The 115,343-nt window shown below is 70.1% G+C and carries 89 protein-coding genes and 3 pseudogenes (1 of these 92 cut by a window edge); 62 read left to right on the plus strand and 30 right to left on the minus strand.

What is annotated here, in order from left to right:
* Positions 1–272 precede the first annotated feature (272 nt).
* On the plus strand, positions 273–1,679 hold the full coding sequence (locus ACWCXB_RS05260; protein ID WP_450719187.1) for a nucleobase:cation symporter-2 family protein: 1,407 nt from the start codon (positions 273–275) through the stop codon (positions 1,677–1,679).
* 101 nt (positions 1,680–1,780) lie between these two features.
* On the opposite strand, the gene ACWCXB_RS05265 is transcribed toward ACWCXB_RS05260, so the two are convergent.
* Both ACWCXB_RS05265 and ACWCXB_RS05270 read right to left on the minus strand, forming a co-directional pair.
* Entirely contained in the window at positions 1,781–4,204 is a 2,424-nt protein-coding gene (locus ACWCXB_RS05265) for a polysaccharide lyase 8 family protein (protein WP_450719189.1), read from the minus strand.
* A 184-nt stretch (positions 4,205–4,388) separates the two neighbouring features.
* Positions 4,389–5,222 carry a chitosanase gene (locus tag ACWCXB_RS05270; RefSeq protein ID WP_450719191.1) on the minus strand — a complete coding sequence of 278 codons (834 nt, stop codon included), beginning with the start codon at positions 5,220–5,222 and terminating at the stop codon, positions 4,389–4,391.
* A 225-nt stretch (positions 5,223–5,447) separates the two neighbouring features.
* On the opposite strand from ACWCXB_RS05270, the gene ACWCXB_RS05275 reads away from it, so the two are divergent.
* Positions 5,448–7,223, plus strand: coding sequence for a peroxidase family protein (locus tag ACWCXB_RS05275; RefSeq protein WP_450719193.1), 1,776 nt, complete (start codon positions 5,448–5,450; stop codon positions 7,221–7,223).
* Positions 7,224–7,324: 101 nt separating this feature from the next.
* Here the strand turns inward: ACWCXB_RS05275 and ACWCXB_RS05280 are convergent, their stop codons facing one another.
* From ACWCXB_RS05280 to ACWCXB_RS05295, 4 genes are all read right to left on the minus strand, one after another.
* Positions 7,325–8,425 carry a catalase family protein gene (locus ACWCXB_RS05280; RefSeq protein WP_450719195.1) on the minus strand — a complete coding sequence of 367 codons (1,101 nt, stop codon included), beginning with the start codon at positions 8,423–8,425 and terminating at the stop codon, positions 7,325–7,327.
* A gap of 110 nt (positions 8,426–8,535) precedes the next feature.
* Positions 8,536–9,192, minus strand: a complete 657-nt coding sequence (locus ACWCXB_RS05285) for a 3'-5' exonuclease (RefSeq protein WP_450719197.1) — start codon at positions 9,190–9,192, stop codon at positions 8,536–8,538.
* Between the two features lie 112 nt (positions 9,193–9,304).
* A complete protein-coding gene (locus ACWCXB_RS05290) occupies positions 9,305–9,994 on the minus strand; it encodes a trimeric intracellular cation channel family protein (protein WP_450719199.1) in 690 nt (229 codons plus the stop codon).
* Between the two features lie 131 nt (positions 9,995–10,125).
* On the minus strand, positions 10,126–10,725 hold the full coding sequence (locus tag ACWCXB_RS05295) for a TIGR03086 family metal-binding protein (protein WP_450719201.1): 600 nt from the start codon (positions 10,723–10,725) through the stop codon (positions 10,126–10,128).
* 174 nt (positions 10,726–10,899) lie between these two features.
* Between ACWCXB_RS05295 and ACWCXB_RS05300 the strand changes: the two genes are divergently transcribed.
* Complete coding sequence (locus ACWCXB_RS05300) at positions 10,900–12,939, plus strand: hypothetical protein (RefSeq protein ID WP_450719203.1); 2,040 nt, start codon at positions 10,900–10,902, stop codon at positions 12,937–12,939.
* A gap of 131 nt (positions 12,940–13,070) precedes the next feature.
* Positions 13,071–13,994 carry a fibronectin type III domain-containing protein gene (locus ACWCXB_RS05305; RefSeq protein ID WP_450719518.1) on the plus strand — a complete coding sequence of 308 codons (924 nt, stop codon included), beginning with the start codon at positions 13,071–13,073 and terminating at the stop codon, positions 13,992–13,994.
* Between the two features lie 10 nt (positions 13,995–14,004).
* Here ACWCXB_RS05305 and ACWCXB_RS05310 read toward each other — a convergent pair whose 3' ends face one another.
* Together ACWCXB_RS05310 and ACWCXB_RS05315 are read right to left on the minus strand one after the other, a co-directional pair.
* Positions 14,005–14,196 carry a hypothetical protein gene (locus ACWCXB_RS05310; RefSeq protein ID WP_450719520.1) on the minus strand — a complete coding sequence of 64 codons (192 nt, stop codon included), beginning with the start codon at positions 14,194–14,196 and terminating at the stop codon, positions 14,005–14,007.
* A 73-nt stretch (positions 14,197–14,269) separates the two neighbouring features.
* Positions 14,270–15,382, minus strand: coding sequence for an NADAR family protein (locus ACWCXB_RS05315; protein WP_450719205.1), 1,113 nt, complete (start codon positions 15,380–15,382; stop codon positions 14,270–14,272).
* Positions 15,383–15,858: 476 nt separating this feature from the next.
* Between ACWCXB_RS05315 and ACWCXB_RS05320 the strand changes: the two genes are divergently transcribed.
* The 3 genes from ACWCXB_RS05320 (at position 15,859) to ACWCXB_RS05330 (ending at position 16,887) form a co-directional block, all read left to right on the plus strand.
* Positions 15,859–16,092 carry a DUF6186 family protein gene (locus tag ACWCXB_RS05320; protein ID WP_450719207.1) on the plus strand — a complete coding sequence of 78 codons (234 nt, stop codon included), beginning with the start codon at positions 15,859–15,861 and terminating at the stop codon, positions 16,090–16,092.
* A gap of 65 nt (positions 16,093–16,157) precedes the next feature.
* Entirely contained in the window at positions 16,158–16,487 is a 330-nt protein-coding gene (locus ACWCXB_RS05325) for a DUF6256 family protein (RefSeq protein WP_450719209.1), read from the plus strand.
* 115 nt (positions 16,488–16,602) lie between these two features.
* Positions 16,603–16,887: a SelT/SelW/SelH family protein gene (locus ACWCXB_RS05330; RefSeq protein WP_450719521.1), complete on the plus strand. Its 285-nt coding sequence runs from the start codon at positions 16,603–16,605 to the stop codon at positions 16,885–16,887.
* Positions 16,888–16,980: 93 nt separating this feature from the next.
* On the opposite strand, the pseudogene ACWCXB_RS05335 reads toward ACWCXB_RS05330, so the two are convergent.
* Both ACWCXB_RS05335 and ACWCXB_RS05340 read right to left on the minus strand, forming a co-directional pair.
* A pseudogene (locus tag ACWCXB_RS05335) lies at positions 16,981–17,157 on the minus strand (malate synthase A); the annotation flags it as partial.
* Positions 17,158–17,213: 56 nt separating this feature from the next.
* A pseudogene (locus ACWCXB_RS05340) lies at positions 17,214–17,438 on the minus strand (3'-5' exonuclease); the annotation flags it as partial.
* An 899-nt stretch (positions 17,439–18,337) separates the two neighbouring features.
* Between ACWCXB_RS05340 and ACWCXB_RS05345 the strand changes: the two are divergent.
* Positions 18,338–18,622, plus strand: a complete 285-nt coding sequence (locus tag ACWCXB_RS05345; RefSeq protein WP_450719211.1) for a hypothetical protein — start codon at positions 18,338–18,340, stop codon at positions 18,620–18,622.
* Here ACWCXB_RS05345 and ACWCXB_RS05350 read toward each other — a convergent pair.
* Positions 18,606–19,103, minus strand: coding sequence for a hypothetical protein (locus ACWCXB_RS05350; RefSeq protein WP_450719213.1), 498 nt, complete (start codon positions 19,101–19,103; stop codon positions 18,606–18,608). The two genes, ACWCXB_RS05345 and ACWCXB_RS05350, sit on opposite strands and share 17 nt — an antisense overlap.
* A gap of 481 nt (positions 19,104–19,584) precedes the next feature.
* Between ACWCXB_RS05350 and ACWCXB_RS05355 the strand changes: the two are divergent.
* Positions 19,585–20,171: pseudogene (locus tag ACWCXB_RS05355) on the plus strand (fibronectin type III domain-containing protein); the annotation flags it as partial.
* Here ACWCXB_RS05355 and ACWCXB_RS05360 read toward each other — a convergent pair.
* Positions 20,161–20,385 carry a hypothetical protein gene (locus tag ACWCXB_RS05360; protein WP_450719215.1) on the minus strand — a complete coding sequence of 75 codons (225 nt, stop codon included), beginning with the start codon at positions 20,383–20,385 and terminating at the stop codon, positions 20,161–20,163. The pseudogene ACWCXB_RS05355 and the gene ACWCXB_RS05360 sit on opposite strands and share 11 nt — an antisense overlap.
* 289 nt (positions 20,386–20,674) lie before the next feature.
* Positions 20,675–22,558, minus strand: coding sequence for a DNA/RNA helicase domain-containing protein (locus ACWCXB_RS05365; protein ID WP_450719217.1), 1,884 nt, complete (start codon positions 22,556–22,558; stop codon positions 20,675–20,677).
* A 289-nt stretch (positions 22,559–22,847) separates the two neighbouring features.
* Between ACWCXB_RS05365 and pglW the strand changes: the two genes are divergently transcribed.
* The 3 genes from pglW to pglX all read left to right on the plus strand — a co-directional run bounded on the left by pglW (position 22,848) and on the right by pglX (position 38,127).
* Positions 22,848–27,266 carry a BREX system serine/threonine kinase PglW gene (gene pglW, locus ACWCXB_RS05370; protein WP_450719219.1) on the plus strand — a complete coding sequence of 1,473 codons (4,419 nt, stop codon included), beginning with the start codon at positions 22,848–22,850 and terminating at the stop codon, positions 27,264–27,266.
* Between the two features lie 206 nt (positions 27,267–27,472).
* Positions 27,473–34,240: a DUF3320 domain-containing protein gene (locus ACWCXB_RS05375; RefSeq protein ID WP_450719221.1), complete on the plus strand. Its 6,768-nt coding sequence runs from the start codon at positions 27,473–27,475 to the stop codon at positions 34,238–34,240.
* A gap of 194 nt (positions 34,241–34,434) precedes the next feature.
* Positions 34,435–38,127 (plus strand): BREX-2 system adenine-specific DNA-methyltransferase PglX, encoded by a 3,693-nt coding sequence (pglX, locus tag ACWCXB_RS05380; RefSeq protein ID WP_450719223.1) that lies wholly within the window; start codon positions 34,435–34,437, stop codon positions 38,125–38,127.
* 78 nt (positions 38,128–38,205) lie between these two features.
* Here pglX and ACWCXB_RS05385 read toward each other — a convergent pair whose 3' ends face one another.
* Complete coding sequence (locus tag ACWCXB_RS05385) at positions 38,206–38,412, minus strand: DUF397 domain-containing protein (RefSeq protein ID WP_450719225.1); 207 nt, start codon at positions 38,410–38,412, stop codon at positions 38,206–38,208.
* Positions 38,409–39,242, minus strand: a complete 834-nt coding sequence (locus ACWCXB_RS05390) for a helix-turn-helix domain-containing protein (RefSeq protein ID WP_450719227.1) — start codon at positions 39,240–39,242, stop codon at positions 38,409–38,411. Before ACWCXB_RS05390 ends, ACWCXB_RS05385 begins: the two co-directional genes overlap by 4 nt.
* 183 nt (positions 39,243–39,425) lie before the next feature.
* Between ACWCXB_RS05390 and ACWCXB_RS05395 the strand changes: the two genes are divergently transcribed.
* The 9 genes from ACWCXB_RS05395 (at position 39,426) to ACWCXB_RS05435 (ending at position 56,858) form a co-directional block, all read left to right on the plus strand.
* On the plus strand, positions 39,426–39,905 hold the full coding sequence (locus tag ACWCXB_RS05395; protein ID WP_450719229.1) for an ATP-binding protein: 480 nt from the start codon (positions 39,426–39,428) through the stop codon (positions 39,903–39,905).
* 115 nt (positions 39,906–40,020) lie between these two features.
* A complete protein-coding gene (locus ACWCXB_RS05400; RefSeq protein WP_450719231.1) occupies positions 40,021–41,943 on the plus strand; it encodes an ATP-dependent nuclease in 1,923 nt (640 codons plus the stop codon).
* A 288-nt stretch (positions 41,944–42,231) separates the two neighbouring features.
* On the plus strand, positions 42,232–43,635 hold the full coding sequence (locus tag ACWCXB_RS05405) for a PIN-like domain-containing protein (RefSeq protein WP_450719233.1): 1,404 nt from the start codon (positions 42,232–42,234) through the stop codon (positions 43,633–43,635).
* Positions 43,636–43,721: 86 nt separating this feature from the next.
* Positions 43,722–44,186, plus strand: a complete 465-nt coding sequence (locus tag ACWCXB_RS05410) for a hypothetical protein (RefSeq protein WP_450719235.1) — start codon at positions 43,722–43,724, stop codon at positions 44,184–44,186.
* Positions 44,187–44,580: 394 nt separating this feature from the next.
* Positions 44,581–48,432: a PglY protein gene (locus ACWCXB_RS05415; RefSeq protein ID WP_450719237.1), complete on the plus strand. Its 3,852-nt coding sequence runs from the start codon at positions 44,581–44,583 to the stop codon at positions 48,430–48,432.
* Complete coding sequence (gene pglZ, locus ACWCXB_RS05420) at positions 48,432–51,167, plus strand: BREX-2 system phosphatase PglZ (RefSeq protein ID WP_450719239.1); 2,736 nt, start codon at positions 48,432–48,434, stop codon at positions 51,165–51,167. Before ACWCXB_RS05415 ends, pglZ begins: the two co-directional genes overlap by 1 nt.
* Positions 51,168–51,172: 5 nt before the next feature.
* Complete coding sequence (gene brxD / locus ACWCXB_RS05425; protein ID WP_450719523.1) at positions 51,173–52,495, plus strand: BREX system ATP-binding protein BrxD; 1,323 nt, start codon at positions 51,173–51,175, stop codon at positions 52,493–52,495.
* Positions 52,492–54,624 (plus strand): DEAD/DEAH box helicase, encoded by a 2,133-nt coding sequence (locus ACWCXB_RS05430; protein WP_450719241.1) that lies wholly within the window; start codon positions 52,492–52,494, stop codon positions 54,622–54,624. The genes brxD and ACWCXB_RS05430 overlap by 4 nt, the downstream gene beginning before the upstream one ends.
* Positions 54,625–54,761: 137 nt before the next feature.
* On the plus strand, positions 54,762–56,858 hold the full coding sequence (locus ACWCXB_RS05435; protein ID WP_450719243.1) for a DUF2075 domain-containing protein: 2,097 nt from the start codon (positions 54,762–54,764) through the stop codon (positions 56,856–56,858).
* A gap of 53 nt (positions 56,859–56,911) precedes the next feature.
* Here ACWCXB_RS05435 and ACWCXB_RS05440 read toward each other — a convergent pair whose 3' ends face one another.
* From ACWCXB_RS05440 to ACWCXB_RS05450, 3 genes are all read right to left on the minus strand, one after another.
* Entirely contained in the window at positions 56,912–57,046 is a 135-nt protein-coding gene (locus ACWCXB_RS05440) for a DUF6408 family protein (RefSeq protein WP_450719245.1), read from the minus strand.
* 285 nt (positions 57,047–57,331) lie between these two features.
* Positions 57,332–58,963 carry a malate synthase A gene (gene aceB, locus ACWCXB_RS05445; RefSeq protein WP_450719247.1) on the minus strand — a complete coding sequence of 544 codons (1,632 nt, stop codon included), beginning with the start codon at positions 58,961–58,963 and terminating at the stop codon, positions 57,332–57,334.
* A gap of 225 nt (positions 58,964–59,188) precedes the next feature.
* Complete coding sequence (locus tag ACWCXB_RS05450; RefSeq protein ID WP_450719249.1) at positions 59,189–59,800, minus strand: nucleotidyltransferase family protein; 612 nt, start codon at positions 59,798–59,800, stop codon at positions 59,189–59,191.
* Between the two features lie 95 nt (positions 59,801–59,895).
* On the opposite strand from ACWCXB_RS05450, the gene ACWCXB_RS05455 reads away from it, so the two are divergent.
* The 3 genes from ACWCXB_RS05455 to ACWCXB_RS05465 all read left to right on the plus strand — a co-directional run bounded on the left by ACWCXB_RS05455 (position 59,896) and on the right by ACWCXB_RS05465 (position 63,110).
* Positions 59,896–61,764 (plus strand): serine/threonine-protein kinase, encoded by a 1,869-nt coding sequence (locus ACWCXB_RS05455; RefSeq protein WP_450719251.1) that lies wholly within the window; start codon positions 59,896–59,898, stop codon positions 61,762–61,764.
* A 125-nt stretch (positions 61,765–61,889) separates the two neighbouring features.
* Positions 61,890–62,237 (plus strand): DUF5955 family protein, encoded by a 348-nt coding sequence (locus ACWCXB_RS05460; protein WP_450719253.1) that lies wholly within the window; start codon positions 61,890–61,892, stop codon positions 62,235–62,237.
* Between the two features lie 144 nt (positions 62,238–62,381).
* Positions 62,382–63,110, plus strand: a complete 729-nt coding sequence (locus ACWCXB_RS05465; RefSeq protein ID WP_450719255.1) for a class I SAM-dependent methyltransferase — start codon at positions 62,382–62,384, stop codon at positions 63,108–63,110.
* A gap of 42 nt (positions 63,111–63,152) precedes the next feature.
* Here the strand turns inward: ACWCXB_RS05465 and ACWCXB_RS05470 are convergent, their stop codons facing one another.
* Both ACWCXB_RS05470 and ACWCXB_RS05475 read right to left on the minus strand, forming a co-directional pair.
* Positions 63,153–63,794, minus strand: a complete 642-nt coding sequence (locus tag ACWCXB_RS05470; RefSeq protein WP_450719257.1) for a response regulator — start codon at positions 63,792–63,794, stop codon at positions 63,153–63,155.
* Positions 63,791–64,999 carry a sensor histidine kinase gene (locus ACWCXB_RS05475; RefSeq protein ID WP_450719259.1) on the minus strand — a complete coding sequence of 403 codons (1,209 nt, stop codon included), beginning with the start codon at positions 64,997–64,999 and terminating at the stop codon, positions 63,791–63,793. The genes ACWCXB_RS05470 and ACWCXB_RS05475 overlap by 4 nt, the downstream gene beginning before the upstream one ends.
* Positions 65,000–65,111: 112 nt before the next feature.
* Here ACWCXB_RS05475 and ACWCXB_RS05480 point away from each other — a divergent pair, with 112 nt between their 5' ends.
* Positions 65,112–66,203, plus strand: a complete 1,092-nt coding sequence (locus ACWCXB_RS05480; protein WP_450719261.1) for an ABC transporter permease — start codon at positions 65,112–65,114, stop codon at positions 66,201–66,203.
* Complete coding sequence (locus ACWCXB_RS05485; protein ID WP_450719263.1) at positions 66,200–66,886, plus strand: ABC transporter ATP-binding protein; 687 nt, start codon at positions 66,200–66,202, stop codon at positions 66,884–66,886. Before ACWCXB_RS05480 ends, ACWCXB_RS05485 begins: the two co-directional genes overlap by 4 nt.
* A 115-nt stretch (positions 66,887–67,001) precedes the next feature.
* Here the strand turns inward: ACWCXB_RS05485 and ACWCXB_RS05490 are convergent, their stop codons facing one another.
* Entirely contained in the window at positions 67,002–67,823 is an 822-nt protein-coding gene (locus tag ACWCXB_RS05490) for an IclR family transcriptional regulator (protein WP_450719265.1), read from the minus strand.
* Positions 67,824–68,117: 294 nt separating this feature from the next.
* Here ACWCXB_RS05490 and allB point away from each other — a divergent pair, with 294 nt between their 5' ends.
* Both allB and alc read left to right on the plus strand, forming a co-directional pair.
* Positions 68,118–69,488, plus strand: coding sequence for an allantoinase AllB (gene allB / locus ACWCXB_RS05495; protein WP_450719267.1), 1,371 nt, complete (start codon positions 68,118–68,120; stop codon positions 69,486–69,488).
* 4 nt (positions 69,489–69,492) lie between these two features.
* Positions 69,493–70,605 (plus strand): allantoicase, encoded by a 1,113-nt coding sequence (gene alc / locus ACWCXB_RS05500; RefSeq protein ID WP_450719269.1) that lies wholly within the window; start codon positions 69,493–69,495, stop codon positions 70,603–70,605.
* Positions 70,606–70,666: 61 nt separating this feature from the next.
* Here the strand turns inward: alc and ACWCXB_RS05505 are convergent, their stop codons facing one another.
* Positions 70,667–71,398, minus strand: a complete 732-nt coding sequence (locus ACWCXB_RS05505; RefSeq protein WP_450719270.1) for an SDR family oxidoreductase — start codon at positions 71,396–71,398, stop codon at positions 70,667–70,669.
* A 155-nt stretch (positions 71,399–71,553) separates the two neighbouring features.
* Between ACWCXB_RS05505 and ACWCXB_RS05510 the strand changes: the two genes are divergently transcribed.
* Together ACWCXB_RS05510 and ACWCXB_RS05515 are read left to right on the plus strand one after the other, a co-directional pair.
* A complete protein-coding gene (locus ACWCXB_RS05510; protein WP_450719272.1) occupies positions 71,554–72,171 on the plus strand; it encodes a dihydrofolate reductase family protein in 618 nt (205 codons plus the stop codon).
* Between the two features lie 97 nt (positions 72,172–72,268).
* A complete protein-coding gene (locus ACWCXB_RS05515; RefSeq protein WP_450719525.1) occupies positions 72,269–73,204 on the plus strand; it encodes a DMT family transporter in 936 nt (311 codons plus the stop codon).
* A 21-nt stretch (positions 73,205–73,225) separates the two neighbouring features.
* Here the strand turns inward: ACWCXB_RS05515 and ACWCXB_RS05520 are convergent, their stop codons facing one another.
* Positions 73,226–74,470: a saccharopine dehydrogenase family protein gene (locus tag ACWCXB_RS05520; RefSeq protein WP_450719274.1), complete on the minus strand. Its 1,245-nt coding sequence runs from the start codon at positions 74,468–74,470 to the stop codon at positions 73,226–73,228.
* 164 nt (positions 74,471–74,634) lie between these two features.
* Between ACWCXB_RS05520 and ACWCXB_RS05525 the strand changes: the two genes are divergently transcribed.
* Both ACWCXB_RS05525 and ACWCXB_RS05530 read left to right on the plus strand, forming a co-directional pair.
* Positions 74,635–75,336: a TetR/AcrR family transcriptional regulator gene (locus ACWCXB_RS05525; RefSeq protein ID WP_450719527.1), complete on the plus strand. Its 702-nt coding sequence runs from the start codon at positions 74,635–74,637 to the stop codon at positions 75,334–75,336.
* A gap of 307 nt (positions 75,337–75,643) precedes the next feature.
* Positions 75,644–76,822 (plus strand): cytochrome P450 family protein, encoded by a 1,179-nt coding sequence (locus ACWCXB_RS05530; RefSeq protein ID WP_450719276.1) that lies wholly within the window; start codon positions 75,644–75,646, stop codon positions 76,820–76,822.
* Positions 76,823–76,842: 20 nt separating this feature from the next.
* Here the strand turns inward: ACWCXB_RS05530 and ACWCXB_RS05535 are convergent, their stop codons facing one another.
* Positions 76,843–77,853 carry a Gfo/Idh/MocA family protein gene (locus ACWCXB_RS05535; protein ID WP_450719278.1) on the minus strand — a complete coding sequence of 337 codons (1,011 nt, stop codon included), beginning with the start codon at positions 77,851–77,853 and terminating at the stop codon, positions 76,843–76,845.
* A 167-nt stretch (positions 77,854–78,020) separates the two neighbouring features.
* Between ACWCXB_RS05535 and ACWCXB_RS05540 the strand changes: the two genes are divergently transcribed.
* The 5 genes from ACWCXB_RS05540 (at position 78,021) to ACWCXB_RS05560 (ending at position 82,882) form a co-directional block, all read left to right on the plus strand.
* Complete coding sequence (locus tag ACWCXB_RS05540) at positions 78,021–78,740, plus strand: GntR family transcriptional regulator (RefSeq protein WP_450719529.1); 720 nt, start codon at positions 78,021–78,023, stop codon at positions 78,738–78,740.
* Positions 78,741–78,868: 128 nt separating this feature from the next.
* Positions 78,869–79,864: a sugar ABC transporter substrate-binding protein gene (locus ACWCXB_RS05545; protein ID WP_450719280.1), complete on the plus strand. Its 996-nt coding sequence runs from the start codon at positions 78,869–78,871 to the stop codon at positions 79,862–79,864.
* A gap of 98 nt (positions 79,865–79,962) precedes the next feature.
* Positions 79,963–80,976, plus strand: coding sequence for a sugar ABC transporter substrate-binding protein (locus tag ACWCXB_RS05550; protein WP_450719282.1), 1,014 nt, complete (start codon positions 79,963–79,965; stop codon positions 80,974–80,976).
* On the plus strand, positions 80,973–82,040 hold the full coding sequence (locus ACWCXB_RS05555; protein WP_450719284.1) for an ABC transporter permease: 1,068 nt from the start codon (positions 80,973–80,975) through the stop codon (positions 82,038–82,040). The genes ACWCXB_RS05550 and ACWCXB_RS05555 overlap by 4 nt, the downstream gene beginning before the upstream one ends.
* The gene (locus ACWCXB_RS05560) at positions 82,007–82,882 is read left to right on the plus strand and encodes an ATP-binding cassette domain-containing protein (RefSeq protein WP_450719286.1); all 876 of its coding nucleotides are present in this window, start codon (positions 82,007–82,009) and stop codon (positions 82,880–82,882) included. The genes ACWCXB_RS05555 and ACWCXB_RS05560 overlap by 34 nt, the downstream gene beginning before the upstream one ends.
* Here the strand turns inward: ACWCXB_RS05560 and ACWCXB_RS05565 are convergent.
* Entirely contained in the window at positions 82,864–83,586 is a 723-nt protein-coding gene (locus ACWCXB_RS05565) for a DUF4386 domain-containing protein (protein ID WP_450719288.1), read from the minus strand. The genes ACWCXB_RS05560 and ACWCXB_RS05565 overlap by 19 nt on opposite strands.
* Positions 83,587–83,720: 134 nt before the next feature.
* Between ACWCXB_RS05565 and ACWCXB_RS05570 the strand changes: the two genes are divergently transcribed.
* Positions 83,721–84,431 (plus strand): TetR/AcrR family transcriptional regulator C-terminal domain-containing protein, encoded by a 711-nt coding sequence (locus ACWCXB_RS05570; protein WP_450719290.1) that lies wholly within the window; start codon positions 83,721–83,723, stop codon positions 84,429–84,431.
* A 4-nt stretch (positions 84,432–84,435) separates the two neighbouring features.
* On the opposite strand, the gene ACWCXB_RS05575 is transcribed toward ACWCXB_RS05570, so the two are convergent.
* Positions 84,436–85,347 (minus strand): YhjD/YihY/BrkB family envelope integrity protein, encoded by a 912-nt coding sequence (locus tag ACWCXB_RS05575; RefSeq protein WP_450719292.1) that lies wholly within the window; start codon positions 85,345–85,347, stop codon positions 84,436–84,438.
* 274 nt (positions 85,348–85,621) lie between these two features.
* Between ACWCXB_RS05575 and ACWCXB_RS05580 the strand changes: the two genes are divergently transcribed.
* From ACWCXB_RS05580 to ACWCXB_RS05625, 10 genes are all read left to right on the plus strand, one after another.
* Positions 85,622–86,347: a GAP family protein gene (locus ACWCXB_RS05580; RefSeq protein WP_450719294.1), complete on the plus strand. Its 726-nt coding sequence runs from the start codon at positions 85,622–85,624 to the stop codon at positions 86,345–86,347.
* A gap of 187 nt (positions 86,348–86,534) precedes the next feature.
* The gene (locus ACWCXB_RS05585; protein ID WP_450719296.1) at positions 86,535–86,999 is read left to right on the plus strand and encodes a DUF6325 family protein; all 465 of its coding nucleotides are present in this window, start codon (positions 86,535–86,537) and stop codon (positions 86,997–86,999) included.
* Positions 87,000–87,050: 51 nt separating this feature from the next.
* Positions 87,051–87,347, plus strand: a complete 297-nt coding sequence (locus ACWCXB_RS05590) for an SHOCT domain-containing protein (RefSeq protein ID WP_450719298.1) — start codon at positions 87,051–87,053, stop codon at positions 87,345–87,347.
* Between the two features lie 240 nt (positions 87,348–87,587).
* Entirely contained in the window at positions 87,588–88,982 is a 1,395-nt protein-coding gene (locus ACWCXB_RS05595; RefSeq protein WP_450719300.1) for a chloride channel protein, read from the plus strand.
* A gap of 26 nt (positions 88,983–89,008) precedes the next feature.
* Positions 89,009–89,923 (plus strand): cyclase family protein, encoded by a 915-nt coding sequence (locus ACWCXB_RS05600; protein ID WP_450719531.1) that lies wholly within the window; start codon positions 89,009–89,011, stop codon positions 89,921–89,923.
* A 170-nt stretch (positions 89,924–90,093) separates the two neighbouring features.
* Positions 90,094–91,689 (plus strand): GMC oxidoreductase, encoded by a 1,596-nt coding sequence (locus ACWCXB_RS05605; RefSeq protein WP_450719302.1) that lies wholly within the window; start codon positions 90,094–90,096, stop codon positions 91,687–91,689.
* Positions 91,690–91,867: 178 nt separating this feature from the next.
* Positions 91,868–92,662, plus strand: a complete 795-nt coding sequence (locus tag ACWCXB_RS05610; RefSeq protein ID WP_450719533.1) for an SDR family oxidoreductase — start codon at positions 91,868–91,870, stop codon at positions 92,660–92,662.
* A gap of 40 nt (positions 92,663–92,702) precedes the next feature.
* The gene (locus ACWCXB_RS05615) at positions 92,703–94,205 is read left to right on the plus strand and encodes a cytochrome ubiquinol oxidase subunit I (RefSeq protein WP_450719304.1); all 1,503 of its coding nucleotides are present in this window, start codon (positions 92,703–92,705) and stop codon (positions 94,203–94,205) included.
* On the plus strand, positions 94,202–95,254 hold the full coding sequence (locus tag ACWCXB_RS05620; RefSeq protein WP_450719305.1) for a cytochrome d ubiquinol oxidase subunit II: 1,053 nt from the start codon (positions 94,202–94,204) through the stop codon (positions 95,252–95,254). Before ACWCXB_RS05615 ends, ACWCXB_RS05620 begins: the two co-directional genes overlap by 4 nt.
* An 18-nt stretch (positions 95,255–95,272) precedes the next feature.
* Complete coding sequence (locus tag ACWCXB_RS05625) at positions 95,273–97,051, plus strand: cation:proton antiporter (RefSeq protein ID WP_450719535.1); 1,779 nt, start codon at positions 95,273–95,275, stop codon at positions 97,049–97,051.
* 12 nt (positions 97,052–97,063) lie between these two features.
* Here the strand turns inward: ACWCXB_RS05625 and ACWCXB_RS05630 are convergent, their stop codons facing one another.
* Positions 97,064–98,947: a glycoside hydrolase family 15 protein gene (locus ACWCXB_RS05630; RefSeq protein ID WP_450719307.1), complete on the minus strand. Its 1,884-nt coding sequence runs from the start codon at positions 98,945–98,947 to the stop codon at positions 97,064–97,066.
* 168 nt (positions 98,948–99,115) lie between these two features.
* On the opposite strand from ACWCXB_RS05630, the gene ACWCXB_RS05635 reads away from it, so the two are divergent.
* From ACWCXB_RS05635 to ACWCXB_RS05670, 8 genes are all read left to right on the plus strand, one after another.
* Positions 99,116–100,405: a DUF2254 domain-containing protein gene (locus ACWCXB_RS05635; RefSeq protein ID WP_450719309.1), complete on the plus strand. Its 1,290-nt coding sequence runs from the start codon at positions 99,116–99,118 to the stop codon at positions 100,403–100,405.
* A 154-nt stretch (positions 100,406–100,559) separates the two neighbouring features.
* Positions 100,560–101,804 (plus strand): ROK family glucokinase, encoded by a 1,245-nt coding sequence (locus ACWCXB_RS05640; RefSeq protein ID WP_450719311.1) that lies wholly within the window; start codon positions 100,560–100,562, stop codon positions 101,802–101,804.
* Positions 101,801–102,412 (plus strand): hypothetical protein, encoded by a 612-nt coding sequence (locus ACWCXB_RS05645; RefSeq protein WP_450719313.1) that lies wholly within the window; start codon positions 101,801–101,803, stop codon positions 102,410–102,412. Before ACWCXB_RS05640 ends, ACWCXB_RS05645 begins: the two co-directional genes overlap by 4 nt.
* A 37-nt stretch (positions 102,413–102,449) precedes the next feature.
* The gene (pcaDC, locus tag ACWCXB_RS05650; protein WP_450719315.1) at positions 102,450–103,739 is read left to right on the plus strand and encodes a bifunctional 3-oxoadipate enol-lactonase/4-carboxymuconolactone decarboxylase PcaDC; all 1,290 of its coding nucleotides are present in this window, start codon (positions 102,450–102,452) and stop codon (positions 103,737–103,739) included.
* 199 nt (positions 103,740–103,938) lie between these two features.
* A complete protein-coding gene (locus ACWCXB_RS05655; RefSeq protein ID WP_450719317.1) occupies positions 103,939–104,571 on the plus strand; it encodes an MBL fold metallo-hydrolase in 633 nt (210 codons plus the stop codon).
* Positions 104,572–104,613: 42 nt separating this feature from the next.
* Positions 104,614–105,393 carry an exodeoxyribonuclease III gene (locus tag ACWCXB_RS05660; RefSeq protein WP_450719319.1) on the plus strand — a complete coding sequence of 260 codons (780 nt, stop codon included), beginning with the start codon at positions 104,614–104,616 and terminating at the stop codon, positions 105,391–105,393.
* 90 nt (positions 105,394–105,483) lie between these two features.
* Entirely contained in the window at positions 105,484–105,927 is a 444-nt protein-coding gene (locus ACWCXB_RS05665; RefSeq protein WP_450719321.1) for a DUF6278 family protein, read from the plus strand.
* A gap of 130 nt (positions 105,928–106,057) precedes the next feature.
* Complete coding sequence (locus tag ACWCXB_RS05670) at positions 106,058–106,246, plus strand: hypothetical protein (protein WP_450719323.1); 189 nt, start codon at positions 106,058–106,060, stop codon at positions 106,244–106,246.
* 54 nt (positions 106,247–106,300) lie between these two features.
* Here the strand turns inward: ACWCXB_RS05670 and ACWCXB_RS05675 are convergent, their stop codons facing one another.
* Entirely contained in the window at positions 106,301–107,878 is a 1,578-nt protein-coding gene (locus ACWCXB_RS05675) for an alpha/beta fold hydrolase (protein WP_450719325.1), read from the minus strand.
* A gap of 121 nt (positions 107,879–107,999) precedes the next feature.
* Positions 108,000–109,145: an Ig-like domain-containing protein gene (locus ACWCXB_RS05680; protein WP_450719537.1), complete on the minus strand. Its 1,146-nt coding sequence runs from the start codon at positions 109,143–109,145 to the stop codon at positions 108,000–108,002.
* A 254-nt stretch (positions 109,146–109,399) separates the two neighbouring features.
* Here ACWCXB_RS05680 and ACWCXB_RS05685 point away from each other — a divergent pair, with 254 nt between their 5' ends.
* Both ACWCXB_RS05685 and ACWCXB_RS05690 read left to right on the plus strand, forming a co-directional pair.
* Entirely contained in the window at positions 109,400–110,170 is a 771-nt protein-coding gene (locus ACWCXB_RS05685) for an alpha/beta fold hydrolase (protein ID WP_450719327.1), read from the plus strand.
* Positions 110,167–111,432, plus strand: a complete 1,266-nt coding sequence (locus tag ACWCXB_RS05690; RefSeq protein WP_450719329.1) for a cytochrome P450 — start codon at positions 110,167–110,169, stop codon at positions 111,430–111,432. Before ACWCXB_RS05685 ends, ACWCXB_RS05690 begins: the two co-directional genes overlap by 4 nt.
* Here the strand turns inward: ACWCXB_RS05690 and ACWCXB_RS05695 are convergent.
* On the minus strand, positions 111,429–112,172 hold the full coding sequence (locus ACWCXB_RS05695) for a hypothetical protein (RefSeq protein ID WP_450719331.1): 744 nt from the start codon (positions 112,170–112,172) through the stop codon (positions 111,429–111,431). The genes ACWCXB_RS05690 and ACWCXB_RS05695 overlap by 4 nt on opposite strands.
* Positions 112,173–112,277: 105 nt before the next feature.
* On the opposite strand from ACWCXB_RS05695, the gene ggt reads away from it, so the two are divergent.
* The 4 genes from ggt to ACWCXB_RS05715 form a co-directional block, all read left to right on the plus strand.
* Positions 112,278–114,104 (plus strand): gamma-glutamyltransferase, encoded by a 1,827-nt coding sequence (ggt, locus tag ACWCXB_RS05700; protein ID WP_450719333.1) that lies wholly within the window; start codon positions 112,278–112,280, stop codon positions 114,102–114,104.
* Between the two features lie 143 nt (positions 114,105–114,247).
* Positions 114,248–114,910 (plus strand): hypothetical protein, encoded by a 663-nt coding sequence (locus ACWCXB_RS05705; RefSeq protein WP_450719335.1) that lies wholly within the window; start codon positions 114,248–114,250, stop codon positions 114,908–114,910.
* 94 nt (positions 114,911–115,004) lie between these two features.
* On the plus strand, positions 115,005–115,235 hold the full coding sequence (locus ACWCXB_RS05710) for a ferredoxin (protein ID WP_450719539.1): 231 nt from the start codon (positions 115,005–115,007) through the stop codon (positions 115,233–115,235).
* Positions 115,225–115,343 carry the 5' portion of an NAD(P)/FAD-dependent oxidoreductase gene (locus ACWCXB_RS05715; protein ID WP_450719337.1) on the plus strand. Its footprint extends 1,276 nt past the window's final position, so only the first 119 of its 1,395 coding nucleotides appear in the window; its start codon is at positions 115,225–115,227; the stop codon falls past the right edge of the window. Before ACWCXB_RS05710 ends, ACWCXB_RS05715 begins: the two co-directional genes overlap by 11 nt.

A 115,343-nucleotide genomic window follows, 5' to 3' on the forward strand; every position in this document is an offset into this window, starting at 1 on the left:
ACCCCCACCCCCCCGTGAGACCGCCCGTGGGGGACGCCCCCCGCCCGGCGGCCGTGGACCCGAGCGGGGTCCACGGCAACCGTCACCGGGGGGTGCGTGCGCCAAAGGTACGCACCCCCCGGGGCGGTGACTCGTGTCGCCACCCCATCGGCACGCTTTCTCTTGGGCGCACCACATCACGACGCACCACCTGCAGCACTTCGCACCACTCAGCACCACCTCCCTGACACCCACGTCACCGCCGATGTGTTACCCGACCGGAGGAACCGCCCGTGGCCGCACAGCCCAGGATTCAGCCCAATGCAGGCGCCGCCCCCGAAGACCGGAAGCACCCGGTCGACGAGACGCTCCCGCCGTTCAAGATGTTCACCAGCGGCCTGCAGCACGTGGCCGCCATGTACGCGGGTGTCGTGGCCCCGCCGATGATCGTGGGCCCCGCCGTGGGCCTCAGCGCCAAGGACACCGCGTTCCTGATGGGCGCCAGCCTCTTCACCGCGGGCATAGCCACCCTGCTCCAGACCCTCGGCTTCTGGCGGGTCGGAGCCCGCCTCCCCTTCGTCAACGGCGTGTCCTTCGCCGGAGTGACCCCGATGATCGCCATCGGCAAGGACCGCGGCTACGACGGCATGGCCGTCATCTTCGGCGCGATCATCGTCGCCAGTGTGCTGGGCTTCGTGCTCACCCCGTACTTCTCCCGGCTCGTCAGGTTCTTCCCACCCGTCGTCACCGGCACCGTCATCACCCTGATCGGGGTGTCCCTGCTCCCGGTGGCCTTCCGCTGGGCCCAGGGCGGCAACTCCGCCGCACCCGACTTCGGCTCGACGAAGAACATCGGCATGGCCGCGCTCACGTTCGTCATCGTGCTCGCGCTGCGGAAACTGCTGCGCGGCTTCCTGCAGCAGATCGCCATCCTGCTCGGCCTGGTCGCCGGTACGGTCCTCGCCATCCCCATGGGGATGACCGACTTCGACGCGTTGAGGAACGCGGATCCGGTCGGCTTCCCGACGCCGTTCCACTTCGGTGCCCCGCAGTTCGAGATCGCCGCGATCGTCTCCATGTGCATCGTGATGCTCGTCTGCATGACCGAGTCCACGGCCGACATGCTCGCCCTCGGCAAGATCGTGGACCGGCCCGCCGACGAGCGGATCATCGAGGGCGGCCTGCGCGCCGACACCCTGGGCAGCGCCGTCAGCCCGCTCTTCAACGGCTTCATGTGCAGCGCCTTCGCCCAGAACATCGGCCTGGTCGCCATGACCAAGGTGCGCAGCCGCTACGTCGTCGCGGCCGGCGGCGGCATCCTCGTCCTGCTGGGCCTGAGCCCGGTCGCAGCCTCCGTGATCGCCCTGGTGCCGCTGCCGGTGCTCGGCGGCGCGGGCATCGTCCTCTTCGGCTCGGTGGCCGCGAGCGGCATTCACACCCTGGCCGCGGCAGCGCTGGAGAAGGGCGAGAACGCGCTGATCGTGGCGGCCGCCGTCGGGGTCGGGCTGATCCCGATCGCGGCGCCGGAGTTCTACCACGCCTTCCCGAAGGACCTCCTGGTGGTGCTCGACTCGGGCATCTCGACCGGGTGCGTGGTGGCGATCGTGCTGAACGTGGCCTTCAACCACCTGGGGAAGAAGGCGATTTCGGAGCAGGAGGAGGCCACCGTGAGCGACAAGGAGAGCGTCGCGGTCCACTGATCCGCCGCCGCCGTCCGGCACACCGCCGGTGCCGCCGAAGGTTCCGGCGGCACCGGCGGTCCGGGTGAGCGCAGGAATCAGCCGCCGGTCGTCTGGACGATTCAGCCGAGCCTGACGGTGATCTTCTGGGTCGCACCCGAAGTGCCGCTGAGGTCGCCGAAGGTGAGCTTCAGCGAGGAGCCGGTGGTCGCGCCGGAGACCGTGCCCGGCTTGGAGATCACGGAGGCGACGGCACGGTTCCAGGTGAGCGTCAGCGACGTCTGCATCCGCATCGGGTCGGACACGCAGATCACCGCCGTGCCGTCGCTCTGCTCCCGGATCATCACCGCGCACGGCGCACTCGCCACCAGGTCGCCCACGGTCCCGCCGAACCAGAAGTTGACGCCGGTGAAGCCGAGGGAGTCCACCCGTACGCCCTGCTGGTCATTGGTGTTGGCGAGGATCCGGAGCCAGCCGGTGTCGGCCGCGCGCCCCGACGTCTGCGCGGTGCTCGCTCCCGGCATCAGCAGGTACGCGTACGTCGCGTTCCCCGGGGCGGTGCCGTGGTCGACGGACAGCGTGAGATAGCGGCGGGAGATCGCCGTGGTCGAACCGCCCTTGTTGATGTCGCTCCACCGGCCGGTGCGCTGCTCCCGCAGGGCCTTCAGCGTCGCGCCGCCGGGGAGGACGTAGCCGCCGAAGCCACTGATGTGCGCCCAGTCGGCGGCGGCCAAGGTGGCGGACCAGGGGAGGCCGGCCGGCTGGACCGTGCCGTCGACGGTCAGGGTGTGGTTCCCGGCCGCGCCGAGATTGCGGTTGTCGACGATCGTCTCGACGGCCGCGCCGTCCGTGCAGCTGATGCCGGCGCCCAGGCAGACGATCGTGTCGTCGAGACAGAACCAGGACTTCTTGGCCACCAGGGTGCTGGAGAGCCCCTTCAGATACTGGCCGAGGGCCGCATGCCGGCCGTCCGTCGCGCCGCCCACCCAGTTGACGTCCGGCCGGGACGCACCCCAGTCGCCGCCCGCCGCATCGGCCAGCGGCTTCCTGGAGACGGTGGTGCCAGGCAGCCGGTACGGATCGACCGTGGGCCAGAAGGCGTCCGAGTACTGCCCGTTGCCGTAGGTGTCGCCCCACCAGTAGAGCATTCCGTCGCCGGTGTGCCAGCCGCGCAGATTCTCGCCGTTGCCGGTCTCGTAGTACGTGATCCGCTTGGAGGCCATGCTGATCGACGCGGCCCAGCCCGGCCTGCGGTGGGTGGCCCGGTCCATGGCGGCGAACAGCCGGTGTCCGATGGGCTCGGCGATCGCGGAGACCGAGGTGTCGTTCTGCACGGCGGTGAGCCGGGCGAGCGCGGCCAGGCCCAGCGAGGCGTCGCTCGTCGCCGGGCTGTAGTAGCCGCGCTGCATCCAGCCCTTGACCAGACCGCGCCAGCGGGCGTTCTCGGTGCTGCTCGCGCCCTGCCCGAGCAGCACGATCGCGGCGAGGATGCCATGGCCACGGGTGTGGTCGTCCTGCTGGATCTGCTTGGGGTCGGCGGCCTGAACGCCGCGGCTGGGCGCCCGGCCCGAAACGCCGTCCATCATCAGCCCGTTGTAGAGGAACGGGGCCCAGGCACCCTCGACCGCGTCGAGGACGATCTGCCGGTCCGGGTCGGTGACGGCCCAGTTGGAGCCGCTGAGCAGAGCCATCAGCATGCCGATGCCGCCGAGCATGACGGCACCGTACGAGCCGGTGTACGGCACATAGGTGTGCTGGATGAACGATCCGTCGGCGTAGAGCCCGTCGCCCGTTGTGACATACGGGAAGACGGGCGAGAGCGCGTCCCGGGCGAGGGTGAGCTTCGCGGAGCTCTCGCCGACGACGCCGCGCAGCGCCAGGACGCGGCACAGGTCGACGCGGTTGGCGCCGGTGCTCGTGCCGGTGTAGCTCGCGACCGCCGAGTCCGGTACGAAGTGGTCCACGGCCGCGCAGTAGTGGGCGAGCTGCGTGGCCGACAGCTGGTCGTACATGAGCACGCAGACGTCGAGCAAGAGCTGCGGAGCGCCGATCTGCCAGCTCCACCAGTTGCCGTACCGCGTCCGGTTCTCGTTGTAGACCTGGGCGTAGAGGTGGTCGAGGCCGGTGAGGACGTCGGCCGCGAGGGCGGCGTTCCCGGTGAGGCCGGTCCCCTGGCGTACGTACGCCTCGGCCATGGTCCTCAGCCGGGCGTAACTGTCCACGATCCTCGCGGAGTAGCCGAACGACTCCTGGTCGGTGTCCGGCTCCGGGTCGGCGAAGACGAGATCGGGCCAGAGCGAGCCGCTCGTCGGGGCCATGGAATCGCGCCGGCCGGTGGCGGCGGCGCCGAGCTCGGCGAGTCTGGTCCTGAACGGCTCGGCGGTGGGGCTGAAGCCGGTGCCGAGGATCAGATCGCGCCAGGTGGCGCGGAGCGAGTCGTAGGCGTCGGCGGCCGTTGCGGCGTATGCCTGGCCGGGGACGGACAGGGCAAAGGCGGTGCAGCCGGTCGCGCGCAGGAAGCCGCGACGGGTCCAGGGAGTCATCATCGGGTCTCCGGAGCCGGGGGCATGGCGTTGCGAAGCAACCGGTTTCTAGCACCGCTGTGGTCAAGTGCTCAAGTAATTCAACCGAGTTGAGCGAATCGATCGTTTGGTCGTGTGCCGGAGGGCCGGGTGCCCGCGCGTGTGCGCGGTCACCCGGCCCTCCGTGTCCTGCCTGGTCGGTCGATGTTCAGTTGATGTGGAAGTGCTCGCCGTAGACGTGCCAGTCCAGCGGCGTGTCGAGGTTGAAGTTGTTCTTCCTGACGAAGACCCGCTGGGCCGTGTCGACCCGGCTGGTGTCCTCGTGCGCCTCCTCCTGCTTCATCGCCCAGACCCGGGCGTCCAGGAATGCGTTCAGGTACGTCTTCTCGTCGCCGCCCTGAGCCGGCGGCCTCGCCTTCGCGAGGGCCTTCCTGCGGATGCTGCTGAAGCTGGTGCTGTCACCGCCGTCGCCGTGCATGACGATGGCGTCGTAGTAGATGAACTGGCCGAGTACGCCGATGCCGTCGCTCTTGCCGCGCCTGACGGCCGGGTCGAAGTAGACCCGGTCGCGCTCGTCGTTCTGCGCACGCTTGAACTTCGGGTCCCGGGCGGCCTTCACCCAGTCCTTGGTGAAATCCGGGTCGAGACCCTCGTGCGAGTCGGTGCCGTCGACCTCGCGCAGCGCGGGCAGGTACCTGGCGAGGACGTTGCCCGGCTTGCGGTCGGTGTAGAGCTCGACCAGATCGAGCATGTCGCCGGTGCCGGAACAGAATCCGATGATCCCGGCGGTGTAGCCGCGGCCGTCACCGATGTCCTCGATGTACTTGTACTGCGCCTTCCAGTCCAGTGAGGAGTTCTCCGCGCTGGACACCAACTGCATGGCGATTTCCTTCTTCGCCGGGTCGTCGAGCCCGGCGGCCTGTGCCTCCGGGGGCTCCGGGGTCGCGCCCGCGGTGCCCGGCAGAGCCGTGAGGCCGAGCCCGAGCAGCGCGGCGGCCAGGACGGTACGTCGTGCGGTGGTGCTTCGGTGGGGGACGTGCACCTGTGACCTCCCAAGGAGTTCAGCGTTCCGCTGTTCTGTTAGGAACCTTTCCTATCAGAGTGCTGCGGGGGCGTACACCCCCTCACGTACGGCGGGATCCGGCCGTATCCGGCGGACGGCACAACCGGTCCCGGACGTATGACGTCGTACAGGGCAGACAGGGACGCATGACCGCCGCGCGGGACGAACCCCGCGCGATACGGGGGACAGAACCGGGGGCAGTACATGCACCGTCACCACCGTGAGAGCTACTACGTCGTCAACGAGGGTCGCGACGTCAAGGGGGGCCGCGACGTCAACGAGGGTCGCGAGGGGCGCATCCTCGAGCCGCAGCCGGGGGGAGAGCACGGCGCCTCGCGCGCCCCCACCGCCGAGGAGGAGCGGCGCGCCTTCCGCTTCTCGCGGATCGGCAAGCGCGGCGTGCGGATCAGCGAGGAGTTGCGGACCAAGCTGGCCGAGGCGATGACCACCGCCGCGGCGGGACCGGACCCCGACTCCGACGTGGACGGCGCGCCGGGGATCCCGGCCGGATTCACCTATCTCGGTCAGTTCGTCGACCACGACCTGACCCTCGACAACACCCGCGCCGCGCTCGGCGAACCGGTCCCGGACGAGGACCTGCGCCAGGGCCGCTCACCCGCCCTCGACCTCGACTCGGTCTACGGCCTCGGCCCCGACCACCGGTCGAGCGCTCATTTCTACGAGCCCGACGGAAGGCTCAAGGCAGGCACCTCGCTCGGCGTGCCGTTCCCGCCGGACTTCCCGCCCGCCAACACGGATCTCAAGGGCTTCGACCTGCCGCGGGCCGGCGAGAGCGTCGGCGGGACCCGCGCCGACCAGCGTGCCGCGCTCATCCCCGACGCCCGCAACGACGAGAACCTGGCCGTCGGCCAGCTCCATCTCGCCTTCATCCGGTTCCACAACGAGGTCCACGCGCACCTGGCCGCGAGCGGCGTGCCCGAGCCGCTGCTCTTCCGGGCCGCCCGCGACACCGTCGTCAAGCACTACCAGTGGGTGCTCCGCACCGACTTCCTGCCGCGGATCGTCGACCCGGAGATCGTCTCGCGCGTCTTCACGTACGGGCGCCGCCACGTCGACGCACCGGGGGAGTACCGGCCGGGCGCACGGCCCACGATGCCGCTGGAGTTCTCCGTCGCCGCGTACCGCCTCGGCCACAGCATGATCCGCGCGGCCTACCAGTGGAACCGGGTCTTCCGTACGGACGGACCGGGCGGCGCCGCGTCGCTCGCCCTGCTCTTCCGCTTCAGCGGTACGTCCGGAAACCTCACTCCGCCGACCGGGAACCCCGACGACCTCAGCGACCTCGACGACCCGCAGTCCGGCGAGAACCTGCGCCTGCCGAGCAACTGGATAGCCGACTTCCGCAGGCTCTTCGACTTCACGGAGGCGGGCCGCGACGATCTCGCCGTATCGGCGGCCGAGTTCAACCTTGCCAAGCGCATCGACACGCGGCTCGTCGACCCGCTCACCCTCCTCCCGACCGGCACCTTTGCGGGCCGCGGGCAGCCGGCCCCGCCGGCGATCCACCGCAACCTGGCCTTCCGCAACCTCGCCCGCGCCGACATGGTGGAACTCGCCACCGGACCCCAACTGGCCGCCGAAATGGGCATCGAGCCGCTCACCGCCGACCAGATCCTGGAGGGGGCGGGGAGCGGCGCGGACCTGTCCGCCCTGACCGATGACGAGCGCGCCGAACTGGTCGCCCACTCTCCGCTCTGGTTCTACGTCCTGCGCGAGGCGGAGACGAACCCGCGCCACCCCGGCCGCCTCACCGGAGTCGGTGGCCGTCTCGTCGCCGAGGTCTTCCACCGGGCGATGGAGGGCAGCCGCACCTCGATCGTCCGTCACCCCGACTGGCGCCCGAGCCTGCCCGCCGCGCGCCGCGACGCCTTCACGATGGCCGACCTGCTCCTCTTCGCCTTCGACGGCGACGCGGACCAGCTCAACCCGCTGGGGGACGGCCCGATCCCGGCGTCCTGAAGGGCGTGGCTGGGCCCGGGCTCCCGGGCCCGGCTCCCGGGCCGGGCTCCCGGCGCGGGACCCCGGCCCGGGAGCCCCGCCCGGGACCTCGGCTGTGCAGGTCAGCCCAGGAGTTCGGCGCTGCTCGCCGGCTCCTGGCGCGGCTGCCCGTTGAGGCGGTGCCGCTCGACCGAGGAGCGGCGGTACACCTCCTCGCGCACGCGCTGGATCTCACCGATGGGGCGGTGGTCCTCGCGCGTGCGCCACGGGGTGATCGACGTGCCGTCCGCGGCGGTGAGATTCTCCTCGCCGCCGATGTGCTGGCGTGGAAGGTCGATCCGGGCCACCGTCACCCACGGCGAGAGCTGCTCAGGCCACTCGACCGAGGTGTTGTCCACGGGCATCCGCGCGAGGTCGGCGTTGAGCTGCACCTGAAGCTCGAAGGCGTGCTCCCGCAGGGCCGCCTCGGCCACGAGCGTGTTGCGGAAGGCCTCGCCGTCGGCCCGCACATCGACGTCGAGGTGCGTGACGGGGGAGACCGGGACCGTGCGGATCTTGGCGATGTGGTCGCCGTACCGGAAGGCGCCCATGCTGTTGTACGTGTACGAGAGCAGGTTCCGCCGCGGGACCTGGGTGAACGAGAGCATGGCGAACAGCTCGTCCCACAGCCACTCGTCCGCCGTCGCCAGCGAACCGCGCCGGGTCAGGAACTCCCCCATCCACGACTTCCGCCGCGCCGGGTTCACCAGAGCGTCCGGCAACTCGGCGAAGAGCTCCTCGATGACCATGTAGTCGTAGGCCGTGTTGGCGAAGAAGACCTTGTTGTTGATCAGGTTGAGGTCGAAGGTCGTGGCCTCCGCCTCGTCCGCCAGCAGGGAGTCGCCGGGGACTCCGAACATCTTGATCCCCATGCCGCAGGCCGCCCCGAGCAGGGAATCCGCGCGCAGATGCCCGAGCCCGTTGGAGTAGCGCACGACCGCGTCGTACGTGGCGGGGAAGGCGAAAATCCCCTGGGCGTACGACTCCTGGATCTCACTCACCGTGACCGTTGCCTTCAGTAGGCCGTAGGTCTTGCCGTGCGCTGTGCGGACCGCACGCCCCACGCCCTGCCGCTCGACCGATTCACGGGTGCGGCGTGCGACATTGCGCACGACCTCGTCCAGCTCCTGCTGGTGGGTGGGGCGTTCGACGGGGTTGTAGGCCTCGTACCGGGTGAAATCCATCGCAGGCTCTCCTTCTCGCTCGCTGTTCCCGGCAAGAAATCTAGTGCCCTATTTAGTTGTGCACAACGTAACTGATTGTGAGGCTCCCCACTCGGCTGCAGCCTCTCGGCTCAGCTCACCGGCCCCGGAGGGCGTCCCGGATCCCACAGCATGAGGTTGCTGAACAGCTCCGCCTGCTCGATCGCGTCGTCCAGCGCGTGATGAGTGTGCCGTCGCCGCGAGAGCACCTCGCGCGGCATCGCTCCCTTGGCGACGGCACGCAGCGGCAGCCGGGCCTTCGTGGCGTACAGGGTCTTCATGTCCAGACACCCCGAGTGGCCGAACGCGCTCGCGCCGGTGAACCGGATCAGATACCAGTACAGGAACGTCCAGTCGTACGAGGCCGGATAACCGCACATCACCGGCTGGGCTCCCGCGCTCACCTCGCGGACCCAGTCGGTGAACGCGGCCATGGCGGTGGCCGGTTCGCTGCCGTTCTGGATCAGCCGGTCCCGGTCCAGCCCGCTCACCGCGAGCGCCTCGGGGACGAACTCCTCGCTGATCGGCCGCAGCTCGCGATAGAAGGTGTGCGCCTCGGGGTCCTCGGCCGGGACGTATCCGTCCGCGTCCTGCCGCCCCGCCACCGCCGCACCGAGGCTGATCATCGAGTACGGGCCCGGGATCGGGCCGTCGGCCTCGATGTCGACGGAGATGTAGAGGCTGGGCTTCACACGGCGTGATGACGCACGTGTCGTACGTGGGGACGGCGGCGGGGTGGACGAAGACATGGGGGAAGCCTGGCAGGACGGGGGACCGCGGGCCACCGGGTTTCGTCCCCGCCGGAACGCGACGACGGGGAGCGCCACCCTGGGCGCGCTGCTCGCGTACGCCGCTTTTCTGTCACCCGGTTCCGGTTCGCTGCCCGGTCGGCCGGGGAGCCGGAGGTGTCTCGCTGTTCCAGGCGAGGGGGCCGCGCCAGCCGTAGCGCAGGGCCAGCAGCCGGAGCGCGAACGTGGCCAGCATGGCGGCGGCGCTGCTGATCGGCCCCAGCAGCCCGAACTGGAGCAGCACGGCCACGGCTCCGGCCCCGAGCACGGAAGGCAGCGCGTACATCTCGCGGTCGCGGCGGAGCAGGGAGGGGATCTCCCCCGCGAGAAGGTCGCGCAGGACACCGCCGCCCACCGCGGTCGCGACCCCGATCGCGGCCGCGTGGAACGGCTCGATGCCCCACACGGCGGCCTTCACCGTGCCGGACACGGAGAACAGCCCGAGCCCCGCCGCGTCGACGACCTGGACGGCACCGCCGATGCGGTTGATCGCCGGGTGCAGGAAGAAGACCACGGCGGCGGCGACGAGCGGGGTGATGAAGTAGCCCATGTCCCGGAAGGCGGCGGGCGGGACGTCGCCGATGACGAGGTCGCGGAAGATCCCGCCGCCCAGCGCGGTGATCTCGGCGAGGGCCGCGATGCCGAAGACGTCGAACTTCTTGCGGACGGCCACCAGAGCCCCGGTGACGGCGAAGACGAAGATGCCCGAGAGGTCCGCCACCGTGTGCACCGAGTGGTCGAAGATCTCGTACTCCTGCGACACTCCCGATCTCTTCCTGCGGCGGGCGGCGTGGAAGCTCCGCCATTGGGGCGACCGTCGTCGGGGGTCAGGGCGATCGCCGTCGGGGCCACCGCCATCGCCGCGAGGCGGTCCTTCTTCGCCGGCGCCTCCAATCAGCGCGTGGCGTCCTCCGCGGTCCAATCAGGGCTCCGCCCGCTCAGCCCGACGACCCGGTCGAGCAGCGGCGCGTCGTCCGGGACCGGCACGACCGGGCCGAACATGCCGTCGCGGCTCGGGTCGTCCCCGGCCGGCTTCAGCAGTCCGTACGACACGGTCAGGCTCGCCTCGTCCGGGTCGTAGCCCTGGCCCGTGGCGCGGGCCAGGTCCCAGCCGTGGACGAGGAGCTCGTTGAGGGCCACCCGCCCCGCGATCGCGGCCGGGAGCGTGACGCCGCCGGCCTGGGTGTCGCCGTCCCAGGCGCCCGGAGCGCGCCACGCCGTCACCAGCTCGTCGAGGAGGCGGGGAAGTTCCGTACGCCAGTCGTCCTCCAGGACCCACTCGACCGTGCCGGGATCGGTGCCGGTCGTCGGCCCGAAGTCCTTGCGGGCGGCGTCACGGAAGGCCGTCGACAGCCCGACGATATGGGCGAGGAGCTCCCGTACGGCGTATGCGGGACACGGGGTCGGATCCCCGAGCTGCGCGTCGTCGATGCCTTTGGCCAGCCGCGCCATGTCCGCCGCGACCGGACCGAGGTCCACATGGTTCGTCTCCATGAAAAGGCAGACCTTTCCGCGTACGGAAACTCATCGCCTGCCCGATCCTCCGTTCCTCCGTCCAGGGGCCGCCGACCCCGCGGCGGTGACACAGAGCCCACGGTGATCACCCGATCGGGCCATCCGCACGTGGCAGGACAGACGAGTCGCACATGGCACCCATACGCTCCCGAGGTGACCCGTACCACCCCCATCGCTGCCCTGAACACCGGCCTCGACGATTTCCTCGCCTGGGCCGAGACGGAGCGGGGAGCCGCTCCGCCCGCGCGTCCCGCCGACGCCGTGCTCACGTTCCTTGCCCTGCGCGGCGCGGACGGCAGGGCGGGCGTGCCCGAGCCGACGCCGCAGCTGCTGATCCGCGTCCTGCTCGAGGACCTGCCGGGGCTGCTGTGGGCCACGCCGGAGGAACGCGCCGCCATGCCGGACCTGCTCACGGCACTCGCCGACCGGGTCAGGGCGGGCAACCGGCTCAACGCCAAGCGCCACGCCCGACTGCTCGCCGCCGTCGAGGACGTGATGCCGGAGTTCGAGCGGGCGATGACCGATCCGCGGAACCTGACGTGGCCCCGCTGGTACGCGTCACTGCTGCGGGCGGACGGGGTCGACGCGGACGACGCCGCTGCCGTACGCACCTGGCTCGCGGCGCACTCGGAGACCCCCCACGCGGACCGCCCACACCTCCCGTCACCGCTGCACCGCTCCGCCGTCGTGGCCCGTACGCTCGCGGCCAGGGCCGTCCTCACCGAGGCCCTGCTCGTGCAGGACCCTGCTGCCGGCCCGGACCAGCTGGAGCGGCTCGCGGCGGAGCTGACCGACCGCTGGACCGCCTCCGGCCTCAGCGACGCACTCGCGGGCCCGTACGCCGAGCTCGCACCGGGTCCGGAAGACCTTCCGCATCTCGCCCTCGCGGACCGCATGCTCGACGAGCACCTCGACTACTTCGCCGACTCCGGCATCCCGCTCCCTCCGCCGCCCGCGCTGCCGGCCCCGGACGAGATCCGGGCCCTGCTCCACGCGGCCCCGCTCCCCGCGGCCCTCGCGGCGGGAACGGCAGGCGACGACCTGCGTGAACTCGCCGAGCACTGCGGATTCCCCGGCCCGGCGAACACCGTCTGGACCGAGGGAACCCCGGAGGAGCTGACCGAGCTCGGCGCCGACATCCTCGCCGCGTTCGTCGAGCGCATCCCCGCCGCCGCCGACCCCGACCAGGAGTACACCCTCGATGCGGCGCACATCCTCTACGCCCTCTACGAGCGCGGCAGCACCCCGGACTCGGTGGCCCGCAAGGCCGCCGACATCGCCGGCTGGAAGGTCGCCCCCGGGCTGGAGGAACTGCCGGTCCCCGTCCCGGACTCGGCCACCGCCTCCTACTCGACCCCCACGACAGCCGAGCTCGCCGGCCTCCTGGCCCTCCCGGGCCTGACCGACGACGACCGCACCGAACTCGACGCCCACGCCCGTGCCCTGGCCGACCTCGTCGACCAACTCTCCGAGACCGGCTGTGTCTTCCGCACCGGAGACGCATACGGCCTCACTCCGCTCGGCAGCGCCGTCCTGCGCCACATCCTGACCGCGGGCGAGGTCGCCGCCCCCGACCAGGAGACCGTCGCCGCCTGGGACGCCACCGAGACCCTCGCCGCCGTCCAGAACTGGCCCCCGGCCATCGCCACCGCCACCCTGACCGCCTGGACCACGGCCCGCGGCGGCACGGACGCGGCCTGGACCGAACTGCTGACGGCCGTCTCCGCCGCCAAGTCCGCGGACTTCCCGCACACGGCCACTCCGGCGCTGTTCGCCCACCTCGACGCCGCCGGCGTCCCGTCCACCGCGCTCCGCACGGCCCTGTCCGACCCCGTCACCGGCGCCTACGCCCACCGCCTCCTGACCGCCCGCCACGAGCCGGCCGCCGAAGACCTCGTCCCCCTCACCGCCCGCGCGACCCTCCTCCTCGAAGACCTGGACCGCCTCTGGACGGAGGACATGCGCGCCTTCGTCACGGCCGCCGCCGAGAACCGCGAACCCGACCCGGTCCCCACGGCGCTCCTCGACGCGTTCGACGCGGCGGCGGCCGGATGGCCGGGCGGTGCCACGGCTCTCGTCCGCGCGCTGGCCGAGGCGGACCCGCCCACCTCCTTGCGCGTCCTGCACGAGCTGCGTGACCGCCATCCGGAGCGGGCGGTGAAGGACGCGGCGACGCACGCGCTGAAGAGCTGAACGCAGCCGCTGTTGGGCCACGGCTCTTGTACGTGGTCGCACGTTGTGCCATACAGGTCTGGACCATTGCTCCGTCGGACGGAGGCAGCCCTGTGAAACGCGCCCTGGAATTGGCCGTGTTGACCGCATCGATGTGCACCGCCGCCGCACTGCTCACCGCCTGCGGTGAGCAGGAGGCCAAGGACACCCGCAGCCCGTCCGTACCGAGCGGCGTCACCGCCCAGGCCGGCAGCGGCACTTCCGTGCACGTCATGTGGGAACGGTCCGCCGACGACCGAGGCGTCACCGCGTACGAAGTCTTCCGCGCCGGCACGAAGGTGAAGTCCGTCCCCGCCACCAAGCACATGATCGACATCGACGGCCTGACCCCGTCCTCCGCCTACACCTTCACCGTCCGGGCCGTCGACGCCGCCGGCAACGCCTCACCGCACAGCGCATCGATCCCCGTGACGACCCTCGCCCCGGCGGCCGAGGACAGCCGCTCCCCGAGCACCCCCGGCCCCCCGAAGGGCCGGGCCGAGGGAGCCCGAACGGTGACCCTGAGCTGGGGTGGGTCGAGCGACGACACGGCCGTGACGTCGTACGACATCTACCAGGCCGACTCCCGCATCCACACCGTCCCCGGCACCACGACCACCGCCCGCATCACCGGCCTGCGCCCCGGCACCGTCTACACCTTCACGGTCCGCGCCCGCGACGCGGCGGACAACTCCTCCCCGGACAGCGCGACCGTCGACCTCACGACCGCATCCGCCCCGGGCGCCGGCCCGAGCACGGCTCCCACCGACCTGAGGGCCACGGCCCGCAAGGGCACCGTCGACCTGACCTGGACCCCACCGAAGACGGGCGCCCCGGTCAAGGAACACCAGCTCTTCCTCAACGGAAAACTGGCCACCACCATCGTCTGGGGCGCCCAGCCCCCGCCCGGCCGCGCGCACTACACCTTCACCGTCACCGACGAGCCGGGCACCCGCTACTCGGTCAAGCTCCGCGCGAAGCTCCCGGACGGGAACTGGGGGGACTTCTCGGCGCAGCGCACGGTGGTGGTCGGCTGAGGCAGTGGGTTCAGAGACGCCTGTGGGCATTCCGTTCTGCGGCGGCATGCCACCAGCCCGGCGGAGAGGGCCCGTCGACCTTGGCGGTCGGCTGGTCGGGGTGCAGGCCGAGCCGGCGCAGTGCGTCGGCTGGGATACGGACGCCGAACCACCCGTGCCAGTGTCCGTCGGAGCCGACGCCGCAGGTCAGATCCGCTTGGATATCGCTCGGCCGGGGAGCCGGTCAGTCTCGACCGGGCGGCACACCGGCCGTCGGCACCAGGCGTCCCGGCCCGTCAGATGATCCCGGCCCGCTGTGCGTGCATTTCGGCGCGGACGAGTTCGAGGAGGCGACCGGTCCAGTTCCTGCCGCGGCCAGCGTTGTCGCCCCAGAAGCCGGAGTCGGCGTCATCGTAGACGAGTGTCGCGTCGCCCGTCGCCAGGAGGATCTCGGCCAGCTCGGGGTGCTGGGTGTACTTGGCCCGCAGCAGGCCGGTCATGACAGCGATCCTGGCCTGTTCCCAGCCGTCGCGGCGGCTGGCGTCGGCGGCCGCCCGACGGGCCGCGAAGGGGGTGTCGGCGCCCGTGATCGCGGCCCGGGCGTCGGGGTCGGCGGTCGAGAGCGCCCAGTACGCGTAGGTGACGGAGGGATAGGTGCCACCGTCGATGTCGATGGGTGCCGGGTAGTCGTTGCGCAGGGCTTGCGTGCCCGGGTCGTCCGACGGCTTCAGTGGATACGACTGGTACAGCTGGATCGCGGGCGCCGCCGGGGTCGCCGGTCCGTCCGCCGGGACCCGTGAGGCCCCTTCGGTGATCCACTTCGCGCGGTCCTCGAAGTAGGCGACCGCATCGTCGTACGCCTCCTGCGTGACGGGCTCGTCCGGCCAGTCCTCCACCTGCCCGCCCGGCCCGGCCACCAGGACCTTGAGCGGCCAGTCCTTCAGGTCCATGTCGCCGAGCGCGCAGTGGCGCTGGGTCCTGGGGATGGCGAGGTAGACGGCGCGGGCTGCGGCCCGTTTCTCCTCGGTCCGGTCGGCGAGAAACACGTCAACAGCGGCCAGGCACCGCTCCGTCGAATCCGGGCGGCCGTTCAGCTGGTCGATGGTGTCCCGCACTTCGGCGAGCAGCAGTTCGGGGGTGAGCCAGGTGCGCGGCTCGCCGAACCGCCAGGCTGCCAGCTCGTGGCCGGACGCCCTGCCGCCGTCCGGGAGCTCGGTGGCGACCCAGCCGCTGCGCAGCTTCTCCTCGAACTCGTCGAGGGTGACCAGTCCCCAGCAGTCGATGAGTCCGTCCGCGTAGATGAACAGGTCGGTCAGGTGGTAGTCGCCGTTGCGGATGAAAGCGTGCCGCCAGGTCCCGGGTACGCGTATGCCGTCAGCCATGCGGTAGGTGATCCGTTTGCCGATCATCGCGACATTGTGCCGGACCTGCCCGTCGGGCCGCCGGTGCATTGTGCTCCGCCGTCCCGTGCCGAGGTGGGCGCGCGTCGCCCCTGCCGCAAGCATGTCGAGCGAGGCAGGGGCGTCTGTATGCGGAACGTGACCGTTCCCGCTGCCCGATCGTGTAACCGGGTTCCGTCGGCGGTACCCGATATACGTCGCAGCGCGGCGGTTCGGCGATCTGCGGACGTGCGGGGCGGCGAGATCGCGGCCCCGCGCCACGCCGGTCGGACATGTGGGACGGCCGCCCGCCATCGAGGACCGGGCGCAGTGGGCGACGGGCACGGTGAGGCCGGCTTGGAGCAGGCCGGCGGTGAGGGGGCGTCGCCAAGCGGCAACGGTGCCCGAACGTCGTCGTATCCCCCATTCCGCAGGCGGCGTGACGCATGATCGACCAGGCTGCCCCCGGAGGACAGCCGGCTGAACGTGAGCGAGTGGAGGTCGGCATGACAGAGCATCCGGTGATCGGGTACCTCGTCTGGGCGGTTCTGTTCGGTGCCCTGTTCGCGTGGGAAGGGCTGGGGCTCATCCAGAGGGGCGACTCCTTCCCGACCCTCAGCGATGCGCTGCGCGCGATCATGCGGTATCCGGTGGGGCGATGGGCGTTGTTCGCGTTGTGGCTGTGGTTCGGCTGGCACGCCTTCGTACGTGGCTGGCACTTCCTGCTCAGGGACGCATAGCAGGGCCGCGAACACCCACCCGGAGGGCGCGCCCCATGCTTCCCACTCACCTGAACCTAGCCATCATGCTCGGCGGCTACCTGGTTCTGATGGGCGTTCTCGCCTTCGGCCTGCGCATCCAGCACCGGGAAGACCGGCGGGGCGAAGGACGGTTGCCCCCCACGACGAGGCGCGGCTGGCCCGCACTGACCAGGCTTGTGGCCGGTACCGCCGTCGGTGGGTATCTGCTGCTGATGGCGCTGGTGGTCGGCTATTACTACGGTGTGCTCCGCGTCAGCGGCCGGTTTGTGCTGAGCGCCGTGACGGGCTGTGCGGCCCTCATCGGGATCGCCCTGCCGGTTTTCCTCGCCGCGTCATGGCTGGTGGAGCGGCGGCGGAAGCCGCCCGTTCAGTGAGGTCCGCACAGAGCCGTCAGAATGGACCGCACCACGAGTGTCCGGCAGCCGCCCGGTATCTCCCCATCGAGCAGCCGAAAGGTGGCCTCGTCCCGTGAATCCGTTCACCCCGCCCCTGGGCACCGGTCACCGGGTCCAGATCGAGTACTGCACCCAATGCCGCTGGCTGCCGAGAGCCGCGTGGCTGGCCCAGGAACTGCTCACCACCTTCGAGGCAGAGCTGGAGGATCTTTCACTCAAGCCCGGAACCGGCGGTGTCTTCACCGTTCGCGTCGACGGAGAGATCGTGTGGGACCGGCGGGAGCAGGGGTTCCCGGAGCCGACGGCCGTCAAGCGGCTGGTCCGGGACCGGGTCGCACCGGGGCGGACCCTTGGGCACACGGACAAACCGGACAAGTAGCGAGCCGAAATGCCGCCGCCCCCGGTGCTGTGCGGTACTAGGGGGCGGCGGCGTGAGGCGGGAGTGCTGCTCGGCCGCTGTGCGGTCAGCCGACAGCTGCTCGTACGCCGGCAGCGTCAGGAAGTCCGCGTAGTCCGCGTCCAGCGCGACGTGCAGCAGCAGGTCGTGGGCCTGCTGCCACTTGCCGGCCGCGAAGGCCTCCTCGCCGATCTCCTCGCGGATCGCGGCGAGTTCCTCGGCCGCGACCTTGCGGGCCAGCTCCGGAGTCGCCGTCCGCAAGAGCGGCGTCGAGAATGCCTCACGCGCGTTGATTGGGGATGCGTTTCTCATGCGGTCAGCAGTGGCTCCAAAAACTGGCTCGGCGAGCCGTGCCAGAAGATGTCGAGACTGTCCCGCGCACGCGTGGCCGCGACGAAGAGCAGTGACCGGGCCCGCTGCATCTCGCGGCGGTGGCGCAGGGCGTCGGCAGACCGCAGCTGGAGAATCGCTTCGCGTGGCACGAGGCCCTGCGTCACCCCGGCGATGATCATGCGCTGGTATTCCAGCCCCCGGCTCGTCGGGGTCGAGCAGCTCCAGCACGGCCTCCCAGCCGTCGGTCCCCCTCGTTGCCGGAGCCTCCTCGACTCCAGGGGCCGCCACTGCGGCGGCCAGGGGCGGCTCCTGGGCCGCTGCGACCGTTGGCCGTTCCTCGACGAGCGTGACGCGGGTCGACTCCAGCCAGCCCGCCCCGCCCGCGACGGAGAACTCCTGGGCCGAGAAACCGTCCAGCAGACTTGTCGTCAGCTGGGCACTGTCTCCACCGCTCTGCTCCAGGAACTGCAGCAGATTGCTCCAGTACAGCCAGGCCCGCCAGCGCTTCTTGTGACGGTCCTCGTCGGACACAGCCGCCTCGGAGTCGTCGAGGACGGTGACCGCGGACCACACGGGGGGAGTCCGCCGCCCGTCGGCGGTGGCCACCACCCGGCAGGCGGACGCGTCCGTCGCGGCGAGCAGACGTACCTTTCCGGGCTGCGCCTGTGGGGGTCGCCCGCGCAGCGCCGCCTCGATCTGCTCGCCGACGGTGTCCGCCGAGACGACAGCAGCATCGGCGCCCGCTCCGGTCAGGCCTGCGACAACGGCCTCCGTCCGCGCGAGCCATCCGCCCGCGTCCGGAGCCCGCAGATAGGCGATCAACGTGTCCGCCCGGGTTGACCCACGCCCTCTCGGCGAGTTCACTCGGCAGGGCGCCGCGCACCTTGGCGTAGTACGCACGCGCCTGGGCACATGCCTGCTCGCCGTAGGGCCGCCACACGGGATCGGCTGGGACGGCTGCGGAGTAGCCCGCTTCCCGTACGCGGGTGCGCCACTCCTTCACGTCGTAGTAGGTCAGCTGGAAGACACGCACACCGTCGGCACGCAGCAGTGCCCGCTTGGTGGCGTCGTCGGCGAGGCGGTTGTGCTTCGTGCTCGCATGGAACTCGTAGCCGTCCAGATACAGGGCGAGGCGCGGGCCCGGGGCATCGAGCCGCTCGAAGAGGACGTCGGGCCGGGTACCGTCCAGGACACGCTGCTGGGGCACCCGCCACCGCAGGACGGCGCCGTCCTCCGCAGTGAGCCGGAGGTCCAGCGAGTACGTCCCTGCGGCTGTCGTGTATGCGTCGGCAGCGGCCCGGGAGTCGGGCTGAGCTGCCCAGTCCTTGAGCGTCTCGACGCACATGACCTCCAGGTCGGACTCGGCCTCAGCAGGCAGCGGTGACAGCCGTCCTGACCCTTCTCGATGCAGGGGCAGCTCTCGATGACGTCCAGGGCCGCCACCAGCACCTCGCGGAAGGCGTCTGCGGACGCGAGCCGGTGCAGATGCCCGTCCCGCCAGGGAGGCGGTCGTAGACGACGAGGAAGCGTCGCGTCCAGTCGGAGTCGCCGCCGTCGGGCATGGAGGCGGCCGCGATGTCGATGTGGTCGGCGTCGCCGCCGTAACGGGCGGCGATACCGGCGAACATCGCCGCAGTGAAAGAGGCGAGCCGCTCCCGGGCGCGGGCGACCGACGCGGGCAGGAGGATCCGGACCGCCTCGGTGTCCAGCTCGTGCGCCAGCAGCAGCGGCAGATCCTGCCCCTTGTCCTGCTCGTCGCCATTGCCTTTCGTCCGCCGACGCGGACACCCCAGCAGATGGTGTGCACTGGCCTTGGTACTGGCGGCGAGAGAATCGGTGAGCGCGTCCTGCGGCTTGTCCGCCACGGGGCGCCCGTCGGCGGTTGCACCACCACAACTGGCGCACACGTAGAACGGGTTGATGCGAACGTCGTCCCCGCGAGGGGAACCGTGCTGCTGCCGTCCTGCCGGTCCACACCGAGGTTGAGGGTGCGGATCTTCGCGCGACGGCTGAAGTCGACACCGAACGTCGCCGTCTCGTGCCGCCAGGAGCCCGGCACCAGATGCGCGGGATCGATGTCGACGGTGGTCAGCATGGCGTACCGCCGCCGGTCCCGTTCGTCCTTGTCGTCGCGCACCCGCGCGTCGTCCCGCTTGTCCCGCGCGATGACCCGCCTTGGCTCCAGTACGTACTGGACGCAGCCTGCGTCCGCGATCTCTCTCCCCCCGCCGCAGCGCGGGCAGGGCGACGCGTTGTGCTGGGCGTTCTCCGTCCGCACGTAACCGCAGGCCGGGCACAGGCGTCACACCTTCCAGGACCGACGGTCGGGGCCCCCGATGCCGAGAGCCCGCACCCCTCAGCCCCCCGAGCAGCCCCGGCGCCCCCAAGGGCCGGGCCGAGGGGGCCCGTTCGGCGACCCTGAGCTGGGGTGCGTCGAGCGACGACACGGCCGTGACGTCGTACGACATCTACCAGGCCGACTCCCACATCCACACCGTCCTCGGCACCACGACCACAGCCCGCATCAGCGGCCTGCGCCCCGGCACCGTCTACACCTTCACGGTCCGGGCCCGCGACGCGGCGGACAACTCCTCCTCCGACTCCCCCGCGATCGACCTCACGACCGCCTCGGCTCCGGGCGCCGGCCCGAACATGGCCCCCATCGACCTGAGGGCCACGGCCCGGAAGGCACCGTCAAACTGACCTGGACCCCACCGCAGACGGGCGCCCCGGTCAAGGAACACCAGCTCTTCCTCAACGGCAAGCTCGCCACCACGATCGTCTGGGGCACCCAGCCCCCGCCCGGCCAGGCGCACTACACCTTCACCGTCACCGACAAGCCGGGCACCCGCTACTCGGTCAAACTTCGGGCGAAGCTTCCCGACGGGAACTGGGGGGACTTCTCGGCGCAGCGCACTGTGGTCATCGGCTGAGGCCATGTGCGGTAAGCGTGACGTCCGGTGGCGGCATGCCACCAGCCGGGCGGGGAGGGGCCGTTGACCGGGTGGCGGTCGGCTGGTCGGGGTGCAGGCTGAGGCGGCGCAGTGCGCCCGCGCGGACGCGGACGTCGAACCAGCCGTGCCAGTGCCCGTCGGGGCCGACGCCGTAGGCCAGGCCCCGATGGATCTCGTCCTGACCGAAGGGCATCCAGTCGATGCCGCGGTCACGCAGTCAGGCGCGTGCGGCCGCCATGGGCCGCAGGCCGCCCGGCAGATTCTCGTAGGCGGCGATGGTGACCCAGGCGGAGCGCGGAGCATGCGTGGCGTCCATGATGCCCGGCGCGGGTAGGTCGAGGCGAGGGTCGGGCTGGCGTCACAGCCACTTGTTGATCAACGCGAAAAGCAGCGTGGCCTCCCAGCGGAATGCGAGTTGGCGGCAGCGGAGGCACTGTTGCGCTTGAGAGAGGTGATCCCGCACTCGACCGCGTGCCGACGTGCTAGAGAGCAGCCCCCGCCGTCTGCCGGCCACCGACCAGCTGACGCAGCTTGCCGCGCGTCTCCTCGTCCGTCGAGTAGATCACCGTGCCGACCATGCCCCGTGTCAGCAGCACCTTGTACGTGTTCCGGATCAATCGGTCCACGTCGGCATCCGGAGTGGACTTCTTGAACACCGGGTCTTTCGAGGCCGTACGGACCGTGACCCACCGGTCCCGGCGCCACACCAGGTCGGGCCCGAGGATGACCCCGCTCCAGTCGTACTCGAAGCCCTGTGCGGTGTAGACGCAGCCGATCTGCCCGAACCCGGCAGGGTCGGTCGCCCACAGGGCCGCCGGCGGGGCCCCGTTGACGGAACGCTCTCCGTAGACGTTCCACGGGCGGGCCCAATCACCGATAACGACGTCGGTCGGCAGGTCCTGTCCCGGCGGCACCTTGGTCGTCCACGTCCAGCAGTACCCGGCGGACATCCGAGCCCCGTACCCCTGCGTGCGCCGGCTCTCCAGGAATGCCTCCAGCTCCTCGGGGCTCTCGGCCACCATGAGCTGCATCTTGTCGTCGGGGTCCCACTCGACGGGCCCGCCCTCCTCGAGCCCCAACAATCGCACCACCCACCGCAGATACGCATTGCTGCCGCCACACCTGAACTGGCTGTCCAGTGCCACCACACGGCACTCCAGCCCCTTCGCCGCCGCGGCGGCCTTGATCTCTGCGACGGTGCCCATCTCGCCGGGGCGTACCACCTGGTGCTCGTCTAGCAGGAAGACCGGTACCCGCGCGACGTCGATCAACTCCTCGATCTGGGGCCGTCCGGTGCGGTGCTCGGCCCGTGTGTAGCGATTCGCGGAGGTCTCACGGATCCGGTGCGCCTCGTCGCAGATCAGCACCTCGAGGCTGTTCTTGCGAGCGGTCATGAAACTGTTGAAGTACTTGAAGAGATCCTGTACCTCGCGCTTCTTCGCCCCCGCCACCTTCCGCATGGTCTTGGTGAACGACTGCGACCCCGTCGCATGCAACGCGGTCACCCCCTGCCGGTACAGCTCCCCGAGCAGCGACAGCGCGATCACGCTCTTTCCGGTGCCCGGACCACCCGTGACGACTACGACTTCCTTGTGATCGGAGTCCTGCGCCCGGCGCACCGCGTTGAGCACGGTCCGATACGCGACCTTCTGCTCGTCCAACAGCACGAACTGCTCCCGCTCCCGCACCTCCTGGGCGGCAACAGCCATCAGCTGCTTCGACGGCGCCGTCTTCCCGGCAAGCAGTTCATCCGCCGTCCCCGCTCCCGACGCCGGCGCCAGCCGCGCCTTCAGGTACTCCAGGAAGTCACCGCGTCCCTCGGTGGTGAACATCTGCCCGTACTCATCCGCCTCGATCTCCCGCAGTCCGGTGATCCCGAACTCGGTCGCGTTGTGCAGATAGGCAACGCCGTGCAGCCGGCCCGGATGCGCTGCGATCGCACCATTGAAGTTCGCGAGGTACTGGCAGTACCCCCGCACCTGCTCGATCGGGTTCAGCACGGGGCGGGCGTACGCATCGACGCGACACAGCGCTGGGTCGTCCTCGTCGGGCATCGCCTGGCTCCACTGCTTGAGCTCCACGACGACGTACGACGCCTCACCTGTCTTCGGATGCACCCCGGCCAGCACTGCATCGGCCCGCTTGCTGTTCAGCGGCAGCCCGTACTCCAGCAGCATCTCCACCTGCCCGAGCCCGGCATCATTGAGCGCGGCGGCCAGGGCCGGGATGCTCCGCTCCCAGGAGCGCGCTTCTGAGGCGCCGGGCGTGTAGCCGTGCATGTGGACGAACTGCTCGGTCAGTCGCAGGAACAGTGAGCCGTCATGGGCCATGACGGCGACAGTCGCGGCGGACTCGCGGAACAGCAAGGACTTCCCCCAGGCAGCACGAAGCAACTCGTGCGGGTGGGGGCATGTCCTTCGAGACTCCGGTTGAGCGGAGCGGAAGCCCGGCGGGCCGCAGTAACTACGTGGGCGACTCTACCTGCCGACCCTGAAATGGGTCGGCATGGCCATGACCGGTAGGTTTCTGTGACCGGCTTCTGGGACGCAGCAGACGCCCACTTATCCGCTGCATCGCCCGCTGTGCGCAGGGTAGGGTCGGTGACCTGGACACTTGCGCCGCGAGGCGTGCAGAGAACACCGCGGAGGTCGCACCGTGACGGCAGCTGGTACGCCCTCGGCGCCCAAGCCCGGGCCGCCGCGCAAGGAGCGCTGGTTCCAGCCCCGCCGTTCGGCTTTCACATGGGAGCAGGAGGGTCTCGACCACATCCGGCAACTCATGCCGAAGGCCGAGCCCTACCGAGCCTGGGCCACCTTCTCCTTCACCGCCGCCTCCGGCCGCACGAACGAGTGCGACCTGTTCATCGCGGTCCCTGGCGGCCTGTATCTGCTGGAGCTCAAGGGGCACCCGGGCCGGGTGGTCAACCACGGTGACACCTGGCAGTTCCACGCCGACCGGGTTCGCACGCTGAAGAATCCCCTGCACCTCACCGATCTGAAGTGCAAGGAACTCAAAGGACAGTTGGAGCGTGCCGCCCGCTCCATGGGCGTTGACCCGCGCCGTGTCCCCTTCATCAAGCCGGCTGTCTTCCTCCACGCGCCGGGTCTCGACAGTGGCCTGGACGAGTTCCAGCGGATCAATGTGTACGGGCGCAACGACGGCACCGGAGGGCTGGACAAGATCTGGGACGACCTGCTCGGCAAACCCCCGGAGCGGGAGAGCTGGCGCATCACCCCGCAGTCCGCCCAGCTGCTGGAGCAGCTGATGCAGAAGATCGGCATCAGCCATTCCACTGCCCACCTGCGCTACGGCGACGACTGGAAGCTCGAGCCCGGTGTCCTGGACGCGGGCCCGGGCTGGGAGGACCGCCTCGCCGTCCGCGACGATGGTCTCGTCCAGGAAGAAGGGCGGGTCCGCATATACCTGGTCGAGCAGATGGCCGGCGACGCCGCCAGGCACGCCGCCGACCGGGCGGCTCGCCGCGAGTACCAGGTACTTCAGGGCATCGCCCACCGGGGTGTCGCCCAGGCCGTTCAGATCCGTCAGCATCAGGGCGGCCCGGCGATCCTGTTCCGCCACCGCCACACCGATCTGCGACTGGATGCCTACCTCGACGCCTACGGCGGCAGGCTCACCCCGGAGACGAGGCTCGACCTCGTACGCCAGCTCGCTGAGGCGCTCCGCTATGCCCACAACCGCTCCCTCTACCACCGTGCGCTGGCCGCTCGCTCCGTCTACGTCTCCGCCAAGGAGGACGGCGCCGATCCCGTCGTACGCATCACCGACTGGCAGACGGCCGCCCGCGATTTCGACACCACCTCGATGCGCTCCATAGGTGACACGCCGCTCGACGGCGGGCTGATCGAGGACGCCGCCCAGGTCTATCTGGCACCGGAGACGGACCAGGAGTTCGCCGACCCGGTGGACCTGGATCTGTTCGGACTCGGTGCGCTCTCCTACCTGTTGCTCACCGGCGAACCCCCGGCCGCGCAGCGCAGCGCGCTCATCGAACGCCTGTCGGCGGAGGGCGGTCTGCACCCGTATGCCGTCGCCGACGGACTCTCCGACGCCCTCGACGACCTGATCTACAGGGCGACCCGTGCCGAGGTCGTGGACCGTCTGCCGTCCGCCGAGCGGTTTCTGGACCTCCTGGACGAGGCCGAGCAGCAGACCAGCGTGCCGGATCAGCCGGTGACCGAGGAGTCGGATCCTCTGACGGCGCTTCCTGGCCAGGCGCTGGACGCGGTCTGGACCGTTCGGAGAGTTCTCGGTACGGGAGCCACGGCCCGCGCGCTGCTGGTCGAGCGCGTGCTGGAGGAAGCCGAAGGGCCGGACGGCACGACCCTCGTCGAGGAACGTGTCTTCAAGGTCGCCCTCGACCAGGACAAGGACGCCCGCCTGTACGCGGAGGCCCAGGCGCTCAAGACCGTGGGCGGCGGACGGATCATCCGCCTGCTCGACGAGCCGCGTGAGATCGCCGGCCACACCGTTCTGGCGCTCGAATACGCGGGAGATTCGACCCTCGGTGCGCGGCTGCGCGGTGAAGGACGCCTGACCTACGACCAGTTGGAGCGGTACGGCAACGACCTCTTCATCGCCCTCGACCAGCTCGCCGCAAAGGGCGTCCTGCACCGCGACATCAAGCCGGACAACCTCGGACTGCACAAGCGCGACGACGGATCGTGGGAGCTGCTGCTCTTCGACTTCTCCCTCGCCGACGCCTCCGAGCGGGACATCACCGCGGGCACGCGCGGCTACCTCGACCCTTTCCTCGGCAGCGCCCGCCGCTCCCTCTACGACGGGCACGCCGAGCGGTACGCGGCCGCGGTGACCCTGCACGAGATGGCCTCGGGCGAACGCCCCGTCTGGGGGGACGGCCAGACAGACCCCCGGGTGAGCGACGACGTGGAACTCTTCGTCGCTGCCGAGCTGTTCGAGCCGGGGCTACGGGACGGCCTGACCGCCTTCTTCCAGCGTGCCCTGCACCGTGACGTCGACCGCCGCTTCGACACGTTCAAGCAGATGGAGGACGCGTGGCGGCAGATCTTCCGCGCCGCCGACTCCGCCAAGCCGGCCACCACGCCCGCGACTGTCGGAGCCGTCGCCGCGAGCACGGAGGAGGCCCGCGAGACGGCCGCCGCTGCTGCTGAGCTGACCACCGCCCTGGACGCTGCAGGGCTCTCCCTCCGCGCGGTCTCCGTCGCCAACGGGCTGGGTGCCGTCACGGTCGGCGAGCTGCTCGACGTCCCCCCGCACACCATCGCCCGGGCACGTGGCGCAGGCACACTGGTACGCAGGGAGCTGAATCGGCGCCACAAGCAGTGGACGGCGATGCTGCGACGCCCGGCTGCTGGGACCACTCCCGCAGCGCCCAAGCATGCGCCCGCGGCATCCGCCGACCCGCAGGCGCCGGCCCAGCTCGTCGCCGCCGAGTCCATCGACTCCCTGGCCGCCAGACTCACGCCCGCCCCGGCCCGCAAGGGCAATCTGCGCCCGGAAGTCGTCCGGCTGACGCTCGGCCTGCCCCGAGCCAAGGAGCAGGGCGACGAGCTTTCGCCACTCGGCCCATGGCCGCCCCAGACGGCCATCGCCAAGCACCTCGGCAGCAGCCAGCCGACAGTCTCCCGCCACCATGTGGCGGCGATCGAGGAGTGGGCAGCCACCGACTGGCTCACACAGATCCGCGACGAACTCGTACAGATCCTCGCCCAGGCGGGCCGGGTGATGACCGTCCAGGAGGCCGCGGCCGAACTGCGCGTACGGCACGGTGCCGGCGACGACACCCCGGAGCGGACGCTCGCGAAGTCCCTATCCGTCGTCCGCGCCGCCGCGGACGCCGAGGCCCTGCAGCGCGGCACTGAACACGACCCGCGCCTCGAGGTGCTGCGCCGCGGACCCCGTGTGCTGCTGGCACTCGACTCCCTGCCTGGCACCGATGACCCCACGCCGCAGGAGCTGGCCGACTACGCGGCCGCTCTCGGTGCCGAGGCAGACCGGCTCGCCGTCGAGGACCCGTTGCCCGGCCGGGCCACGGTCGTGCGGACCTTGCGCGAGGTCCCGGCCCCGGACGGCATGACACCGCTGGCCGACACCCGCCTGGTCGGGCTCGCCGCAGTGGTCGCTCAGGACGCTTCCGCCTCCCCGCGACTGGAGATCTACCCCAGGACGCTGGGGCTGGCTCGCGCCATCCGTATCTCCCAGGCGGTCGCCGGCGTTCGTCGGGAGTCTGGCATCTCGATCAGCGAGCTCCTCGCACGCGTCAAGGCGCGGTTCCCGTCGCTGCCGGTTCCCGATGCACCCACGTACATCGAGATCGAGGATGCACTGACGGAGGCGGGCTTCCCGCTGGAGTACGACGCCGTCCGCAAGCGCTTCTTCCCGACTGCGGTCGAAGGGCCCCGCTGGTCCAGTTCCACCTATACCCGCACGAGCGTGCTCGTTGCCGAGGCGAGGGCCGCTGCGGCGGCGGGCCGGGACCCACAGACCGTACTGCGTGCCAAGTTGACTTCCTCCGCCGAGCGCGGCGGCTTCCTCGCGCTCACGCTCAAGGGCGCCGATCTGCCGGGCACGGCGACAGCACTCGCTGCCGAATTCGGTGTGGTTCCGGTGGACTTCAACGCCGAGTTCCTCATCGTCTTCCGTGCCCTGGCCGAGGAGCTGGGGACGGACTGGTCCAAGGTCCTGCGCGCGGATGCCGCCTTTACCGAGACCGGGGAGCTGAAGCCGGGACTTCGCTCCTACGTCCACCGGGTCACCGAGCGCCTGTCCGAGCGGCTCACCACACTCGCCGAGGCGTCCGGTCCCAAGGCAGTGCTCTTCGTTCACAACGCGGGCCTGCTCGCACGCTACTTCGACGGCGGCGGCCACGACCTGCTGGTGAACCTCCAGCAGGCGTCCCGGCGCCCGGCCCAGGTGCCGCATGGGCTGTGGTGGCTGTGCCCCATGGAGGACCCGAAGCAGACACCGTCGCTGGATGGCCGCACGGTGGAGGTCGTGGACCGCGCGACCGAGTGGGCGGTGCTGGACTCGCTGTTCCTGAAGGAACTGAAGGCCGGAAGCGACAGCGGGGCGTGATACCGCTGCGCGCTTGAACTTTGAAATATGCCTCTTCACTCTGCGCAGTGCGGGTCGTAGGATTCCGTAATCAGGGGGGATCAGCGGGACTAAAGCGGCCAGAAGGTGTGCCTTCGGCTGCGGCTTTGCCCTGGGCGCATGCCGACTCCAGGGCACGTCATTGCTCCGTCGGCCCCAGTGAGAGATGACGAGCAGCAAGGACGAGCGTGGCAAACCCGGGCGCCTTCGGTGGCGGTGAAGATCTGGAACGGCTCAAGGCGATCCTGGCCGGGTGGCGGACGTCTCTCGTGGACTTGAGCGGGCGAAATCGACTCCTCAACTTCCGGCACACGAAGTCGGCCACCTTGGAGATCACAGTTCCGTCGGCCGGGACGCTGGTGGAGGGGCTGGAGCGAGGGTGGGAGTTCGCTCCGCTGCCTGACGAAGAGCCGGACGGCGAGGACCCAGAGGGCCTCCAACCACGCTCTTCCGCCGTGCAACGTGGCGCAGCCGACGGGATCGTGACGCAGAAGACCACGAGCCCCGCGCTCCAGCGTGCTCTGAACAGCCTGCGCAGCAAGGCGACCCAGCTCTTCAACGACTACGGCCTCTGGACGCTGCAACTCGGTGTCGGCATGCTCCGCTGGCGCGAGGACGGAGCCACGACGAGCAGTGACGCACCGCTGATCCTGCTGCCGGTCCGCATCGTGCGCATGGCCAACGGCCGGGTTCGCCTGGTGGCCAACGACGAGGAGGAGCCGCGGCTCAATCCGGCCCTGAAGGTGAAGCTGGAGCAGTTCCACATCGACTGGACGCCTGTCACCGAACAGGATCCCACCGATCTGGAAGGCGTCCTCGAAGCGGTCACCAGGTCGGTCGCCGGGAAGGCGGGCTGGGAGGTCTCGCAGCGTGTGGTGCTGGCGCTCTTCGCCTCCCACAAGGAGTCGATGTACCAGGACCTGCTCGACAACGAAGGCCGCGTCCTGGCCAGCGATCTCGTGAAGGCGGTGGCGCTCGGTCCCGGTGCGGGCCTGGCCTCCGACCGCTTCGACTTCGAGCAGATCGACCTCGACCGGATCGACGACCTGAGCCCGCCCGAGGACAGCCCGTTGGTCCTCGACGCCGATGCCTCTCAGCGTCAGGCCGTAGCGGCTGCCGTCGCGGGGCAGTCCTTCGTGCTCGACGGCCCGCCCGGTACGGGTAAGAGCCAGACGATCACCAACATGATTGCCGGCCTGATGCACGTGGGCCGCAGTGTGCTCTTCGTCAGCGAAAAGGCCGCAGCGCTCGATGTGGTGCTCGACCGGCTGAAGTCGGTAGGTCTCGACTCGTACGCCCTGGCCCTTCACAGCCACAACACCAGCCGCCGTGCCGTCGCGCAGGAACTGGGCCGGGCACTCGAGGAGGAGCCGCGCGCGCCGCAGCTCTCGCAGCAGGCCATCACACTCGCCCGCGAGGCGCGACAGGCACTCAGCGGCTACGCGGAGGCGATGAACGAAGTCTGTGAGCCCCTCGGGCGGAGCCTCCACGATGTGATCGGCAAGGTGGGGCAGCTCTCCGACGCGCCGGTGGCTTATCTGACCCCGGGATCCGGCGGCTCCCAGAAGCAGAAGGCATTCGACGCCGCATCCCTCAGCGGCCAGGACCTGAACCTCGTCATCGAGGCGACGAAGGCCATTTCCGACGCCTGGCAGGCGGTCGCCGACCCGTCCTTCCCTTGGCGGGACCTGCGTGCGGGTAGCCCACATCCGCGGCCGGCGTTGGAACAGGCCATGGCCGCGCTGGAAGGGCTTGCCGCGGCCGTGTCCCGCTACCAGGACCTGGCGTCCGACGGCGAGCCGATCGACGACGAGGAGGCCGTCGCTCGACTCATCGGACTCCTGGCGCTGATCGCATCACGGCGCCCGGTGCCCGAATCGTGGCTGACCAGCGCCGACTTCGCTGACACTGTGGAAGGCCCGGTCGACGACTTCGTCACCGAGCTGAGGAAGGTGCTCCGCACGCAGAACGCAGCCCGCACGGCGGCCGGTCATCGTTGGGAGGAGCTCTCGGCGCGGCTCACCTCAGAGGCGAGCGCGGCCGAGCGCGCGCTGAGCACGCTGTCTCCGGCCGGGATCGATCCGGCCGCACTGACGGAGGAACGGGCCGCCCAGCTGGCCCGCGAGTTCGAGAAGACCGCGGACGATCTCGAGCGTACGCACCGCAGCGTCGCCGGTGTCGCACAGCAGCTGGGGTTGGAGATTCCCGGCAGCGTGGCGGCGGCCGATGACCTGTGCGACATCGTCGCGCTGGCGGGCGTGTCCCAACGCCCGCTCGAACGATGGCTCGTGCCTGGCGGCGCGGCCGAGGCGGACAGGGCGGCAGCACACTTCGTCGCCGACGGGCTGCGCGCGTTCTTCGCCCGACGCGACACGGTTCTGTCCGCACAGGCACGCGCTGCCGCCGAGGCGGGACCCGGCTGGGCGGAGCTTCCCGCCGCACTCGGCGCGGAGCCGCCGGCAACCGAACGAGCCCTCGCCGATCTGGAGCCCGCCGGCCTGGACATCACCCCGCTCACGCGCACGCAGGCTGCTGACCTCGCCGAGTGGTTCTCCAGCCTGGCGACGACCCTTGAGTCGGCCGAGCGGCATGCCGCATCCGCGGCCGCGCTGCTCGGCCGCGGCCGGCCCCGGAGCACCCAGGAGGCCGAGGACCTGGTCGCCCTTGTCGAGCTGGCCACAGTCCCGCACCGGACAGTGGACACCTGGCTCGACCCGCAGGTGCTGCCTCGGGTACGGGAGGTCTGCGCGGAGATAGTCGATGCCGCCCGCCGGCTGGCCGACGCCGAGCGGGCCGCGCGGGACATCTTCCGGCCCGAGACCGTCGCCACACCTGAACTCCCGGACCTGATCCGCCGTCTGACCGAAGGCTCACGAGGTATCGGCGGCATGCTGTCCGGCGCTGTGCGTGCCGACCGCAAGGCACTCGCCGCGATCACGGTCGCGGGATCGTGGCGCAGTGAGCTCTACGACCGGCTGCCGCTCGCCCTCGCCTGGCACACGGCCCACGACCGCCTGCGGTCGCTGGCCCGCGCACACTCCGCACTGCTCGGGCGCTACGCCGGTACGGAACTGCCTGATGCGCAGTCCCTGGAAGCGGCCCTGACACACGCCGAGTCCGTGCACCGGCTCGCACCGGACACCGTCCTGGACCCCTACCGCCGGAGCCTGCTGGCCGACCAGGTCGCGGACGGCCGCACCTCTGCCCCGGAGCTGCTCGACCAAGGCGTCGCGCTGCGCGACGAACTGGGCGCCTGGCAGCAGGACCTGAACCGCGCGCCGCTTTCGGCCGACTCGGACGAACTGACCAAGCGCCCCTTGGGAGAGGCCGCCCGCTGGCTGCGCGCCCACCTCGATCCGCTCGCTCAGGCCGTCGCCCTGCTCGACACGGTCACCACGGTCGGCCGCCGCGACAGCGGTGCCGGTTTCGCGCACACGCTCGCCGGTGCACGGATCGCCATCACGGCCGCGCAGGAGGGCCGACGGGAGTCCGCCGCATTCGATTCCGAGGAGGAAGCGGACCGACGGCTCCTCGGCCCCTGGTACCAGGGCCTCGACACGGACCCCGCGGGACTGCGCGAAGCGGCCACGGGGGGCGAGGCGTCGGGACACGCAACGACCGGTGAGCTGCTGTGCCGCGCCTGGGACATGACCGGTCGTGAGGAGGCCTCCTGCGCCGGTGAGACGCAGCGCGAACTACTTGGCCGGTATGCCCCCGACGGCATCCCTGACACCGCCGCCCTATTGCGCGCGCTGAAGGCCGCGCACACGGTGGAACGGCTCGCGCCGGACACCCTCGCCGACCCCGCGCTCCGGGCACGTCTCGCCGAGCACCTGGCCGACGAACGGCCCGTGCCCCACCACGTCCTGCGGCAAACCGAACAGATCCGCACCGAGCTGGACGCCTGGCGACAGCACGCCGCCCAGCCGCATCTCGCGGCTTCTGGCAGCCGGCTTGTCGCAGGCCCGCTGGACGAGGCAGCCCGCTGGTTCCGCGCCCATGTCGAACCCTTCGAGGACGCGGCCGACCTCATCCACTCGGTGGCCCGTGTCGCCGACGGCGCCCACGCCGTGACCGGACTGTCCCTCTCCCGTGCCCGCCAGGCCGTGACTGCGGTCGTCGACGCACGCGCCGCCGAGGAACGGTTCGCTCAGAATGCGCCCGCACACCGGGAGCTGCTCGGCGACCTCTACCGGGGGACCGGCACCGACCGGGACGCTGTTCTCGACGCCCGGGACTGGGCTCAGAAGGTCCGCCGGACAGCCCACGGGAGCCACGCCGCACCGCTGTCGGCATCGGCCGCCCAGATGATGCTGACGACACCCGCCGACCCGTCGGTCGCGGTCCGCCACGCGGATTGGCAGCGCCAGCGCGACAGTCTCGCCGACCACTTCAAGAAGCAGCGGGCCCGCGAGCTGCGCAGCGAGCTTGGACAGTCTCTGACGGCTGCCAGACAGTGGCTGTCCCAACTGGACGACGACCCCTACGGTCCGGAGGCCTGGACCTCCTGCGCAGAGGCCCTCGCTCGGCTGCGCGACTACGGTCTGGACGATCTGCCCACTCAGCTCGCCCAGCGCGACGTGTCCGCCGACGACTTCCCTGCCGCCGTCGAACGCGCGGTCCTCACCGCCTGGATCGAGCGCCGCCTCGAACTCGATGCCCGCCTCAAGCCCGTACGCGCCGTCGAGCGTGACCAACTGGTGGAGCGCTTCCGTACGGCGGACCGCGATCTGGTGGAGGCGGCCCACGCCGACGTCATCGCGGCCTGCAACGCCCGCCGCCCGCGCCGTACCTCCGTCGGGCAGGCCGCAGTGCTGCGCCACCAGGCGCAGCTGAAGCGCCGCCACATGCCCGTGCGACGCCTGCTGAGCGAGACCCGCGAGGTTGTACGTCTCATCAAGCCCTGTTTCATGATGAGCCCGTTGACGGTCAGTCAGTTCCTGCCGCCGGACTTCCGCTTCGACGTCGTCATTTTTGACGAGGCGTCCCAGGTGCTGCCGCAGGATGCCGTCAACTCCGTCTACCGGGGCGACGCCCTCATCGTGGCGGGCGACCAGAAGCAGCTGCCGCCCACGTCCTTCTTCAGCGCCGGCGGCGACGGCGATGACGACGATGAGTGGGACGAGGACGGCGCGGACAGTTTCGAGTCCGTGCTCGACGCCTGCAAGGCCAGTGGTGTCTTGAAAGGCCTGCCGCTGCGGTGGCACTACCGCAGCCGCCACGAGCACCTCATCGCCTTCAGCAACCACGAGTTCTACGAGAACTCCATGGTCACCTTTCCCGGCGCGCTGGAGCAGAGCCCGGACGTCGGCGTGGAGTTCTTCAAGGCCGACGGCGTCTACGACCGGGGCGGCCGCAGCAACAACCCCGGCGAGGCGGCTGCTGTCGCGCAGCGCGTGATCCACCACTTCGCCACCCGCCCCGGCCTCACCCTGGGCGTGGTCGCCCTGTCGAAGGCACAGGCCGACGCCATCGAGGAAGCCGTTCAGAAGGCCAGGGCCGCCAGGCCCGACCTGGACCGCTTCTTCACCGATGACCGCCTCGACGGTTTCTTCGTCAAGAACCTGGAAACCGTTCAGGGCGACGAGCGCGACGTCATCATCCTGTCCATCGGCTACGGACCGGACCAGCGCGGCAAGCTGCTCTCCACGTTCGGCCCCATCAACAGGGACGGCGGCTGGCGACGCCTCAACGTCGCCGTGACCCGCGCCCGACGGCGTATGGAGGTCGTCGCCTCCTTCTACGGGGGTGAGCTGAGCGACAGCGCCAACAAGAGCGTCCAGCACCTGAAGCGCTACCTCCAGTACGCCGAACACGGCCCCCAGATCCTCGAGACCGCGGCGGCGGACCCGGACGCCGTGCCCGAGAGCCCCTTCGAGGAGGAGGTCCTCGACGTCCTGCGCGGCTGGGGCTATTCCATGCAGCCACAGGTGGGCGTCGCCGGATTCCGCATCGACATGGCCGTACGGCACCCCGCCGCCCAGGGCAGCTACGCGCTCGGCATCGAGTGCGACGGAGTCATGTACCACTCGTCGCGCGCAGCCCGCGACCGCGACCGGCTGCGCGAGGCGGTGCTGAGTGACCTCGGCTGGAAGCTCCACCGGATCTGGGGCACCGACTGGTACCGCAGCCGGCGTGACGCCATGGCGCGCCTGCGCGCCGCGGTGGAGGCCGCGTGCGCGGAGGACCCGCACGCGGTGAAGCCCGCGGAGCCCACGCACCTGCCGGCCACGGCCGAGCCGGTTGCGGACGGCGTGCCGCCGCGAGGCGAGCCGAGCGGTCCTGCCGGGGCCGGGGCCGGTGCGCCCGCCGAGCCGGCCCCCGGGCAGACGGTGAGGTACGTGCCGGTCGACGACGGGCCGCCGAGCTGGAGCCGGGCATACCAGGAGGCCAACCAGGTCGAGCTCGTCAACCTGCGGATCACCTCCTCCAAGCGGCGCGGTATGCGGGGGGTGGAGCTCCAGGACCCCGAGGCGTCGGGCGTCGTCGCCGACGTCGCCCTGGCCGTGATCACGGCGGAGTGGCCGATCACCGAGGACATGGTCTTCACGCGGGTGCGCTCGGCTTGGGGCATTTCGAGTTCCGGCCGAGTCGTGAGGGAGCGCATCGGCCATGCCCTGCGTCAGCTCCTCTCCAAAGGCAGGATCACCCGCATCGGCGAGGCGTACGCCCTGCCGGACGGCGAGGTGACGTTCGCCCGTACCCAAACGCGGACGTCCGCGCGCAAGGTCGCTCAGGTCCCGTCGGTCGAGCGGCAGCTCGTCGTCCGGCACGTCATCGACGAGAGCCCCGGCGTCCACCGAGAGGAGCTGCTCCGCGAGGTTGCCCGCTTCTTCGGATGGACGCGGCTGGGACCGGACATCAGGGATGCGCTCACGGGTGATGTGGACACGCTTGTGACGGCAGGCTCGATTCGGGAGACGGGAGGCGGGCTGATGCCGGGGGAGGGCGACTGACGGACGCGGGCGCCGGCGGGCCGAGGTGATCGTTTGAGTCCCCTCGGCTCGGGGTTCCTGCGGTGGTCTCGCCCGTACAGCGGACAGGTCGCTGTACGGGGGGAGCGGACCGGTCCGGAGCCGGTTCCCGAGCTGGCAGGATGGACGGCTGAACGTATGGGTGGGTTTGCGTGACGGAGAAGAGGGGCGCCCCGGTGGTGGACAAGGCCGCACTGCTCAAAGACCTGCGCAAGCAGGTCACCGCGCTGGAGGACGACCTGCGGGCGCGGACGGAGTCCGTGGACGAGTTCCGGGCGGATCTTGAACGCGAGTACGCGGCGGCGCGGGAGGCGAACCGTACGGCGGCCACGTACGGAGCGTGGCGTGACGAGCGCGTGACGCAGGCGGCGGCAGCGTGGGTGCTGGCGACGGTTTTCGTGCGGTTCTGCGAGGACAACGGGCTGGTCGAGGATCCGTTCATCGCGGGCCCCGGGGAGCGGCTCGCGGAGGCGGAGGACCGCCAGGCGGCGTTCTTCCGCGAGCGGCCCGAACTGAACGACCGCGACTGGCTCGTGGCGGGCTTCGATCACCTGGCAGGGACGCATGCTGCGGTGGCAGGGCTCTTCGACCGGAATCACAACGCGCTGTGGGAGTTGAGCCCCTCGTACGAGGCGGCGACGCGGCTGCTGGGGTTCTGGCGTGAGCGGGGCGCGGACGGCGAGATCATCCACGACTTCACGGACGAGGACCTGGACACCCGGTTCCTGGGCGACCTGTATCAGGACCTGAGCGAGCACGCGCGGAAGACGTACGCGCTGCTCCAGACGCCGGAGTTCGTGGAGGAGTTCATCCTCGACCTGACGCTGGAGCCGGCGGTCGAGGAGTTCGGTCTGGACCCGGTCTGGAAGCACAAGCCGAAGGGCTGGAAGGGCGACGACCCGGTGGTGCGGGGGCTGCGGTGCATCGACCCAGCCTGCGGCTCGGGCCACTTCCTGCTGGGCATGTTCGAGCGGCTGCTGAAGAAGTGGCGCGAGGCGGAGCCGGGTACCGAGGCCTGGGAGCTGGTGCGGCGGAGTCTGGAGTCCGTGCACGGCTGCGACAAGAACCCGTTCGCGGTGGCGATTGCGCGGTTCCGGCTGCTGGTGGCCGTGCTGAAGGCGTGCGGGGAGCGGCGGTTGGCGGCGGCTCCGGAGTTCCCGATCAACGTGGCGGTGGGAGACTCGCTGCTGCACGGGCGGGGCGCGGAGACGATCACGGAGACGCTGGACACGCTGTTCGGGGGCGAGGATCGGACGTTCGCGTACCGGACCGAGGATGTGTGGGACTACGCGGACCGGGTGGATTTGCTGGGACGCGGGAGCTACCACGTGGTGGTGGGGAATCCGCCGTACATCACGGTGAAGGACAAGCAGGAGAACGAGAATTACCGGAAGGCGTACGACGCGTGTGCGCGCAAGTATGCATTGTCTGTTCCGTTCGCACAAAGGATCTTCGAGCTAGCGGTACGGGCGGGCGGCGACCAGCGGGACGGCGGGATTACTGGTCAGATCACGGCGAACTCGTTCATGAAGCGGGAGTTCGGTAAGAAGTTGATTGAGGAGTTCTTTCCGAAAGTCGATGTGACTCACGTGATCGACACTTCCGGGGCGTACATTCCGGGACACGGCACGCCCACGGTGATTCTTGTCGGGCGGAACCGTAATGGGCTGGGGACGGATCGAGTTCGGGCAGTGTTGGGTGTGCAGGGGGAACCTGGTCAGCCATCCGATGCAGCCAGCGGGACGGTGTGGCGTGCGATTGTTGATCAGCTTGATCGACCAGGCAGCGAATCTGAATGGGTAACTGTTCTGGATGCCGACCGTAGCACCTATGGGGAATATCCGTGGTCCTTGAGTGGAGGCGGCGCTGGCGAGGTATTCGCTGCTATCGATGAGCAGATGGCACATCGGCTGGGTTCGCTGGTTACTCGCATCGGATTCTACGGCGTCATGGGTGCTGATGATGCGATGATGGCGCCAGGGAGGGTCTTTAAACGCGAGCGGACGGAACCCGAATTTCACCGGCCTTTGACTGTAGGGGATGAAGTTCGAGACTGGGGATCCGTGGCTCAGAGTCATGCATTTCATCCATACGGCGCGTCAAGGGATTTGGTACCTCTAGAGCAGATACCGCATCATGCGCAGAGGATGTGGGCTCTTCGCACTGAGCTCGGCCGGCGTGCGACGTTTTCGAAGGGTACTTACTTTAGCGATGGTCGCCCTTGGTATGAGTGGCATCAGATCCCCAAAGATCTAGGTGCCCACCCCTGGTCGATTACATTCTCCTCTGTGTCCACGCACAATCATTTCTCTCTGGGGCGTGGGCGTGAGATCTATAACCGTCACGCGCCTGTGATCAAATTGCCTTCGGGGGTGCAGGGAGACACATTCCTTGGGCTTCTTGGGGTACTGAACTCGTCCTTGGCTTGCTTCTGGCTCAAGCAAGTTAGTCACAACAAGGGTGAGGGTGGCGGAGCGCGAGTTCAGGCGGGCTACGCGGCGCTCGGAAGTGAGGCATGGAAGAACACATACGAGTTCACCGGAACCAAGCTGCAGGAATTTCCTCTCGCGGCCGAGTTGCCACTTGAGCACGGCCGTACCATCGACTCCCTCTCCCGGGACCTTGCCACCTACGAGCCTGATGTGGTCGCCGCCGCTGGGGTACCAGCCCGCGCCAGTCTGGACGAGGCTCACGCCGCCCACACACGCAACCGCGCGCGGATGATTGCGCTCCAGGAGGAACTGGACTGGACCGTCTACGGGTTGTATGGCCTGCTCACGCCCAACGAGGTGGGGCGTACAACCGTAGCTAGTCCGGCCGACCTTCCCGAAATCGCCCCTGGGGAGCGGGCGTTCGAGATCGTGTTGGCGCGCGCCATGGCGGCGGGCGAGGCAGAGACCGCGTGGTTTGAGCGACACGGATCGACACCCATCGTCGAGCTTCCCTCCCACTGGCCCGACGCGTACAAGACTACGGTCCAGGCGCGGATCGACGTCATCGTCTCCCGTAAGGACCTTGCCCTTATCGAGCGCCCTGAGTGCAAGCGCCGTTGGACTGACGACCCTTGGGAGAAGAAGGAGAAGGCTGCCCTCCGGACCTGGCTGCTCGACCGATGTGAGGATGAAAATCTGTGGTTCGGCCTTCGTGACGGTTTCCGGGCGCCCCGTACGCTGACCGTCTCCCAGCTTGCTGACGCTCTTCGGCAGGATGCCAACGTTCGGGCGGTCGCCGAGCTGTACGCCGCCGATCACATGGGCAAGCGGGACGCATCCCTCGCGACAGTGCTGGCGGACATCGTCGCACCAGAGCACGTCCCGTACCTCGCCGCCCTGCGCTACAAGGATTCGGGTCTGCGTAAGCGCGAGCAGTGGGAGCAGGTTTGGGACCTCCAGCGTGAGGAAGACAAGACAGGGCAGCGGCTCAACATCCCCGTGCCGCCAAAGTACAGCGGTGCCGACTTCCTCAAGCACTCCTACTGGTCGCACCGCGGCAAGCTCGACGTGCCCAAGGAGCGGTTCATCTCCTACCCCGAGGCGTCGGCCGACTCCGACCCGACGGTTCTGCTCGGCTGGGCCGGCTGGGATCACAAGGATCAGGTGCAGGCGCTGGTCAATGTGATCAATGACCGTACCGAGCAGGCAGGTTGGGACACTGCCCGCCTCACGCCGCTCATCGCTGGCATCCAGGAGCTGATGCCCTGGGTTCACCAGTGGCACGGTGAGCATGACGAGGAGTGGGGCGGGACCCCGGCCGAGGAGTACCAGGCGTACCTGGACGAGCAGCGTGGGAAGTACGGCCTTTCGGCGGATGACCTCAGGTCGTGGCGCCCGGAGAAGAAGACACGCGGTCGGGCGAAGAAAGCAGACTGAGACGCGCGTACAGGTGCGTACAAAGAAGGCGCCCCGTCACCGGATCGCTTCCGGTGGCGGGGCGCCGTCGTTGTGCGCTCAGCCCTGCGCGGCGAACTCCACGAAGGCTGCCCATTCCGCGGAAGCCACACGCAGGGTCGGCCCTGCCTTGTCCTTCGAGTCACGGACATGGGTGGTGCCGGGGCAGGCCGCGACCTCGACACATTCGCCACCCTCGGCTCCGCTGTAACTGCTCTTGAGCCAGACCAGCTCCGCAACCGCTGTGTTGGTCTCCGCGATCTTCATAGCTCTCCCAGCAACTTCTCGACGAATGCAAGCGACTCTCGTGGCGTGAGAGCCTGCGCCCGGATGATCCCATAGCGTGCAGCGATGGCACGGGCCTCCTCCGGGTCTGTGACCAAGGTGCTGCGACCCTGTACCTCCAAGTACACGACCTGGGCTCCGCCCTTCCGCGTGATCAAGGTGAACGGGCCGTCCACCCCTGCGTTGTCTTCCCGATCCAGGGGCATGACTTGGATCTCCACGTTGCGCTTCTCGCCGATGAGAAGCAACTGCTCCAACTGGCCACGCAGAGCGGACTTGCCGCCGAAGGGGCGACGAAGTACAGCTTCCTCGATGGCAAAGCTCATGAGAGGAGCTGGCCAGTTGTTGAAGATCTCCTGTCGCGCGAGGCGGGCCGCAACTCGCTGCTCGATCGTCTCCTCAGCCAGTAGCGGGCGCCGCTTGGTGAGCAGTGCGCGGGTGTACTCCTCGGTCTGCAAGAGCCCCGGAACAGCCTGAACGGCGTACAGATGCAGCTCAGCCGCCTCGGCCTCCAACCGCGCCGCATCCCGAAAGAACGCCGGATACTGGGCCCTCGCCACCTCCTCCTTGCTGGCCTTCAGTAACCCGCCCGCATCCAGCACCTCATCCGCCTTGTCGATGAACTTCGGCGGTGGAATCCGGCGCCCCTGTTCGAACGAGGCAATGGTCGACGCCGAATACCCGGTCATCGACCCCAACTCCGCCCGCTCCAGCCCCGCCCGTACCCGGCACAGCTTCAACTGCTGCCCGAAGACGTGCAGGGTGCCCGATCCCGGCTCGTACTCGTGCCCCGGCCGCTGCTGATCGTCCATGGCCCCGCGCCTCCCGTACCGTCCCGCCCGCTCACGTGCGCCCACACCCGCGCGGCCAACGCCCTACCCCCGAGGCGGTCACGCCCCGCGCCGCGTACATCACCGCCCGGGACGCGTACAGCCCGTGCCCGTCAGCGCGTCCCTCCTGGTCAACGGTACGCAGCCACCGCCAGCGTTTCCCCCATGAACCGAGCAATTACCCCTCACGTGGCGGCTCAGCAACGGCCCACCTCCACCCGCGAGTTCTCGATGCAGTTCACCTCCACCCCGCGCGGCTCCCGCCTCGCCCGCCGGCTCGTCTCGCACCGGCTCCATGACTGGGGCTACCCGTACGACTCCACGCCCAACGAGACACTCACCCTCATCGCCGCCGAGCTCACCGCGAACGCCGTGCGTCACGGACACGTCCCCGGCCGGGACTTCCACCTCCGCCTCACGGCGACCGCCGCAGCTCCAGCCACCATCCTCCGCATCGAGGTCGCTGATACCCGCACGGAGCGATGCCCCGTCCCTGAGGCCGCCAAGACCCCGCCACCCGTCGACGGCGAGTCCGGCCGCGGCCTGTTCCTCGTCGCCCAGCTCGCTGACCGCTGGGGCATCGCACCCCGTCCCGGCGCCCCGGGAAAGAACATCTGGGCGGAACTCGAACTGAATTGCGCGTAAATCCGGCCGGTCTGGCCGACGAAAAATCATCTGATTTTCGGCCATGGTCATCGCTAGCATCCTGATCGTCACAGAGCGCCCATCGGGCGCTCCCGCACCACGTTTCAGGACGACCGTGAAAATCAAGCGAGTTCGCGTTGAGAATTTCCGCTGCCTGTCCAAGGTGGACATCGCATTCGACGAAATAACCTGCTTCATCGGCCCCACCGGGGTCGGGAAGTCCACAGTGCTCCGTGCGCTCGACTGGTTCTTCAACGGCGAAAAGTCGCTGGCGCTCAGCACCGACGACGTCCACTCCGCGGCCGACGGTGAGCGCATCTCCGTCGAGGTGGAGTTCGACGGACTCACCGAGCACGACCGTAACGCCCTCGGGCGCTATGCAACGGACGACACGGAGACCGTCTCCATCTGGAGGACGTGGGAGGCCGGTGACGACAAGATCACCGGCAAGGCACTCGCGTACGCACCCTTCGAGGAGGTCAGGCGCCAGGAGGGTGCCATGGCCAGGCGCAAGGCGTTCAACGCACTCCGGGAGAGCGACCCCGCTCTCGGACTGCCGAGCGCCGGGAGTGAGAAGGCCGTGCTCGAGGCGATGGTCACCTGGGAGAGCGGACATCGCGACCGGCTCACCGAGTCGGAGGTCGAGGACACGCATTTCTTCGGCTTTGCCGGGCAGAGCAAGCTCGCCGAACTGATCGACTTCGTGTTCATCTCTGCCGACCTGCGCGCGTATGAGGAGGCCGACGACCGCAAGGCGTCCGCCATCGGACGCATCCTCGACCACGCGGTGGACCGCAGCGAGGCGAATGAGCAGTTGGGGGCCATCGAGGAGACCGCGCAGCAGGCGCGCTTGGACGTGCACACCACTGTGTACGGCCCCACGCTCACAGACCTCTCGGCGGCCCTGTCCGCCGAGGTGGCGAAGTTCACCACCGGACGCAAGGTGGTCGTGACGCCGATGGTGCAGACGCCCAAGCCCGCGAAGACGTCGTTCCGCGTCAGCATCAAGGACGGGGCTGCGGAGACGTCGGTCTACCGCCAGGGCCACGGTTTCCAGCGCGCCTTGATCATTGCCGCGCTGAAGCTGCTCTCGGAGCGCAGGCGCTCGGAGACGGGCACCCAGACGCTGTGTCTGGCGGTCGAGGAGCCGGAACTCTTCCAGCACCCGCCGCAGGCACGGACGTTCGCCGAGGTGTTGCGCGGCTTGGTGGCCTCTTCCCCGGTCGGCCGGACCCAGGTGATGTACGCGACGCACAGCCCCGTATTCATCGAGCCGCGCAGCTACCACGAGATCCGGCGACTCGGCCGTGACGGCACGGAGGAGCACCCGGTCACCCACGTGCGGCGGATCTCAGAAGCGGAGCTGATTCAGTCGCTTCCGGATGATCTGGTGAGCGAGAACTCGATCAAGCGGCAGGCCGGTATCAAGTGTGCCGGGGCGCTCGCGGAGGGGTTCTTCGCGCAGGCCGTCGTGCTCGTCGAGGGGGACACGGACGGGGCCATCCTGACCGGGTGCGCGGAGCGGGAGCAGCTGAGCCTCGGCGCCCTGGGCATCAGCGTGATCAGCGTCGGCGGCAAGGACAACATCGCACTCTGCCGCGCGATTCTCGATGCGCTCGGAGTTCCTTGTTATGTCATCTTCGATGGCGATGCCGGCAAGGAGGCGAGGAGCCGACAGGGCACTCAGAACGTTCAGAACGAGGACGAGCGGCGCGCGAAGGAGCTCAGGATCGAGGAGCAGGCCCGCAAGGACCTGACGCTCAACGCCAATCTCCTCGGGTACCTGGGCGCCTCCCCGTCTCCTTGGCCCGCGACGGCGTGCGCCGACAACCACATGGTCTTCGAGGACAACCTGGAGACGTTTCTCGTCGACAAGTGGCCGGCCTGGGGCACGCGCAAGAGCGAACTCATCGCTTCGGGGGACGGCTTCCCCGCGAAGAACGCGGCGACCTACCGTGAGGCCGCCCGCACGGCCTCCAGCGCGCCACCCTTCGAGCTCCAGGCGGTCCTGGAGAACCTGAAGGCGATGGTCAAGTAAGCACGAGGCGGCGAGCCGAGTGAGGTGTCTGATGGAGGGCGGGCGACCCGTCCTCCATCAGCGGCCCGACCAGGCAACGAGCTGACGGCGACGACATTCGCACAGCAATCTGGTGCGGTGAGAGCGGAACACTGCGCGCTCGGTGAGCCGGTGCCGTGTTCACACTCATGGGCGCGAGAGTTGGCCGAGACAGCTCTCACGCGCAATGGGCGAGGCCTGGAACCATGCCCCTCGTGCCTCTGGGAAGTACGCACCCGGGGCCGAACGAAACGGGGAGCACTCAGCACCATGGCATTCAAGGACGACCCGGCGGAGCATGGGACCGAGCGGGGGATCTACGACTGCGACGGGGCCCACCGCAGCCCCCTCAAGGGCGACTACGAGAAAGTCTTCCAGTCCGGGATGATCGTCCTGGACACCAATGTGCTGCTCAATCTCTACCGCTCCAACGCCCGCACGCGTGAGGACACCCTGGCGGTACTCAGCAAGCTCAGGGACCGGCTGTGGGTGCCGCACCAGGTGCTCACCGAGTTCTGGCGCAACCGTGAGCTGAGGTCTGTACGCCATCACCACAGCACCAAGGCGAAGGAGACCTCCGCGGCCTTGGACAAGGCCCGGCGGTCCGCGCAGGACGCTGTCGAGCGGTGGATGAAGGAGGTACGCCTCAAGCAGGACGAGGACGTCACCCGGGCGATCGGCGAAGGCATGAAGGCCTTTGCCGACATCGTGGACGATTTACGGGAGATCATCGACGGGCAGGCCGCGCGGGACGCGCTGGTGGGCACGGCCGAGACGCATAGCGACCCTGTGTTGACCGTGCTGGAGCCGCTGCTGCACGGTCGCATCGGTGAGCCGCTGCCGACGGACGAGTACGACAAGGCGGTCCAGGAGGCGCAGAAGCGTGCCGACGAGGAGATCCCGCCCGGATACGAGGACTTCAGGACCAAGCCGCCGGAGCGGGCCGCCGGCGACTACCTGCTCTGGGTGCAGTTGCTGAAGGAGGCGCAGCAGCGCGCCTGCGACGTGCTGCTCGTGACGGGGGACGTCAAGAAGGACTGGTGGCAGACCCGTGACGGGGACATCCCGGCGCGCCCCAGGGCGGAGCTGCTGGTGGAACTCCGTGAGCACGCGAACGTACGGCTCTACATGCTCACACCCGCGGAACTCCTCACTTGGGCCGAGGAGTTGCTCGAAGGCCTGCAGGTCGACAAGGACTCGGTGGACGACCTGGAACAGCTGGGTGAGGCGGATCGCGATAACGACGGCTCCGAAGCCGGCTGGACCAGGCAGTCCCTCGGCACGTTCGTCGAGCATCTCCGCGTGCGCTACCCGGCACACGCCAAGGTGATCATCGCGGCGGCGGCGAACGGCGGAATCGTGGACCGGGCCACCGCGTACGAGCTGGCCGGCTACCCGGGTGACCGCCAGCTCAAGGGCTTCACCCGGCCCATCAGCACCGTGGCGCGGGAGCTGGAGGACCAGGGAGTGCTGAGTGGCGAGGAGTCCTTCCTGCTGCACACGATCTATGGGTCGCCGACCGAGCCTTCGTGGGCGACGGGTTTCCGGATCCCGGAGGAGGCCGTACCGCTCATCCGCGAGACGTTCGGGGAGGAAGCCCCGCGGTCGAGTCCCGTCAAGGGGGATGGGGACCTCGGCGAAGCCGTGAAGGCCTCGGAACGCACCGAGAAGTAGGCCTTCGACAGTCCACGGTCAGTGCGCCACGGCACGGCCACCATCACGCTCGATGACCGCGCGGTGGTTGACGATGAGGAGCCCGCGTGGCGGAACTGATCCGACGACAACAACTTGATGCGGATGTCGGCTGTCACAGCTTCTGCTTCCAGGAGTCCGACGATGGCGACCTGCCGGTGCCCTACCCGGACGACTTCGTGTTCGGGCAGTTCCTCAATGCATTCCCCGGGCGCATCGATGTCTTCAGCGCAGGCCACACACATACGGCATCGATGACGGTCGAGGTATGGAACGGTCCCCCTCCCGAAGAGGACTGGGAGCGGTGGGGCGAGCATGGTGAGGTCGACTTCGAGTCGACCAGCGGCGAAGTGGCCCTCTGGTCGATGAGCCTGGGACGAAGGGATGACGTGGTCACGCTCTCCGACACGGACGGTGCTTGGCGCGTGCAGGTTTGCTGCGCGGGCCGGAAGGAAGCCGAACGTCTCTCGGAGCAGACGGGCGCAGCCGAGGGCGTTGAGCACTACCTCGTCCGCTTCTGGCCCAAGGCGTGACAACAGGGCTCGTGACGGGTGCGGCAGCAGGACCTCTGCTGCCGCACCCGTGGGTGTCCTGCGGCTTGGTGAAGGCGCTCCGGATGTGGTCGGCGACGGCCCGTTCCTCAGCTCCCGCCTTCGCGCTGCAGGGTGGGCTGAACTCTGCGTCACGCCTGAGGCTTATACTGCAGAATCCATCGAGACATGACTAATGGGCAGATTTCATGTGATTCATCCGCACGTCAGGTAGGTGTGACCGACGAGTCGGACCGCCGCGGGCCCGTCATGTTCCGCTGACGTACGCCGATCTTCGCAGGCCCGGGCTCTGACGCCCGGTGAGCTGGCAAGATAAGGGTGACATGCGCGCTGCGCGGGAAATGTGAACCGCCGAGTGAGGGAACGAGAGTCACGGATGCCCACGAATGAGCTCTTCCTGCGGGATGTCATCGACATCAAGGAAGACGTCCATGCCGGCGATTTCAAGGTGGAGCTCACCGGTGGCTTCACCGAGACCGACGCCCGGGTCGACGAGTACGTGGTCACCGACCAGCTCAAGGCGGCCTTCGGCAAGGCTCTCGGTATCGTGCGCGCCTCCGTCCGCGGAGGGAATTCGCACGCCGCGTACCTCCACGGTTCGTTTGGTTCCGGAAAGAGCCACTTCCTGACCGTGCTGCACGCGGTGCTCAACAACGAACCCTCCGCCCGCGCCAAGCCGCGACTGCAGGAGGTCATCGCCGAGCACGACGACTGGCTGCGCGGCAAGCGGTTCCTCATGGTGCCGTACCACCTCGTCGGCTCGACCGACCTCGACTCGGCACTGCTCGGCGGGTACGTCGCCGAGGTGCGGCGGCTGCACCCGGGCGCCCCGACACCACCGGTCTACCGAGCCGACTCGATGCTCGCCGACGCCGCGAAGCTGCGAGGGAACATCGGCGACGACGCGTTCGTCAAGCTCCTGCCCGCCGCGGCCGAGGACTCCGCCTGCGAGCCGGACGACCTCGACGTGATCGACGGCTCCGGCGGTGCCTGGGCCTCGGACGAGCTGGACCGGGCGTTCGCCGCGCCTGCTGGGGACGCCCAGCGCGACCGGCTCGTCTCCGCGCTGCTGACCGGGCCGATGTCGTCGTACGCGGAAGGCGCCAGGGGCGACGCCCACGCGTTCCTGCCGCTGGAAAACGGCCTTGCTGTCATCAGCCGGCACGCGAAGTCCCTCGGATACGACGGACTCGTGCTCTTCCTCGACGAGCTGATCCTCTGGCTCCAGGCGCACATGTCCAACCGGGAGAAGGTCAACTCCGAGGTCGGCAAGCTCGTCAAACTGATCGAATCCGGGGACAGCGCCCGGCCTGTGCCGATCGTGTCGTTCATCTCCCGCCAGCGTGACCTGTCGCAGCTCGTCGGCGCGGACGTCGTCGGCGCCGACGTGAAGAACCTGGAACAGCAGGTCGAGTACCTGCGAGGGCGCTTCGATGTGGTGAGCCTGGAGGACCGTAACCTCCCGGAGATCATCAAGCAGCGCATTCTCAGGCCGAAGAACGACCAGGCGCGGCTCGCTCTCGATGGCGCCTTCGGGGCCGTGGAGTCTACGAATGCGCAGGTCAAGGACGTCCTGCTCGACGCTCACGGTGCTACGCACGCGGACTGGAGCGACTTCCGGGCCGTGTACCCGCTCTCACCGGCGCTGCTGAACGTCCTCGTCGCCCTGTCCGGTGCGCTCCAGCGCGAGCGCACCGGTCTCAAGCTGCTCCAGGAGATGCTGCGACGGCGGCGCGGTGACTTCAAGCTGGGCGAGCTGATCCCTCTCGGCGACCTGTGGGACGTGCTGTCGGGTGGCACCGGCGAGGCGTTCACCGACCGGCTCAAGGCAGAGGCCGAGGCGGCTCACACCTTCCACACCAAGGTGCGGGCCCATCTGCTGGAGAAGTACGGCTCGGAGGGCAACGAGAAGTTCATCGCCGACGAGCGGTTCGTCAAGACCTTGCTGCTCGCCGCGCTCGCCCCCGACGCCCCGGCGCTCAAGCGGCTCACCGGCGGGCGTATCGCCGCACTGAACCACGGTTCCATCCGCTCCCGCACCGTCGCCCCCGGCTCGCTCGTGGTGACCCGACTGCGTGAGCTGCAGGCCGAGTTCGGTGAGATCCGCGCCGACGGTGACCAGGACCCCGTGTTCACCCTCCACCTGTCCGACCTCGACATCGAGCCGCTGCTCGACATGGTCGCCGACGAGGACCGGACGGGCGCCCGGCGCATCTGGGTCAAGGACCAGCTGTGGAAGGCGCTCGGCCTGAAGGACTCCGGTGCCTTCGTCTGCGAGCACGAGATCGTCTGGCAGGGCACCCGGCGCACCGCCGAGTTCGTCTTCGAGAACGTCCGCGACACCACGCAACTGTCCGCCGACCAGTTCCGTCCCGGCGTCGACGGGCGCGTCCGATTCATCCTGGATTATCCCTTCGATGACGGTCAGCACTACCCGACCGACGATGCCCAGCGCGTCGCCGACCTCAGGTCCGAAGGGCTCATGGCGCCGACGCTCGTCTGGCTGCCCTCGTTCTTCTCCGAGCAGAAGAACGCCCAGCTCGGACGACTCATCAAGATCAATTACCTGCTGGAGCGCGACCGGCTGGACGACTACGCCGGGCACCTCGCATCCGACGACCGGGTCCGGGTACGCCACCAGCTCTCGGCCCAGCGCGACACCCTGACCTCGCAGCTCAACGCGACTCTTGCCCAGCTGTACGGCATCGCCAAGGTGGACGAGAACAGCGTCTCCGCCGAAGTGAGCGAGGGCAAGCACATACTGTCGCTGCTGCCCGAGTACGGCAGGCCGCAGCTTCAGGGCGGCAAGTCGTTCCAGGACAACCTCCAGCACCTGGCGGACGGCGTCTTCCACGCCCTGTACCCCAAGCACCCCGACTTCGAGAAGACCGGCGACCGCAAGGCCGTCACCCTCGGCGAGCTGAAGACCGCCCTCACCTGGATCACCCGGGCCATGGACGACGGCGGACGTCGGGTCGAGGTCGACAGCCACCACCTCAAGATTGTGAAGAGGATCGTCGAGCCGCTTGAGCTCGGCCAGGTGCACGACGGCCCGCTGGTCCTGCGCAACGACTGGCGGGCACGCATCAACCAGGCCGCCCACCAGCACCGCCCCGGGGGGGAGGACCTGTCGGTCGAGGACATCCGTGAGTGGATCGCCAAGGACCACGGCTGGACAGGACTCGACAAGAGCATCAGCAACCTGATCATCGCCACCTACGCGCTTCTCGACGACCGTGCCTGGGTCTTCCACGGCGGCAGCCCCCAGGCGCAGCCGCCCGAGCTGGAGCGCATCGGGGCCGGCTGGGGACTGCGCGCACAGCAGCTGCCGAGCGAGAACGAGTACGCGACCGCCCGGGAGCGCGCAGCCAGGATCTTCGGGGTCGCGGCCCAGCCCACGCTCTTCGCCCGGAACGTGAACAAGCTCTTCAACGGCGTACGCGAGAAGGTCGACCGGTACGAGCAGCCGGTCAACGCCGTACGGACCTCGCTGAACCGGCACGCTGAAGCGCTGGGACTCGCACCGGCCACCAGCACACGCCTGGCATCCGGGAAGGACGCGGCGGATCTGCTGGCCCGTCTGGGACGCCACCACGAAGCGACCGCTCTGGTAAGGGAGTTGGCGGGGGCCTCCTATGCCACCTCGGACGAGATTCTTGCCACCGCCATCACCTCGGCACCCGAGGTACTGAGCGCGCTGGACGACGCCGACTGGCCGCTACTCGACAGCGTGCGCGGATTCATCGGTCGGCAGGACGGCGTCGGAGAGCGGGCCGAGCGGCTGCTCACGGAGGTCGCCACGGCCGCCGCCGACAGCGAATTCGAGAGCTCACTCGTCCCGGTGCTGGCCTCCATCCGCGGCAAGGCCGTGGCCCTGGTGCAGGAGGCCGCCCGGCTGAGCCAGGTGGAAAACCCCGTCGCGCCGCCGCAGCGCCCCGAGCCGCCCACCCCCGACGACGTGTCCCTCACCCAGCACGGCAAGCCGTCCGTCCCCTCCACCCCGCCCGCGCCCACCAGCACGGGCACGGGCCCGGCGGCGCTCACCCGTACCGTGCGGCTCCAGCCCAGCCGAGCGGAACATGCCCTGAACAAGGCGATGGACAACATCTGGGACGAGATCCTCGCCTTCTCTGCCGCCCACCCCGGCATGGCCGTCGAAATCAGCTGGCAGGCGGTACCCCCGGAGGACACCAGCACCGGTTCCGCCGACGACGGGGCGCAGTCCTGATGGCCGTCCGCCCGCTCATCGACCGGCGGATCGTCGAAGCGCTGCTCGAAACCGAGCTGCGCCGCGCCAAGGACCGCCGACTTCTCCTGGTCAATGCCCGGTACGACAGCACGGCGCCGGCGGAGTTCACTGCGCGAGTCGACGGCCGGCAGCGGCAGGTCAGGGTCACCGACCAGGACTCCGTCCTGGGGATCGTCGATGCCTGGCAGCAGCTCCTGGTCGACGAGGAGGACGAGCGGGTACTGGTGGTCACCAGCGATGTACCGGCCACCGTGCTCGGATGGGACCTGAGAGCACACGCGGTGGGGCGCCGCAGTCTCACCGTCGACCGCGCCGAGATCGTCAAGCAGCTCTTCGGGGCCACGGATCTCGACCCCCGGATGATCCGTGAAACCTGGCTGCTCAACGCGCTGTTGGAGGCCGAGCCCGTGGACGGCTGGCCACGCAGCGGCTCGGTCCTGACCCGGGATGCTGCGGTGGAGGCACTCGTCGGCGAACGGCTCGCTCTCGGCGGGCCCTCCGCAGGCCACCGGGCCGACCTGGACACCAACGCGCTGCTCGCCTGGTCCCGTACGACAGCCGGACCTGCCCGGTTCCGCGAACTCGCCGAGGAGGAGCGCAGCGGCCTGACCACCTGGCTGACCGGCATCGTCGGGGCGGCCGCGCCCACGCTGCTCGCCCTGGTGGCGGACGGCAGGGGACAGGACGCGATGGCGCTCGGCGTGCTCGGCTCCGTACTGAGCGCGCCGGACGCGCCGGCCGGGACCAGCTTCGCTCTCGGCGGCCTGTTCGGCTCCACGCTGCGTTCGGTGGACGACCTGCCGCAGTTCACCGCCTCGGTGACTGGCACGCTCGCCCGGTGGATCACCGAGGCCGAAGCCAGCAGCCCGGCCGGCGTCGAGGCGAGGCAGCGTGTCTATGCCGTGCTCGACCGCGCGGACGAGCTCGCGGCCGATGCGGGACTCGGGCAGGCCCTGCGCCTCGACCCGCTGCTGCCGTCAGGGTTGAGGGCGCGGCTGCGCGACCTGGCAACCGCTTTGGAGAAGTCGCCCCAGGCGGCGGAGGCCGCCCTGTCGCAGGTGCTGCACCACCAGCTGGCACGCCTGCACCCGGCAAGCTGCGATGCAGCCGTCATGGCGGTGCGGATGGTGCGATGGCTGGACCTGCCGGTCCCCGCCGTGGACTCGGTCGGGCAAGCGGTCGGCGAGCACCTCGCACAGTGGGGATGGGTCGACAGCGCGCTAGCTGTCCTGGCAGCGGGCGACCCCATGGGGGACCTCGTCGTGGGGCAGGCGTACCACCTGCTCATCGGCAAGGTGCGAGCTCGGCGGACGGCTGTCGACGAGCAGTTCGCCAAACGGCTCGCAGGGTGGGTCCGGACGGCATCCACCCACTCGCCCCAAGGAGCCCTCCTCATCGAGGACGTTCTCGCCACCCTGGCCGTGCCCATGGCCGGCAAGGCGGCGCCGCTGGTGCTCGTGCTGGACGGAATGAGCACCGCCATAGCGGCACAGCTCGGCGACGAGATCGACCGCCGGGTCTGGACGGAGATCGTGCCCGCCCCGCCCGCGGCGGCGACGCCGCGTCGGCAGGCCGCCGTGTCCATGCTGCCCTCCATCACCACCATCAGCCGGGCCTCGCTGCTGTCCGGGGCGGCCACCAGCGGCAAGCAGGCTGCGGAAGCAGGCGGGTTCGCCGCGTTCTGGCAGCGGCACCGGCGCGCCGGGACGCTCTTCCACAAGGGCCAGATCGGCGGTGCCGAGGGGCACCGGCTCGCCCCCGAACTGCTCGACGCCCTCGCCGGGGACGGTGTGGTCGGCGTGGTGCTCAACACCATCGACGACGCCCTGGACCATGGACAGGAGGGCGAGCGCACCACCTGGCGGCTCAAGGACATCAGCCACCTGCTGGACCTGCTCAACGCCGCGCGCGGATACGGCCGTCCCGTCATGCTCGTCTCCGACCACGGCCATGTTCTCGACCGTTCGCTGCCCGGCCAGGGCCCGTTGAAGGCTGCTGGAGTGCAGAGTGCCCGATGGCGTATCGGCGACGCGGGTGATGGGGAGGTCGAACTCAGCGGCCCCCGGGTGCTGGAGGGCGGCGGCACCATTGTGGTGCCGTGGCGCGAGGACATCCGCTATACGCCCCGCAAGGCCGGATACCACGGAGGCGCGTCACTGGCCGAGGTGACCGTGCCCGTGATCACCCTCGTGCCGTCGCAGGAGCTGCTGCCCTCCGGATGGGTGGTGCTGCCGAACGAGCAGGCCGTGCCCTCCTGGTGGCAGCAGCCGCGCACTGACACGGTGCCGAGCGGGGAGTCCGAGCCCCCAGTGGCGCGCAGAACCCGTCGCCGTACGGAAGCCCAGGCCGGTGAAGCGCTGTTTGCCGCGGCCGAGGTGGCTCCGGAGGTGCTGACGCTAGGTGGCAAGGTCGTTGGGTCCCAGCGGTACACGGCGCAAAAGGCGTTCGTGCGCCGTCCGCCGGACGCCAAGGCTGTGGCAGCGGTCATCGACGCGCTGCACGAAGCGGGTGGAAAGCTCACCCCCGATGCGGTGGCCGCCGCGGCCGCATCGGCGACCGGTAGATCGCAGCGGAACCCCGAGATCTTCGTCACCGTGGTGCAGCGCCTCCTCAATGTCGAGGGCTACAGCGTGATCAACCTGGTGGAAGCGGGGCGGACCGTAGAGCTGAACATCCCGCTTCTGCAAGAGCAGTTCGGAACGGAGCAGCCGTGACCGGCATGACGGAGGTCAGTGCGGCCCGCCGCCGCGAAGTGGTCGACGCCCTGCGGCGCGGCACCGTGCCGCAGAGCGGACTCGACCTGTTCGCCGTCGGGTTGGACCGCTTTGCCGAATCGCTGGGCGACGACATCGCCACCGTCACGCGCGGTGGGTCCGCCTTCCATGCCATCCGCGGCGAGTACGGCTCCGGCAAGACCTTCTTCGCCCGATGGCTCGCCGAGCGAGCCAAACGGGCCGGTCTGGCGACCACCGAAGTGCAGATCTCCGAGACCGAGACACCACTGCACCGGCTGGAGACCGTCTACCGCAGACTCACCGAACGTCTCACCACCGCGACCCACCAGCCCAGCGCCCTGCGAGCGGTGATCGACTCATGGTTCTACACGCTGGAAGAGGAGATTCTCGACGCGGGCGAGGTGGCGGACGACGACGAGAAGGCGCTCGCCGCGGCCGTCGACGGGCTCATGGAGCAGCGGCTCGCCGACGTGGCCCGCACCACCCCCGCGTTCGCCGCGGCACTGCGCGGCTACCGCGAAGCCCGCGCAGCCGGCGACGCCGCGACAGCCGAGGCGCTGATCGCCTGGCTGAGCGGCCAGAAGTCCGTGGCGGCATCCGCCCGGCGGGCGGCCGGTGTGCGTGGGGACCTCGACCACTTCGGTGCCATGGGGTTTCTGCAGGGGCTGCTCACAGTGCTGCGCGACTGCGGTCACCCGGGCTTGCTGGTGGTGCTCGACGAAATCGAGACGCTGCAGCGAGTCCGCGGCGACGTACGGGAGAAGGGACTCAACGCCCTGCGACAGCTGCTCGACGAAATCGACACGGGCCGTTTCCCCGGACTCTTTCTGGTGATCACCGGTACCCCGGCCTTCTACGACGGACAACAGGGCGTACAGCGGCTACCGCCTCTGGCCCAGCGCCTCGCGACCGACTTCACCACGGATCCCCGCTTCGACTCCCCGCGGGCCGTGCAGCTGCGCCTCGCCGGATTCGACCTGCCGAAGCTGGGGGAACTCGGACGCAACGTCCGTGACCTGTATGCGGGAGCGGCACGCAACCCGGAGAGGATCGTCGCGTGCGTCGACGACGCGTACCTCGGCGAGCTGGCGAGCGCGGTCACGGGAGGACTGGGCGGCAAGGTCGGGGTCGCTCCGCGGCTGTTCCTGCGTAAGCTCGTCGCCGACGTCCTCGACCGGGTCGATCTGCACGATGATTTCGATCCCCGCGTCCACTACGCGCTTACGGTGTCCAGTGCCGAACTCAACGAGGTCGAGCGGAACGCGGCCGCGGCGGACGCGGGCGACATCGAACTGGACCTGCCGTGAGCGCCGTCGACGACCTCGACCCGGTACTCACCCACCACATCGTCAACTCACTCGGCTGGCGCGGGCTTCGCCCGCTGCAGGAAGAAGCGATCCAGCCCGTCATGGCAGGAGAGGACGCGATCCTCCTGGCCCCGACGGCAGGAGGGAAGACCGAAGCTGCCTCGTTCCCACTGCTGTCGCGAATGACAGCTGAAGGGTGGCGCGGCACATCGGTCCTCTACGTGTGCCCGCTCAAAGCGCTGCTCAACAACCTCCTGCCGCGCCTGGAGACCTACACGGCGTGGCTGGGCCGTTCGGCCGCCCTGTGGCACGGCGACGTGACCGCTGGCAACCGCAAGCGGATCATGGCCAGCCGCCCCGACATCCTGCTCACCACCCCGGAATCGCTGGAAGCGATGCTTGTCAGTGCGAACGTCGACCACAAGGCGTTCTTCGCCGGTCTGAGGAGCATCGTTGTCGACGAGGTGCACGCTTTCGCGGGTGACGACCGCGGCTGGCATCTGCTCGCCGTGCTGGAGCGGCTCCAGAAGGCAGTTGGACGACCGGTTCAGCGCGTGGGGCTGTCCGCCACGGTCGGGAACCCGGCGGAGCTCCTCACCTGGCTGCAGGGTTCGGGCGCGGGTAGTCGGCCAGCGTGCGTGGTCGCACCCCATCTGAACGGTCCCCGGGCGGAAACGGAAGCATTGGCGTCGCCCCCGGGCGACATTCAGCTCGACTACGTCGGTTCCGTGGACAATGCGGCCACGATCATCTCCACCCTCCACCGTGGCGAGAAAAGACTGGTCTTCTGTGAGTCACGTCGCCTGGTGGAAGAGCTGGGCGAGAAACTCCGCCTCAGGGGGATCACTACTTTCCTCTCGCACGCCTCTCTGTCGGTGGACGAACGGCGGCGCGCCGAGCAGGCCTTCGCAGAGGCGCGGGACTGCGTCATCGTCTCCACCAGCACGCTGGAACTCGGCATCGACGTCGGTGACCTGGACCGCGTCATCCAGATCGACGCCCCCGCGACGGTCGCGTCCTTTCTGCAACGGCTCGGACGCACGGGACGCAGGGCGGGCACGACCCGCAACTGTCTCTTCCTCGCCCTGACCAAGGACGCTCTCGTCTCCGCCGCCGGGCTGTTGCTGCAATGGTCGCGCGGCTGGGTGGAGCCGGTCACCGCGCCGCCCGAGCCGCGCCACATCGTGGCGCAGCAGCTCATCGCACTGTGTCTGCAGGAACACCAGGTGGGTGACCAGCTCTGGCAGGAGTGGTGGAACGGGCTCGGCCCCTTCGGGCAGCCCGCCGAACCGATCGTGCGCCACCTCGTGAACGAGGGATACCTCGACCGGGACGCAGGAATGCTCTTCATCGGCCCGGAGGCGGAACGCCGCTTCGGTCACCGCCACTTCATGGGGCTCACCGCGGTATTCACCGCACCTCCTCAGTTCACGGTGTTCCACGGGCGGGCGGAGATCGGCAGAACGGACCCGGACCTGCTCACGGAGGAGATCCAAGGTCCGCGGAAGCTGCTGCTCGCGGGACGCAGCTGGCTGGTCACCTACATCGACTGGCACCGCAAGCGCTGCTACGTGGAGCCGACGGACAGCGGCGGTAAAGCCAAGTGGAGCGGCTTCGGCTTCGCATGGGCGACCTCGTTCGAGCTGACCAGGGCGGTGCGTGAGGTGCTGCTCGGAACCGACCCGGACGTGAATCTCACCAAGCGGGCCGTAGCCTCCCTCGCCGAAGCACGGGACCATTTCATGGAGGCTGTGCATCCGGGAGGAACACTGATCACGCGCGGGAGCGGCGGCTACGCGCGCTGGTGGACGTGGGCCGGGCACCGCGCCAATGCCACACTCGCTGCTTCACTCGGCACGGTCGTGGCACCGTCACAGCGCATCAACGACTGCTGGATCAGGCTGAGGGAGGACATCAGCCCGCAAGTCTGGAAGCAGGCCGTCGCGGACGCCTCCGGGCAGCTGTGTCTGCCCGAGATCGACGAACAGGCCTTGAAGGGCCTGAAGTTTGCCGAGGCACTGCCGCCCCGTCTCGCGGAGGCGACTCTGGCGACCCGGTTCTCCGATCTGAAGAGTGCGCAGACCGTACTCGAAGAGCCAGTACGATTCGTGGCCGCATTCGGCTCATGACCTGCTATTCCCGGCCAGTTGGCCCCCGCGAGGTGATCTCGAACTAAGATCGAATGGTCAATTGCGGCCCGACGGGCTTCCGGTAGCGGACACGCCCCCACCCGCACGAGTCTTCTCGTGCCCTGGGGGATCTTCACGTGCTCCTGCTGCAGCTCTCCGCGCGGCATCTGCTCCAACTTCACGCGAGGAACCGGCTTCTGCCGCACATGGCAGCCCGGTGGATGCATTTCAAGGGGACAGACGCGTCCGACACCGAGAAGGCGGCGTGGAAGGAGAGCCTGGTCAGGCTTGCCGAGGAACTGGTCGAGGCCGGGCACGGCGAGGTGCACATGTTCGTGGAGTGCCAGCCGGACGGCGTGGCTGCTCCGGCCGACGTCATACTCGTGGGAGTCCATCCGGAGACCCGGCACGACTCTCTACTCGTGGTCGAGTTGAAAAGATGGAGTTCGGTCGGCCGTTCCGATAAGCCGGAGAAGGTCGAAGTGCCGGGGATGGAGCCGAAGAAGCACCCGAGCGCTCAGGTGCGCCAGGTGATCGACTACTTCCAATCAGACTCTGGCCCACTGCGAGGCCTCTCCGTCGCCTACGCCGGGCTCACGTATCTGCACAACGCCACCACCGAGTCTGTTCACCCACTTCTGGAAGCCGGCGTCCCGACGGGTGCACACGCTCTCTACTTCACCGAGGACACGCGCCGAGATCTGCTGGACGAAGTGAACGACAGGTTCGGGAAGGAGAGTGGCGCACCGGCCGCGGAGCGGCTGCTGCAGCGTCTCGGGCTGCGCAACACGCCTCTGCTGGAGGCCATGGCGCTCTCGGAAGGCGAAGACACCGTCTTCACCCTCAGAGGTGAGCAGAAGACGGTCTGGCGCGATGTGAAAAAGGCGGTGGAATACGCGAGAGCCGGCTTGCCGAACAGCCGGCAACGAGCGGTCTTCCTGGTGAAGGGAGGAGCTGGAAGCGGTAAGAGCGCCATCGGACTGGAGCTCTTGCGCTACTTCACCGCGCAAGGCCGAGAGGTGCGGTACGCGAGCGGCTCCCGGGCCTTCGATGCCTCGATGAAGTACTTCATCCGCGGCGACGAACACATCTCGGTCGACCAGTTCGTGTACTTCCACCATTTCGTGGAGGCCCCTGAGCCGCCGCTCGATCTGCTCATCTGCGACGAGGCGCATCGGCTGAGGGAGCGGTCCACCAACCGTTTCTGGCCTCCGGAGCGCCAGGGCATGCAGCCTCAGGTGGACGAGCTGATCAAGGCAGCGCGGGTCACGGTTTTCCTGCTTGACGAGAATCAGTCGGTGCGGCGTGATGAGGTGGGCACCGGCGAACTCATCGAGCAGGCCGCATTGCGTCACGGCGTCACCGCGCAGCTGTACGGTCTGCAGACCGAGTTCCGTTGTGGTGGCAGCGACAGTTACCGGCAGTGGGTGCTCGACCTGCTGGGCATCTCCGGCGAGAGCGCCGAGGTGTGGTCTCCGGACGGTCTGATGCACGTTGAGGTCGCCGACAGCGTGGAGAGCCTGGAGGCGATCGTTCGATCCGAGCAGTGGGCAGGCGCCACTGCGCGGATGGTTGCCGGCTTCTGCTGGCCCTGGAGCGACCCCGATGAGCTGACCCATGAACTGCACCTGGATGTGCAGATCGGCGACTGGCACAGGCCCTGGAACGCCAAAGGAGACAGAAGCAGCTACTCGGACGGTGCTCCTCCCGCGAAACTCTGGGCAGCCAAGGCCGAGGGAATCGGGCAGATCGGCTGCGTCTACAGTGCACAGGGTCTCGAGTGGGACTGGTGCGGCGTCATCATGGGGGACGACATGGTGTGGCGCGATGGGGCATGGGTGTTCAACCGTGGAAAGTCGTCCCCGCCCGACGAGAATGGGAAACGCCACCTGCTGAAGTCGGGGTCGGTCGATACGAGGATCCCGCATTCCTCCGGCGAGGGATTCGCCAAATGTATCCGGAATGCGTATCACGTGCTACTGACCAGAGCCAGCAGGGCCACAGTTCTCTACTCGACCGATCGCCTCACGCAGGAGTACTTGAAGGAAAAGGTGGGGCCTGTCGACGTCCAGGGCCTGCGCCCTTCCTGGAAGACACTTCCACCCGAGCAGCTGATTGCACGTGAGAGCAGAGCACTCGACGCGCGCAGCATGAAGCGGAGAATGGCGGCCAAGGGGCAGAAGAAGGCTGTCGGGAAGAAGCCTGAAGCACAGCTCGACCTGTTCGGGTTCTGAATTTCCCGGGTCAGCGGGCGGGCAGCGGCGGGCCACCAGGGCCCGCCGCTTCCTCAACGGATCCCGAAGAGGAGCGCCACCACATGTGCCACGCAGCGCACCAGTTCCGCACCGACGCCACCGGCAACGCCGATGGTGACTTCACGGATCCAACTGCGACGCGCGGGCGTGTACTCGACGGGGCTCATGCCAAGCATCTCCTTAAAGGAGTCGGATTGGCAGGGAAGTCCCCTACCGGGGCACCCGTCCTCACCGTGTGAGGCCACCACGCAGTACGTGGATCCACCATTCCGAAGCCCGCGAGTCGTGCGCCTTCCCAAAGGGACGGCGCGCAGCGCCCGTTCACCGTACCTGATCTTCGGTGAGCGATCAGGTGGATTCAGCTCGAGAGGTGAAACGTGCATTCCTCGCTGCAGCGCAGCGCCCCCTGGTGCTGTGCCGTACCAGGGGGCGCTGCTGGTGGAACGACGGGGTCAGCCGACCAGTTGCTCGTACGCCGGCAGCGTCAGGAAGTCCGCGTAGTCCGCGTCCAGCGCGACGTGCAGCAGCAGGTCGTGGGCCTGCTGCCACTTGCCGGCCGCGAAGGCCTCCTCGCCGATCTCCTCGCGGATCGCGGCGAGTTCCTCGGCCGCGACCTTGCGGGCCAGCTCGGGAGTCGCGGTCACGGTCTTTCCGGCGTGCTCGAATTCGACGCCCGCGTTGATCCACTGCCAGATCTGGGAGCGCGAGATCTCGGCCGTGGCGGCGTCCTCCATCAAGTTGAAGATGGCGACGGCGCCGAGGCCGCGCAGCCAGGCCTCGATGTAGCGGATGCCGACCTGGACGGCGTTGCGGAGGCCCTCGTAGGTGGGGTGGGCGTCGAGGGAGTCGATGGCGATGAGGTCGCCCGCCGCCACGGAGACGTCCTCGCGGAGGCGGTCCTTCTGGTTGGGCTTGTCGCCCAGGATCGCGTCGAACGAGGCCATCGCGATCGGGACCAGGTCGGGGTGGGCGACCCAGGAGCCGTCGAAGCCGTCGGCCGCCTCGCGGTCCTTGTCGGCCTTGACCTTCTCGAAGGCTACGCGGTTGACCTCGGGGTCCTTGCGGGACGGGATGAAGGCCGCCATGCCGCCGACGGCGTGGGCGCCGCGCTTGTGGCAGGTGCGGACCAGGAGTTCGGTGTACGCACGCATGAACGGGGCCGTCATCGTGACCGCGTTGCGGTCCGGGAGGACGAACTTGGCGCCGCCGTCACGGAAGTTCTTGACGATCGAGAAGAGGTAGTCCCAGCGGCCGGCGTTCAGCCCGGCGGCGTGGTCGCGGAGCTCGTAGAGGATCTCCTCCATCTCGTACGCCGCCGTGATCGTCTCGATCAGGACGGTGGCGCGGACCGTGCCCTGCGGGATGCCGACGTAGTCCTGGGCGAAGACGAAGATGTCGTTCCAGAGGCGGGCCTCCAGGTGGGACTCGGTCTTCGGGAGGTAGAAGTACGGGCCCTTGCCCAGGTCGATCAGGCGCTTCGCGTTGTGGAAGAAGTACAGGCCGAAGTCGACGAGGGCGCCGGGGACCGGGCGGCCTTCGAACGTCAGATGGCGCTCGTCCAGATGCCAGCCGCGGGGGCGCATCACGACGGTGGCGAGTTCCTCCGCCGGCCGGAGGGCGTACGACTTGCCCGTACGGGCGTCGGTGAAGTCGATACGGCGCTCGTAGGCGTCGATCAGATTGAGCTGGCCGAGGACGACGTTCTCCCACGTGGGGGCGGACGCGTCCTCGAAGTCGGCGAGCCAGACCTTCGCGCCCGAGTTCAGGGCGTTGATGGTCATCTTGCGGTCGGTCGGGCCGGTGATCTCGACGCGGCGGTCGTTCAGCGCGGCCGGAGCCGGCGCGACCTTCCAGCTCTCGTCCTCGCGGATCTGTGCGGTCTCCGGGAGGAAGTCGAGGGTACTGGTGCGGGCGATCTCGGCGCGGCGCTCCGCGCGGCGGGCCAGGAGCTCGTCACGCCGGGGCGTGAACCGCCGGTGCAGCTCGGCGACGAAGGCGAGTGCCGCGTCGGTCAGCACCTCCTCCTGCCGGGGCAGTGGCTGGGCGTCGACGATGGCCAGCGGCGACGGCGCTGGTGCGGACATGAGCTGTCACTTCCTTCAGCGAGCTTCACGGGCAGTGCCTGGCGGCCGCGGGGGCGTGAATGTGGCACTCAGTGCCAGAGCTCCGAAGTACGGTCGTCGGCGCCGTCCGGGGGTGTTGGGCGCTTCTGAACAGTGGATAGTAGTTACCGCATGGTGGAAGTTCAATGGTTTGTTGACGTCGAGATTCTCCGGGTCGACAGATCGTGGCGCTCAGTGCCATGTCCTTCACTCAAGGTGCGCCAGATCCTCCGGTGTGTCGATGTCGTACGCCTCCGCGACGTCCCCGCACTCGACCAGAGTGATCTCCTTCTCGTGCTCCTTGAGGTAGTCCCGGGCCCCGCGGTCGCCCGACGCGCGCTCCGCGACCGCCGCCCATCGGGCCGTGCCGAAGAGCACCGGGTGGCCGCGCCGCCCGTCGTACGCCGCGGACACGAGCGCGGAGGGCGCGTCGCACGCGGCCACCACCCGGGCCACCGCCGCCGCGCCGATACCGGGCTGGTCCACCAGCGAGACCAGGACCGCGTCCGGGTTCCCGCCCGCGGCGGTCAGCGAGGCGAGGCCGGTACGGAGCGAGGAGCCCATGCCCTCCTCCCAGTCCGGGTTGACCGTGACGACACAGCCCGACAGATCGGCCTTCCGCAGCACCTGCTGCGCCGCCGCGCCCAGGACCACGTGCACCGAACGGCAGCCGCCGGCCCGCAGTACCCGTACGGCGTGCTCGACCAGGGGGCGGCCCCGGTGCTCCAGCAGGGCCTTCGGGCGGCCGCCCAGTCTGCGCCCGCCGCCCGCCGCCAGAACCAGACCCGCGACCTGCGGTTTGTCTGAAGTGTGAGCCATGCACCCTGCTTACCTCATCGAGTGGCGGTATGCCTCCACGACCTTGGATAGGGTGCCGTTCCGATATCGGAGTTCACCACGGGGGACCTGAGCAGATGAGCAGTCAGCAGCCGGGCGGGAACGGCGTGTTCAAGCCGTTGGAGCACGACGATCCGCAGACCGTCGCCGGGTACCGGCTCGCCGCGCGCCTCGGTGCCGGCGGCATGGGCAAGGTGTACCTGTCGTACACCCCGGGCGGACGGCCCGTCGCCATCAAGGTGATCCGGCCCGACTTCAGCGAGGACCCGGAGTTCCGGCGGCGGTTCGCGCAGGAGGTGCAGGCCGCGCAGCGCGTGCAGGGGCTCTACACCGCCCCCGTCATCGACGCCGACACGGACGGTGCGCAGCCGTGGCTCGCGACCGCGTACGTCCCCGGCCCCTCCCTCGCCGAAGCGGTCGTCGCGCACGGTGCGCTGCCCGTCGAGGCGATTCTGCTGCTGGTCGCGGGGATCGCCGAGGCCCTGCACGTGATCCACGGCGCGGGCATCGTGCACCGCGACCTCAAGCCGTCGAACGTGCTGCTCGCCGCCGACGGTCCGCGCGTCATCGACTTCGGTATCGCGCGCGCCGCCGACGCCACCTCGCTCACCAGCAGCGGCGTCACGATCGGCACGCCGTCGTTCATGGCCCCCGAGCAGGCCGCCGGGTCGCAGGTGACCCCGGCGACCGACATCTTCGCGCTCGGCCAGGTCGCGGCGTACGCCTCGACGGGGGCGCCCGCCTTCGGCGAGGGCACCTCGCACGGCGTGCTCTACCGCATCGTCCACGAGGAGCCCGACCTCAGCGGCGTGCCGGAGCGGCTGCGGGAGCTCGTCACCCGCTGCCTGGCCAAGGAGCCGGAGGCGAGGCCCTCCATCGCCGAGATCATCCGGATCTGCCAGGCGGCCAACGCCGAGACCGTGCTGCGCCGGCCCGAGGACTGGCTGCCGGGCGCGGTGGCCGCGGACATCACGGGACGGGCCGCGGCGCCCGCACCCGCGTCGGTGACCGGGGGCGCGCCTCCGGTGCCGAGCGCGCCGCCGGCCGCGTACTCGCCGACCACGCCGGTCTCACCGTCCACGCCGCCCCCCGGCTTCGGGCCCGCCCCGGCCGCGCCGCACCAGACACCCGCCCCGCCGCATCAGAGTCCTGCCCCGGCGTACCAGACTCCGCCGCCCGGGTATCAGACCCCGCCCCCGGGCTACCGGACCCCGCCGCCCGGGTATCAGACCCCGCCCCCGGGGCACCGGACCCCGTCCCCGCCCCATGCGTACGCACCGACGCAGACCGGCCACGCACCCGTGCCGCCCCAGTTTCCGCGACCCTTCGTCCCCGGCCCGCAGGGTCAGGCGCCGTCCGACCGGACCGGCAGGAAGGTCGCCCTCGTCATCGTCGGAGTGCTGGTCTTCGGCCTCCTCGCCAGCTGCACCGCGCTGATCGCGACGAGGGGGGACAACACCAAGGGCAGCCAGGGGAAAGGGAACACGAGCAGCGACGAGTCCGGAACGGGCGGCTCGGCCGGGACCGGTGCCCCGTCGGGCGGCGCACGTACCCCGAAGGCCGACCCGCCCGTCGAGTACAACGGCATCGACCTGACCGAGGATTACCTGCTGTCCCTCGCCGACGATCCGGTCAGGCCCCGGCAGTCGGAAGGCGAGCTGGAGTACGACACCGGCGCACTGTCCACGAGCAACGGTGCGAGCCTCATCCTGCTCCAGGGCGGACAGAAAGGCTCGCTGGAGACCTGCAGGACCGAGACGCGCTACACGCAGTACATCTCCCGGGAGAAGATCTCCGCGGGCGCCCAGCTCTGCCTGCTGACGAGCTCGGGCAACGTCGGGCTCATCACCGTGAAGGGCTTCAGCCCCGAATCGGATCCCAGCAGCTACATCAAGCTCGACCTGACGGTCTGGCGCAAGGCGCTGGAAGTAGACACGTCGAGCTGAATTTCGTACCGCGGAGTGGCGGAGTCCGCACGGAATGGCGTTAACTTGCCCGCGACCCCAGGCGTTTGACCACCGTCCGGCGGGTCGTACAACGAGCCGGGCACGACGACGTGCGAGGGGGCGCTTTGTTGCGGAGCGTGGGGCAGACGCGGGTGACACGGAACGGCGAGGACCCGAGGGTGGCGGAGCTGCGCTCCGCCGTCTCCCGGCTGCGCCGCGAACTGGCTGGCTATCCGGCCGAGTTCACCGACCGAGGAATCGCGGAGGACGAGCTCGCGGCGATGGACGCGATGGCGGTGGGCGGAGTGCCGGAGATCCGGCGCCTGCGCCGCTCGCTGCTCCTGATCGCCGGGTCGATCGGCTCGGTGAGCGCCCTCGCCCCCGGGCTGACGAACGTACGGAATGCGGTGGAGCTCTTCGGTGAGCCGAGCGGCGAGCCCGCGGGCGGCACGCATGGCGAGCCGCGAGTCTGACCGATCACATTGCACATCGCACAGCGGAAATCGCGCATGGCACATTGCGCATCGTGCAGCGGACATCGCACGGCGAACAGCAGCGGACATCGAAGGGCGAACAAGGGTCCGGGCGCACCCCCGCCCTGGCTACGCTGAGAAGTGATGTTCACCAACCAGGGCCCCACACTCCGCGAGCTCACCGTCCAGGCGCTCTCCTCGGTCGAGCACGGTTACGACCTGCTCGCGCCGAAGTTCGACGCGACCCCCTTCCGCACGCCGGAGCGCATCCTCGACGAGGTCGTACGCACCCTCCAGCCGCTCGGGCCGTTCCACGCCGGGCTCGACCTCTGCTGCGGCACCGGCGCGGGCACGCGCGCCCTGGCGGAGGCCTGCCGGGAACGGGTCGTCGGCGTGGACTTCAGCGCAGGCATGCTCGAGGTGGCGCGGGGCGCGGGCGGTGCTGCGTCCCACGAGAAGGCCGATTGGGTACGGGCGGACGCGCGCGCCCTGCCCTTCGCACCCGTCTTCGACCTGGCCGTGAGCTTCGGGGCGTTCGGACACTTCCTGCCCAACGAGCGGCCCGGGCTCTTCGCCCAGGTGCACGCGGTGCTCCGGCCCGGCGGCGTCTTCGCCTTCCCGGTCGGTGCGCCGCCGCGCCTCGGCTCATGGCCGTACTGGGCGATGCTCGGCTTCGACACGGCCATGCGGGTGCGCAACGCGGTCTGGTGGCCGCGCTTCGTCATGTACTACCGCACGTTCCCGCTCACCGAGGTACGCCCCGAACTGGAGCGAGCCGGGTTCACGGTGGAGCTGCTTCCGCTCACGGGGCTGGGGCGCAGACGCGACGGGAGCCCGCGCGCCGCGCTCCTCGTGGCGCGCAAGGCGGCCTGAAGCGGATCCGCCCGGGGCGTCGTCCGGGGCCCTTGAACACGATCAGTGCCGGACGATGCGCCGCGCCCTGGCCGCCGCCAGCGCCGCCGTACGCGAGTCGACGCCCAACTTGGCGTAGATGTGCACCAGATGGGACTTCACCGTCGCCTGGCTGAGGAACAGCCGCTTGCTGATCTGCTGGTTGGACAGCCCTTCGGCCACCAGCTGCAGCACCTCCAGCTCCCGCTTGGTGAGCGCCTCAGCGGGCGTCCGCATCCGGTCCATCAGTCGGTGCGCGACCGCGGGTGCCAGCGCCGACCGGCCGGCCGCCGCGGTCCGTACCGCCGCGGCCAGCTCCTCCGGCGGCGCGTCCTTGAGCAGATAGCCCGCCGCGCCCGCCTCGACCGCCGCGAGGATGTCCGCGTCCGTGTCGTACGTGGTGAGGACGAGCACGCGCGGGGCGCCGGGGCGGGCCGTGATCGCGGCGGTGGCCTCGGATCCGTGCATCCCGGCGCCGAACTGAAGGTCCATCAGTACGACGTCCACGCCCCCGGCCGCGGCCAGTTCGACCGCACGCTCGGCCGTGGCGGCCTCGGCGACGACGGTGACGTCGGGCTCGGTGTCCAGGACCGCCCGGAGCCCCGCCCGCACGACGGGATGGTCGTCGGCCAGCAGAAGACGGACGGTCGTGCCGCGGTCGGTCATGCGCGCTTCCCCTCGGGCTCTCCCTCGGGCTCTCCCTCGGGCAACGGCAGGGTTGCGGCGACGGCCGTGCCCTGGCCCGGCGCCGACTCGACGGTGAAGGTGCCGCCGAGGGACTCCGCCCGGGCCCGCATCGCGGGCAGGCCGAAACCGTGCTCCCCGGTCCTGACCGGGATCGCGGACGGCTCGAAGCCCTTCCCGTCGTCGACCACGTCGAGTGTCACCGACGCGTCCATGAACGTCAGGGTGATATCGGCGCGTACGGCGCCCGCGTGGCGCACCGTGTTCGCCAGCGCCGACTGGGCGATCCGCAGCAGGGCCACCTCGTACGGCGTCGGCAGCGGCACCGGCGTACCGCTGACCGAGAAGCGCACCCGCGGGCCGGGGCCGCCGTGCCGTGCGAGCCGCTCGAGCGCGCCCGCCAGCGAGCCGTGCTCCAGATCCGGCGGCGACAGGGCCCGTACGAAACGCCGCGCCTCCGCGAGATTGTCCTGCGCCGCCTGCCGGGCCCGCGCGATGTGCTCCGCGGCGGGGGCACCGGCCGGAAGTGCGCGCTCCGCGGCACGCAGCAGGAGCTGGATGGAGGACAGCCCCTGCGCGAGGGTGTCGTGGATCTCGCGGGCGAGTCGCTCCCGCTCGGCCAGCGTGCCCGCGTGCCGCTCGGCCGCCGCCAGCTCCGCGCGCGTGGAGATCAGCTCCTCGATGAGCCTGCGGCGGCGCTCGCTCTCCCGGTACAGCGCCTGGTAGCCGAGGACGGTGGCGACGGCGACGGCCGCACCCAGCAGCGGGCCGATGACCGCGCCGGGGCCGACCGGCCCGCCGTGGCCCACGTACGACAGGATCGCGACGCCGGCCGTCGCGGCGACGGCGGGCAGGGACCAGCGCACGGGCAGCAGATGGAGCTGCAGGAAGTACAGCGGGAAAGCCGCCCACAGGCCGTCCGGGGTCAGCCCCAGCAGCACGAGCCAAGCCGTGCACAGGGCGCCGAGCCAGAGCGCCGCGCCGGCCCGCGTGGACCGTACGGACGGGACGAAGCTCCCCGCCGCGTACACGGCACCCATCAGCACCGCCGCCGCGACGACGGCGGGCGCGTCCGGGTCATGGTCCGCCACCGCCCGTACCGCGGCCAGCGCCAGCAGCCCCGCCATCAGCAGATGCAGACAGATGCGCAGGGCACGCAGGGCGGGGGTGAGCGAACGGGGATCCATGATCTGTCCAGCGTAGGCCGGGCGTGCGGGCCTGCCCTCAACCGAAAGGTTGATCGCGGGGCCATCCACGGCGCGATGTGGGCCGGGCGCGGCGCCCCGCACGCTGGTCGGCATGTTCGTGGCATGGAGAGACCTGAGATTCGCCAAGGGGCGGTTCACGCTCATGGGCAGTGTGATCGTGCTGATCACGCTGCTCGTCGGATTGTTGTCCGGGCTGACGGCCGGGCTCGCGCGGGAGAACGTCTCGGCCGTCACCGGGCTGCCCGCCGACCGTCTGGCCTTCGGTGCGCCGCCGTCGGGCCGGTCGGTGTCCTTCACCGACTCGTCCGTCACGGAGCGCGCGTGGCGGGCCTGGGCGCGGCAGCCAGGCGTGGCAGCCGCCGAGCCGGTCGGCATCCGCACGCTCAACGCCACGGCGAGGGAGGACCGTACGGCGGCCGTCTCGGCCTTCGGCGTCGAACCGGACTCCGGGATCGCGCCCGGGCAGGTCGCGTCGGGCCAGGTCGTGCTCTCCGCGCGGGCCGCGGAGGAACTCGGTGCGGCTGCCGGTGGGTCCGTACGGATCGGGCCGCTCGACGCCGCCGTGGCCGCCGTCGCCGGGGACGCCTCGTACAGCCACACCCCTGTCGTGTGGCTCTCCCTGGACGACTGGCAAAGGCTCGGACACACGGGTACGAGCCCCGGGGATCAGGCCACCGTAATTGCGCTGCGCACGGACGGCAGCGTGGGCGACGCCGGACTCGCGGCGGGCGACGAGGCCGCGGGGACCCGGACCCTGACCGTGGACGAGGCGCTGGGCGCCATCGGGTCCTACCAGGCGGAGAACGGTTCGCTGCAGCTCATGCGCGGCTTCCTCTTCGCCATCTCCGCCCTCGTCATCGGCGCCTTCTTCACCGTCTGGACGATCCAGCGGAGCGCCGACATCGCCGTACTGAAGGCGCTCGGCGCCGCCACCCCGTATCTGCTGAAGGACGCCCTCGGGCAGGCGGCGCTGATGCTGGGCGCGGGCACCCTGCTCGGGACCGCTCTCGCTGCCGGGATCGGAGCGCTGATCGGCGGCGGGGACGTGCCGTTCGTGCTGGAACCGCTGACCGTCCTCGTGCCGGCCGCCGTGATGATCGTCCTCGGGGTCTTCGGCGCCGCCCTGTCCATCCGGCGGATCACCGCCGTCGACCCCCTCACCGCGCTGGGGAGCGCCCGATGACACTGCTGCTCGACGATGTCACCCTCACCTACCCGGACGGCGACGGAAGGCTGACCGCGCTCGACACGGTCTCCCTGGAGGTCCCCGCGGGCTCGCTCACCGCCGTGGTCGGGCCTTCGGGCTCGGGCAAGTCCAGCCTGCTCGCGGCGGCGTCGACCCTGGTCACGCCCGATTCCGGGCGGGTGGCCGTGGCCGGTACGGATACGCGCGGGCTGAGCCGGGGCGAGAAGTCCGCGCTGCGCCGCGAGCGGATCGGGATCGTCTTCCAGCAGCCCAGCCTGCTGCCCTCGCTGACCGCCCTGGAACAGCTCCAGGTGATGGCGCATCTGTCGGGGCGCCGTGCCCGTGAGGTACGGGACCGGGCGCGGGAGCTGCTCGCGGCGGTCGGCCTCGACGGCCAGGCGCACCGCCGCCCGCACCAGCTCTCCGGTGGGCAGCGCCAGCGCGTCAACATCGCGCGGGCGCTGATGAACGAGCCTTCGGTGCTGCTGGTCGACGAGCCCACGAGCGCGCTCGACCATGAGCGGGGCGCGGCGGTGCTCGAGTTGCTGGCGCGGCTCACCCGTGAGCGGGGGACGGCGACGGTGCTGGTCACGCATGACCGGGCGCATCTGGGGCGGGCGGACCGGGTGGTGACGATGGTGGACGGCACCCTGCGGGAGGCCACTGCCGGTGGGCGGTAGCGGTCGTCGTCCGGGGTGCGGGCCGGTGGGTGGGTGTGCCCACCCGTTCCTCCCCCCAGGACTCCGTCTTGGGGGGACCCCATGCGGAACGACTGCCCACGACCCGCCTGTCGGCTCAGCCCTGCGGCGGGGCCGATGTGTTCGCCAGGGCCTCGGAGAGTTCCTTCGCCACTGTCTGCAGGATCGGGACGATCTTCTCCGTCGCCGCCTCCGTCACGCGGCCCGCCGGGCCCGAGATCGAGATCGCCGCGGCCGTCGGGGAGTCGGGTACCGAGACCGCGAGGCAGCGGACACCGATCTCCTGCTCGTTGTCGTCCACCGCGTAGCCGGCGCGGCGGACCTGCTCCAGGGCGTCGAGGAAGCCATCGGGGGTGGTGATGGTCTTCTCGGTGGCGGCCGGCATGCCGGTACGGGCGAGCAGGGCCCGTACCTCCTCGGGCGGGGTGTGCGCGAGGAGCGCCTTGCCCACGCCCGTGGAGTGCGGCAGGACCCGTCGGCCGACCTCGGTGAACATGCGCATCGAGTGCTTCGACGGCACCTGCGCCACGTAGACGATCTCGTCGCCGTCGAGCAGTGCCATGTTCGCGGTCTCGCCGGTCTCCTCGACGAGCCGGGCCAGATACGGGCGGGCCCAGGTGCCGAGCAGCCGGGAGGCGGACTCGCCGAGGCGGATCAGCCGGGGGCCGAGGGCGTAGCGCCGGTTCGACTGCTGGCGTACGTAGCCGCAGGCGACCAGCGTGCGCATCAGGCGGTGGATGGTGGGCAGCGGGAGCCCGCTGCTCGCGGAGAGTTCGCTCAGCCCGACCTCGCCCCCGGCATCGGCCATCCGCTCGAGCAGATCGAAGGCGCGCTCGAGGGACTGGACGCCACCGCTGTTCGCGGCGGGCTTTGCGGCGTCGGTGGTCACCGAGGCGCTGCTGGCGCTGGACGTCGGCACGTCAACGGTCCTTTCAGGCGGGCGGGCAAGTTGTCAGCCTACCGGGCGGCTGTGCGGGGCACATCGCCCACGTCAAGGCGTCTTTGCCGGTCAGGGCGTGTTTGTCCGTGGTTGGCGGTCGCCTCGGGCGCTCTCCCGAGGCTGCCACCGTGTAGAGCTACGTTCTGCTTCACGAAATTTCATTTCCACTTCATGGAAACATCCAAGTGGGCGAAGCGCCAGGGGAGGGTCTTGACGGACCGGAGTCCGACGTGAAGACTCCTTCAACAGTTCGTTGAATTTTCCCCCTGTGGAATGGAAGCGAGGGGCAGGGTGTCCAATCCGGACGTGAACGACGTGAGCCTGGTACTGCGCTCGACACGCGTCATCACCCCTGAGGGGACGCGCGCCGCATCGGTCGCCGTCGCCGGCGGGAAGATCGCGGCCGTACTGCCGTACGACGCCGACGTGCCCTCCGGGGCCCGGCTCGAGGACGTCGGTGACGACGTCGTCCTTCCCGGCCTCGTCGACACCCATGTCCATGTGAACGACCCCGGCCGCACCGAGTGGGAGGGCTTCTGGACCGCCACCCGCGCGGCCGCGGCAGGCGGCATCACCACGCTGCTCGACATGCCCCTCAACTCGCTCCCGCCCACCACCACCGTCGACAACCTCCGCACCAAGCAGGAGGTGGCCCGGCCGAAGGCGCACGTGGACACCGGCTTCTGGGGCGGCGCGATCCCGGACAACGTCAAGGATCTGCGTCCCCTGTACGACGCCGGCGTCTTCGGTTTCAAGTGCTTCCTGTCCCCGTCCGGCGTCGACGAGTTCCCCGAGCTCGACCAGGAGCAGCTCGCCCGCTCCATGGCCGAGATCGCCGGCTTCGGCGGCCTGCTGATCGTGCACGCCGAGGACCCGCACCATCTGGCGGCCGCGCCGCACCGGCCCGGCCCCAAGTACGCCGACTTCCTCGCATCCCGCCCGCGCGACGCCGAGAACACCGCGATCGAGAACCTCATCGCGCAGGCCAGGCGGTTGGATGCCCGCGTACACGTACTGCACCTGTCGTCCAGCGACGCGCTGCCGCTGATCGCGGCGGCGAAGGCGGAGGGCGTGAAGATCTCCGTCGAGTCCTGCCCGCACTTCCTGACCCTCACGGCAGAGGAAGTCCCGGACGGGGCCACCGAGTTCAAGTGCTGTCCGCCGATCCGTGAGGCGGAGAACCAGGACGCCCTGTGGGAGGGCCTGGCCGACGGCACGATCGACTGCATCGTCTCCGACCATTCGCCCTGCACCACCGACCTCAAGACCCCCGACTTCGCGTCCGCCTGGGGCGGCATCTCCTCGCTCCAGCTGGGCCTCCCGGCCATCTGGACCGAGGCGCGCAGGCGCGGGCACGGCCTGGAGGACGTCGTCCGCTGGATGTCGTCCGCGCCCGCCGAGCTCGCGGGGCTGACCCGGAAGGGGGCCATCGAGGCCGGCCGTGACGCCGACTTCGCGGTCCTCGCCCCCGACGAGACGTTCACCGTGGACCCGGCCGAGCTCCACCACCGCAACCAGGTCACGGCCTACGCCGGAAAGACCCTGCACGGCGTCGTGAAGTCGACATGGCTGCGCGGCACGCGGATCGTGGACAACGGCACCCTTGCCGAGCCGACCGGCCGGCTGCTCGAAAGGAACAACTGAAACCGTGGCGATACCGTCCTTCACCGGCAACGCGAACCCGTACGGGGGCGGCGACCCGTACGCCGACTACCGCACCGCGGACTTCCCGTTCGCCGGCTACGCCAACCTTGCCGACCGCCGGCTCGGCGCGGGTGTGATCGCCGCGAACGACGAGTTCTTCGCCCAGCGCGAGAACCTGCTGGTCCCCGAGGCCGCCGAGTTCGACCCCGAGCACTTCGGCCACAAGGGCAAGATCATGGACGGCTGGGAGACCCGCCGCCGCCGTGGTGTCTCGGCCGAGCACCCGTGGCCGACGGCCGGCGACCACGACTGGGCGCTGATCCGCCTCGGTGCCCCCGGCGTGATCCGCGGCATCGTCGTCGACACCGCCCACTTCCGCGGCAACATGCCGCAGGCCGTGTCCATCGAGGGCACCTCCGTCGAGGGTGCCCCCACACCGGAGGAGCTCCTCTCCGAGGGCGTGAAGTGGACGACCCTCGTCCCGCGCACCCCGGTGGGCGGCCACGCGGCCAACGGCTTCGAGGTCACCGCCGAGCAGCGCTTCACGCACCTGCGCGTCAACCAGCACCCCGACGGCGGCATCGCCCGGCTGCGCGTGTACGGCGAGGTCGTGCCGGACCCGAAGTGGCTCGCCACGCTCGGCACCTTCGACGTGGTGGCCCTGGAGAACGGCGGCTCGGTCCAGGACGCGTCCAACCGCTTCTACTCGCCGCCCACCAACACCATCAACCCGGGCCGCTCCCGCAAGATGGACGACGGCTGGGAGACCGCCCGCCGCCGGGACCAGGGCAACGACTGGATCCGCTACCAGCTGGTCGCCGAGTCCACGATCCGCGCCGTCGAGATCGACACCGCCTACCTCAAGGGCAACTCGGCGGGCTGGGCCTCCCTGTCCATCAGGACCGGCGAGGACGGGGACTGGACCGAGTTCCTGCCGCGCACACGCCTGCAGCCCGACACGAACCACCGCTTCGTGCTGGACGCCCCGGCGGTCGGTACGCACGTCCGCATCGACATCTTCCCGGACGGCGGCTTCTCCCGCCTCCGTCTCTTCGGCTCCCTCACGGAGCAGGGCGCGGCGGCCCTGACCGCCCGCCACCGGGAGCTGGGCGGCTGACGACACCTGCCCTCCGTGGGGCGCACCGGAACGACAGCACCGGTGCGCCCCACGCACCGTCTCAGGCCGCGTGGCCGCCGTCCACCGAGAACTCGGCCCCGGTGATGTACGCCGCCTCGTCGCCCGCGAGGTAGGCGACCATCGATGCCACCTCGTCCGGAACGCCGAAGCGGCCGAGGGCGGTGAGTGCGCTCTGGGCCTCGGCGTACGGGCCGTCCACCGGGTTCATGGCGGTGTCGACCGGGCCGGGGTGGACGATGTTGGCGGTGATGCCGCGCCCGCCCAGTTCCCGTGCCAGGGCCTTGGTCAGGCCGATCAGCGCTGACTTGCTCATGGCGTAGAGCGTCCCGCCGGGGCCCGGTACGCGCTGGGTCATGCACGTACCGATGGTGATGATCCGCCCGCCGCGCTCCATGCGCGCGGCCGCCGCCTGTGAGGCGAGGAAGACACCGCGTACGTTGATGCCGAGTACGCGGTCGACATCCGCGGTCGACAGCGACTCCAGCGGGCCGAGCAGGCCCACGCCCACGTTGTTGACCAGCACATCGAGCCGCCCGAGCTCGGCCGCGGCGCGCTCCACCGCCTCCGCGGCCTCGGTGGCGTCGGCCGAGTCGGCCCGGAGGGCGACGCCACGCCGCCCGGCCGCCTCGATCCCGCGCACGACCTCGTCGGCCGCCTCCTTCCCCTGCACGTACGTGATCGCGACATCCGCCCCGCCGGCCGCGAGCCGGAGCGCGGTCGCCGCGCCGATCCCGCGGCTGCCGCCGGTCACCAGTGCCACCTTGCCGTTCATCGAAGCCTCCAACATCCGCATAAGTGGTTGCGGCTTCAATGACAGCCGTCCGGCCACCAAGCTGCTGGCGGCGATCGGACACGGCGATGAGTTCCGCGTTCTCCTGGGGTCAGAGCTCATGACACCCGCACCGACGGCACCGAAGGGCATCCGCCATGGGAAAGCTCAGCCTCACCCAGTTCCTGACACTTGACGGCGTCTGCCAGGCACCCGGCGGACCGAACGAGGACACCAGCGACGGATTCGACCTGGGCGGCTGGACCGTGCCGTACTGGGACGAGGACTCCGGCCGGTTCATCAGCGAAGTCTTCGAACGGCCGGCCGCCTTTCTGCTCGGCCGCCGCACCTACGAGATCTTCGCCGGCTTCTGGCCCAGGATGACCGACCCCGCCGACCCGGTCGCCTCGCAGCTCAACTCACTGCCGAAGTACGTCGCATCGACCACCCTCGACAAGGCCGACTGGGCAGGGACCACCATCCTCGGCGGCGACGTGGTCAAGGAGGTCACCGCGCTCAAGGAGCGCACGGACGGCGAACTGCAGATGCACGGCAGCGGCGGCCTCGCCCGGAGCCTCATGGCGCACGACCTGATCGACACGCTCCATCTGCTGATCTTCCCCGTCGTCCTCGGCAAGGGCCGCCGCCTGTTCGCCGACGGCGCCCGGCCTACCGCGTTCCGGCACACCGGGGCCAGGACCACCGGCGCCGGCGTCGCCATCCACACATACGAACTGGCGGGGCGGCCCGAGTACGGAACGTACGAGACGGACTGAAACATGTAGCACTCACGGGCCTGCCCCGGTACGTTGATCGCTCCGCGTGGGAGCCGCCGAAGTCTCCACCTCGTCCGAGCTGTTGGAGACCAGGCCCATGTCGTCGTACGCCGTGTCCGCGTCCGCACCCGTCCTCGCGCCCCGCCGCATGTGGCTCACCGATCTGCCGGTGCTGCTGGTCGCCGTCGTCTGGGGCGCGAGCTACCTCGCCGCCAAGGGCATCACGACGGCGCACACGGTCGTCGCCGTCCTGGTGCTGCCCTTCGCGGTCGTGCTGCCGGTGCTGGCCGTGGCCGCGCGGCGCGACCTTCGCCGGCTCACGGCGGGGCAGTGGCGCGGTGCCGGGCTGCTGGGGCTCGTCCTGAGCGGGATCTTCCTGCTGGAGACGTACGGCGTCGTCCACACCTCGGCCACCAACGCCGGGCTCATCATCAGCCTCACCATGATCTTCACCCCGCTCGCGGAGTCGGCGGTGACCAGGACCCGGCCTCCCCGGTCCTTCCTGGCCGCCGCCGTGCTCTCCGTCGTGGGCGTGGTGCTGCTCACGCAGGGCGGGGGCTTCACCGCCCCGTCGGCCGGCGATCTGCTGATGCTGCTCGCCGCCGCCGCCCGTACCGTCCACGTGCTGGCGATGTCCCGGATCAGGGCCGTCCGGTCCGCCGGCTCCCTGTCACTGACCACGGTCCAACTGGGCAGCGCGGTCCTGGTCTTCGCGGTCCTTTCCGCCGTCCCGGGGACCGGGGCCGCGCCGTGGGCCGTGGCCGCGGACTTCGGACCGCGCGAGTGGGCCGGGCTGCTGTTCCTCTCCGTCTTCTGCACGCTCTTCGCCTTCTTCGTGCAGATGTGGGCGGTCCGCCGCACCTCCCCCTCCCGCGTCAGCCTCCTCCTCGGCACCGAACCCCTGTGGGCCGCCGCGGCCGGCGTCCTCGTCGCCCACGAACACCTCGGCGCGCCGGGCCTGATGGGCGCGGCCCTGGTGCTCGCGGGGACGTGGTGGGGGCGCAGGGCGGCGGACCGGACGACCGACGGCTGACCCGTGCGCGAGACGTACGGACTACTCCTCGCGCATGCCCCACGGTGAGTCGTACTCCTTGAGGAGCTCCAGGAACGGCCACGGTGCGAAGGCCTCCGGCCCCAGCACGCCCGCGCCCGTCCACGCGCCGCTCGCCACGAGCTCCAGGGCGACGACGGGATTGACGGCGGTCTGCCAGACCACGGCCTGGGACTCGTACTCCTTCATCGACCACTCGTTGTCGACCACGTGGTACAGGTACACCTCGCGCGGCCGGCCGTCCTTGAGTCCCTTGACCCAGGTGCCCGCGCAGGTCTTGCCGCGCATCCGGTCGCCGAGCGTGGCCGGGTCGGGCAGACACGCCGCGACGACGTCACGGGGCGACACCTGCACCGGCCCCTCGGGCCCGGGCACCGTGACGGGGGCCGTCCGGTCCAGGCCCACCTGGTGCAGGACGCGCAGTGTGTTGATGAAGTCCCCGCCGAGCCCGTACTTGAAGGTGACGCGGCCGGCGTCGACCCAGCGGGGGATCAGCAGGACCTCCTCGTGCTCGACGTTGACGCACTCGACCGGGCCGATGCCCTCCGGGAAGTCGAAGACCTCCGGCTCGGTGAAGGGCGGTGTCGTGAACCAGCCGCGGTCCTTCTCGTAGACCACCGGCGGGTTGAGGCACTCCTCGATCGTGGTCCAGATGTTGAACGAGGGCGCGAAGTCGTAGCCGTCCACGGTCAGATTGGCGCCGTCGCGGACACCGATCTCCTCGATGGAGTCGAAGAGTTCGTCGGCGGCGTACCGGGCGAACACATCGGACAGGCCGGGCTCCACGCCCATCCCCACGAGCGCCAGCCTGCCCGACTTCTCCCACTCGTCCGCCAGCTGGAACTGCTCGTCCCCGAGCTTGACCCCGCACTCCTCGTACGGACGCTCCGCATGCGGCCGCGACAAGGACATCGCCATGTCCAGGTAGTGGGTCCCGGCGGCGAGCGCCGCGCGGAACAGCGGCATGACGAAGCGCGGATCGGTCGCGTTGACCAGGACGTCACAGCGCTCCCGTACGAGCAGGTCCGTGACCGCGGACTCGTCCGAGGCGTCGATCCGGGCGGCGGCGAAACGGCCTTCCGGTTGGGGGCGGGCGCCCGCCCCGGCCGTGGCGAGGGCCGCGACGGCCGCCTCGGCACGCGAGGCGTCGTAGTCGGCGACGACCATCCGCTCGAAGAATCCACGGCGGGCGGCGATCCGGGTGATGGCCGTACCCACTCCACCGGCGCCGATCAGCAATATCCGCATAACCAGGTCCTTTCCCTCAGCTCGATGCCTGCCCGAGGCGGCGCCCCGTACCTCGATGAAACGTCTGGGCCGCTGATAGGGTCAATGGCGTTGGCATAAGCGCGGGCCCCCGGGGGAACGAGGGGGCCGCGAGGAGTACGAGGATGCGAGCGCAGGACGGGCCGATGCCGAAGCAGGTGGTGCCGGAACACCGGCGCCGACGCCGCCGCCCCACCAAACAGGGCGTGGTGATCTCGGAAGAGCTGATCGTGACGACCGCTCTGCGGATGCTGCGTGAGCACGGCGGTGCAGGACTCACCGCGCGGCGGCTGGGTGCGGCTCTCGGGGCCGACCCGAGCACGCTCTACCGCTACTTCCGCGGGATGGACGAGCTGACGCTGGCCGTGGGCGACGAGCTGATCGGCCGTGCCCTGCGGGGCTGGTCCCCCACGGACGACTGGCAGGCGGACCTGCGCGAGCTGGGCCTGCGCATCCACGGCGCGTATCTCGCGCATCCGCAGGCTGCCGTGCTGACGGCGAGCCGGGTCTCCGGGCGGGCCCATGAGATCGAGGCGGACGAGATCATCCTGGGCGTCCTGCACCGTGCGGGCTTTCCCACCCCCGACGCCGTGCGGATCTACCACTGCTTCATCGACCAGACACTGGCGTTCGCCGCGCTGGATGCGGCCGCACTCGCGCTGCCCGAGGCTGCCCGCCGGGCGGACGAGTCCGTATGGCAGGCCACCTACGCCCGGCTGCCGGCCGACACCCATCCCCACATCGCGCCCGCGGCGCCGTACCTCACGGCGGAGATGAACATCAGCGCCTATCCGGCGGCGCTTGACATGCTCATCGGCAGCGCCGCCGCCCAGGTTGCGGACGGCTGACCTCGACGGCCGGGACGCGGGCGGCCCGCGCGATGCCGGGCCTGTCAGGCCTTGCGGGCGCGCTCCGCGGCCGCGAGGTCGGTGAAGCCGAGCATCGCGACCACGATGTGCGCGTAGAGCTCCTTGCCCTGCAGGAAGCCGATCGGTTCGATGATCCACCGGGGTACGCGGGCCCACCTGTCGGTGCGTGGCGCGCTTCCAGCCTGCCCGGCGTTCGACGACGGGCACCCCGGCCTCGCTCACCCGCCGACGCCGGGCACACCACCGTACGCCCACATGATCCGCCGCTCAGGCATACGCTGGGCCGATGGCCGTCATCGATCTGGGGGAGTACGGACCGGAGTTCACCGCCGACCCGTATCCGTACTACGCCGAGCTCCGCGCCGCCGGCGCCGTCCACGAGGTGGTCACCCCGTACGGCGACCGCATGTGGATCGTCGTCGGTCACGAGGAGGCCCGCGCCGCGCTCGCCGATCCGCGGTTGTCGAAGTCGCCCGGGACGCTGGGGCTGGTCATGCTCGACGAGCAGGTCATCGGGCCGCATCTGCTCGTCCTGGACCCGCCGGACCACACGAGGCTGCGCAAGCTCGTCGCCCGCGAGTTCACCATGCGCCGGGTCGAGTCGCTGCGCCCCCGCGTCCAGCGGATCGCCGACGGGCTGATCGACGCGATGCTCCCCGCCGGCCGGGCCGACCTCGTCGACGCGTTCGCCTTTCCGCTGCCCATCACCGTCATCTGCGAACTCCTCGGCGTCCCGGCCGCCGACCGCGACCGCTTCCGTGTCTGGTCCACCGAGGTCGTCGCCCCGACCAGCGCGGACGCCGAGCGCACCGCCGTCCACGAACTCGCCGCGTATCTCGACGAACTCATCGAGGACAAGCGGTGCTCCCGCCCCGCCGACGACCTGCTCTCGGCACTCCTGCGCACTCGTGCAGAGGACGGCGACCGGCTGTCCGCGGCCGAACTGCGCGCCATGGCCTATCTGCTGCTCATCGCCGGCCATGAGACCACCGTCAATCTGATCTCCAACGGGGTACGGGCCCTGCTCACCCACCCAGCTCAACTGGCCACCCTCCGCGCCGACTTCAGGCTCCTGGACGGCGCGGTCGAGGAGATGCTGCGCTACGACGGACCGGTCGAGACCGCGACCGTGCGCTTCACCCGCGAGGCGGTCTCCTACGGAGACGCGGTCATCCCGGCAGGCCAGGCGGTCCTCGTCGCCCTCGCCGCCGCCGACCGCGACCCGGACCGCTTCTCCGCGCCGGACCGCTTCGACATCCGCGGCGAGAACCGCGGGCATCTCGCCTTCGGGCACGGCATGCACTACTGCCTGGGGGCGCCGCTGGCGCGGCTGGAGGCGGGCATCGCGATCCGGACGCTGCTGGAGCGCTGCCCGGACCTCGCCCTCGATCCCGAGGGCGGGCCACTGGACTGGCTGCCGGGCATGCTGATCCGCGGCGTACGCCATCTGCCCGTCAGCTGGTGAGGCCCGCCGCGGCGCGGCCCTCAGCTCGCAAGCCCCGGGATCTCCTCCATCCGTACCGGTCTCCGCTCCCGCCGCGACAGTTCGCAGGCCTCCGCCACGCGTAGCGCCTCCAGGGCCTCTCGGCCGTCGCACGGGTTGGCCAGGTCACCCGCGGCGACCTGGATGAAGGCGTCCAGCTCGGCCTCGTACGCCGGGGCGAAGCGCTCCAGGAAGCCGGGCCAGGGCTTGTCGGCGGGGGGCGGGCCCTGCGGTTCGGTGGAGGTGATCGGCGTACGGTCGTCGAGGCCGACGGCGACCGTGTCGGACTCGCCGCACAGCTCCATGCGGACGTCGTAGCCCGCGCCGTTGCAGCGCGTCGCCGTGGCGGAGGCCAGCGTTCCGTCGTCCAGCGTGAGCACCGCCGCCGCGGTGTCGACGTCGCCCGCCTCGCGGAACATCGCGGGCCCCGCGTCCGAGCCGGTGGCGTACACCTCGACGATCTCGCGGCCCGTGATCCAGCGCAGGATGTCGAAGTCATGGACCAGGCAGTCGCGGTAGAGGCCGCCGGACAGCGGCAGATACGCGGCGGGCGGCGGAGCCGGGTCCGCGGTGATGGCCCGTACGGTGTGCAGCCGGCCGAGGCGACCGGCGCGCACCAGCTCTCGTGCCGCGGCGTACCCCGCGTCGAAGCGGCGCATGAAGCCGAGCTGGAGCACGGTGCCCGCGCGGTCCACCTCGCGCAGTGCGCCCAGCGTCCCTGGCAGGTCGAGGGCGATCGGTTTCTCGCAGAAGGCGGGCAGTCCGGCGCGGGCTGCCCGGCCGATCAGGTCGGCGTGTGCGGCGGTGGCGGAGGCGATGACGACGGCGTCGACGCCCCAGGTGAAGACCTCGTCGACGGAGGGCGCCGCGGTGGCGCGGATACGGTCCGCGACCTCGCGCGACCGCTGGGCGTCGGTGTCCGCGACCACCAGGGAGCCGACCTCGCGGTGGCGGCTGAGGACGCCCGCGTGGAAGGCGCCGATACGTCCGGTTCCGATGAGTCCGATGCGCATGGCCCCAAGGTGGGGTCCGCCCCACGACCATGTCAAGCATTTGTCCTGACAATCGGACGACACAACTTCCGGTCAACAAGCCCGGCGACTACGCTCGCAGCGTGCCCAAGCAGCCCAGAGATACGACGAGAGACACGCCGGACGCCACCGTTTCGCTCCAACTCGGCGTGGACCGCACCAGTCCGGTCCCGCTGTACTTCCAGCTCTCCCAGCAGCTGGAGGCGGCCATCGAGCACGGCACGCTCACCCCGGGCAGCCTGCTCGGCAACGAGATCGAGCTGGCCGGGCGGCTCGGCCTGTCCCGGCCCACCGTCCGGCAGGCCATCCAGACGCTCGTCGACAAGGGCCTGCTGGTGCGCCGCCGGGGCGTGGGCACCCAGGTCGTGCACAGCCAGGTCAAGCGGCCGCTGGAGCTGAGCAGCCTCTACGACGACCTGGAGGCGGCGGGCCAGCGCCCGGCCACCCGCGTGCTGCAGAACGCCGTCGAGCCCGCGACCGCGGAGGTCGCCGCCGCGCTCGGAGTGCCGGAGGGCAGCGACGTCCACATGGTCGAGCGACTGCGGTACGCGCACGGCGAGCCGATGGCCCACCTGCGCAATCATCTGCCTGCCGGACTGCTCCCGCTGGACAACGAGCAACTGGAATCCACCGGGCTCTACCGCATGATGCGGTCCGCCGGCATCACCCTGCACAGCGCCCGGCAGTCGGTCGGGGCGCGCGCGGCCACCGGCGACGAGGCCGAGCAGCTGGGCGAGGAGCCGGGCGCGCCGCTGCTGACCATGCAGCGCACCACCTTCGACGACACGGGGCGGGCCGTCGAGTTCGGATCGCATGTCTACCGGGCGTCGCGCTACGCCTTCGAGTTCCAGCTCCTCGTACGACCGTAGGACCGCTATGAGGGCCGCGGCGAGCTTCCGCGTAAGAATGTTCGGACAAAGTATTGACGGGGTCGCGCCGCCGACGTAAAAACTCACCCAGCCGCAATCGGGCGGCCGGGAGAGAAGGCGGACCCACCATGCGTACACCCCGCACGGCAGCAGTCCTGCTCGCCGCACTCGCACTCGCCGTGGCCGGATGCAGCAGCTCCGGCGGCAAGGACTCCGAGAAGAAGCCCGAGGGCGGGGGAGGCGGCGGCAAGCCCGCCACGACCGAGCGGCTGAAGATCGCCATGGTGACCCACTCCGGCGAGGGCGACACCTTCTGGGACATCGTCCAGCGCGGCGCCAAGGACGCGGCCGCGAAGGACAACGTCGAGTTCCTCTACGCCGCGAACAAGGAGGGCAAGGAGCAGGCCCAGCTCGTCCAGACGTACATCGACCAGAAGGTCGACGGCATCGTCGTCACCCTCGCCAAGCCCGAGGCCGTCAAGGACGTAGTCAAGAAGGCGGTCGCGGCCGGGATACCCGTCGTCACCATCAACTCCGGCGGACAGTTCTCGGCCGAAGCCGGCGCGCTCAGCCATATCGGCCAGGACGAGTCGGTGGCCGGCGAGGCCGTCGGCGAGGAGCTCAACGAACGCGGGAAGAAGAAGGCGGTCTGCGTCATCCACGAGCAGGGCAACGTCTCGCTCGAGGACCGCTGCGCGGGCGTCAAGAAGACCTTCAAGGGCACCGTCGAGAACCTCAACGTCGACGGGACCAACATGCCCGCCACCACCTCCTCCATCGAGGCGAAGCTGCAGAGCGGCAAGGACATCGACGCCGTCGTCACGCTCGGCGCGCCGTTCGCCGCCGCGTCCGTCCAGGCCAAGAAGGGCGCGGGCTCCGAAGCGGAAATCGACACCTTCGACCTCAACGCCGAGGTCGTCAAGCGCCTCAAGGCCAAGGAGATCGGGTTCGCCGTCGACCAGCAGCCGTACCTCCAGGGCTATCTCGCCATCGACGAACTGTGGCTCAACAGGACCAACGGCAACGTCATCGGCGGCGGCAAGCCGGTGCTCACGGGACCTGCTCTGGTGACCGAGAAGGACGTCCCCGCCCTCGAGAAGCTCACCGCCGACGGCACCCGGTGACCTGCGTCATGACGTGCTACCCGCCGATCACCCCCGCCGTCGCGCTCAGGGATACTTACCCCAGAGTTCAACAAGCGGAGCAAGAGGGGCACGGCGTCGTGGCAAGGGTTCGGACAGGGATACGTGCGATCGGCGCGGTGCTGGCAGCGGTGCTCGGGGCCTCCCTCGCGGGGTGCAGTGCGACCGGCGGCAAGCGCGCCGAGGACGCCAGGAAGGCGGCAGCGGCCGAGGGCCGCGCTGCCGTCACCACACCCCGCTGGACCTTCGCCATGGTCACGCACTCGGGTGCGGGCGACACCTTCTGGGACATCGTCCAGAACGGTGCGAAGCAGGCCGCCGCCAAGGACAACATCAACTTCCTGTACGCCAACAGCGACGAGGCCCAGCAGCAGGCCCAGCTCGTCGACTCGTACATCGACAAGAAGGTCGACGGGCTGATCGTCACGCTCGCCAAGCCCGACGCGATGAAGGACGTCGTCGCCAAGGCCACCAGGGCCGGCATCCCGGTGATCACCGTGAACTCCGGCTCCGAGCAGTCCAAGGCCTTCGGTGCGCTCACCCACATCGGCCAGGACGAGACCATCGCCGGCGAGGCCGTCGGCGACGAACTCGACAAGCGCGGCAGGAAGAAAGCCCTGTGCGTGCTGCACGAGCAGGGCAACGTCGGCCATGAGCAGCGCTGCGCCGGAGCGAAGAAGACCTTCGACGGGACGATGGAGAACCTGTACGTCGACGGCACCAACATGCCCGACGTCCAGGCGTCCATCGAGGCGAAGCTCCAGACCGACAGGTCCGTCGACGCGGTCGTCACCCTTGGCGCGCCCTTCGCGGACGCCGCCGTTCAGGCCAGGCAGAGCGCGGAGAGCAAGGCCGAGGTCGACACCTTCGACCTGAACCCCAAGGTGGCCGGCGCACTCCTGGCCGGGAAGCTCGGCTTCGCCGTGGACCAGCAGCCGTACCTCCAGGGCTACGAGGCCGTCGATCTGCTGTGGCTCCACCGCTACAACGCCGATGTGCTCGGCGGCGGGCGGCCCGTCCTCACCGGACCGCAGATCATCACCGAGAAGGACGCCGCCGAACTGCAGGACTACACGGAGCGGGGGACCCGATGACCGCGACCGCACCAGCCGCGCACGACAAGCACGACAAGAGGGACGGGGCCGACGAACGGCTGCTGCACACCTCGCCGCTGAAGAAGCTCCTCGGCCGGCCCGAGCTCGGATCCGTCGTCGGCGCGGCCGCCGTCTTCGTCTTCTTCTCGATCGTCGCCGACAGCTTCCTTCGGGCTTCCAGCCTCGGCACGGTCCTGTACGCGGCGTCCACGATCGGCATCATGGCCGTACCCGTCGCCCTGCTGATGATCGGCGGGGAGTTCGACCTCTCCGCCGGTGTGCTGGTGACCAGCTCGGCGCTGATCTCCTCGATGTTCAGCTACCAGATGACGGCGAACGTCTGGGTCGGCGTCCTGGTGTCCCTGCTGGTGACGCTCGCCATCGGTGCCTTCAACGGCGTCATGCTGACACGGACGAAGCTGCCGAGCTTCATCATCACGCTCGGCACGTTCCTGATGCTCACCGGCCTCAATCTGGGCTTCACCAAGCTCATCAGCGGCACCGTGTCGACCAAGACCATCGCCGACATGGAGGGCTTCGCCTCCGCCAAGGCCCTCTTCGCCTCGCAGCTCACCATCGGCGATGTCGACCTCAAGGTCACCATCCTGTGGTGGATCGGGCTCGTCGCCGTCGCCACGTGGATCCTGCTGCGCACCCGCTTCGGCAACTGGATCTTCGCGGCGGGCGGCGGCGAGGACGCGGCCCGCGCGGTCGGTGTGCCGGTGGCCAGGACCAAGATCGGTCTGTACATGGGCGTGGCGTTCTGCGCCTGGATCTCCGGACAGCATCTGCTGTTCTCGTTCGACGTCGTCCAGTCCGGCGAGGGCGTCGGCAACGAGCTGATCTACATCATCGCGGCCGTCATCGGCGGCTGTCTGATCACGGGCGGCTACGGCTCGGCGATCGGCTCCGCGGTCGGTGCCTTCATCTTCGGCATGACGAGCAAGGGCATCGTGTACGCGGAGTGGAACCCGGACTGGTTCAAGTTCTTCCTCGGAGCGATGCTCCTCCTGGCCACCCTGCTCAACGCATGGGTCCGCAAGCGCGCGGAGGCGACGAAGTGACCGACACCGACAGGGATCGAGTGACCGACAGGACCGCCCTCGTAGAGCTAGACGACGTGACCAAGTACTACGGAAACATCCGCGCACTCGAAGGCGTCTCGCTCGAAGTCCACGCCGGCGAGATCAGCTGTGTCCTCGGGGACAACGGCGCGGGGAAGTCCACCCTCATCAAGATCATCGCGGGGCTCCACCAGCACGACGCGGGCACCTTCTCGATCGAGGGGGAGAAGGTCGCGCTCTCGTCGCCCCGCGAAGCCCTCGACCGGGGCATCGCCACCGTTTACCAGGACCTCGCCGTCGTACCGCTCATGCCGGTCTGGCGGAACTTCTTCCTCGGCTCCGAGCCGACGAAGGGCAGCGGCCCCTTCACACGCCTCGACGTCTCGCTGATGCGCGAGACCACCCGCTCCGAGCTGCTGCGCATGGGCATCGACCTGCGCGATGTCGACCAGCCCATCGGCACCCTGTCCGGCGGTGAGCGGCAGTGCGTGGCCATCGCCAGGGCCGTCTACTTCGGCGCCAAGGTGCTGGTCCTCGACGAGCCCACGGCGGCGCTCGGCGTCAAGCAGTCCGGCGTCGTCCTGAAGTACGTGGCCGCCGCACGCGACGCGGGGCTCGGCGTGGTGCTCATCACCCACAATCCCCATCACGCCTATCTCGTCGGCGACCGGTTCGTCCTGCTCAAGCGCGGCAGCATGTTTGGCAGCCACACCAAGTCCGAGATCACCCTGGACGAGCTCACCCGTCAGATGGCGGGCGGCAGCGAACTCGACGACCTGCGCCACGAGCTGGAACGGGCCCCGGTGCCCCGTCACATCGGCGGTCACGACCTGGAGGCGTGAACGACCGGGTCCCCCGCCGACGCGTTCACGGCGGAGGCGGGCTCGAAGCCGCGGGCCAGCAGCCGGACGGCCAGGGTCACCTCCCAGGCGAACACCGGGAGCGCTGCGGCCGATCCGGCGACGGACACCTGCGCGTAGAGCCCGAACAGCACGGCGACCGCAGAGGCGCAGATCATCGCGCCGCCCACCAGGCCCAGCACGGCGATCGGCCGGGGCACCAGCCTCGAGCGGTGCATCACGTACGCCAGTACCAGGGTGTTCGCGCCCAGGACCATGTTGGGCCCGAGCAGGAAGGTCCAGTCGTGGACCGCGGCCAAGGCCGTGGCGGCGGCCTCGAAGGGAGCGGTGTCGGCGTCCGGTGCGCCCGCCAGGTCCTGGCGCAGGGTCACCACCGCCAGCAGGCTGACGATGCCGACGGCGATCACGGCGGCTTCGAGCAGGCGGCCGCACACGTAGCCGAGCGCCAGCGCCTCGTGCCGTCTCCTGACGACCGGGAACAACGCGACCCCGGTGCCGACCACGGCCGCGAGCAGCACCACCTCGCACAACGCCCCCAGCAGCACGCGATGGTCCGCGCCGGGCCCGACCACGTACTCCGCGCCGCCGAGGGCGGGGCGGTACAGCGCCAGACCGGCCATCGCGGCGATCTCGGTCACCAGGAACAGCGCCCCCGTCACCGCCGCGGTCCTTCTCGTCGAGTCCATCGGGACTTCTCCTCTCCCCGCACCCCACGAGGTGTACGCCGTACACCTCGACTTCGACGGCCACCCTAGGTGTACGGCGTACACTCGTCAAGGCGACGCCGTCACGAACCATCACGAGGAAAGGAAGCAGGGCGATGACTCAGCAGCGGGGGGCCGGCGGCCGCGCGCCCCTGAGCAGGGAGCGGGTGCTGCGTGCCGCCGTCGCGCTGGCCGACGAGGCCGGAGCCGAGGCGTTCAGCATGCGCAGGCTCGCCCAGGAGCTCGGTGTGGTCCCGATGGCGCTCTACAAGCACGTGGCGAACAAGGAAGAGCTGCTGGACGGCATGGTGGACGTGGTCGTCGGGGAGATCGATCCGCCGGCCGCCGGAGCGGACTGGAAGAGCGCCGTGCGGCAGCGGATCCTCTCCGCCCGGCGCGTGCTGCTGCGCCATCGCTGGGCCGCGCGCGTGATCGAGTCGCGGACCGGGCCGACGCCCGCGGTGCTGGCGTACCTGGACTCCGTGATCGGCACGTTCCGGGACGGCGGCCTCTCCGCGGACCTCACCCACCATGTGATGCACGCGTTGGGCAGCCGTCTGCTGGGTTTCTCCCAGGAGCTGTTCGACGGCGGCCGGGCCGCGGACCCGACGGGCGCGGCAGGCGCCGCAGGCGGGACGGCACCGGACGCGGCGGGGGCGTACCCGCGCGTCGCGGAGATCGCCGCGGCGGCCGCCCACGACACGGGCTCGGTCGTCGGCGGGGGATGCGACGACCAGTTCGAGTTCGAGTTCGCGCTGGACCTGCTCCTGGACGGCTTCGAACGCCTCCACCGCCAAGGCTGGACCTCCGTCCCTGACACCCCCTAGGCGCTCAGGGTGTGCCGAGCCGACGGGCCGGCCAGGGTTCCTTCGCCAGCACGGCGCCCGCCGTGATGCCGACGGCGACCGCCGCGCACGTCACGATCAGCCAGGACAGGATCGTGAAGACCGAGCCGAGGGGCCCGTACTCGGCCAGGCTGCGGTTGAGTGCGATGGGCATGTAGTACCGGCTGCCGATCGACAGTGCGGTGACGGCCGCACCCGTGAGCACCGCGCCGGGCAGCAGCGGCAGCCAGGGGACGAGGCCGCCGAGCAGCAGATGCTGGGTCCACCACCACAGCAGTGTCTGCGTCAGGGCCGTGAGCGGAACGGCCAGCCACAGACCGGCGCCGAAGCCGTTGCGTACGGGCGCCTGCACGATCAGCACGGTCAGCCACACTGCGATCCAGGCGAGCCAGCGCCAAGGAGCGATCTTGACCCCGGACCTCGGGATCCCCCAGGCCCGCTTGCACAGTCGCTGCATGGCCCGGCTGACGGCCGTCGCGGACAGCAGCACCATCAGCACGCCGACCACGCCGGTCGTCTCCCGCAGACTGCCTTCGGTGGACCGGTACACGTGCTGCAGCTGCTCCTCGGCCGCGCCACTCAGCCCGAACACCGCCTTCAGGGAGCTGATCAGCTGGTCCTGTACTCCCGTCGGGGCGAAGGAGCCCACGACGAACAGGAGAGGGATGGCGGTCAGGAAGCACTGCGCGGCCAACCGGGTCGCGGAGTCCAGGATGTTCACCGTGACCATATGGGTCGTCAGATGCGTCACGACCGGGAAGCGCGCCTCGGTGCGGGCGGCCAGGGACTCCGCGGCGGCCCGCAGCGCGGCGAACCGGGCCGTCCACCACGACGCGTGGAGGAACGCGGTGCGGCGCCGCTCGGCTCCGGATCCCGATCCGGTGGGAGAGGGCGGCATCAGCGGACCGGGACGGCACCAGGGGGGTGCGAAGCGCCGCTCACGACCGACGGCGCCCGTCCGGAAGTCCTCATGGCGTTGCTCCTTCCCTGCGTCCAGGGTGCGGGACCGAGTCCGCAGGAGCATCTCGGACGACAGGGCTCTGTTTGCGGGGGCTCGCCATCAAGGGCAACGATTGAGGGTGAGCGGGCCGGCCGACGGCAGCCGGCGCGAGAGCCCTGTGCCCGCGGCCCCGGCCGCGCGGCGCGGACGGAACCCTGCAGAGGGGAGCGTCATGGTCCTTGACCTGCTCCTCATCGCCGTCGGCATCACCCTCGACCCGTTGCCCATCATGGCCTTCGTGCTGGTCCTGTCGGCGCGCAAGGGGATCTGGAAGGGCCTGGTCTTCATCCTGGCCTGGCTCGCCTGCCTCGTCACGGTGATCGCGCTGGTCCTGCTGTTCACCGGGGGCACGCCGCCACCGCCCAGGTCGCCGCCGTCCACCACCGGTCTCGCGGTCAGGCTGGCCATCGGTGTCGGCCTGGTCTATTACGGTGCCCGCAGGCGACGGCGGCACGGTGCGCCGGCCCATAAGCACCGCGCCGCACAGCACCCGGACAAGCACCCCCGGCCGCACCCCGAGCAGCACCCGGACAAGGACCCCGACAAGCAGCCCTCGGCCATGGCCGAGCGGTTGGACCGGGCGTCCCCGTGGTCGGTGGCGGGCATCGCGGTCTTCCTGCAGCCCTGGGGGCTGGTCGCCGCCGCCGCCACGGTCGTCCTCCACGCCGATCTCTCCCATGTGGAGACGTACCTGGCCCTGTTCGGCTTCTGCCTGCTCGCCACCGCCAGCCTGCTCGCCGCCGAGCTGTACATGGTGTTCGCGCCCGAGGCAGCGGGGATCAGACTGAGGGCCATGCGCGCCTGGCTGGAGCGGCACGAGGAACCGGCGATCGTCTTCGGCTGCCTGATCCTGGGGTTGTGGCTCACCGGCAACAGCATCTACCAGCTGACGAGTTGACCCCGCACCCGGCTCGCGGACCCGTCCGCCGGGCCTCCGGCGGACCGTCGACCAAAGGTGCGAAGCGCTCCGCCGAGTGCTGCAATGGCTTACAGGGGCCGCGCGCCCGAGGACACGCGCCCGATGACAGGCCGCGTCATGGCCAACGAGCCGCCCCGGACCGCCTATGCGCTCGCGAGGAGTGGTCATGAGCGATGACTTCGAAGAGATGGGACCAGTTGACTACCTGGTCCTGGAGTTTCCCGGCAACCGCATGACGGGCGAGGCCTTCCCCCTGCTCCTCGACCTGGTGGACCGCCACATCATTCGCATTCTCGATCTCCTCTTCGTACGCAAGGACACCGACGGATCCGTCACGGTCCTCGAGCTGTCCGATGTGACAGGTGACGGAAAGCTGGACCTGACCGTTTTCGAGGGCGCGGCCTCCGGCCTGCTCGGAGACGACGACATCGAGGAGGCCGGATCGGCCGTCGAACCGGGCAACTCCGCCGCGATCCTCCTGTACGAGAACACCTGGGCCGCCCCGGTCGCCCGGGCCCTGCGACGCAGTGGCGCGCAGATGGTGGCAGGAGGGCGGATTCCCGTGAACGCCCTGCTCGCTTCACTGGAAGCGGCCGAGGACACGCCGACCCAGGGAACGTCGGCGGCCTGAACCGGGCCGCCCGCCGCGGCGGCGCACCCTTCACACCCACAGGAGATGAACATGCCAGGCCTCCTTCGTGGCGTAGCCCGTACCGCCGTCGTCGCCGGTACCGCCACCGCGGTGTCCAACCGCGTGTCGCGCCGGCAGGCGGGCCGCTGGGCGCAGCAGGACGCGCAGGCGCAGCCCGCGCCGCCTCCGAGCCCCCCACCGACGGCGCCGCCGCCGGGACCGACGGCCGCGCCCGTCGACGAGATGAACAGCAAGATCGACAAGCTGAAGGAGCTCGGTGAGCTGAAGGCTCAGGGGATTCTGACCGAAGAGGAATTCGCCGCCGAGAAGAAGAAGGTCCTCGGCTGACGCCGACGGTCGCCACCATGGCCGGCCTCGGGACCCGGGACGGCCCACGGACGAGCCTGCCCGGACCGGACGGCCCGCGAACCATTGCCACACGCAGGCGGGAGAGCCGTCGCGCCGACGCCTGCCCGCGGGGGTGAGGCCGTCGTCGGCCGCCCGACGGACGGGTCGCCGACGGCCCGGGGCAGGCCCGCCACCGGCCGGCGGTCGGCACCGCATGGGGGGCCGTGAAGGGACGCCCCCATGACACAGCCGGAGCCGAGGCCGAGGCCCGCCACAGCAGTCGGCGGAGCTCAGCCCGAAGAGGCGGACCGGCTGCGCGACATGCTGCGCAACCCGGGCTACCGCAAGGCGCTCTTGTTCTGCGCTTTCATCGGCATTCCGGTGTCGCTCGCCGCGTTCTGGTTCCTCGTCGCCCTGCACCAGCTGGAGCATCTGATGTGGGCGACCCTGCCGGAGAGACTCGGCATGTCCACACCCCCCTGGTGGTGGCCGCTGGTGCTGCTCCCGGTGGCCGGAGCGGTCGTCGCCCTGGTCGTCATCCGTCTCCCCGGCGCGGGCGGCCATGTCCCCGCGTACGGGCTGCACTCGGGCGGAGCGACCTCGAAGGCGCTGCCGGGAGTGATCATCGCCGCCGTGGCGAGCCTGCCGCTCGGCGCGGCCCTGGGACCCGAGGCACCACTGATCGCCCTCGGCGGCGGCCTCGCTCTGCTGTTCAGAGAGCTCACGCAGGCGCCTGCGACCCCGCAGAGCACGGCGCTCCTGGGGGCGGCCGGTGCCGCGGCCGCCATCTCGGCGATCTTCGGCAACCCGTTGATCGGCGCCGTGCTGCTGATGGAGGTGGCCGGGGTGGGCGGCCCGCAGCTGTTCGCGGTCATGCTCCCCGCCCTGCTCTCCAGCGGGGTGGGCTCCCTGGTGTTCACGGGCTTCGGCCGCTGGACCGGTCTGGAGACCGGCAGTCTCAGCGTGAAGCCGTCCGGGCCGTCCCCGCACCTGGATGCCGGCGACGTGGGCTGGACGCTGCTCATGGCCGTCGCCATCGGCACTCTCGTGCACCTGGTCCTGGCCGGGGGACGGCTGGCGGCCGCCTTCGTGACGGCGCGGCCCCTCGCCGCCACGGTCGCCTGCGCCCTGGCCGCCGGCGCCTGCGCGGCCCTCTACACCGCCGTCACCGGCCGGACACCCGTGGACGTCGCCTCGTCCGGCCAGAGCACGCTGGAGCAGCTGGCCGCGGATCCGCACGCCTGGAGCGTCGGAGCGCTGATCGCCGTGCTCGCGTTCAAGAGCGCCGCGTACGCCCTCTGTCTGGGCAGCCTGCGCGGCGGTCCCATCTTCCCCGCACTGTTCATCGGAGCCGCGACGGGCGTCCTGCTGGCGCCCCTGCCGGGGCTCGGTGTCGGCCCCGGCCTGGCCGGCGGCATGGCGGCCGCGGCCGCCGCCGCGCTCCGGCTGCCGGTGAGCAGCGTGGTGCTCGTGGTGCTGCTGCTCGGGAGCAGCGCCATGATCCCCGTCGTGATCATCGCGGCCGTGGTCTCCTTCATCACCACGGAGTTGCTGCCGCCCGGCCCCGGTATTCCGGCAGCGGGGGAGCCCGATCAGCCGGCCGCGGCCCGGGCGCCGCAGAAGCAGGCGCCGTGAACGCCGGCACGGCGGCGAACGCCCGCATGACGCCGGAGGCGTTCCGGACCCTGTACGAGCGGCTGCGCGAGGGAGCACGGCAGGGTCCGCACGACGGGCGCGGCGCGCTGAAGCACCTCACCCCGGAGCGGGTTGCCGCGGCCGCCCGTGAGGTCACGTCAGGGCGCACCGTGTCCCTTGCCGCACCGGTGGAGACGGCGGCGGGGCCGGACAACCCGGAGCCCGCGGGCCACCGGATGACGGGCCCCGCACCGGAGGAGATCGGTGCCGACGGTCTGCACTTCGCCCGCGACCGCTTCACCATGAACGTGCACGGGGACGCGGACAGCCATCTCGACGCCCTGTGCCATGTGCTGTACGACGGTGAGCTCTACGACGGCATTCCGGCGGGCAGGGTGACACGTGACGGTGCAACGGCCCTGTCCGTCGACGTCGTCCGGGACGGCATCGTGGGACGCGGGGTGCTCCTGGACATTCCCCGGCTGCGGGGGGTGCCCTGGCTGGAGCCGGGCGATCACGTCACGGCGGACGACCTGGCCGCGGCCGAGACCGCCCAGGGCGTACGCGTCGGCGCCGGGGACCTGCTGCTCGTACGGGTCGGCCACCGTCGGCGGCGCCGTGAGCTCGGAGCGTGGGACGCCGCACAGGCCCGCGTCGGCCTTCACCCGGCGGCGGTGGAGTTCCTGGCCGAGCGCCGCGTATCCGTGCTGGGCGGCGACGGCAACAACGACACCGCTCCGAGCGCGGTGGAAGGAGTCGCGTTTCCCGTCCATGTACTGACCATCCATGCGATGGGGGTGCACCTCATGGACTATCTGCAGTTCGAGGAGCTGGCTCCGGCCTGTGCACAGGAGGGCCGTTGGAGCTTCCTGTGCGTGGTCGCGCCGCTGCGACTCCCGTCTGCCACCGGTTCTCCGGTCAACCCGATCGCCGTCCTGTGATCGCCGGGCTGTGATCGCCGGGCTGTGTATCACGATCCTGTGATCGTCGTCCCGTGCAGCCCACCGCACCGAAGCGGCTGCGCCGGGCGCGCGACCGGCCCCGGTCGCCGCCCACCCCATCCACCGATACGTTCGATGTACAGGCCAGAACCGCGAGGACGGTGACCGCAGTGAACGACTTCCCTCACTATGACGTCATCATCATCGGCACCGGCGCGGGCGGAGGCACCCTCGCCCATCGCATCGCCCCGTCGGGGAAGCGTGTGCTCATTCTCGAACGCGGCGACTACCTCCCCCGCGAGCGGGACAACTGGGACTCCACGGCCGTCTTCGTCAAGGGCAAGTACCGAGCCCCCGAGTTCTGGTACGACAAGCACGGCAACAGCTTCCCGCCGGAGGTCAACTACTACGTCGGCGGCAACACCAAGTTCTACGGGGCCGCCCTCTTCCGGCTGCGCCCCCAGGACTTCGGCGAACTACGCCACCACGGCGGCATCTCCCCGGCCTGGCCGATCCGTTACGAGGATCTGGAGCCGTACTACACCCAGGCCGAGCACCTCTACCTCGTACACGGCCGGCACGGGGAGGACCCCGGTGAGGGCCCGGCGAGCGAGCAGTACGCGTACCCGCCCGTCGAGCACGAGCCGCGCATCCAGCAGCTGAGCGACGACCTCGAGAAGCGGGGGCTCCACCCCTTCCATCTGCCCATCGGGGTCAATCTGCTGCAGGATGCCAACGGCCGGGCCGTCCACTCCAGCGTCTGCATCCGCTGCAACAGGGTCGACGGCTTCCCCTGTCTGGTGCGCGGCAAGTCCGACGCGCAGGTGATCTGCGTCGAGCCGGCCCTGGAGCACCCCAACGTCGAGATGATCACCAACGCCCATGTGGTCCGCCTGGAGACCGACCCCACCGGACGCAGCGTCAGTACCGTCGTCACCCAGCTCGGTGGCGGTGGCGGTGACGGATCACCGGCCCGCTTCTCGGCCGATGTCGTCGTCGTCGCCTGCGGCGCCGTCAACTCCGCGGTCCTGCTGCTGGCATCGGCCAACGACCGGCATCCGAACGGGCTGGCCAACAGCTCGGACGTGGTGGGCCGACACTACATGCGGCACAACAACCTGGCGCTCATGGCCATCTCCAAGGAGCCCAACGACACCCAGTTCCAGAAGACCCTCGCCCTTCACGACTGGTACTTCGGAGCCGACGACTGGGACTATCCGCTGGGCGGCATCCAGATGCTCGGCAAGTCGGACGCCGAGCAGATCCACGGCGAGGCCCCCCGCTGGGCCGGGGCCGTGACCCCGGACATGCCCTTCGAGGTGCTCGCCCACCACGCCGTCGACTTCTGGCTGTGCGGAGAGGACCTTCCCGCCCCCGAGAACCGGGTCACCCTGGACAAGGACGGTGGCATCCATCTGGCCCTCGACGAGAAGAACAACATCGGGGGACTGAACCGGCTGCGGCGCAAGCTGCAGGGCATGCTCGGCCACCTGGGCATGCACGAGCACCATCTGCTGTCGCACAGCATCTATCTGCACAAGGGCATGCCCATCGGCGCGACCGCCCACCAGGCCGGCACCGTGCGCTTCGGCGACGACCCGCGCAGCTCGGCCCTGGACGTCAACTGCAAGGCCCATGACCTCGACAACCTCTACGTCGTCGACACGAGCTTCTTCCCGAGCATCGGGGCGGTCAACCCGTCCCTGACGGCCATCGCGAACGCCATGCGCGTCGGTGACCACATCGTGGAACGGCTGCGCGGCTGACCCGACCGGGGGAAGATCGGCCACCAACGGCCCAAGCGCAGCGCGCAATGCCACCCTCACGGGCCTCCTGATGGTTCGGTGGCCCGCGGGTCCCGGACGGCGACACCGCCACGGTCCCCAGGACCCGAGGACGTACCCAGGAGGCATCGTGAACACCCAGCCGAACGCGATCCCGCCGCTGCTGAAGGGACAGAAGGCGCTGGTCACCGGCGCCAACTCCGGTATCGGCAGAGCGACGGCGATCGGCCTGGGCCGGGCGGGTGCCGATGTGGTCGTGAACTACGTGGCCGGGCAGGAAGCCGCCGAGCAGGTCGTCGAGGAGATCCAGGCATTCGGGGTGCGCGCGGCCGCCTACGAGGCCGACGTCTCCCAGGAGGACCAGGTGGTCGGCATGGTCGACCGTATGGTCCAGGAGTTCGGGACCATCGACATCATGGTGGCCAACGCGGGCCTCCAGCGCGACGCCCCGGTCACCGAGATGACGCTCGCCCAGTGGCAGAAGGTCATCGACGTCAATCTCACCGGTCAGTTCCTGTGCGCCCGGGAGGCGGCGAAGGAGTTCCTGCGGCGCGGCGTCGTCCCCGAGGTGTCACGCTCCGCCGGGAAGATCATCTGCATGAGCTCGGTCCACCAGCTCATCCCGTGGTCGGGCCACGTGAACTACGCCTCCTCCAAGGGCGGCGTACAGATGATGATGGAGACGCTGGCCCAGGAACTGGCGCCGAAGAAGATCCGGGTGAACGCGATCGGGCCCGGCGCCATCAAGACGCCGATCAACACGAGCGCCTGGTCGACCCCTGAGGCCGAGAAGGACCTGCTGCGGCTCATTCCGTACGCCCGGGTCGGCGAGCCCGAGGACATCGCCCTGGCCGCCGTCGCTCTCGCATCGGACCTCATGGACTACGTGGTCGGCGTCACGCTCTACGTGGACGGCGGTATGACCCTCTTCCCCGGATTCGCCACGGGCGGATGACGCGCGCCCGTTCCCCAGGGCCCGACCACCGAAGGCACGTATGCACCCTCCGGTCCAGCTGCTCGCGGACGCCCACCTGCTGGCGGACGCACCCGCCCAACTGCTCCCGGCCAGGGAGCTCATGGCCTTCACCCTGGCCTCCCACATCATCCTGGTGCCGATGGGGGTGGCGCTGCCGCTGATCACCCTGATCATGCATTACCGGGGGCTGCGCGCGAACGACCCCGTCGCTCTGCTGCTCGCCCGCCGCTGGTCGGCGGTCATGGCGGTCCAGTTCGCCGTCGGCATCGTGACCGGCACGGTTCTCACCTTCGAGTTCGGGCTGCTCTGGCCGGGCCTCATGGGTACGTGGGGCGACGTCTTCGGCATCGGATTCGGCGTCGAGGGCTGGGCGTTCTTCCTCGAATCGGTCCTCATCGCCATCTATCTCTACGGCTGGCGTCGGTTGAAGCCGAGGACCCACTTCCTCCTCGGGCTGCCGCTGCCGGCGACCGCGCTGCTAGGGGCGTTCGGCATCCTCGCGGCCAACTCGTGGATGAACACCCCTCAGGGCTTCACGCTCGACTCCAACGGCAAACCCGTCGACGTCGACGTCTGGAAAGCGATCTTCACCCCGATGTTCGGGCCGGAGTACTGGCACTTCGTCGGGGCCATGCTGGTGACGGCCGGGTACGTCGTCGCGGGCGTCTACGCGGTCGGCTGGCTCAGGGGCCGCAGGGACCACTACCACCGGCTCGGGTTCACCGTCCCCTTCACGCTCGCGGCGGTGGTCAGCCCGATCCAGTTCGTGCTCGGCGACTCGATCGCCCGCTCCGTCTTCCACAAGCAGCCCGTGAAGTTCGCCGCGATGGAGATCGTCTGGGAGACCGACACCCATGTACCGGAGTACCTGTTCGGCCGGCTCCACCCGGACGGAACCATTTCCGGTGGTATCAAGATCCCCCAACTCGACTCCATCCTCGCCGGGTTCAGCCCCAAGACCAAGGTGATCGGGCTGACCTCCGTCCCCGTTTCCGACCGGCCCAACGCCACCCAGGCCACCATCGTCCACTGGGCCTTCGACCTGATGGCCGTGATCGGCTCGCTGCTGGTGCTGCTCGCCCTCTGGTACGCGTGGTACCGGCTGAGGGGGCACCGGATGCCCGCCAACCGCTGGTTCTACCGCAGTGCGGCATGCGCCGGTGTCGCCTCGGTCGTCGCCGTCGAATGCGGCTGGATCACGACCGAGGTGGGGCGGCAGCCCTGGATCGTGTACCAGAACATGCGGGTCGCCGAAGCGGTGACGGCCACCCGGTCCACCAGTCTCTGGATCATGTTCGGTCTGGTGATCGTCGTGTACGTCCTCCTCTTCGGGGCGTTCCTGACCGTGCTGCTCAAGATGCGGACCCGCTGGCGTCTCGCCGACGCCGAGCGGGCCAAGGGGCACCCGGTGGAGGAGCCGGAGACCGACACCCCGTACGGTCCGCGCTCCAAGCCCCCGGACAGCGGTGCCCTCGCCGCCGAGGGCACGGGTCCCGCACCGGGTGAGGACGGCCGGTCATGACCATTGCGGGCCTCATCGCCTTCGTCCTGCTGCTCGTGGTCGCCGCCTACGCCTGCGCCGGTGGCACGGACTACGGAGCCGGCTTCTGGGACCTGTTCGCCGGGGGCGCGGAGCGCGGGAAGCGGCCCCGGTGGCTGATCGACCACGCCATGGCGCCGGTCTGGGAGGTCAACAACGTCTGGCTGATCTTCATCTTCGTCGTCATGTGGACCGGGTTCCCGGTGTTGTTCCAGACGCTCTTCTCGGCGATGTGGCTGCCGCTGGCGCTCGCCGCCGTCGGCATGGTCCTGCGCGGTGCGGGTTTCGCGCTGCGCAAGCCCACCCGGCGGCTGGCCCGACGGCGGGTCTACGGTGCGGTGTTCGCCATCGCCTCACTGCTCACCCCGTTCTTCCTCGGCGCCGCCGTCGGGGGCATCGCATCCGGCAGGGTCGCACCCGGCACGGAGGCATCGGCGGACGCCTGGTCCAATCCGACGTCCATCTTCTTCGGGCTGCTGACCGTCGCCGCGACCGCGTTCCTCGGCGCCGTGTTCCTCAGCGCCGACGCCGCACGCTTCGACACACCCGACCTCGTCGGCTACTTCCGCCGCCGTGCGCTCGGCACCCTCGTCGTCGTGGTCCTGCTCGGTGTGGCCGCGTTCGCCGTCACCCATGGCGACGCGCCCCATGTCTGGCACGGACTCACCCACGGTGCGGGCCTCGCGTTCGTGATCGTGGCCGTCGTGTGCGCCCTGGGCACGGGGTGGCTGCTGCTGCGGTCAAGCGGGCGGTGGTCGCGTTACACCGCGGTCGGCATGGTCGCTGCGGCCGTCTTCGCCTGGGGGTTCGCCCAGCGCCCTTACCTGATTCCGAAGTCCCTGACCGTGCAGGAAGCGGCGGGCGATCCCACGACGCTGAAGTGGCTGGCCTTCGTCACGCTCGTCGCGGTGATTCTCGTCTTCCCGGCCGTGTTCTTCCTCTACTGGCTGGACACCCACGGCGAGCTGGAGTCCCTCACCGACTCCGACCTGCGGGAGGGCGGGACAGGTAGCCGGGCCGACGGCGACTGACGGGACGGACATACCGTGCTGACCGACAACCAGATCCTCCTCGGTATCGCCCTGACCGTGGTCCTGGCCACCGGCTCACAGATCCTGGCGAGCAAGCTGCGCGTCCCCTCGCTGATCGTGCTGCTGCCGGTCGGCTTCGCCGCGGGTGCCCTGACCGACGTCGTCAACCCGGACGAGCTGGTGGGGCCGGACTTCGCTGACGTGGTGTCGCTGTCCGTCGCGGTGATTCTCTACGACGCCGGTCTCGGGCTCAACCTGCGCAATCTCACGGGCCGCACCCGCTGGATCGTGGTCAGGCTGCTGCTGCTCGGTGTGCTCCTCACCTTCCTCGTGATCTGTGCCATCGGCCCTGCGCTGTTCAGCGTGCCGCTCAAGGTGGCGGCGATGCTGGGCGTGATCCTCGTCGTGTCGGGGCCGACGGTCGTCGGGCCGCTGCTCGAGTACGTGCGGCCCGTGGACAAGTTGCGGCGCATCCTGATCTGGGAGGGAACGCTGATCGACCCGATCGGCGGCATCCTCGGCGCGATCGTGTTCCATGCCGTCTCCCAGACGGGCCGCATCGACATCGGCAGGGGATACCAGCTGGGCCAGTTCCTCATCAGCCTGTCCATCGGCCTGGTGGGCGGGGCCGTGGGAGTCGCGCTGCTGTGGCTGACGCTGCGCACCCTCAGGCTCGGCGAAACGCTCGGCACACTGGCGCAACTGGCCACGGTGATCGCCGTGTCGGCGGTATGCGACATCGTCCGGGACGACACGGGCCTGATCGCCGCGATCGTCACTGGACTGGCCGTGACCAACATCCGGGGCTTCGACATGCCCGCCCGCCGTCCCTTCTTCGAGACGCTGGTCCAGCTGATCATCGGGCTGCTGTTCATCTCCATCTCGGCCACCGTCACCCCGGCGTCGGTGGTGCCGGTGCTCCTTCCCGCGCTCATTCTCATCGCGGTCCTCGTCCTGGTGGTGCGGCCGCTCGTGGCCTTCGCCGCGACCCACGGCGAGGGCCTGACCGGCGGGGAACGGGCGTTCATCGGATGGATGGCTCCGCGCGGCATCGTGGCGGCGTCCACGGCCTCGACCTTCGCCGCCGGCCTCGTCGCCACGGGGCTGAAAGGCGCCTCCAAGATCCTTCCGGTCACCTTCCTGGTGATCGTGGGAACGGTTCTGCTGTACGCGCTCACCGCGGCGCCCATCGCCCGACGGCTGGGGGTCACCAGTCCGGCGCGTGCCAGGCCCCTGCTGGTGGGAGGCGACCCGTGGGTGATCGGCCTGGGACAGGCACTGAAGTCCGCGGGTCTCGATGTGCTCATGTGGGCGGGGCTCGACGAGCAGCGGGAACGGGTCCGGAGTGCCGGGATCGAACTGGCCAAGGGAGACATGCTGGCGACGGCCACCAACCCCAGGGCCCGGCTGGAGGGAGTCTCGGCCGTGTTCCTGCTCACCGACGACGACGACTTCAACGCGCTCGCCTCGGTCATGGTCGAGGACAACGTCGAGGGCCCGGTCTACCGGGTGGGGCCCCCGCACGACAGCCATGGCGTCGTCGCCCCCTACACAGGCGGCGACATCCTGTTCGGCAGGCACCTGGTCCGGCACCTGCTGGCAGCCCGGTACGAACAGGGGGAGCGCTTCCTGGTGATGCCCGCGGACCAGGCCCCGCCGTCGGGGTACGACCGGCTGTTCGTGGTACGGGCCGACGGCCGTCTCGACCCCGTCACCGAGGCCGAGGCGCCCGTCCCGGGTACGGGTGACAGGGCCGTACTCCTCGGCCCCGGGAAGGCCGGGGCACGTGAGCCGTGAACCGACGGGAGCTCAGGCCGCGTCGGCCGGCGGAACCGGTGAGGCCTTTCCGCCTGCCCGGTTCAGGGCCGCATCCAGGGTGAGGGCCGTATCGATGAAGGCGAGATGGGTGAAGGCCTGCGGGAAGTTGCCCAGCTGGCGTCCGGTCAGGTCGATCTCCTCGGAGTAGAGGCCCAGATGATTGGCGTACGTCAGCATCTTCTCCAGCACGAGTCGCGACTGGTCCAGCCTGCCCGCCCGCGCGAGTGCGTCGACGTAGATGAACGTGCACAGGGAGAAGGTGCCTTCGGAGCCGCGCAGCCCGTCGGGTGAGGCCTCCGGGTTGTAGCGGTAGACCAGACTGTCGGACACCAGCTCCCGGTCCATCGCGTCCAGAGTCGAGGTCCACATCGGGTCGCTCGGGGTGATGAAGCCCACGGTGGACATCCGCAGTAGCGACGAGTCGAGCACCTCGCTGCCGTAGTGCTGTACGAACGCCTTCCGCTCGGCGTTCCAGCCGCGCTCGTAGACCTGCTGGTAGATCTTGTCCCGTTCACCGCTCCAGCGTGCGAGCGCGGCCGGCCGGCCGCTCGCGGCGGCCAGCCGCAGCGCCCGGTCGAAGGCGACCCAGGACATCACCCGGCCGTAGGTGAAGTGCTGGCGCCCGCCGCGGGTCTCCCACAGACCCTCCTCGGCCTGGTCCCAGTTGTCACAGAGCCAGTCGACGATGGTGTGCAGTGACTTCCACCCGGTGTACCCCACCTGAAGACCGCGTTCGTGGGCGAAGAAGATGCTGTCCATCGCCTCGCCGTAGATGTCGAGCTGGAGCTGGTCGGCCGCGCCGTTGCCGATGCGTACGGGGCTGGAGCCCTGGTAGCCCTCCCAGTGGCCCAGGGTCTCCTCGACGAGGTCGGAGGAGCCGTCGACGCGGTACATGATGTTGAGCGGCCCGGTGTCGCCGGAGTTGCCCGCCTTCTCCTGGACCCGGTCGTGCAGCCAGACCATGAACGCGGTCGCCTCCTCGGTGAATCCGAGCCCCAGCAGGGCGTAGACGGAGAAGGAGGCATCGCGGATCCAGGTGAACCGGTAGTCCCAGTTCCGCTCGCCGCCCAGCTGCTCGGGCAGTCCGGTGGTCGGCGCCGCCACGAGCGCGCCGCTCGGCGCGTACGTCATCAGCTTCAGCGTGATGGCCGAGCGCTCCACCGCCTCCCGCCAGCGGCCGGAGTAACGGGACTGGCCGAGCCAGCCGCGCCAGTACCCGACCGTGTCTTCGAAGAGCTGCTGGAACTCGGCGTGCCCGATCTCCCGGGGCGGGCCGTCGGCGAAGGACTCGATGACGATTCCCCGCTCCTGACCGGCTTGCAGGGTCAGCTTGGCGTGCACGTCACGGTCGCCGGTGACGTCGGTGACGAGCCGTACGTCCTCGGGCTCGCGGATGGCGTGGAGGGTCAGCTCCATGCCGTCCGCGACGAACACCCCCCCGTTCTCGGTGACATGAAGCTCGTGCGGGGCGCGGCCGTAGTCGAACCGCGGAACGATGTCGACCTCGAAGGTGATGCTGCCGCGGACGCATCGCAGCAGACGGACCAGTCGATGGCGATTCGTCGCCGTCGTGCCCGTCACCGGCATGAAGTCGATGACCTCACCGGCTCCGGCCTCGGTCATGAAGCGGGTGACGAGGACCGCGGTGTCGGGAAAGTACAACTGCTTGCTGGTGTACGTCTTGTCGGCAGGTGCGACCCTGAAGTACCCGCCCTTTTCGCGGTCCAGCAGCGCACCGAAAATGCTCGGCGAATCGAACCGTGGACAGCAGAACCAGTCGATGGTGCCGTGTGTGGTCACGAGTGCTGCGGTCTGCAGATCACCGATGAGACCGTGGTCCTCGATGAGGGGGTAGTCGAGCGGGTAGTCGTTCATCGCGAGCCCCTTTCGCCCTGGCCAGGCAGTCCCGTGCCACCCCATCAGCTTAGACAGTCAAGACATTTCGGGCCTTTCGGAATTGTCTGGATGATTCGTGCATATCCGGGAGCGGCCCTACCGTGGAAGGGCGAGAGAACATCAGCTGACACCCCGGGGGCGCGAGCGATGATGTCCTGGGCGACGGTCTTCCGGCTGCGGCAGTACGCCAAGGCAAGTCTGTGGATGGTTCCGCTGCTCGGCATCGTTCTCGGTGTGCTCCTCGCGGACGCCACGGTGTGGCTCGACAGCAAGGTGAGGGTGCCCGAGGACTGGCAGTACTCCGCGTCGACCGCGAGCAGCGTTCTCAGCTCGATCGTCGGCGCGATGGTCGCTCTTCTCGGCTTCGTCGTGACCATCGGCGTCCTCGTCGTCCAGCAGGCCACGGGAACGCTCTCCCCGCGCTACATGCGGCTCTGGTACCGGGACCGGCTGCAGAAGGCCGTGCTCGCCACCTTCGCCGGAACGTTCGCCTTCGCCTTCTCGCTGCTGCGCCGCATCGAGACGGACTTCGTGCCCGATCTCGGTGTCACCCTGGCGGGTGCGGGCGTCGCGGCGAGTCTGTTGCTCCTCCTGATCTATCTCAACCGATTCATCCACAACCTGAGACCCGTGGCCATCGCCGCCCTGGTGTCAGGGGCGGGACGACGGCTGATCGACCGGGGGACGATGCTGGCCGAGAGCGGCACGATCCGCGGCGGGGAGCGGACGGCACCCCTGACGGGCGGACCCGTGACCCGGATCCCCACCGAGCAGGGCGGCACGATCCAGGGCATCAACGCGGCGCGGCTGAGGGCCGTCGCCGAGCGCCACGACTGCGTGATCGTGCTCGCCCACCGGGTGGGTGACTCCGTACCGCCCGGCGCCACGCTGCTCGAGGTCCACAGCGCACCGCCCCCCGACGCCCGGGCCCTGACCGGACTCGTCGCGCTGGGCGTCGAGCGGACCATCGAGCAGGACCCCGCCTTCGCCCTCCGCATCCTCGTCGACATCGCGATCAGAGCGCTCTCACCGGCCGTGAACGATCCCACGACCGCAGTTCAGCTCCTCAACCACATCGAGGCGTTCCTGCACACGGTCGGCAAGGCGGAGCTGAGCCACAGCTACACCCTCCACGACAGCCATGGCCGGACCCGGCTGGTGGTCCCCGGGCGGGCCTGGGCGGACTTCCTCCAGCTCGGTGTGACCGAGATCCGTGAGTACGGTGCGACCTCCACCCAGATCTGCCGACGGCTCCGGGCCCTGCTGGACGGCCTGCTCGCCGCCCTGCCCGAATCGCACCTGCCCTCCGTGCGGGCGCAGCTGAAGCTCCTGGACGAGTCGGTGGCGCGCTCGTTCACCGACCCGGCCCTGCTGGCGATCGCGATGACCCCCGACCGCCAGGGCATCGGAAGCGGGTCCGGCGACGCCCCTGTGTGAACGACGCCCCTGTGTGAACGCAGGGCAGGGGCTTCCGCTGCGCGCCCCCGCCCTCGCACGGCCCCCCTGCGATGCCCGGATGGCACAATCGGGCACGGCGGGCGCCGTCCGCCTCCGCTGATCCGGACCGCCCACCACCACTCGCAGGGACGTCGTGAGCACGTACCGTGACTTCACAAGCCGAGGCTCCGCCCGGGCCACCGTCCTGCGGACCGTCGGCACACGAGAGCGGCGCTCCCACCTCACGGCGCCCCGTGTCCCGACCGTCGGCATCGACATCGGCGGTACGAAGGTGATGGCCGGCGTCGTCGACGCCGACGGGGTCATCCTGGAGAAGGTCCGCACCGAGACCCCCGACAAGTCCAAGAGTCCCAAGGTCGTCGAGGACACCATCGTCGAGCTGGTCCTCGACCTCTCGGACCGGCACGATGTGCACGCCGTCGGCATCGGCGCGGCCGGCTGGGTCGACGCGGACCGCTCCAAGGTGCTGTTCGCGCCCCACCTCGCCTGGCGCAACGAACCGCTGCGTGACGCGCTGCAGAACCGCCTGGCCGTCCCCGTCATGGTCGACAACGACGCGAACACCGCCGCCTGGGCCGAATGGCGCTTCGGAGCCGGCCGCGGCGAGGACCATCTCGTCATGATCACGCTCGGTACGGGCATCGGCGGCGCGATCCTCGAGGGCGGGCAGGTCAAGCGCGGCAAGTTCGGCGTCGCCGGCGAGTTCGGCCATATGCAGGTCGTGCCCGGCGGGCACCGCTGCCCCTGCGGCAACCGCGGCTGCTGGGAGCAGTACAGCTCCGGCAACGCCCTCGTCCGTGAGGCCCGTGAGCTGGCGGCCGCCGACTCCCCTGTCGCGTACAACATCATCGAGCGGGTCAAGGGCAACGTCCCGGACATCACCGGCCCGCTGATCACCGAGCTGGCCCGCGAGGGCGACGCGATGTGCGTCGAGCTGCTCGAGGACATCGGCCAGTGGCTCGGCGTGGGCATCGCCAACCTCGCCGCCGCTCTCGACCCCTCCTGCTTCGTCATCGGCGGCGGCGTGAGCGCAGCCGACGATCTGCTGATCGGGCCCGCCCGGGACGCCTTCCGCCGCCATCTGACCGGGCGCGGCTACCGGCCGGAGGCCCGTATCGTCAAGGCCGAGCTCGGCCCCGAGGCCGGTATGGTCGGCGCCGCCGACCTTGCGCGGCTGGTCGCCCGGCGCTTCCGGCGCGCCAACAGGCGCCGCGTCGAGCGGCACGAGAGATACGAGCGGTACGCCCAGGCCCTCCGCAACCCGGGCAGCCTCGGCGGCATCAGCAGCAACGGCAGCAACGCCGGCAACGGAAGCCAAGGCAACAACGGCGACACCGGTAACACCGCCCGCACCACCCCCCAGGAACCCTCCTCATGACCCTGCCCCGACAGACCGTCCGCCCGGACGGGACGACCCGCCCGGACGGGACCATCCGCCCGGACGGGACCGTGCGTCCGCCGGAGGACCGGCGCCACATGATCCGCCGCCGCTGGCTGACCGCGATCGTCATCGTGCTGCTCATCGGCGTCCCGGCCGGCTATCTGGTGATCTCCGCGGAGCAGAGCCGCGACAGCGGCCGGGACAAGGAGCGGGAGTCGTCGGCCACCGGGCTGCGCGAGAGCTGGCCGTCCAAGATGAAGCGCCGCGTGTTCGAGGTGCCCATCCCGGCGAAGTCCACCGAGGTCGCCTACTACGAGACCTCCAACTGGAAGTCCAGCCGTCTCTACGTCACCTTCCGGACCACCGCCGCGGGCCTCGACCGCTTCCTGAACAAGGCCGGCACCAGCCGCTCCGCGCTGAAGACCGGCACGGTCACCATCGGCGAGCGCGACGCCTCCACCGTCGGATGGTCCTTCGGGCCCGAGTCCTACTGGGCGGGCACCACGCACCGGCAGGAGGATCCCAGGCCGACCCAGGACATCACCGCCGATCTGACCGATCCGTCCTCGCCCAAGGTGTATGTCGTCTCGACGGCGACCCCCTGATCCGGAGCGTGTGCCTCCGCTCACTACTGTGGAGCGAGTGAGTGAGACGCAGACGCCTACGCCCCCGAAGACCCTGCAGTACCGGATCGACGGTCCGGACGACGCGCCCGTACTCGTCCTGGGGCCCTCGCTCGGCACCACGTGGCACATGTGGGACCGCCAGACACCGGAGCTGTCCCAGCAGTGGCGCGTCCTCCGCTTCGATCTGCCCGGCCACGGCGGCGCCCCCGCGCACCCCGCCGGCTCGGTGACCGAGCTCGCCGACCGCCTCGTCGCCACGCTCGACGGACTCGGCGTGCAGCGCTTCGGGTACGTGGGCTGCTCGATCGGCGGTGCCGTCGGCATCGACCTGGCGCTGCGGCTGCCGCACCGGGTCGCCTCACTGGCGCTGGTTGCGGCCTCGCCCCGGTTCGGGACCGCCGACGAATTCCGACAGCGGGGCGTGATCGTCCGTACGAACGGACTGGACCCGATGGCCCGCACCGCGCCCGACGGATGGTTCACGCCGGGCTTCGCGGCCGCCCAGCCCGCGATCGTCGAGTGGGCCGTCCAGATGGTGCGGACCACCGACCCCGGCTGCTACATCGCCGCCTGCGAGGCGCTCGCCGCCTTCGACGTACGCGCCGAGCTGGGCCGGGTCGGCGTCCCGACCCTGGTCCTGGTCGGCTCCGACGACCAGCTCACCGGGCCCGCCGAGGCCCGCACCCTGGTCGCCGGCATACCCGACGCCCGCCTCGCGCTGGTCCCCGGCGCCTCCCACCTCGCGCCCGTGGAGCAGCCGGCCGCGGTCACCGATCTGCTGGTACGCCACTTCTCGTCGGCCTGGCAGGACACGCTGGCCGCGATCCCCGCGCCGCCGGTGTTCCCCTCCATCTCCGCGCCGGTCACCCCGGTCGGCGAGATCGCCCCGGCCCCCGAGCAGCCGCACGCCGTCGGGTCGGTGCGCCCCGACCCGTACGAGGCCGGGATGAAGGTCCGCCGCGAGGTGCTCGGGGACGCGCATGTGGACCGGGCCACGGCCGCGGCGGACGACTTCACCGGCGACTTCCAGGAGCTGATCACCCGCTATGCCTGGGGTGAGGTCTGGACCCGCGACGGGCTGGACCGGCGGACCCGCAGCGCGGTCACGCTCACCGCGCTGGTCGCGGGCGGCCACCTCGAGGAGCTGGCCTTCCACACGCGGGCGGCGCTGCGCAACGGTCTCACTCCGGTCGAGATCCGTGAAGTCTTCATCCAGGCGGCGGTCTACTGCGGCGTCCCGGCCGCCAACTCGGCGTTCCGCGTGGCCCAGGCGGTGATCCGCGAGGAGACGACCCCGCGCGACTAGGCCCTGTCCGGCGTTCGAGGACGGACACGCGGGCCGACCCGACAGCACCGGGCCCGCCCAGGGGCCCGGGGCGGAGCCCTGATTCCGGGCGCCGCACCCTGGCGACCGCGCCCCGGCGGGCCGCGGCCGCTAGGGTCGCAGGAGGGGGCCGGTCACGGCGGCCCCGGAGGCCGCGGCACCCGAGAGGGAGGTCACCCAGGTGAAGCTCACAAAGAAGTCGCACGCCTGCATCCGGCTCGAGAAGGACGGGCGCACGCTCGTCATCGACCCCGGTGGCTTCAGCGAGGAGGACGCCGCGGCCGGCGCGGACGCCGTTCTCGTCACGCACGAGCACCCGGACCACTTCGACGAGCAGCGCCTGCGCGTGGCCCTCGACGCCCAGCCGGGCGCCGAGATCTGGACCCTGCGCAGCGTCGCCGACCGGCTCTCGGCCGCCTTTCCCGGCCGGGTGCACACCGTCGGCAACGGCGACACCTTCACCGCCGCCGGTTTCGACGTCCAGGTGCACGGCGAACTCCACGCCGTCATCCACCCGGATCTGCCGAGGATCACCAATGTCGGCTTCCTCGTGGACGGTTCGGTCTTCCACCCCGGCGACGCGCTGACCGTCCCCGCGCAGCCCGTGGAGACGCTGATGCTTCCGGTGATGGCCCCCTGGAGCAAGGTCTCCGAGGTCATCGATTACGTACGCGAGGTCAAGCCGCGCCGTGCCATCGACATCCACGACGCCCTGCTGACCGAGCTCGCGCGCCCCATCTACGACACCCACATCGGCAACCTCGGCGGCGCCGAGCACAGCAGGCTCGCCTCCGGGGACTCGGCCGACGTCTGAGGGGCCCCGCTGACTGTCACACCCCGCGGTTACGCTTGCGGCATGCGCATCGCCACGTTCAACGTCAATTCGATCACCGCCCGGCTGCCGCGCCTGCTCGCCTGGCTGGAGAGCAGCGGCACCGACGTGCTGTGCATCCAGGAGACCAAGTGCACCGCGGAGCAGTTCCCCACCGACGCCCTGAAGGAGCTCGGCTACGAGTCCGCGGTCAACGCCGACGGCCGGTGGAACGGCGTGGCGGTGGTCTCCCGGGCCGGGCTCGACGACGTCGTCATGGGTCTACCCGGCGGCCCGGCGTACGGCGGTGTGCAGGAGCCGCGCGCGGTGAGCGCCACCTGCGGTCCGGTCCGCGTCTGGTCGGTGTACGTGCCCAACGGCCGGGAGGTCGCCCACGAGCACTATGTGTACAAGCTGGCCTGGCTGGAGGCGCTGAAGCAGGCCGTCGCCGAGGACGCCGCCGGCGACCGGCCGTTCGCGGTGCTCGGTGACTACAACATCGCGCCGGCCGACGACGACGTGTGGGACCCGTCCTTCTTCGAGGGTATGACCCATGTGACCGAGCCGGAGCGTGCCGCGCTGGCCGGTCTGCGCGAGGCGGGCCTCGCCGATGTGGTGCCGCGCCCGCTCAAGTACGACCACCCGTTCACCTACTGGGACTACCGCCAGCTGTGCTTCCCCAAGAACCGGGGCATGCGCATCGACCTGGTGTACGGCAACGAGCCGTTCGCGAAGGCCGTCAAGGACAGCTATGTCGACCGGGAGGAGCGCAAGGGCAAGGGCGCATCGGACCACGCTCCGGTCGTGGTCGATCTCGATCTCTGAGACTCCGGGACCCCGGCAGGCGCAGGCCTCCGGGGCCCGCCCCGCGCGCCATGTGGTGCGCCCGTCCATGGGAATGCGAGGCTGATCGGTATGAACATCCCTTTCTTGGACAACTGGCGCAAAAGGCATGACGACGAGCGGGACGGACAGGCGCTGGCCTCCGCCGCGGGCGGCGACCCCGACGGCGTGGCCGAGCTGCTCGCCGAATGTGAGCTGCTGCGGGTCCGGGCGGGGCAGCAAGGGCTGGAACTGGACGACACGCCTGCCTCGTTGGAGGCCCTCGACCAGCTGCCGCCGCGCTGGCGGGACGACCCGGAGGAGCTGCCCTGGGTCGGCAACGACGCGGGGCTCTATCTCGGCACCGTGATCGTGCGGACCGTCCGGGGTGCCTCCTGGCATGTCTGGCCAGGCGGCCATCCGGTGGTGCGGCTCGCGTCGGGGCGCGAGATCAATGTGGTGGAGGCGGGGCTGGGCTGGGCGGTGCAGGGCTCGCCGGAGCTGTCCCAGGTGTACGCGGAGGCGGCCGAGGCCTGACGGCCCCGCCCGCCCGCGGAATAGTAAATACGGCTTATGCCCTATTTATGCGTGTCGAGTGTGAAGTCCCTTGTTGGGCTGGATAGTTTGCGCTGACCCGACACCGCTGAGAAATGGGGCAGGGCAGCGTATGGGCGTCGATCCGTTGATCGAGCTGCGTGACGTCAACAAGCACTGCGGGCACAAGCACGTCCTCCTGAACTTCAGTCGCAGGATCTGCGGCGGCACGCGAGACGCCGGACGACTCGACTACGATGTGCCGTTCATCCCTGTGATGACGGCGGCCTCGCCGATCTCCACCGGGATGCGCAGTCCCTGAAACAAAGGCCGTGGGCGTCGCCCCGGCCGGACCCGGCCCGGCAGCAGCCGGAGATCACTTCTCGCGCAGCGGGACCGACACGTACGACGGGTCGGCCGTGGGCGAGGAGAAGGTCAGCTGCGCGCCGGACGGGTTGTGCTCGATGTAGAGCGGGTCGACGGTGTCGACGACCAGGGCCAGTCGATGGCCGGCCGGTACGTCGTAGGCGGTGGAGAACAGCTCCAGGTCCACGGCGAACGGCCGGCCCGGGGTCCGGCCGTGGAAGGTGTACGGGGCGTTGCTCACCAGCTTGCCGAGGCCGAGCGGTCCCACGTCGTAGAGGTACGCGACGAGGGTGCCGCTCTCCTTGTTGCTGGAGACCGTGGTGTGAAGCTTCACGGTTCCCCGGATCCGCTGCGCCGACGTGACGCGCTCGGACTGCCAGACGGCGGCGAACGACCGCGGCAGCAGCGGGATCGAGGCGACCGGGGGCAGCTTCAGGAACTGGTCCAGGGTGCTGGAGAGCATCACGAGGCCGCCGTTGGCGCCCGAGTCGAGGTTTGCGTAAATCTTCTTCGTACCGCCCAGGGCGATCTTCCGGGTGTCCGCCCCCACCGACTTCCAGTCCGGATAGGTCTCGTAGTCCCCGGCCGAGCGGGACTTGATCCGGACGGGCTGCTCGCGGTCCACGCCGTTGTCGGCGCCCTTCAGGTAGTGGTCGAACCAGCGGTGGGTGCTGGTCCAGGTGTCGTTGGGCAGTCCGAGCAGACCCGCGCCCTCGGCTGTGGCATGGTCGCCAGGGCGGAACTCGAGCCGCTTGGGAACGGTGAGCCGCTCGTAGAACGCGGCGTACTCATTGGGCGGGAAGATGGTGTCGCCCCAGGCGTTGCCGAGCATGACGGCAGCGCCGTTCCGGTTGATCCGGTCGAGATACGTGGCGGGGGAGCGCTTCTTCCCCCAGGCGATCATCTCGTCCTCCTTGGCCAGGTTCGAGCCGAGGAAGTCCTTGGTGAACTGCTGGAGTTCGGGGCTGGGGCGGCCGGTGAGATACCCCGCGCCGACGAGCAGCCCCGCGGCCTGGAGGTGCTGGGTGCGGCCGCTGTAGATGGCGTCGGTGAGACTGGCCCAGCCGCTGAGTGCCGCGACCGCCTTGATCCGGTCGTCGTGCGCGGCGGCGAGCAGACTGATCCCCGCGGCGTACGACACACCGGCCATGCCGACCTTGGACGGGTCGGCAGGGGTGTTCGCGAGCGTCCAGTCGATGACCTTCGATGCGTCGGCGATGTCCGGCGGCCCCGCCACTTCGATCTCTCCACCGGACTGCCAGAAGCCGCGCACGTTGTAACTGACCACCACATAGCCCGAGTCGGCGAGCTTCCTCGCCTGCGCGAGGTACTCGACCTGCGGTGTGGCCCAGCTGGTCGGCAGCACGATCACCGGGTAGGTGTGCGAGCCGTCGGAGTCCGCGGGGGTGACGACGTTGGCCTTGAGCACGGTGCCGCCGTCGCCGTGGATGTCGACGAACCGTATGCCGGGGTGGCTGTCGGCCGCCGCCGGAGTGGCCGGGGCCAGCCCGAAGGCTGCCCCGGCCAGGAGGGCCGCGGAGACGGTGCCGGTCGTGGTCGTGCGCAGGGCCTTGTGGGGGTGGGCCATCGGTCGCTCCTGACTCATGCAAGTCTCAAAGTGACCCGACGGTAACCGGCTAGTCTTACCTTAGGTAACTGGTCGGTAAGTTACGTGAGAGTAACGATTGTTGGGCGTGGTCCGGCGGAGGTCAGCGCAGGGAGCTCTTCGCCTGCCAATCGGCCCAGCTCAGATTCCACTCCCCGTAGCCGTTGTTGAGGGCGATGGTGCCCTTGGCGTCGCCGCCGGTGATCTCGAACGGGTCGCCGAGCTGGACCTCGCCGTAGACCGCCGACGCGTCCGCGTCGCTCATCCCCACGCAGCCCGAACTCCGGTTGGCGTTGCCGAAGTACGCGGCGTTCCACGGCGCCGCATGCGCGTACATCCCCGACCAGGTCAGCCGCATCGAATAGTCGACCATCTTGTCGTAGGCGTCACCGAGCCCGACCGTCTCGGAGTTCATGTTGATCGTGCCCTCCTTCGCCATCAGCACGGCCGTTCCGCGCCAGGAGGCCTTTTCACCACCGGGGGTGCCGGCCGACATCGGGACGTCCTTGATCTGCACCCCGTCCCGGTAGAGCTTCAGCCGGTGGCTGTCGAGGTCGACCTTCACCAGCTGCTGCTTGCCGACGGTGAAACCGGTGGTGTAGTCGCGGACGAACCAGCCGCCGTCCCCGCCCGAATCGATGCCGTTCAGCTCGGCGTTCAGCGTGACCTCGGTGCCCGGCTTCCAGTAGTCCTTCGGCCGCCAGTCCACCCGGGACCTGCCCGACCAGTCCTCCATCCAGCCCCACGAACCCCGGGTGTTGTCCGACGTGGTCACCTTGAGGTGCTTCTCGACCTCCGCCTTGTTCCGCACCGGACGGTCGAAGACGATCGACAGCGGCTGGGCGACCCCGACCGTGGTGTTCCTGCCGGGCGCGAGCGTCAGTTTGTTGACCTTGTCCGGCGCGGCGGTGGCGAAGCGCACGGTCGCCGTACCGCCCTGGTCGTCCAGCGCCTGCACCGAGTAGGCCGTGCCGGGCGCGGCCTTGCGGGCCGATGTCCACGTGCGGCCGTCGCCCGAGACCGTACCCGTGAGCCTGCCGCCCTTGGAGTCGGTGACCGTGACCTCCTTCAGCTTCCCCGCCGCGAGCGTCACCTTCACCGGCTCGCCCGCGCTCGCCCGCTCGCCCCGCAGATTCACCGTGATGCTGGTCCGTGGCTTGCCGTCGGCGGCCGCCTTGTCGTCCGAGGCCGCGGCGCCGGAGGCGCCGGAGCACCCGGTGAGCGCGACCGCGAGGGCCGCGACGCACATGGGCACGGCGGCGGGGCGGACGGTGGTGCGCGGGCGTATCTGGAAGCGGCTGCGGCTCAACTCAAAAACCTCCGTTGCGAAGTGTTCCGCCGGTACAGAGGCCACAGCAGGAGGTGAGGTTGCGTATATGCCGGGTATTTCCGCTGTTGCCGGATGTGATATGTCGGACAGTGCGCCGGTTCTGCACCCTGGCGGTTCCGCGAAAGGGCAGCCACCGTGGTCTCGTACGTACGCAGCCGGCGAACGGAGACGTCGTGACACCTTTCGTGCTTCCGCACACGCTGCTCGGTGAAGGACCGCACCGCGTCATCGCCGTGCACGGCTGGTTCGCCGACCGCGGCGCCTACGCCCCCGTACTGCCCGACCTGGACCTGGCCTCCTTCACGTACGCGTTCGTGGACCTGCGCGGCTACGGGGAGGCGATGGGCATCCCCGGCGCGTACACCACCGGCGAGGGAGCCGCCGATGTGCTCGCGCTCGCCGGGCGGCTCGGCTGGGACCGCTTCTCGCTCGTCGGCCACTCCATGGGCGGATCCGTCGTCCAGCGCGTGTCCGTGCTCGCACCCCACCGGGTGCGGCGGCTGGTCGGGATCTCACCCGTCCCGGCCGGCGGGCTGCCGATGCCACCGGACCAGTGGGGGCTTTTCGCGGACGCCGCCGAGCGCCCGGCGAACCGCCGCATCATCATCGACCTCACCACCGGCTCGGTGCGGCCCGCCGCCTGGCTGGACCGCATGGTGCAGCGGTCGTTGCGGCGCAGCGACCCCAAGGCCTTCCGCGCCTGGCTCGACTCCTGGGCGGTCGAGGATTTCCACGGCGACGTCGAGGGCTCGACCGTCCCGGCCCTCGCCGTCGTCGGCGCCCTCGACCCCGCGCTGGGCGCCGGGCTGATGCGCGACACCTGGCTGCGCTGGTACGCGCGGGGCGAGCTCGCCGAGCTGGCGGCCGCCGGCCACTACGCGATGGACGAGACCCCGCTGCAGCTGATCCGTACCGTCGAGGACTTCCTGCGGGCGGACGCGTGACCGGCCCGGGGCGATCGGCCGCGATCCCCGATGTGTTCGACCCGCGCATCTACGCGACCGGGCTGCCCCACGACGCCTTCCATGAACTGCGCGACCGTCACCCGGTGGCCTGGCAGGACGAGTACGAGGTGCTGGGCTGGCCGGCCGGCCCCGGCTTCTGGGCCGTCACCCGTCATGCCGACGTCGTCCGGGTGCTCAAGGACGCGGAGAGCTTCTCGTCGTGGCTCGGCGCGACGCAGATCCGCGACCCCGACCCGGCGGACCTGCCGTTCATCCGCCGCATGATGCTCAATCAGGATCCTCCGGACCACGGCCGGCTGCGGCGGCTGGTGAGCCGGGCCTTCACCCCCGGCCGTATCGACCGCTTCACGGCCGCCGCGCGGGCCCGCGCCCGGGAACTGCTCGGAGCCGCCCGCGACGCGGGCCCCGTCGTCGATCTGGTCGCCGCCGTCACTGACGACTACGCGCTGCTCAACCTTGCCGATCTGCTCGGCGTACCGGAGAGCGACCGCGGTCTGCTGCTCAAGTGGACCGAACGCGTCATCGCCTACCAGGACCCGGACGAGCCGCCCGTGCTGGACGGCGAAGGGAAGCCGGTCAATCCGCGCTCGCCCGCGATGCTCCGCGAGATGTTCGACTACGCACAGGAGCTCGCGGCGTACAAACGGCGCCGCCCCGCCGACGACGTCATGACCTCGCTCGCCGCGCCCGGACTGTCCGACGCCGAGCTGGAGATGTTCTTCTTCCTGCTCACCGTCGCCGGGAACGACACGGTCCGCAGCGCCGCCCCGGGCGGACTCCTGGCGCTTGCCGCGCACCCGGACGAGCAGCGGCGGCTCAGGGTTGGGGCGGTGGGCGTGGACACGGCCGTCGACGAATTGCTGCGCTGGCACCCGCCGGTGCTGTCGTTCCGCCGCACGGCGGCCCGGGACACGACACTCGGCGGCCGGGCGGTACGCACCGGCGACAAGGTCGTCGTCTTCCACGCCTCCGCCAACTACGACGAACGGGTCTTCGCCGACCCGTACCGGCTCGATCTGTCCCGGACGCCGAACCTGCACGTGTCCTTCGGGGACGGACCGCACGTGTGCCTGGGCGCGCATTTCGCGCGCCTTCAACTCCGCGTGCTGCACGAGGAGGTGCGGGAGATCCTTCCGTTCGTCACCGTCGCGGAGCCGCCGAGGCGACTCGTGTCCAACTTCATCAACGGGATCAAGTCGCTGCCGGTCGGCCTCAGCGGGGCCGACACGGACAGGGCCTAGCTTGCGGCGCGGTGCGAGGTGCGGACGGCGGGCGCCGGGGCCTGTGCCGCCTTGGTGACGTCCGCGACGAGTTCGACGACATCGGGCCCGTACGCCTGCGTGTTGACGACCTTCAGCAGCAGGACGAAGGAGTTCGTGCCGTGCTTGCGGGCGAGCTTCTCGTGGTGACGGGCCAGGTAGCGGGTGGCGGCCTGGTTGGTGATCGCCCGCTGACCGCAGAAGAGGAAGACGGGCCGCGCGCCCTCGCCCACCGTGAGCCGCGCGAGGAGGACGTACTCGGTGGTGCCCGCCTCCAGGCGGTACCGCTCGGAGCCGATCTGGAACGCGCCGCGGTCCGGACCCGGCTCCACGTCCGTGTTCACCTTCACGCCGGGGAGCAGCGAGGAGAGGTGCGCGGCCATCCGGCGGTTCGAGTACGGGCCGCCGACGCAGAACTCCGTACGCTCGCCGAAGCCCTGCTGGGCGACATCGTGCTGAATGATCTGGGCGTGCGCGCCGCAGTCCTTGACGAGCGCGGAGAGCTCGAGGAGCGCGAACACGTCGAAGCGGTGCACCGCGCCCTCGCTGCCCGCCTCACGGTTGACCACGAGCAGACACTCGGAGTTCCCCGGCAGACCGAAGAAGGCCTGCTTCCGGCGGAGCCTGCGGCGCCAGAGGTAATTACGGGCGAACCAGCCGAACGAGGCGCTGATACCGGCGGCCAGGACGCCGAGCACGATGTTGCGCAGGTCTTCATTCATGGGCGCGCATGCTAGCGGGCCGGGCGGAACGGTGTTCGATGCGGTCCTGACGGGAAGGCTGAGGTGTAGTTACGCTGCGCGGACGTTCTTCGGCTGGAGGTACGGATGCGTCGTAGTACTGCCGCTCGTCTTGTCACGATTCCCGCCGTCGCGCTGGCGGTCCTGGCGGCGGGAGGTGCGGCCGCGCCACCGGCGGCGCCGCCCGCACCGCCGAAGGAATCGGTCCCGGTCAAGGAGCCGGTGGCCGTCGGCTACGGAGGAGCGGTCGCGAGCGTCGACGCGGATGCCTCCGCGGCGGGCATCGAGGTCCTGCGGGGCGGTGGCAACGCGGTGGACGCGGCGGTGGCGACGGCCGCCGCGCTCGGGGTGACAGAGCCGTACTCCGCGGGCATCGGCGGAGGCGGCTTCTTCGTCTACTACGACGCGAAGTCGCGGAAGGTCCACACGATCGACGGCCGCGAGACCGCGCCCGGCTCGGCGGACGCGTCCCTCTTCCTGGAGAACGGCAAGCCCATACCCTTCGACGAGGGCATGACCAGCGGCCTCGGCGTCGGCACGCCCGGCACACCGGCGACCTGGGACGCGGCGCTCGACGCGTGGGGGAGCAGGCCGCTGCGGCAGCTGCTGAGGCCGGCCGAGCGGCTGGCGAAGGACGGCTTCACCGTCGACGCCACGTTCCGTTCCCAGACCCAGGCGAACGAGGCGCGCTTCCGCGACTTCCCGGCGACGGCCGAGCTGTTCCTGCCGGGCGGGCAGCTGCCGGTGGTCGGCTCCGTGTTCAAGAACCCGGGCCTCGCGCGTACGTACGAGGAGCTCGGACACAAGGGCACCGGAACCCTGTACCGGGGCGCGATCGCGCGGGACATCGTGAACACCGTGCGCAAGCCGGTCGTGCGCGAGGGCGCCACGCGGATCGTGCGGCCCGGCGACCTGACGCTGCGCGACCTGGCGGCGTACGGGACGGAGCAGCGGCGGCCCACGAAGGTGTCGTACCGGGGGCTGGACGTGTACGGCATGGGCCCGGCGTCCTCGGGCGGTACGAGCGTGGGCGAGGCGCTCAACATTCTCGAGCGGACGGATCTCTCGGGCCTCTCGCAGGCGAAGTACCTGCACCGCTTCGTCGAGGCGAGCCGGATCGCGTTCGCGGACCGCGGGCGGTGGGTCGGCGATCCGGCGTTCGAGGACGTTCCGGTGCGGGAGCTGCTGTCGCAGCGGTTCGCCGACTCGCGTGAGTGCCTGATCCGCGACGACGCCGTGCTGACGAGCCCGCTCGCTCCCGGTGACCCGCGGAACCCGGCGGCGTGCGCGAGCGGCGGTACGGCGGCACCGACGACGTACGAGGGCGAGAACACGACGCACCTGACCGCGGCCGACAAGTGGGGCAACGTCGTCGCGTACACCCTGACCATCGAGTCGACGGGCGGCAGCGGCATCACCGTGCCCGGGCGGGGCTTCCTGCTCAACAACGAGCTGACCGACTTCTCGTTCGCCCCGGCCAACCCGGCGGTCCACGACCCGAACCTGCCAGGACCGGGCAAGCGCCCCCGGTCCTCGATCTCCCCGACGATCGTTCTCGACGACCGTGACCGGCCGGTGCTCGCGCTCGGCTCGCCCGGCGGCGCGACGATCATCACCACGGTGCTCCAGACGCTGACGGGTGTCGTGGACCGCGGCCTGCCGCTGGTCGAGGCGATCGCCGCGCCGCGCGCGAGCCAGCGCAACCAGGCGACGACCGAACTCGAACCGGCGCTGTGGAACAGCCCGCTCCGTGCCGAACTGGAGGCGCTGGGCCACGCGTTCCGCCAGAACCCCGAAATCGGGGCGGCGACGGGCATCCAGCGGCTGCCGGACGGCCGCTGGCTCGCGGCGGCGGAGAAGGTGCGACGTGGCGGCGGCTCGGCGATGGTGGTGCGCCCGGCAGGCACACCGTAAGACCCGACGCCGGGAAAGGCGCCGCGGGCCGGACCGGTCGGACATCGGTTCCGGCCCGCGGCGCTGTCACCCGCACGGGCGGTCCCGGTGGCGCCGCCGGGGACGAGGCCGCTTGCTGGTGAGGGGGAGAAAGCGAGCGGCCCATGGACTCGAACGATCAGCGGATGGTGACGCCCCGGGCTGCGGGCGCGGCCGGGATCATCTTCGCTCTGCTGCTCGCGGCAGCGATCGTGCTGGTCCGGCTGGCGTTTCCCGAAGGGGCCGACAAGGCCGACGCCGGTGCGTTCGACGACCCGTCGAGCCGCGAGGCGGTGCACACGGCGCTCGGGCTCGTTCCGTTCGCCGGCATCTTCTTCCTCTGGTTCATCGGCGCCCTGCGCGCGCGGGTCGGAGACGCGGAGGACAGATTCATCGCCACCGCGTTCCTGGGCAGTGGCCTGATCTTCGTGGCCACGCTCTTCGCCGCCGCCGCTGCCGCCGGCAGCGCGCTGGCCACAGGAGCCACCACGGGCACCAACCCACCGCACGTGGGCTTCGGACGGGACTTCGCGTACACCCTGATGACGACCTATGCGATGCGGATGGCAGCCGTGTTCATCTTCACGACCTCGGCCATGGGGCATCGCCTCGCCGTCCTTCCGCGCCCGCTCACGATCCTGGGCTACCTCTGCGGTCTGACGCTGCTCCTCGCGGCGCCGGGCATCCCCTGGTCCGAACTGGTCTTCCCGTTCTGGGCCCTGATCGTCAGTGTCCACATTCTCCGGGGCGGGCTGCGGTCCCGGCCGGCCCCCGTCGCCCTTCCGTGACCGTCACTCCTTCGGTCCGCCACGGCGAGCGGGGACACGCTCGCACTCTCATGCTGACGTGGAGGAAAGACCAGTCCAGGAAGGACGGATCTCGGTGAGGCTTGTCGTCGATCTCAACCGATGCCAGGGGTACGCGCAGTGCGCGTTCCTCGCTCCCGATGTGTTCGCCATGCACGGCGAAGAGGCGCTGCTCTACAACCCGCATGCCGACGTGGAACAGCTGGAGCACGTGAAACAAGCCGCTGCCGCGTGCCCGGTCCAGGCCATTCTCATCGACGAGCTCGACGGGGACACGCCGGCGGAGGAGGCCTCACATGCACAGTGACGGATTCCTGACATGGCTCAAACGCGAAGGGCGCATCGTGATCGTCGGCGCCTCCCTCGCCGGTCTCCGGGCCGCGGAAACCCTGCGGGACGAGGGCTTCGCCGGTTC

This window comes from Streptomyces sp. NPDC001514 (genome assembly GCF_053597075.1).

What these genes read in the sequence shown, in the direction of transcription:
- ACWCXB_RS05665 (WP_450719321.1), top strand. Translation starts at nt 105,484, where the DNA reads ATGAACATCCCTTTCTTGGACAACTGGCGCAAAAGGCATGACGACGAG.
- ACWCXB_RS05600 (WP_450719531.1), top strand. Translation starts at nt 89,009, where the DNA reads ATGACGCCGGAGGCGTTCCGGACCCTGTACGAGCGGCTGCGCGAGGGA.
- ACWCXB_RS05505 (WP_450719270.1), bottom strand. Translation starts at nt 71,398, where the DNA reads ATGAACGGCAAGGTGGCACTGGTGACCGGCGGCAGCCGCGGGATCGGC.
- ACWCXB_RS05470 (WP_450719257.1), bottom strand. Translation starts at nt 63,794, where the DNA reads ATGACCGACCGCGGCACGACCGTCCGTCTTCTGCTGGCCGACGACCAT.
- ACWCXB_RS05510 (WP_450719272.1), top strand. Translation starts at nt 71,554, where the DNA reads ATGGGAAAGCTCAGCCTCACCCAGTTCCTGACACTTGACGGCGTCTGC.
- ACWCXB_RS05295 (WP_450719201.1), bottom strand. Translation starts at nt 10,725, where the DNA reads ATGGAGACGAACCATGTGGACCTCGGTCCGGTCGCGGCGGACATGGCG.
- ACWCXB_RS05560 (WP_450719286.1), top strand. Translation starts at nt 82,007, where the DNA reads ATGGGTCCGCAAGCGCGCGGAGGCGACGAAGTGACCGACACCGACAGG.
- ACWCXB_RS05630 (WP_450719307.1), bottom strand. Translation starts at nt 98,947, where the DNA reads ATGAACGACTACCCGCTCGACTACCCCCTCATCGAGGACCACGGTCTC.
- ACWCXB_RS05615 (WP_450719304.1), top strand. Translation starts at nt 92,703, where the DNA reads ATGCACCCTCCGGTCCAGCTGCTCGCGGACGCCCACCTGCTGGCGGAC.
- ACWCXB_RS05275 (WP_450719193.1), top strand. Translation starts at nt 5,448, where the DNA reads ATGCACCGTCACCACCGTGAGAGCTACTACGTCGTCAACGAGGGTCGC.
- ACWCXB_RS05315 (WP_450719205.1), bottom strand. Translation starts at nt 15,382, where the DNA reads ATGATCGGCAAACGGATCACCTACCGCATGGCTGACGGCATACGCGTA.
- ACWCXB_RS05345 (WP_450719211.1), top strand. Translation starts at nt 18,338, where the DNA reads ATGGAACTCGTAGCCGTCCAGATACAGGGCGAGGCGCGGGCCCGGGGC.
- pglZ (WP_450719239.1), top strand. Translation starts at nt 48,432, where the DNA reads ATGGCCGTCCGCCCGCTCATCGACCGGCGGATCGTCGAAGCGCTGCTC.
- ACWCXB_RS05585 (WP_450719296.1), top strand. Translation starts at nt 86,535, where the DNA reads ATGAGCGATGACTTCGAAGAGATGGGACCAGTTGACTACCTGGTCCTG.
- ACWCXB_RS05415 (WP_450719237.1), top strand. Translation starts at nt 44,581, where the DNA reads ATGCCCACGAATGAGCTCTTCCTGCGGGATGTCATCGACATCAAGGAA.
- ACWCXB_RS05590 (WP_450719298.1), top strand. Translation starts at nt 87,051, where the DNA reads ATGCCAGGCCTCCTTCGTGGCGTAGCCCGTACCGCCGTCGTCGCCGGT.
- ACWCXB_RS05450 (WP_450719249.1), bottom strand. Translation starts at nt 59,800, where the DNA reads ATGGCTCACACTTCAGACAAACCGCAGGTCGCGGGTCTGGTTCTGGCG.
- ACWCXB_RS05595 (WP_450719300.1), top strand. Translation starts at nt 87,588, where the DNA reads ATGACACAGCCGGAGCCGAGGCCGAGGCCCGCCACAGCAGTCGGCGGA.
- ACWCXB_RS05660 (WP_450719319.1), top strand. Translation starts at nt 104,614, where the DNA reads ATGCGCATCGCCACGTTCAACGTCAATTCGATCACCGCCCGGCTGCCG.
- ACWCXB_RS05675 (WP_450719325.1), bottom strand. Translation starts at nt 107,878, where the DNA reads ATGGCCCACCCCCACAAGGCCCTGCGCACGACCACGACCGGCACCGTC.
- brxD (WP_450719523.1), top strand. Translation starts at nt 51,173, where the DNA reads ATGACGGAGGTCAGTGCGGCCCGCCGCCGCGAAGTGGTCGACGCCCTG.
- ACWCXB_RS05440 (WP_450719245.1), bottom strand. Translation starts at nt 57,046, where the DNA reads ATGAGCCCCGTCGAGTACACGCCCGCGCGTCGCAGTTGGATCCGTGAA.
- ACWCXB_RS05285 (WP_450719197.1), bottom strand. Translation starts at nt 9,192, where the DNA reads ATGTCTTCGTCCACCCCGCCGCCGTCCCCACGTACGACACGTGCGTCA.
- ACWCXB_RS05325 (WP_450719209.1), top strand. Translation starts at nt 16,158, where the DNA reads ATGCTCGGCGGCTACCTGGTTCTGATGGGCGTTCTCGCCTTCGGCCTG.
- ACWCXB_RS05515 (WP_450719525.1), top strand. Translation starts at nt 72,269, where the DNA reads ATGTCGTCGTACGCCGTGTCCGCGTCCGCACCCGTCCTCGCGCCCCGC.
- aceB (WP_450719247.1), bottom strand. Translation starts at nt 58,963, where the DNA reads ATGTCCGCACCAGCGCCGTCGCCGCTGGCCATCGTCGACGCCCAGCCA.
- ACWCXB_RS05455 (WP_450719251.1), top strand. Translation starts at nt 59,896, where the DNA reads ATGAGCAGTCAGCAGCCGGGCGGGAACGGCGTGTTCAAGCCGTTGGAG.
- ACWCXB_RS05360 (WP_450719215.1), bottom strand. Translation starts at nt 20,385, where the DNA reads ATGCCCTTCGGTCAGGACGAGATCCATCGGGGCCTGGCCTACGGCGTC.
- ACWCXB_RS05535 (WP_450719278.1), bottom strand. Translation starts at nt 77,853, where the DNA reads ATGCGCATCGGACTCATCGGAACCGGACGTATCGGCGCCTTCCACGCG.
- ACWCXB_RS05265 (WP_450719189.1), bottom strand. Translation starts at nt 4,204, where the DNA reads ATGATGACTCCCTGGACCCGTCGCGGCTTCCTGCGCGCGACCGGCTGC.
- ACWCXB_RS05620 (WP_450719305.1), top strand. Translation starts at nt 94,202, where the DNA reads ATGACCATTGCGGGCCTCATCGCCTTCGTCCTGCTGCTCGTGGTCGCC.
- ACWCXB_RS05530 (WP_450719276.1), top strand. Translation starts at nt 75,644, where the DNA reads ATGGCCGTCATCGATCTGGGGGAGTACGGACCGGAGTTCACCGCCGAC.
- ACWCXB_RS05555 (WP_450719284.1), top strand. Translation starts at nt 80,973, where the DNA reads ATGACCGCGACCGCACCAGCCGCGCACGACAAGCACGACAAGAGGGAC.
- ACWCXB_RS05320 (WP_450719207.1), top strand. Translation starts at nt 15,859, where the DNA reads ATGACAGAGCATCCGGTGATCGGGTACCTCGTCTGGGCGGTTCTGTTC.
- ACWCXB_RS05485 (WP_450719263.1), top strand. Translation starts at nt 66,200, where the DNA reads ATGACACTGCTGCTCGACGATGTCACCCTCACCTACCCGGACGGCGAC.
- ACWCXB_RS05395 (WP_450719229.1), top strand. Translation starts at nt 39,426, where the DNA reads ATGAACCGAGCAATTACCCCTCACGTGGCGGCTCAGCAACGGCCCACC.
- ACWCXB_RS05305 (WP_450719518.1), top strand. Translation starts at nt 13,071, where the DNA reads ATGTGCACCGCCGCCGCACTGCTCACCGCCTGCGGTGAGCAGGAGGCC.
- ACWCXB_RS05280 (WP_450719195.1), bottom strand. Translation starts at nt 8,425, where the DNA reads ATGGATTTCACCCGGTACGAGGCCTACAACCCCGTCGAACGCCCCACC.
- ACWCXB_RS05545 (WP_450719280.1), top strand. Translation starts at nt 78,869, where the DNA reads ATGCGTACACCCCGCACGGCAGCAGTCCTGCTCGCCGCACTCGCACTC.
- ACWCXB_RS05695 (WP_450719331.1), bottom strand. Translation starts at nt 112,172, where the DNA reads ATGAATGAAGACCTGCGCAACATCGTGCTCGGCGTCCTGGCCGCCGGT.
- ACWCXB_RS05580 (WP_450719294.1), top strand. Translation starts at nt 85,622, where the DNA reads ATGGTCCTTGACCTGCTCCTCATCGCCGTCGGCATCACCCTCGACCCG.
- ACWCXB_RS05525 (WP_450719527.1), top strand. Translation starts at nt 74,635, where the DNA reads ATGCCGAAGCAGGTGGTGCCGGAACACCGGCGCCGACGCCGCCGCCCC.
- ACWCXB_RS05385 (WP_450719225.1), bottom strand. Translation starts at nt 38,412, where the DNA reads ATGAAGATCGCGGAGACCAACACAGCGGTTGCGGAGCTGGTCTGGCTC.
- ACWCXB_RS05645 (WP_450719313.1), top strand. Translation starts at nt 101,801, where the DNA reads ATGACCCTGCCCCGACAGACCGTCCGCCCGGACGGGACGACCCGCCCG.
- ACWCXB_RS05475 (WP_450719259.1), bottom strand. Translation starts at nt 64,999, where the DNA reads ATGGATCCCCGTTCGCTCACCCCCGCCCTGCGTGCCCTGCGCATCTGT.
- ACWCXB_RS05705 (WP_450719335.1), top strand. Translation starts at nt 114,248, where the DNA reads ATGGACTCGAACGATCAGCGGATGGTGACGCCCCGGGCTGCGGGCGCG.
- ACWCXB_RS05575 (WP_450719292.1), bottom strand. Translation starts at nt 85,347, where the DNA reads ATGCCGCCCTCTCCCACCGGATCGGGATCCGGAGCCGAGCGGCGCCGC.
- ACWCXB_RS05680 (WP_450719537.1), bottom strand. Translation starts at nt 109,145, where the DNA reads ATGTGCGTCGCGGCCCTCGCGGTCGCGCTCACCGGGTGCTCCGGCGCC.
- ACWCXB_RS05405 (WP_450719233.1), top strand. Translation starts at nt 42,232, where the DNA reads ATGGCATTCAAGGACGACCCGGCGGAGCATGGGACCGAGCGGGGGATC.
- allB (WP_450719267.1), top strand. Translation starts at nt 68,118, where the DNA reads ATGGAAGCGAGGGGCAGGGTGTCCAATCCGGACGTGAACGACGTGAGC.
- ACWCXB_RS05565 (WP_450719288.1), bottom strand. Translation starts at nt 83,586, where the DNA reads ATGGACTCGACGAGAAGGACCGCGGCGGTGACGGGGGCGCTGTTCCTG.
- ACWCXB_RS05570 (WP_450719290.1), top strand. Translation starts at nt 83,721, where the DNA reads ATGACTCAGCAGCGGGGGGCCGGCGGCCGCGCGCCCCTGAGCAGGGAG.
- ACWCXB_RS05520 (WP_450719274.1), bottom strand. Translation starts at nt 74,470, where the DNA reads ATGCGGATATTGCTGATCGGCGCCGGTGGAGTGGGTACGGCCATCACC.
- ACWCXB_RS05390 (WP_450719227.1), bottom strand. Translation starts at nt 39,242, where the DNA reads ATGGACGATCAGCAGCGGCCGGGGCACGAGTACGAGCCGGGATCGGGC.
- ACWCXB_RS05480 (WP_450719261.1), top strand. Translation starts at nt 65,112, where the DNA reads ATGTTCGTGGCATGGAGAGACCTGAGATTCGCCAAGGGGCGGTTCACG.
- ACWCXB_RS05465 (WP_450719255.1), top strand. Translation starts at nt 62,382, where the DNA reads ATGTTCACCAACCAGGGCCCCACACTCCGCGAGCTCACCGTCCAGGCG.
- ACWCXB_RS05635 (WP_450719309.1), top strand. Translation starts at nt 99,116, where the DNA reads ATGATGTCCTGGGCGACGGTCTTCCGGCTGCGGCAGTACGCCAAGGCA.
- ggt (WP_450719333.1), top strand. Translation starts at nt 112,278, where the DNA reads ATGCGTCGTAGTACTGCCGCTCGTCTTGTCACGATTCCCGCCGTCGCG.
- ACWCXB_RS05670 (WP_450719323.1), top strand. Translation starts at nt 106,058, where the DNA reads ATGGGCGTCGATCCGTTGATCGAGCTGCGTGACGTCAACAAGCACTGC.